A 101,667-nucleotide genomic window follows, 5' to 3' on the forward strand; every position below is an offset into this window, starting at 1 on the left:
GATCTCGTCGAAGCTGGCCTTGGCGGTACCGAGCCGGGCCACCAGTTCCACTTCCGCAATCTGGATCTGCTGCGTCATCAGGCGGATCCAGCGCTTGTCCACTTCCAGCGCCTCGCCCTGCAGCGAGGAGGTCAGCGCATCCCGGATCGGCTCGATCATCGAGTAGGGCATGCAGAAGTGGATTTGTCCCGACACCGAACCCAGTTCGACCGTGAAGGTCGAGGCCACCACCACCTCGTTCGGCGTGGCGATGTTGGCGAACTGGGTGTTCATCTCGGAACGGATGTATTCGAATTCGACCGGGAACACCGGCTCCCACGACTTGGTGTAGGCCTCGAACACGATATCGAGAATGCGCAGGATGATGCGCTGCTCGGTCTGCGTGAAATCGCGGCCCTCGACGCGGGTATGGAAACGGCCGTCGCCGCCGAACAGATTGTCCACCAGCAGGAACACCAGCCCCGGATCGAACACCATCAGCGCGGTGCCGCGCAGCGGTTTCATGTGGATCAGGTTCAGGTTGGTCGGCACCACCAGATTGCGGATGAACTCGCTGTACTTCGACACCCGCACCGAGCCGACCGACACTTCCGCGCTGCGGCGCAGGAAGTTGAACAGGCCGACGCGCAGCAGGCGGGCAAAACGTTCGTTGATAATCTCCAGGGTCGGCATCCGGCCGCGAACGATACGTTCCTGCGTCGCCAGATTGTAGGTCCGTACTCCCGCAACTTCCTCAGGCGCGACGGCGTCGTCCTGATCGCCGTTGACGCCCTTGAGGAGGGCATCAACTTCTTCCTGGGAGAGAAAATTATCAGCCATGACTCTTTACTGAATGATGAAGGAGGTAAACAGCACTTCGCTCACATCCTGCTCCGGATCGCCTTCCGTGAACGGCTGCTTCACCGCCTGCATGATTTCCGTGCTCAGCTGCTGCTTGCCTTCCGGCGTATTGATTTCCGACGCATGCTTGCTCGACAGCAGCAGCAGGATGCGGCTGCGCACTTTCGGCATATTGTTCTTGATCAGTTCCACCTGCTCCAGGCCGCCCACCTGCAGCGTGAAGGTCAGCTGCAGGTACTGCTCGCCGTCTTCCGGCTGCAGGTTGACGGTGAACGGCTCTACCGCCACATACACGGGCGGACCGGATTCCTTTTTCTTCTCGGCTTCCGTGCTTTCCGCATGGTCGCCCTTCTTCAGGAAATACCAGGCCGCGCCGCCGCCGCCGAGGGCGAGCACGAGCACGCCTGCGGTGATCATGATCAGCAGTTTTTTCTTCGAGCCGGCGGGAGGCGGGGACGCCTCGACTTTGACCTCGGCTTTTGCTTTTGGATTCGCTTTCATTCTGGCCTTGCGGAAGGTTTGGCTGTTCTCGCCATTATGTCATTATCGGCACAAGCCGGGCTGACGGATACGCCGAATAGAGGGCATAACAATGCCCATCTCCAATCTTTCAACTTTGGAAAGCCTAGGCAAACGTGTCGACCGCGCCCAGCACGCTGCGCCTTACCACCGGTGCCGGCTCGGCGGGCGCGTCCACCGCGATCCGGCTGCTGCCGAAGCGGGCGCCGCCATTGCTGCGCTGGGCTGCGGCCTCGGCAAAGGCCTGCTGCTGGTCGCTCATGCCGGAGGAAACGGTGGCGTTGCCAAGCTGGATGCCGGCTTCGTTCATGGTTTCTTTCAATTTTGGCAAGGCATTTTCCAGGGCCTGGCGCACCTCGGCATCGGCCGAGGAGAAAGCCACGCTGGTGGCGTCGTTCGAGACGTTCAGCACCACCTGCAGCGGGCCCAGGTCGGGCGGATTCAGGGTCAGCGAGGCGCTCTGGTCGCCGCCGGCCACCATCCACACCACTTTCTGGCCCAGCTGCTGGTCCCAGGCATTGCTGCCGACGCGGGCCTGCAGCTGGTTCGAAGCGGCGGCGTTGGCGGCCTGCGCGGCCTGTGCCAGCTGCTGCGCGGCCTGCGGCGCCACCGGCTGGGGGGCAGGGGCGGCGTCCGGCAGGGGCGCCGGGGCGGCTTCGGCCTTGACTTCGGTGCTCGCCGCACGGGCATCCGGCACGGCCAGTTTGGCGAGGTCGGCTGTCGCAGCCTGCGCGCCGGCCTTGTCGGCGGCGCCATGGCGTTCAGCCACGGCGGCAAAGTTTCCGGCGGCCGCTTCGGGGCCGGCAGGCGCCGCGCCGGCGCTGGCGGCCGCCGGCTTGGCTGCGCCCAGCGCGGCATCGACGGCGGCACGTTCGCCGGCCGTGGCGGCAGCCAGGGCGGTGCCGGCAGCGGTGTTGCCGCCTGCCTTGGCGGCAGTGCCGCCGGCGTTGCCGCCAATGGCGATGGCGGCGTCGCCTTCGGTGGCGGGAGCCGCGGCCGGTGCGGCTGCGGCCCTGGCGGCGGCTTCGGCGGCCGCTGCTGCCGCGGCCGCGCTGGCCGCCGCAGCGGCGGCGCTGTCGGCGCCGGACTGGTTGTAGGCGGCGACCATGGCCAGCATGTCGGCCATCGGGTCCACGGCCGTGGTATCGGGTTCGGTGCCTGCGGCAGCCTGGCCGGCGGCTGCGCTGCCGGTGTCGGCGCTTGCCGCCGCGCTGTCCGCCGCCGTTTCGGCCGTTGCGGCATCGGCTGCCGTGGCGTCCTGCCCAGTACCGGCGGCGTCCGTCTTCGGGGCGGGGCTTGCATCATGGCTGCCTTCGGCGGCCTTCGCGCCGGCATTGGCCTCCTGGGCTTTCGCCTGCTGCTGGCGGGCGGCGGCCTGGGCCGCCGCTTGTGCATTCTGGGCCGGCGGCGCCGGGGCAGCGGCCGGCTTGGCGGCGGGGCGCTGGGCCGCAGCCTGCGCCGGGGCAGGCTGCGGGCGGGCCGGCGGCGTGGAAACGGGCTGCGCTTCTATCTGGCGCGCCAGCGCATTCTTGAACTGCAGGTCATCCTGCGCGTTCGCCTCATTGCGGGCGGGCTGGGTGGACGGGCCGATCGGCGAGTTCTGGATAGACTGGGTTTGCATGCTGTGCACAGTTCAGGTGTAGGGGCGCTCAGCGCTTGTAGAAAGCCTGGCGGGCCGCGTGTTCGTCCATCGCTTTCTGGTCGCGCTTGGCTTCCAGTTTCTGCAGCTTGGCTTCCTCGCGGTCCAGCAGTGTCGAATACGACATGCGCTTGCGCTCGGCGGTTTGCCAGTTGGTCTTTTCCAGCTCGCCACGCTTCTGCGTGTGGCGCAGCACTTCCTGCTGGCCCTTGATTGCGCTGTCCAGCTTCTCCATGAAGGACTGGAAATTGCGGTAGGCCATCGGGGTAATGCCAGCCTGCTGGGAGGCTTCAAACTTGCGGCCATACTCGTCGCGGTAGCCGATGAGCATGTTCAGCTTCTCTTCCGCATCGTTGACGGCCTTCAGGGCCGCGCCCAGGCGCTTGGCTGCGTCGTCGGTTTCCCGGCGTGCCAGATCGATCAGGGTTTCAAGTTGCGTAGTCGAGGCCATGGCTCATTATAGGGAAGGGCGGCGGCGCGCAATCAGTCGAATAGCGAGGATAATTGCCCCAAACTCTCGCCCATGTTCACTTGTTCGGTAATCTGCTGTTGCAGGAATTGCTCGATTTCGGTGTGCAGATTGATGGCCTCGTCCAGCACCGGGTCGCTGCCCGGCGAATAGGCGCCCACGGCAATCAGGTCGCGGCTGCGTTCGTAGCGCGAGAACAGCTGCTTCAGGCGGCGCGCCTTGTTCTGGTGCTCGTGCGAGGTAATCGAATGCATGGCGCGGCTGATCGACTGTTCGATGTCGATGGCCGGATAGTGGCCGGCCTCGGCCAGGCGCCGGTTCAGCACGATGTGCCCGTCGAGGATGGCGCGCGCGGAGTCGGCAATCGGGTCCTGCTGGTCGTCGCCCTCGGTCAGCACGGTGTAGAAGGCGGTGATCGAGCCGCCGCCCAGCTCGCCATTCCCGGCCCGTTCCACCAGCACCGGCAGCTTGGCGAATACGGAAGGCGGATAGCCCTTGGTGGCGGGCGGTTCGCCGATGGCCAGCGCGATCTCGCGCTGCGCCATGGCGTAGCGGGTCAGCGAGTCCATGATCAGCAGCACATTCAGGCCCTTGTCGCGGAAGTGCTCGGCAATCGCGGTGGAGTAGGCGGCGCCCTGCATGCGCATCAGCGGCGGCGTGTCGGCCGGCGCGGCCACCACGACGGAGCGGCGCAGTCCTTCCTCGCCCAGGATCTGCTCGATGAATTCCTTGACCTCGCGGCCGCGCTCGCCGATCAGGCCGACCACGATGATATCGGCCTCGGTATAGCGCGCCATCATGCCCAGCAGCACCGACTTGCCGACGCCGGAGCCGGCGAACAGGCCCATGCGCTGGCCGCGGCCCACGGTCAGCATCGCGTTGATGCAGCGCACGCCCACGTCCAGCGTTTCCACGATGGGGGCGCGGCCCAGCGGGTTGGCGGGGCGCACGTTGATGGGAGCGCTATCGCTGGTATGGATCGGGCCCAGGCCGTCCAGCGGGCGGCCGGCGCCGTCGACCACGCGGCCCAGCAGCTCGCGGCCCACGGGCAGCTGGCGCGCGCGGTCGCTGTTGCGGCGGCGCGGATGGATGGCCGTGCCCAGTTTCGGAATCGGCTGCTCGACCGGGAACACGCGGGTGCCCGGCACAATGCCTTCCACGTCGCTTTGCGGCATCAGGAACAGGCGCTCGCCTTCGAAGCCCACCACTTCCGCCTCCACCCGGCCGCCGCTCGGCAGCGGCACGGTGCAGGCGGCGCCCACGGCCAGGCGCAGGCCCACGGCTTCCATCACCAGGCCCGCCACGCGGGTAACGCGGCCGGACACCTGCAGCGGCTCCACGAAGTCGAGCAGGGTGCGGCAGTCGCCCAGGTAGCTGCGCCAGCGGCCGGCGTGCAGTTGGGGTCCCTGTGGGGCGTCCATGTCAGCCCAGCCAGTCGAGGTCTCTGCCCAGCGCGTGGGTCAGCCGCGTCCAGCGCCCCTGCACGGTGGCATCGATCTGGTTGGTGGCGGTATCCACCTTGCAGCCGCCGCGTTCGATGGTGGGGTCTTCCACCACGCGCCAGCCGCCCTTGTCCAGTTCCTCGCCCAGCGCTTCGCGCACCACGGCGGCGTCTTCCGGATTCAGGGCCAGCATGGCGGGCTGCTGCAGCGAAGGCAGGTATTCCACCGCTTCGCGCACGATGGGGATCACCAGTTCCGGGCGCACCGGCAGGGCGGTGCGCAGCATGTCCCGGGCCAGGTGCAGGGCCAGTTCCAGCACCTCGCCGGAGATGGCCTGGTCGGCGCCGCGCAGGGCTTCGGCGAAGTTGGCCGACATGGCTTCCATCGGCGCCAGCAATTGTTCGGTGGCGGCGCGGCCGGCGTCCAGCGCGGCACTCTGGCCGGCTTCGTGGCCGGCCTTGTAGCCGTCTTCATAGCCCTGCTGGCGCGCTTCCTCGCGGATGGCGGCCAGTTCCTCCTCCGTCGGATACTGGGGCGGCGGCGGGGCGTTCAGGTAGGCTTCGTATTCGGCCTGGCGGGCGGCTTCCTCGGCGGCTGCGGCTTCCGCCTCGGCGGCGGCGCGCGCGGCCGCTTCCTCCTCCTCGCGCTGGCGCGCGGCGAGCGAACTCGGCCGCAGGTCCCCGAAGGACTTCATCTCCCAGCGCTGGAATGCCGTCTGCTGTTCTTTCGGAATATGGGCCAAACCGTGTTTCCTCTATGTCCTCTGGGTTTTGCTTAGATGAAGGAATCTTCGCCCTTGCCGCCGAGGACGACCTGGCCTTCGTCGGCCAGGCGGCGCACGATCTGCAGGATCTGCTTCTGCTGTGCTTCCACCTCGGACAGGCGCACCGGTCCCTTCGATTCCAGGTCTTCGCGCATCATTTCGCCGGCGCGCGCCGACATGTTCCTGAAGATCTTCTCGCGCAGTTCCTGCGAGGCGCCTTTCAGCGCAATGATCAGCATCTCCGATTGTACTTCGCGCAGCAGCAGCTGGATGCCGCGGTCGTCCACGTCGATCAGGTTGTCGAACACGAACATCTCGTCCATGATCTTCTGCGCCATGTCGTTGTCGTAGTTCTTGATATTGTCCATCACCGAGTTTTCCTGCTCGCCGCTCATGAAGTTCAGGATCTCGGCCGCCGCGCGCACCCCGCCCAGCGTGGACTTCTTGATGTTTTCATTACCCGACAGCAGCTTGGTCAGCACGTCGTTCAGCTCGCGCAGCGCGGCCGGCTGCACGCCGTCCAGGGTGGCGATACGCAGCACCACGTCATTGCGCAGGCGGTCGGTAAAGTGTCCCAGAATTTCGCAGGCCTGGTCGCGCTCCAGGTGCACCAGGATGGTGGCGATGATCTGCGGGTGTTCATTGCGGATCAGCTCGGCCACCGAGTTCGAGTCCATCCACTTCAGGCTCTCGATGCCGGAAGCGTCCTTGCCGCCGAGAATGCGCGACAGCAGCACGGAGGCCTTGTCGTCGCCCAGCGCCTTGGTCAGCACCTGGCGGATGTATTCGTCCGAATCCAGGCCCACGGTGGAGGCGGCGGCGGTCTCGTCGCGGAAATCGTCGAGCACGCTCACCACCTGCTCGTGCGGGATGTTCTTCATGGTGGCCATGGCCGCGCCCAGCTTCAGCACCTCGCGCGGGCCGAGGAATTTCATGACCTCGGCGGCCTCGGTTTCGCCCATCGCCAGCATCAGGATGGCGGCTTTCTGCAGTCCGGTATTTTCGGTGCTCATGATTGCTTGACCTTCGGTTTAGTCGTTGTTGCCGATCCACGCCTTGATGACGTTGGCCACGATGCGCGGATCGTTCTCCGCCAGTTTCTTCGCCAGCGCCAGGTTGTCGCGGTAGGTGCGGGCCGTGCTTTCTTCCAGTTCCGCCATCTGCTGCGCGATGATCTCCTCCGGCGTCGGGCCCGGCGGCTCGATGATTTCCGGCTCTTCCGGTTCCGGCTCCGGCGTATTGATCTCGTCGATCTTCTTGAACACCGGGCGCATCATCGGGCGCACGATGCGCAGCACGATGTACAGCAGGATCAGGGCCGTGATCAGGAATTTCGCCAGCTCCTTGGCCAGCGGCAGGTTGGCCGGATCGCGCCACCATTCCAGCGGCACTTCGGCGTCGCGGTCCACGCCGTCGAAGGGCGCATTGGCCACGCTGACGGAATCGCCGCGGTCCTGGTTATAGCCCATGGCTTCGCGCACCAGGCTGTTGATCTTGTTCATTTCCTCGGCGCTCAGCGGACGCACCGTGACCTTGCCCGTGGTCTTGTCCACGATGCGGCGGTAGTTCACCACCACGCCCACGGTCATGCGCTTCAGGCCGGCCATGGCCTTCTGCTCGTAGCGCACGGTCTTGTCCACTTCGTAATTGGTGGTGGATTCCTTGTGGCTGTTGTTCGACGACGTGGCCACCTGGCCGGCCGGCGTGCCGGGGGCAGGGGCTTCGATCGGCGCGGTGGCGTCCGGCGGCGGCTGGTTCGACAGCGCGCCCGGCACGCCGCTCGGATTGGCATTCTGGTTGCCGCTGGTTTCGCTGCTCTGCTGGCTGCGGATGGCGGAGGCGGCCGGCGGCGAATTCGGCTTGTACATCTCGGCCGCCTGCTCGATCTGCGAGAAGTCCACATCGGCCACCGCCTCGGCGCGCACATTGCCTTCGCCCACGATCGGCGTGATGATCGATTCCACCTGCTTGATGACCTGCTTCTGCAGCTCCTGCACGTATTTCAGCTGGCTCGCGTCCAGGTTCTTGGCATTATTGCCGGCGCTGCCGTTCTTGTTCAGGTCCGACACCAGCGCGCCGGACTGGTCCACCACGGTCACATTGGCCGGGCTCAGTTCCGGCACCGAGGAGGCCACCAGGTGCACGATGGCGCTGGTCTGGGCCGGGTCGATGACGCGGTTCGGGTGCAGGTTCAGCAGCACGGAAGCGGTCGGCTTCTGCTGCTCGCGCACGAAGACGGAAGGTTTCGGCAGCGCCAGGTGCACGCGGGCCGACTGCACGGCGGCGATCGACTCGATCGAGCGCGCCAGCTCGCCCTCCAGCGCACGCTGGTAATTGACCTGTTCCAGGAACTGGGACACGCCCAGCTTCTGGTTTTCCATCAGCTCGAAGCCCACATTGCCGCCTTTCGGCAAGCCCTGCTGGGCCAGGCGCAGGCGCACATCGTGCACCTGTTCCGATGGTACGAGGATGGCGCCGCCGCCCTCGGAGAATTTGTGCTTGACCTGCATCTGGTCCAGCGCCGCCGTGATGGCGCCGCCGTCGCGGTCGCTGTAATTGGAGAACAGGACCTTGTAGTCGGGCTCCTTGTTCCACAACCACAGGATCAGCAGGATGGCCAGGATGCCGGCGACGGCGCCGCCGCGCATCAGGTTCTTGCCCATGGGGGTCTGGAAGAAGGGAAGCTTCTCCTCAGTCTGCGCTTCAGCTGGGGCGTCGATATCGAGTTGTTCGGCGGCTGCTGCCATGAGTGGTATCCGAATGTCTGGTTATAGGTCTGGGTCCACGCAGACGGAGCGGGACATACAGCACATTATCGGCGGCGCAAGCAAGTTTCGATCGGAGGAATAGAAGGCCGTTTCCCGTCCTGCTCCTGCCAGCGGCTGGCGCCGGCGCTGATATTCTGGAAGCCTGACAGTGCAAGTAGGCATTGTAGCGCGGACGCGGCGGGAAACCGGCACTGTGTTCCGCTACAGCAACAAAATGGAGTCAAGATGAAAACAGGCGGCATCGACAGCAGCCAGATCCAGGCCATGATTGCCCAGCTGAAGGCAGCGGCCCAGCGTCCCGAGGCGCTGGCCCCCGGCGTGCTGCGCCCGGACGCGGCCAATGCCGCCCAGCCTTCCACCAAGGTCGATTTCTCGGCCACGCTGAAGGGCGCGCTGGATGCGGTGGCGGAAAGCCAGAACAAGGCCCAGGACCTGGGCAAGCGCTTCCAGATGGGGGACGACTCGGTCAACCTGTCGGACGTGATGATCCAGATGCAGAAAGCCAGCATCAACTTCCAGGCCACCGTCCAGGTGCGCAACAAGCTGGTGCAGGCCTACCACGACATCATGAACATGCAGGTGTGAGCAAAAAAAAAGGAGCCGCCGGCTCCTTTTTTTATCCCAGCCCGGCCATGCGGGCGTTGCGTTCGCGTTCCAGCTTGGTGATGTAGCGCTGCACGGCGTTCAGGGCGCCGCGGCTCAGGTCCACGAACTGGCAGCCGAGGCGCCGGTTCGCTTTGTTGTTGAGCATGGTGATCTCGTGCGCGCTGCGGATTTCGAGGTCGGTGGTGATCGGGCCGGTGTCCGGCAGGTCGATGCGGCAGTTCTTGAACACCATGCCCGGCGTATCGCCCAGCACGCACTTCGGGTCCAGGATGGCAATGCCGCCGCAGCTGATGTCGGCCAGCGGGAAGGTGTTGTCGCCGCCGCCCAGTTCCACCGGAATCGGAATGTGCACGCGCACCGGATTCGTGACGGGCGTGGGCATGCGGTAGTACTCGCGGCGCTGCAGGCGGATCATGGTGGGCGGAATCGCCACCTTCATGGCCGGGGCGCCGTCGTACTGCAGCGGCTCCGCGCCGTCGCTGGAGAACAGGATGCGGATCTTGTCCAGCGAGGTTTCAAACTGCAAGGAACTGGCGGCCAGCACGCGGCGCGTCTGGTCCATGCTGATCGGGCAGTCCAGCACCATATAGCCCAGGTCCGGCTCCACATCCAGGATGGTAGTGACGGCCACATCCGCCTCGCCGCGCACGAGCATGCGCAGCAACTGGTTCTTTTCTCCGATGCTGCGGAGGAGGGCAATGATCTCCCGGCGCGACTCCACCTCGTAGTCGTGCCAGTTCTCCATTTCCGCATCGAAATTGATAGGCTGCTGCGCTTGCATCAAATACCGTTTTCTGAGGTGTGTTCGTTAGGTGCGCGCAGTTCGGGTGCCGGGGGCGGGGGCAGTCCAGACTTTTGCGCCGATTCAATATGATATAGCCAGGCCAGCAGTTCCGCAATCGCCCTGTATAGCATGGGCGGGATCTGGCTGTCCAGGTCTACATCCATCAGCAAGGATACCAGTTCCTTCGACTCATGGATGAATACGCCGTGCTCTTCTGCAACAGCTATGATCTGTTCTGCAACCAGTCCGCGTCCCTTGGCGACGACTTTTGGTGCCCGCGTGCCTTCCTTGTAGGCCAGCGCAACCGCGCTTTGCAGGGGGCGGCGCGGATCCTCACGTTCCATCATTGCCGCCCTCCGCCTGGATGCTCAGCGAGGACAGCGGCGCCCCGGCCGCCTCCATGGCCTGCTGCAGGACGCCGGCCCAGGCGCGCAGCGTGGCCGCCGTGTCGTCCGACCCCGATTCCACCTGCAGGTGCACCTGGCCGCCGGCCAGCGTGACATTGGCCGACACCTTGCCCAGCAGGGGGAAACGGAAGCGCACCCCGCTGCGCCACACCGGCTCGGATGCCGCCTCGTCCTGGCCGCCGCCGGATTGCTGCTCCTGCTGCTCGCGCCGCACTTCCCATTGCATGGGCTGGCCCGGCCAGGCTTCGCCCTGCCACTGCACGCGCGCCTGCTCGTGGGTGTGCAGCTGCTGGTTGATCATCTGCGCGGCGCTCAGGTCGGGGCCGCCCGCCAGTTTGGCCAGCGCCTCATTGCCTGCCGAAGCCTGCTGCTGGGCCAGGCGCTGCATCTGCGGCTCGCGCGCCAGGTCCTGCAGCGGACGTTTGCCCTGCGCCCACTCGGCCACATGGGATTCGTAGAACAGGCCGCTGTCGCCCAGGGCCCGGTGCAGGCCGGCGCTCAGCTGTTCGGGGTCCGGCGCGCCGCCCGCCACCAGCGGCGTCTTGCCGTTGATGGTCACGGGCACGCCGGGCGCGGTATAGGCGGTGCTGAGGACATTGGCAATGGCCCTGGCCGCCGGACTCAGCGTGGCTTGCGGCGCATTGCGCCCGAGCTCGGGCAGCTGTTCGGCCGGCGTCAGCGGCGCCTTGCTGAGCAGGGCGGCGGCCGTGCTCAGGGGGCGGTTCGCCGCGGCGCTGCCGGGCGGCGCGGCATCCGGTCCGGCGCCGTCGCCCGCAATGGCGGCAGGCGGCCCGCCCCGCAGGCCGCCTGCCGCGCCGGGCAGCGGAACATTCTGCGCGCCGGCGGCAAGGGGATTGGCTGGCATCCCGCCCTGCGCGGCGGCGGGCGGCTGGGTTGCGGGCGGTGCGGCCGGCGCGGGCTGGCCGGCCTGCGGCAGCGTGCCGGGGCGCGGCTGGGCCTGCGAGGGCAGCAGGGCGCTATTGTCGGCGGCCGGCGCGGGCGCGGCAGCCGGTGTGCCCGGTGCGGCGGGCGCCTGCTGCGCGGATGGCGTGAACACAGCGGAGGCCTGCACCGGCTGGGAGCCGACCTGGAAGGTAGGGCGCGGCTGGACCGACACCAGCGTCATCGGCAATTCGGCGCCCACCTCGGTGCCGCCGGGCAGCACCATGCGGGCATTGGTGTCGGCGACGCGGACCAGGAAACTGCCGTCGTCCATCTTCGCCAGCACCTGGCCATTGAGGGATTGGCCGACCAGCGGCTGCAGGGCGCGCTGGAAGGCAGCCTGGCGCGGGTCGGCTAGGGAGGGAGCAGGGCCCGGCGGCGTGAGCGGACGGACCCCGGGGGCGTCAAGGCGCGTTACCACGACGCCCGCCCGGATCAGACGCCGCCGTAGGCGTTAGCGAGGCGGCGTTCGGTGCCGGTGCTGTTGATCAGGCGCGACAGCTGGGCCATCCATGGCATGGTCAGGTCGCGCACCTTGCGGTCGTCGTCCAGCATCTTGCGGATCAGCGAGACCTTGCGCTGGCGCTGCTCGCCATCCAGGGCCACCGCCTCTTCATTGCCTTTCAGCTGCTCGACGTGGGCGGTCACGCGCTGTTCCAGCGCTTCCAGCCGGTCCCAGTCGGCCGCGCTGGCGGCGGCTACCATCTGCCCGGTCAGTTCGCCCATGGCAGCGTAGGTCGAGAGTACTTCCTGATTCGTCATCATCATCCTTTATACGGCTGCGAGTACCGGGGTCTGTTTCTGGCCTGCGTCCAGGGCGGCGGCGCCCGGCGACTGCGCATCGCCGATCTGGTTCCAGGTGTCGCGCAGGTCGGCCAGCAGGCCGCGCACCTCTTCCAGCGCCGCTTCATCGTTCTGAATATTGCCGGTCAGCAGGCGGCTGCTCATGTATTCATACAGGGCGTCCAGGTTGAGCGCGATGGCGCCGCCCACTTCCTTGTCCAGGCTGGCGCGCAGGCCGTTGTCAATGATCTGGATCGCTTTCGAAATGGCCTTGCCTTTTTCCTGGATATTGCCGGACTTCATATGCGTCAGCGCATTCAGGATGGCCACGATGGCGCCGTCGTACAGCATGACGATCAGTTTATGGGGCGTCGCGGCGCCAACACCCGTTTCGAGGCCTACTTTGGCATAGGCGTTCACGCCGCGTTGAGGGTTTCCGAACATTAGTTCTCTCCTTGCTCTTCTGGTGCTTAGCTGTTGGCTGCCAAGGCGGCCAGTTGCTGGGTAAGATAGGCTTGGGTCGTTTGCATCTGGGACAAACTGACGTCGAGCGCGGTGTACTGCTTGCGGTAGCGGGCCTCAATGGCATCCAGCTTTTCGGCGAATTTGTCGCGCTGCTTGGCGATGTCCTTGATCGACCGGTTGATGCCATCGGTACGGCTGGTCAGGGGGCCGGCCTTGTCGAGCAGCACCGTGCCTAAATTGTTCAGCTGGTAGGCATAGCCTTGGGAAAAACTCACCGTGCCACGATCCCCGGTGGCACCGCCAGTGATATCGATTTTCAGGCCTTCGATCGCCGTACCGGCCTGGCCGGTCAAGGTCTGGCCGTCGCCGGTGGCGGGCAGGCCGCCCAAAGTGCCGGAGACATTGGTGCCGACGACCGGCTCCGCACTGCCGAAAATGGATTTGTAGTCAGTGCCGGACACTGAGCTCAGGCCAATATTCGACGCCGATCCATATTTGGAGGACGCCAGCACCAGCTTGCCATCGGCATCGACGGTGGCTGTGACGGCGCTGCCAATCGAAGAGAAGGCGGGGGAGCCGTTGATCGACGATTGCAGCACCTTGGCCAGTTCCGCGGGCGTGTAGGTGCCGGCCGGGATCGTCACGCTGGCGATATTCACGCTCTTGCTGGGAATGGTGTCATTCAGTGTCAGCGACCACACAGTATCCGCGTCAATCGTGGTGGTGCCGGCCGGGTCGAGCGCTGCGTCGCTCGTCAGTGCACCCTGCGTCGCCATCTGGGTGATGTTCAGCGCATAGGTGCCCGGCTTGGTGGCTGCAGTCGAGCTGATAAAGCTCACCTGATTGTCGCTGGAGTCGCCAATGGCTCCGAACAGGGCGCCGATGTCGGCGAAATTGCTGTCGATGGCCTTCTGCAGTTTGCCCGAATCCAGCGACAGCGTGCCGTCCCGGCCGAAGGTAATGCCGATCTGCCCCAGATTGCTGAGGCTTCCGCTCAGGCCGGTAATCGGATTGCTGAGCATGCGCCGCAACTGCGACTGCACCGCCTGCGCCGTGGAGTCGCCTTGCAGCGGCCCGGCCGTTTCCGTGTCCGCATTGTAGCCGGTGAGCTTTTTCAGCATCCCGGCCAGATCGTTATAGGCTTTTACGAAGCCGTTCAGGTTGTCCTTCAGTTTGGACGTGTTCTGGCTGATGTTCAGACTGCTGCTACCGATTTTCGTTACCGTCAGCGTGACGCCCTGGATGGCTTCGCCGACATTGTTGGAATGGCTGGTCACGGCAATGCCGTTGACGTTCAGCTTGGTATCCAGCGCGGCCGCGGTCTGCATCATCTTCTGGTCCGCGCCCGGGTCGTAGCTCAGCAGGTCCGCCAGGGCGCTGTCGGCCGGATCGGCGCCGCTTCCGCTCAGCGAGATTTTCATTGACGAATTGGCGCCGGTTGCCGTCGAGGTCAGCACCAGGTGGTAAGGGTTGGCGCTGCCATCGGAGACGATGGTGGCTTTGACGCCCAGTCCGGCCTTGTTGATGGCGTCGCGGATGCCTTCGAGCGAGTTATTGGTCGCGTCGATCACCACGGTGCCGGAGGGCAGGGTGGCATCCTGGTTAAAGGCGCCGCCGCTGAGGTAGCTGCCGGCGGTGCCTGCGGTCAGGCCCGCCAGCGCGGGGTTGCTGCCGGCAATCGAAATCGGGCTGGCGTTGGTCGATCTGAGCGAAACGCCGCTGCCGGCGGTGACGCTGGAGCCGCCATTGATGTCGCTGCCATCTTTACCGAGGCCGCCGGTGACGGCGCCTACGCTGCCGCTCACCGATTCGCTGACGGTCAGATTGGCGCCATCGGCGCGGGTGAACACCAGATCGCCCCCTGCTGCCGTGCCGGTAAAGCTGATGCCGGCATTGGTCAGGGCCGACAGCTCGGGGCTGGGGCCGGCCAGCACGGCATCGATCGACGCCGCGCTGATGCCGCTGCTGTTCGGTCCCAGTGCCGCCAACTGCACGCCGCCCACGGTCAGGGCGTAGGTGCCATCGGCCCCGGTCGTGACATCGCCGAAGCTGGCGAACAGGTCGGCTGCACTACTCGCCGGGCGTGCCGTGGCAGTGACGCCGGTGGTGGCGCTCTTGGCGTTGATGGCTTCCGCCAGTGCGCGCGCGTTGGTCGTGTTGCCGTCGGTGACAATGGCGGTGCCGTTGACGATCAGCGAGCCGTTGCTGATTCCGCTGGAAAACACGCCGTTGCCCAGTGCATTGCCCGCCACGCCGAAATCGCCGCTGGTGTTGCCAAACTGGAAGGAAATCGTGGTCTTGCCGCCCAAGCCGATGGCCGACTTGCTGCTGAGGTGGCCGGCCGTGGTCAAGGTTTGCGCTTGCGCCAGTTGCGTCACATTGACGTTGTAGTTGCCCGCAACCGCCTTGGCGTTCACCGAAGCCGACAGGACGCTGGCGTCGCCGGCGGTGCCGGTCAATGCCTGGAAATCGGAGGCTTTGGTCAACCCCCCCAGGGCGCTCTGAAACACGCCGATGGCGCCGCTGAGGGAGCCGTAGGCACTCAGCGTAGCTTGGTAGGCCGCAGTTTTTTTGTCATACGCAGCCAGCGGCTTCGCTTCGGCCGCCATGAGTTGCGACACGATCGAGTTGACATCTAGCATGCCACCGGATGATGAGACTGCCGAAGTTGCCACGGTTTGCTCCTGAGAAAGCGATAATATAGGTCATTATCGGCAGATTCAAACGCGACTTGAGAGGGATAAAGTTGCACCAGTTCAGCCAATGGGCCGCCATGGGCGGGCGGCCGCCGTCTCATCAGGATAGCGCAAAATGGCACAGGCCGCCGTCCCGGAAAGGGAAGGGCAGCCAGGCGAAAGTGGGAGAACAGGTCGCTTACGCTTCCTGGCTGATCAGCATTCCCTTGCCGGTATCCAGCGATTTGGCGATCTGCAGCGCTTCCGGGGTCGGGATCTGGCGCAGCACTTCCTTGGTGTGCTGGTCGATCACCTTGACGATGGTGCGCTTGCTGTCGTTGTCGATGGAAAACTCCAGGCTTTGCGATTTGGACTGCACCGATTTGTTCAGCTGCTCCACGGCCGCTTCCAGTTCCTTCTGCGACGGCACGGCCGCCTTGGCCGTAACGGCCTGCACAGTTTCGGTGGCGGCGGCGGGTGCGCGGCCGGCGGCTTGCGCCACGGCCGTGGTATCGCCGGCGGCGAAGCTGCTGCGTTCGGTTTTATTGCCTGCGGCTGAGGCTATCGAATCGATAGTCATAAGGCCTCCTTGATGGTAAAAGTTCCCCGACTGGAAAAACCCAGGCGGGGAACCGCTTGCTTACTAATTGTTACGCTAGCGATTAGCCGCGCAGCAGGCTCAGCACGCCGTTTGGCAGCGAGTTGGCCTGGGCCAGCATGGCGGTACCAGCTTGTTGCAGGATCTGGCCGCGGGTCAGGCTTGCGGTTTCTGCAGCGAAGTCGGTATCGACGATACGGCTACGGGACGAGGACAGGTTCTCGGTCGTTGCGCTCAGGTTCGAGATCGCGGACGAGAAGCGGGACTGCAGTGCACCGTAGGATGCGCGCTGGTTGTTCACGGTTGCCAGGGCTGCGTCGGCAATCTTGATCGCCAGCTGGGCGCCGTCGAAGGTGGTCACGTCCAGCGAGGACACCGATTTGAGGGTCGATGCCTGTGCGGTGGTCGCGCCCGGGGCGCCCATGTCGAGACCGGTGCCGGCGTCGGTGATCGAGAAGCTGTTCTCCGAGTCGAAGGTCACACGGCCGAGCGAGACGGCAGGGCCGCCACCGGCGATGGAAACCGGAGCCGCATTCAGCGCAGGCGCTGCGCCCGCCACAGGCAGGGCGTAGGTCGACACGTTGAACGAGGTGGCTGCCGTGTTGGTGTTGTCGACGGTGATCGTTTCACCGGAAGCATGGGTCAACTTGATGCCGCCGTTGGTCTGATCGTATTCCGCCGTGATCCCGGTCTTGGCCGACTGGGCGTTGATGGCGGTGATGCCTTGTGCATAATCCGCTGCAACGGTGCCGGAGCCGCCCACAGTGAAGGAAATGCTCGCTGCCGCCGAAGTGTTGTCCCCGGTCAGGTCGAAAGTCACCGATTCGCCGGCAGTCATCTTGATGTTGACTTCGGTTTTCGCCGATGCCGTTACACCGGTGTCTGCGGTCAGCTTGTTGATGTTGGCAGCAATGGTCTTGGCGGAGTCGCCGACCGTGGTCGTGATCGTCTTGGAGCCGCGGGAACCGGACACGGTAACATCCGCGCTGACCGAAACGTTGGCCGCGTTGGATTGCACAGCAGCGTTTTCGTGACGGTTGTTGCCGTAGGTGCTGGTCAGGAAGTTGGCGCCATTGGCCGAAATCAGCTGGTTAGCGTCAGCGCCGATCTGGAAATTCGCCGTACCCATGGTGCCGTCCAGCAGCGCCTGGCCGTTGAAGGAGGTGGTTTGGGCAATACGGTTCAGTTCGGACGACAGCTGGGTCACCTCGGTTTGCAGGGCCTGGCGGTCGCTGGCCGAGTTGGTGGCGTTCGAGGACTGCACTGCCAGTTCGCGGATACGCTGCAGGATGTCGCCCGAGGAAGCCAGCGCGCCTTCAGCGGTTTGCGCCAGCGACACGCCGTCGTTGGCATTGCGGGTTGCCTGGGTCATGCCGCGGATCTGCGAGGACATACGGTCGGAAATCGCCAGACCTGCAGCATCGTCCTTCGCGCTGTTGATGCGCAGACCGGAGGACAGACGTTGCAGGGAGGTATTCAGGCTCATCTGCGACGAGCTCAGGTTGCGTTGCGAGTTCAGCGAAGCGATGTTGGTGTTGATAACTGAGGCCATGGTAATTCTCCAAAAAACTGGTATTACTGATTGGGCAGTTTGCTCTTTAACTTTGGCCCGCCACGCTGTTCCGTGACGATCAAGCCGCTGTTGTTTTGGGTAACGGTTTCCTCACGGGAAGCTTTAGAGTGGAATGAGGAGGAAAATTTGCGTTTTTCACTCTCAAGTGACGTCCTTGGCGCCCGCTTAAACGGCCCGGATTTGACGATCTTTAGGGCAAAAAAAAGTTTTTTTTGCGGCAGATTTTTTCCATGAGATGCGGGGCCAGGCAAGAAAAAAGGCGCCCGAAGGCGCCTTGGGAAATGCTGCCGGTGCTATTAATACAAGGCCAGCAGCTCGGCCGCCGTGTAGCTGACGCCATCAGCAAACAGGAAGCCTTCCACCGCGTTGGCTGCCACGAACTGGCCGGTGATGGTGACGCGCGCGCCGCCGGCATAGTCGATGATCAGGTTGTTGCTCGACTGGGTGGCAGCCACGATGCCCGAGGTGGCCACATCTTCGAAGACCAGGACGTCGATGCCGCCCGCCGTATCCGCAGCATTCACCGTATCGGTGCCGCCGCCGGCGCGCAGGATGACGGTGTCGTTGCCATTGCCAAGCACATAACTGTCATTGCCCACGCCGCCATCCAGGACATCGTCGCCATCATTGCCGGTGAGGGTATCGTTGCCGTCGCCGCCATAGAGCGTGTCATGGCCGAGCCCACCCGTCAGAGCGTCGGCGCCCAGATCGCCATACACGATGTCATCGCCGGCGCCGGCGGTGATGGTGTCGTTGCCGGCGCCCGCCTGGATATGTTCACCATGCGCGGTAAAAGTCATATTGTCGCCACTCGCGGTCAGGCTGATGTCGTAATAGGCCAGCAGCTGGTCGATCGTCAGGCTCGTGTCAGCAAACTGGACCAGCTGGAACTCATTGCTGACGAGCCCGAAGAAGCCGGCCACAGTCACCCGGTCGCCGCTCCCGTAATCGATGAGTAAGTCGGTCGCAGTGCGGCTGAGACCGCTCAATTGGTCGTGGTTGATGTACAGGAACTCCAACGCCTTCACGACGCCCGCCGTAGTGTCGGTGGCGACGACCCGGTCCTGGCCGTCCCCCGCAGAGAAACGGTACACGTCATTGCCGCCGCCGGTACTGCCGGTCAGGGTATCGTTGCCGGTGCCCCCTTCCAGCGTGTCCGAACCGGCGCCCCCCGTCAGGTTGTCGTTGTCGGCGCCGCCAAACAGATAGTCATCCCCGGTTTCGCCGTTCAGCGAGTCGTTGCCGGCATCGCCCACCAGGCTGTCGTTGCCGATGCCACCCATCAGGGTATCCAGGCCATCGCCGCCGAATAGCTGGTCATGGTCGGCCTCTCCGCTCAGGGTGTCGTTGCCGAGATCGCCATAGATGGTGTCGTTGCCGGCACCTCCTTTGACGGTATCGTTCCCTGCGCCTGCACGGACCAGCTCGGCGTGCACCGTGAAGGTCAAGTTATCAGCGGCAGTACTGAGGTCGATGCCATATGCCTGGACCAGTTCGTCGTAGCTCAGCGTAGCGTCTGCGAAGGCGAAGGTATTCAGTTCATTTGCGGCCGCCGCGAAGTGCGATACCAGAGTGATCTGATCGGAGGCGCCATAGCCGAGCTGCAGATCGCTGCCCACCCTACGTAGATAGCTGAGCTGGTTCGCATTAATGTCCTCGAACTGGATGGTCTTGACGAGGCCCGTGGTGGCATCCTGAGAACTGACGCGGTCGACGCCGTCGCCCGTTCGGAACACGAAGGTATTGCTGCCGCTCGAGCCAGTCAGGCTGTCATTGCCGGTGCCGCCGTACAGCACGTCGTCGCCGGTCGAACCTCCCTCAAGGGTATCGTTGCCAGCGCCGCCATACAGCACGTCGTTGTCGGCATCGCCGTTCAGGGAATCGTTGTCATTGCCGCCGTAAAGCACATCCTGGCCGGCGTTACCGCGCAGTGTATCGAGGCCATCGCCTCCATCGACGGTATCGTTGCCGTCCTGTGCCGTGAGATTGTCATTACCGGCCTCGCCATAGAGCTGGTCGTTGCCGGCCCGCAGCGTAATGGTGTCATTTCCGGCGCCGGCGTAGACCACGAGATCGAGGTCGTACAGGAATTGAATCTGATCGGGATTGTCCGTCAGACTGATCGGGTAGTGGCTGAGCAGCTGCTGGGTATCCCACTGTGTCCCGTCGGCGAATTCGAAGATCGTCAGCGATTGCGTATTAAAGTGGCCATTCAGAGTGACCTGGTCGCCAGCGCCATAGCGGATGGTGAGATTCAGGCCGCTTCGTTGCAGCGAAACGATCTGGTCGGACAAGATGTCGGCAAACCGGACGATGGTGGTAGCACCCGCTACGTCGGCCACGTTCGCACTGTCGATCCCGTCTCCTGTGGAGAACACATAAATGTCGTTGCCAGTCTTGCCATCGATGGCGTCGTTGCCTTGGCCGCCCACCAATACATCGTCGCCAGCGCCACCATCGATCAGATCATCGCCGCCGCCCGCCATGATGGTGTCATTACCACCGTCAGCCAGAATGCGCTCGCTGATGTCCTTGAACACCGGGGCATCATCGTAATCGCTGAGGTGGATGGGTTTTAGTGCAAGAAACTCAGCGAAGCTGTACGTCCTCAGCAGCGAAGAGACCGGGCTTTGCTTCAGTACAAAATAGTCGATTTCATAATCGGCGCCGGCATACTGGTTCTTTAAGGTAACCTGGCTTGCAGCAAGGCCCGTCCAGCTCAATACCAGGTCTTCCCCCACGCGTTTAACTTCCAGACTGGTCAGATCAACGGTCGGAAGTGTAAAGGTATCAACGGAGCCAGGGGTATTGTCATCATTATCAATAATATCCGTGCCCGAATCGAGATCGAAAATATAATTATCATTGCCCGCCCCGCCGCTGAGCGAATCGTTACCCAGACCGCCGTTCAGCGTGTCGTCCCCGTCTTCGCCTGATAGCATATCGTCGTACCCGGCAGAGGTACCCGTATCGCCGTTCAGGATATCGTTGCCATTACCGCCGAACAGAGTGTCGTTTCCGGAGTTGCCACTGAGGGTGTCGTCACCCGCACGGCCGTAGAGGGTATCCTCACCGTCGAGGCCGTAGAGCGAATCGGCATCGGCTGTACCTTCCAGATAATCGGGGCCATCCGTCGGCGTGGATAGTAATGAAACAGTCATATTCTCTCCATAAATATAAACGATCGGGAGAGGGATTATGTGGCCTGATAATTGGCATGACAAGCGATATATGTAATGTGGGAATTGGTGATAATTAATATTGTATTATTATGAATAAAAATAATGTCAATAAAAAATCCCGGCCTTGCCGGGATTTTTAGCTGAGAAGAGATAATTTAATCGGCAACCACCACGCGGTTTTTACCGGTCTTTTTGGCCGTGTACATGGCCGCGTCGGCGCGCTTGACCAGCTCGGTCTGGTCCTCATGCGGGCGGCGCAGGGCCACACCGGCCGAGAAGGTGATCAGCACCTTCTCGTTTTCATGCATGAAGAAGTGGCGCGTCAGTTCGCGCTGCAGGCGGGTCATGGTGGCCACGGCGGCCTCGATGGTGGTTTCCGGCAGCAGGATCAGGAATTCCTCGCCGCCGAAGCGGGCGATCACGTCCATCGAACGCAGCGTGTCCTTGACGATCTTGACCAGGTGCTTGAGGGCGCCATCGCCGGCGATGTGGCCGTAGGTATCGTTGAGCTTCTTGAAATCGTCGAGGTCCAGCACGGCGATGCACAGCGGTGTGTTGCGCCGTTCCGAACGGGCCGTTTCGCGCTCGAACACATCGTCCAGGCCGCGGCGGTTCAGGCTGCCCGTCAGCTGGTCTTCGCGCACCAGCTCGCTCATATGCTGCAGCTTGGCTTCCAGCTGGTGGATGCGCTCTTCCGCTTCCTGCACTTCCTGGCGTGCGGACACCATATTGTCGCGCGCCTTCAGCGCCTCGTCCTGCACCAGGCGGGTTTCGGTCAGCACCTCGTCGAGGATCTTGTTCAGTTCGGTGATATTGTCGGCCTTGCTGATCTTGGCCGAATAGCCGCCGATCTTCTCGTGGAAGCTGCCGGTGGAGGCGGCCACGGTGCCGAGGCGGTCGATAAAGGTCATCATCATGTTCTTGACGGTGGCCTTGACGTCGGCGATGCCATGCTTGAGCTGGCCCTGCTTGTAGATCACGTCCTTCAGGCTGCGCGTGGCTTCCTCCAGCGCGCGCTGGTCGATCGGGCCGGCGATCAGGTTCTGCACGGCATCGATCTGGCCGCGCAGCCAGGAGTCGTCGTCCAGCAGGCCGCTGACGTTTTCCAGCAGCAGGCGGAACAGGCGCAGCAGCAGTTCCTGCTGCTCGCCCAGGTCGCCGCTGCGCAGCTCGATCTGGTAGCACAGCTGCTTGAGGCGCACGGCGATTTCGGACAGCGCCGCTTCGGTATGCGCTTCCTTGGTGGCGGCGCCCAGGGCTTCGGCTTCCTCCACCAGCTTGGGGGTGCCCGCCAGCAGCGAAGCGACGGCGAAGGTGAGGGTGCGGCTCAGCAGGTCGCGCAGCAGGCGGGTCTGTTCGTTTTCCGGCAGCGGCGCCAGTTCGATGCCGGTGCTTTTCTTGACCGGACGCTCGGCCAGCTCGGACAGGGTGCGCGCATAGGCGTCCCAGTCGCGCGCCTTGACCGCGCGGTTGAAGCGGCGGCCGAACTCGGCCAGGTCGCCCGGCTGTTCGGTCAGGCGCGCGGCAAACTGGCCCAGCATTTTCTCGGCGCCATCATCGGCGGCCGGGGCCGCCACCGGGCCCACGGCCGGCGCCGGCGCGGGCGGGCGCACCCCCGCCACCTCGTAATACAGCTCGGCATACGCTTCGGGTGTCGGCGCAATACGGCGGGTGGCCAGCAGGCGGAAGGCCTCGCGGGCGATCTCGGCCGGATTTCCCTGGCCGGGGGAGGTGGTTTTGCTCGACATCTGCGGTGCTGCCTTTACAAAAGATTACCGATAGCCTGCATCTTAGGTTACTGCTGAGCTAGCCAATGCGCGGAAAAGCGGGCACTTCGGCACTTACTTTATGACATGGCTTTTGCCTTGAAAGCAACACGTCAGTCGATCAGGTGGTTGCGGATCGCATAATGCGTGAGCTCCGCACTGTTCTTCAGCTTCATCTTCACCAGCAGCCGGGCGCGGTACTCGCTGACCGTCTTCACCGACAGCGACAGCTCCTTGGCGATGGCGCCCACCGTCAGGCCGGAGGCGATCATGGTCAAGGTCTGGTACTCGCGGTCCGACAGCGTTTCATGCAGGGCCGCCTCGTGGTCGTCGCCGACATGGCGGGCCAGTTCCTGGGCCAGCGCCGGGCTGATGTATTTCAGGCCGCCGGCCACCGTGCGGATCGCGTTCACCAGCTCGCGCGGCGCGCTCTGCTTGGTCAGGTAGCCTGCCGCGCCCGCCTTCAGCGAACGGATCGCATACTGGTCCTCGCGGTGCATGGACAGCATCAGCACCTGCAGTTCCGGCTTCTCCTTCTTCAGCTGCTTGAGCACCTCGATGCCGTTCCGGTCCGGCATCGAGATATCCAGCAGCACCACATGGCAGCCCGACTTGCGGAACAGGCGCAGGGCATCGCTGCCGTTTTCCGCCTCGCCTGCCACGACAATATCCTTGGTATCCGCCAGGATCTGCTTCAGTCCCTCGCGCACGATGGCATGGTCGTCGGCGATGAAGACTTTGATGACGGCTTTTTCTGACATGCACTCTCGCTATTTCGTTACGGCTGCTTCGGCTATTGTAGCGTCCTGGACACGGTCGGGGCGGGGAATCTTGATCGCCACCACGGTTCCGCCGCCCGGCGCGTGGCTCAGCGTTAACGCCCCGTTCAGCGCCCGGGCGCGCTCGGCCATGCCGCGCAGGCCGAAACTGTCCCGCTTTGTGCGGTCGGCGGGGCGGATGCCGACCCCATTGTCCGTGATCTTCACACTGATATGGTGGCGCGTCCGGGACAGGCGCACCGCCACGCGTCCCGCTTTCGCGTGCTTGGCGATATTGGTCAGCGCCTCCTGCACGATGCGGAACAGGGCGGTGGCCTGGTCCGGGTCCAGCTCCATGTCTTTCTCGTTGGACTGGAAGCTGCAGGCCAGGCCGGCCTGGCTGGCGAACTCCTTCACCTGCCATTCCAGCGCCGCCACCAGGCCGAAATCGAGGATGGAAGGGCGCAGGTCGAGGGTAATGCGGTGCACGGCATCGATGGTGCGGTCCACCAGCGCATCGACATAGGCCGCCTTCTCGTGGATGGCCTCATCGTCGGGCAGGCGCGCCGCCAGCATGGCCAGCGCCATCTTGATGGCGGTAAGGTTGCCGCCGAGGTCATCGTGGATCTCGCGCGCGATGCGGGTGCGTTCCTGCTCCTTCACCTTCTCGCTGTGCGCGCTCAGCTCGGCCAGGCGGGCGCGGCTGGCGCGCACCTCCATCTGCTCCAGCTTGGACTCGGTGATATTGGTCATGATGCCCTCCCACTGCACCACGCCGTCGGGCAGGGGGTGCGGGGTGGAGCGCAGGTTAATCCACTTCACATCCTTCCAGGCATCGATCCAGATGCGGCCCTCCCAGTTCCAGCTCCACTGCGACGCGGCCGAGGCGCGCATCGATTCCAGGTAGGACGCGCGGTCATCGGCCAGCACCAGCTGCAGGAAGCGTTCGGGCGCCGCATGCAGGGTTGCGGCGCTGACGCCCAGCAGGGCCTGGCAGCCCTCGCTCAGGTAGGGAAATTCGACGCGCCCGTCCGGATGCAGGCGGAACTGGTAGACCAGGCCCGGCGTGTGGGACACGATGGCATCGAAGCGCGACTGCACCTGCTGCAGCGCATCGCGCGCTGCGCGGTCCTCGGCGCTCAGCAGCAGCAGGGTGCGGCCATCGCCGTGCACGGGCTGCAGGCGCAGGGTGACGGCATGGCCGCTGCCGTCGGCGCGGCGCAGGCGGGCCTGCTGCTCGGCGCCGTCGGGCAGGGGCGTGGGCGACACCAGGGCGGTGAGGGCGAGGCCGGGCAGGTCCCGCGGCGCGTAGCCGCTGGCCTGCAGCGCGGCCGGATTGGCGGCGACGCAGCGCTGGGACTGGGGATCGAACAAAAACAGCTCCGAGCGCGTGCTTTGCCAGATTGCATCCAGGCAGGAGAGGGCTTGGCTCATAAGTGTGTACAATCGGTCAGCATTCGCTGGATGATACGTGACACCTGCACCATGAACAAAGCATTCGTAAAAGAAACCGAGAACGACGACGAAGACGAGATGCCGGGCGCGCCCCCGATCCCGCCGGGCGCGAAAAACTACCTGACGCCGGCCGGCTATGCGGCCATCAAGGCCGAGCTGCTGCAGCTGATCGACGTGGAGCGGCCGGAAGTGGTGAAGGTCGTGCACTGGGCCGCCTCGAACGGCGACCGCTCGGAGAACGGCGACTACATCTACGGCAAGCGCCGCCTGCGCGAAATCGACCGCCGCATCCGCTTCCTGACCAAGCGCCTGGACCTGGCGGAAGTGGTGGATCCCGGCGTGCACCACGGCAGCGACCAGATCTTCTTCGGCGCCACCGTGACCTACGCGAACAGCGCAGGCGAAGAAAACACGATCACGATTGTCGGCATTGACGAATTCGACCCGCTGAAAGGCAAGGTCAGCTGGATCTCCCCGATCGCCCGCACGCTGACCAAGGCGCGCGAAGGCGACACCGTGACCCTCCACACCCCCAACGGCCCCGAAGAGCTGGACATCCTCTCCGTCTCCTACCCCGAAAAAGTTTCCTAGAAATTGGGGACAGACCCGGATTTTAGAAATTAGGGTCTGTCCCCAATTTTCTGGCAACTATTTGCGCTGCGGCAGGATATAGGCCGGGCTTGCGGCGCATGATGGCCGGAACCGGGACGAAAGGAGGATGTATGCCACGCGGCGCGCGCATACTGCTGGCCGGGGCTCCTTTGCATATCGTGCAGCGGGGGCATAACCGGCAAGCCTGCTTTTTCAAGCAGACGGACTATCTCTTCTACCTGAACCTGCTTCAGGACTTTTCCGCTCAGATGAGCTGTCCCATCCATGCCTATGTGCTGATGACGAACCACGTTCACGTGCTGGCGTCGTTTTCCATGGTGGCGGATATCGCCTGCATGATGAAAGGCGTTGCACAGGAATATGCGCAGTTCGTGAACCGCTGCCACGAGCGCAGCGGCGCCCTGTGGGAGGGGCGCTACCATTCCTGCCCGGTGCCTACGGAGCGCTATCTGCTGGCTTGCCAGCGCTATATCGAATTGAATCCGGTACGTGCAGGGATGGTCGCCGGGCCGGAAGGGTACCGCTGGTCGAGCTTTAACGGCAATGCCGGTTATCAGTATGATCCTCTGCTGACGCCCCACGTCCTGTACCAGGGCTTGGGCAGCACGCAGGAAGAGCGGCAGGAAAACTATCGCCAGTCCTTCGGCAAGGAGTTGACCGCCTTCCAGCTCTCGGAGCTGCGCGACAGCATCAATGGCGGGAGGATTCCCGGCATGGGCCGTCCCAAACGCGGCCGCCCTAAAAAATAGGGACAGACCCGGATTTCCAAAATCCGGGTCTGTCCCCAATTTTCAGGCAACTTTTCTCAGGCGCGCTCGCGGCTGACGCGGTTGACGCCGGCGACTTTGCGGACGTTGCGCAGCAGGCCGGCCAGGTGCACGCGGTCCTTGACCTGGATCGTGAAGCGCAGCTGGTGCAGCACGTGCTCGCTGTCCTCGTCCATGCCCACAAAGGTGATGTTGCCGTCCGATTCGCCGATCTCGGCCGCCACGCGCGCGAGGATGCCTTTTTCGTTGTTGATCAGCAGGCGGATACGGCTGTCGAAGCGGCGGTTCAGTTCCGTGCCCCACTTCACGGGGATCCAGCGGTCCGGCTCCTTGTCGCGGTGGCGCTTGGCCACCGAGCAGTCCGCCGTGTGCACCTGCAGGCCCTGGTCGCGCCGCAGCTGGCCGATGATCTGGTCGCCCGGAATCGGCAGGCAGCACGGCGCCAGCTGGACCGAGACGCCTTCGCTGCCGTAAATCGTGACCGGGTCGAGGTCGGCCGCGCTGTTGTGGTCCACCGGCACGCTCGACGATTCCCCGCCCAGCAGGCCGAAGATGTGCCGCGCCACCAGCGCCGCCATGCGCTTGCCGATGCCGATGTCGGCATGCAGCTCGTCCATCGACTTCGCGCTCGATTCGTTGAGCAGCCTTTCCACCAGCGGCTCCGGCAGCTCGGGCGCCACGCCGATGGCGTTCAGCGCCTGCGTCAGCAGCTGTTTGCCGAGGCCGATCGATTCCGGCAGGTTGATGGTGCGCAGATGGTGCCGGATCGCGGAACGCGCCTTGCCGGTGCGGACAAAACTCAGCCAGCTCGGCGACGGCCGCGAATTATTGTCGGTGACGATTTCCACAATGTCGCCATTGCGCAGTTCCGTGCGCAGCGGCGCCGGTTCGCCGTTGATCGTCACCGAGACCGTGTGGTCGCCAATGCCCGTGTGGATCGCATACGCAAAGTCGATCGGCGTGGCGCCGCGCGGCATCGCGATGATCTTCGATTTCGGCGTGAACACGTACACGGAATCGGGGAACAGGTCGACCTTCACATGTTCCAGGAATTCGGCCGAATCGCCGGTCTGCTGCTGGATGTCGAGCAGCGACTGCAGCCAGGCATGGGTGCGCTGCTGCATGTCCGACATATTCATGTCGCCCGTCTTGTACAGCCAGTGCGCCGCCACGCCCGATTCGGCGGTGCGGTGCATTTCCTGGGTGCGGATCTGGAATTCCACCGGCGTGCCGTAAGGGCCGATCAGCGTCGTATGCAGCGACTGGTAGCCATTCAGCTTGCGGATGGCGATGTAGTCCTTGAACTTGCCCGGCATCGGCTTGTACAGCGAGTGCAGGGTGCCCAGCGCCACATAGCAGTTGGGGAAGTTGTCCACCACCACGCGGAAGCCGTACACGTCCAGCACCTGCGAGAAGGACAGGTGCTTGGAGCGCATCTTCTTGTAGATGCCGTACAGCGTTTTCTCGCGCCCATATACCTCGGCCGGAATGTTCGCCATCGCCAGCGTATTCTTCACCGAGTCCATGATCTTGCTGACCACTTCGCGCCGGTTGCCGCGCGCCGCCTTCACGGCTTTGGCCAGCACGTGGTAGCGCATCGGGTAAAGATGTTCGAAGGAGAGGTCCTGCAGCTCGCGGTAGATGTTGTTGAGGCCAAGGCGGTGCGCAATCGGCACATACACTTCCATGGTCTCGCCGGCGATGCGGCGCTTCTTGTGCGGCGCCATCACGTCCAGCGTGCGCATATTGTGCAGGCGGTCGGCCAGCTTGATGAGGATGACGCGCACGTCCGATGCCATGGCCAGCAGCATCTTGCGGAAGTTTTCCGCCTGCGCTTCGATCTGGCTCTGGAATTCGATTTTCTCCAGCTTGGACAGGCCGTCCACCAGGTGCGCCACCGGCGCGCCGAAGCGTTCGATCAGTTCGTCCTTCTTGACGTCCTGGTCTTCCATCACATCGTGCAGCAGCGCGGCCATGATGGCCTGCGCGTCCAGCTTCCAGTCGGCGCAGATTTCGGCGACGGCGATGGGATGCGAGATATACGGCTCGCCCGATTTGCGTACCTGCCCCAGGTGCATCTCGTCCGAAAAACGATAGGCTTCCTTGACCTTTTTCAGGTCCGCCTCGGCCATGTACTCGGCCAGCTTTTCGGTCAGGTGGGTGATGGTGGCTACGCCCGCGGTCACAGTGGGGGCAGCAAGGGGGGAGGTAGGGATGGCCGGAGCTGCGGGTGCAGCAGCTTCCGGCCTGGACTTCGCCGATCGTCGCGCCCGCCGGGGCGCTTCAGTGATGCCGGGATCGGCTGGTGTCAGGTTCATGGTTGATCGCAGAGACAAGAATCGGGAACCTGTGACAACGACAACTCAGGGAACGCAGGTTCCCAGCTTACATTGGGACCTTTTTCAGCATTTCCAGGCCGACCTTGCCGGCAGCGATTTCGCGCAGGGCCAGCACGGTCGGCTTGTCCTTGGCTTCCACTTTCGGGGTATGGCCTTGCAGCAGCTGGCGGGCGCGGTAGGTCGCGGCCAGGGTCAGCTGGAAGCGGTTAGGCACATTCTGCAGGCAATCTTCGATAGTAATACGGGCCATTTACAACTCCTGATGTCAATACGGTATTTATTCGGCGGCGGTGGCATGGATGCCCAGCTGGGCAAACAGCGCTGCACTGCGGGCGGCTTGTTGCGCGAACCGGCAACGGGCCGATCGGACGATCGCGCTCAGCTCGGACAAGGCGACCGGAAACTCTTCATTGATAATAACATACTCGAACTCCGGCGCGTGGGCGATTTCGCCGCCCGCAGCCAGCAGGCGCCGCGTAATCACATGCGGTTCGTCCTGCCCGCGCTTGTTGAGGCGTTCTTCCAGCGCCGCGATCGAGGGCGGCAAAATGAAGATGCCGGCCGCCTGCGGGAACTGCTTCTTGACCTGGCGCGCACCCTGCCAGTCGATCTCCAGCAGGATGTCGGTGCCGGCCTTCATCTGCTCTTCCACGAAGATGCGCGAGGTGCCGTAGTAGTTGCCGTGCACTTCGGCCCATTCCAGGAATTCGCCTGCTTCGGCACGCGCCACGAAGTCCTGCGGCGTGGTGAAGAAGTATTCGCGGCCGTGCTCCTCGCCCGGACGCGGCGCGCGCGTGGTGGTCGAGATGGAGAGCTTGATGGCCGGCTCCTGCGCGAGCAGGGCGTTCACCAGCGTGGATTTGCCGGCACCGGAAGGTGCGGCGACCATGAACAGGCTGCCAGAGAAGTGTTGGCTCATAAGAAATAGTGATCTGCGTGGGCGCTCGCCCAAAAACGTATTTTACCAAGAGGAATCAACAAATTACACTGCTTTGCTTGACGGCTAGACCGACTGGTCTATAGAATTATTCCATGAACAAGACGCCCACCACCCGCGACCGCCTGGTCCACGCCATGATCCATACCCTGCAGCACAAGGGGCTGCACGGGGCGGGGCTGAACGAGATCCTGGCCCAGGCGCAGGCGCCCAAGGGCGTGATGTACCACCATTTCCCCGGCGGGAAGAGCGAACTGGCGGTGGCGGCCATTGAATCGACGGTGTCCTGGCTGTGCCACAAGCTGGACCAGTATGTGGAGCGCGAGCCGGATGTGGGCTCCGCGCTGCGCCTGTGGATCACGCGCGCCATGGAAGGGCTGTACGGCAGCCAGTTCGAGCGCGGCTGCCCGCTGGCTGCCGTGGCGCTGGAGTCGACGGCCGCCGATGTGGAGATCCGCCGCGCGCTGGCTGCCGGCTTCGCGGCCCTGCGCGGGCGCATCGCGGCGGCGCTGGAGCAGATCGGCCACGCGCCTGCGCAAGCGGCAGGGCTGGCGGCGCTGATCGTCTCCGCCTACGAAGGCGCCTTGCTGCAATCGCGCGTGGCGCAGGACACCGCGCCCATGGTGCAGACCACCGAAACCCTGCTGTCCCTGATCCGCAAGGAGTAAAGCCATGAGTCCATCCGGTACTGCGTCGTCGCTCCCACGCAGGTGGCGGTCCGCCGATGCGGAGCCCAGGAGTGCGCAGCCGGCCCCCTGGGCTCCCTGCGCGGGAGCGACGGAGACGTTCACGCTGAATGCAGCGGACGGCTACCCGCTGGCCGCCACCCGCTACCGCGCCGTGGGCGCGGAACGCGCGCGGCTGGTGCTTGCGGGCGCCACCGGCGTGCCGCAGGGCTTCTACCGCCGCTTCGCCGAATACGCCGCGCAGCGCGGCTTCACGGTGCTCACCTTCGACTATCGCGGCATCGGCCGCTCCGCGCCGCCCAGCCTGCGCGGCTTCGAAGGCGATTTCCTGGACTGGGGCCGCCTGGACCTCGCCGCGGCCGTCGATGAAATGGCCGATGGCGGCGTGCCGCTGTTCATGGTCGGCCATTCCTATGGCGGGCACGCCTTCGGCCTCCTGCCCAATCACTGCAAGGTGGACGCGCTCTACACCTTCGCCACCGGCGCCGGCTGGCACGGCTGGATGCCGCTGCTGGAAAGGCTGCGCGTGCTCTTCATGTGGCGTGTGCTGGGGCCCCTGATGACGAAGCGCCACGGCTTCCTGGGCTGGAGCCGCCTGGGCATGGGCGAAGACCTGCCTCTGCGCGTCTACAGCCAATGGCGGCACTGGTGCGGCTTCCCGCGCTACTTCTTCGACGATCCCCGCATGGGCGATGTGACTGACCGTTTCCGCGAGGTGCGCGCGCCTATCGTGGCCCTGAATGCGACTGACGACCGCTGGGCCCCGCCGGCATCGCGCGACGCCTTCATGGCGGGCTACCGCAACGCGCCCTGGTTCGGCATCGACATCGATCCCGCGCGCAGCGGCCTGCGCAAGCTGGGACATATGGGCTACTTCCGCGCCCACGCCGAACCGCTGTGGCGCATGGCGCTGGACTGGTTCGACGGCATCGGCAAAGCACCGCAGCGCGGACATCCGCCGGTATAATCGCGCCATCCGCATCCCGATTAAAGGTAATCCCATGACGCCGATGAAGTCTGCCGCGCTGCTCGTTCTCGCACTGTCCGCCGCCGGCGCCCATGCAGCCGACGGCCAGGTGATCAACCTGTATTCATCGCGCCACTACCAGACCGACCCGGCGCTGTACGAGAACTTTACGAAGCAGACCGGCATCACGGTCAACCGCATCGAGGCGGGCGAAAACGAAGTCATCGAACGTATCGTGAAAGAAGGCGCCACCAGTCCGGCCGACGTGCTGGTGACGGTGGACATCTCGCGCATGGCACGCGCCGACGCGCAGGGCCTGTTCGCGCCGGTCAGTTCGCCGGTGCTGAACGAACGCATCCCGGCCCACCTGCGCACGGATGACTGGATGGCGTTCTCGGTGCGTTCGCGCGTCATCGTGCATAACGCATCGGTGAAGGCGGCCTGGGTGCAGAACTATGAAGACCTGGCCAATCCGCGTTTGAAGGGCAAGCTGTGCGTGCGTAACGGCAGCCATCCCTACAACCTGTCGCTGGGCGCGACGGTGCTGCAGCATAACGGCGAAAAGAAAACGGAGCAGTGGGCCAAGGGCATCGTGGCCAACCTGGCGCGCCCGCCGAAGGGCGGCGACCTGGACCAGGTGCGCGGCGTGGCCAGCGGCGACTGCGGCGTGGCCATCACCAACTCCTACTACCTCGGCCGCCTGATGCGCTCCGATAAGCCGGAAGACAAGAAGGTGATCGAATCGATCTCCATCGTGTTCCCGAACCAGAAGGGCTACGGCGCGCATGTGAACGTGTCCGGCGCCGGTGTGCTGAAGCACGCGCCGAACCGCGAAAACGCCATCAGGTTCCTGGAGTACCTGGCTTCGGACGAAGCGCAGGTGTACTTCGCGGACGGGAACAATGAATGGCCGGCCGCGCCGACCGCCAAGTCGCCCAACCCGGCGCTGGCGCAGCTGGGCAGCTTCAAGGCCGACAAGACCAATGTCGGCGATATTGCGAAGCACCTCGCCACCGTCCAGCAGATCTACGAAGCGGCAGGCTGGAAGTAAAAAAAAGCGGCTTCAAGCCGCTTTTTCTTATTCCAGGTTCTGCACCTGTTCCCGCATCTGCTCGATCAGCAGCTTCAGCTCCATCGAGGCATCGGCCAGCTCCTTGACGGAGGCCTTGGCGCCCAGCGTATTCGCTTCGCGGTTCAGCTCCTGCATCATGAAGTCCAGGCGTTTGCCGACCTGGCCGCCTTTCTTCAGGATGTGGCGCGTTTCGCTCAGGTGCGCTGACAGGCGGCCCAGCTCTTCGGCCACGTCGATGCGGATGCCGTACAGGATGACTTCCTGGCGGATGCGCTCCATCGCGTCCTGGCGCGACAGGCTGCTGTTGGAATTGCCGGCCGCAAGGCCCAGCGCCTCCTGCATGCGCTCCACGGCTTTCTGCTGGAACTGCGCCACCACTTGCGGAATCAGCGGCGTGATGCGCTTGACGATGCCCTCCATCGATTCGATGCGCGAGACCAGCATTGCCTCCAGCGCCGCGCCTTCGCGCTGGCGGCTGTTGACGAAGGCTTCGACGGTGCGCGCCATCAGCGCGCTCACGTCAGCCTGCAGGGTTTCCTGGCCAATCTGTGCTTCTTCCACCACACCGGGCCAGCGCAGCAATTCGGCCACGGACATGGCCTGCGCGCCGGCGAAGTGCTTTCCCACCTCGTTCTGGAGGCGGGCCAGCTCGTTCAACAGGGTGACATTCAGGGCCTGGGTGCCGGCGGCGGCAGCCTTGCGGCCGAAGCTCAGGCGGATCTCGACCTTGCCGCGCGTGATGGCGGACATGATGGCAGAGCGTAAATCGGGTTCGAGGGCGCGCAGGTCGTCGTTGATGCGGAACTGGAGGTCAAGGAAGCGCGAATTGACGCTCTTGATCTCGATTGTCAGCGTTCCCGCAGCGCTTTCGCTAGTGGCAACCGCGTAGCCAGTCATGCTGGAAATGCTCAATGGATCTCCCCGATTTTATCTTTACAATACATGGTTTTATCCACACAATCCGGTTGTCGAGGCGAGGAACTTATGGCTGCACAAAACAACGCCCCACTTCCGGACGGACTGGAAGTAGCTGGATACCGCATTGTAAAGAAAATTGCGTCGGGTGGGTTCAGTATTGTTTACCTCGCCTACGACGCGGAAGGCAATGCGGTCGCCATCAAGGAGTATTTACCAAGCGCGCTCGCATTACGTCAAGAGGGAGAATTGATCCCGGCGGTATCGAAATCGAACCTTCCGGTCTTTAGAATAGGGCTGAAATGCTTTTTTGAAGAGGGCCGGGCGCTCGCCAGGATTTCTCATCCAAATGTTGTAAGAGTGTTGAATTTCTTCCGCGCGCACGATACCGTGTATATGGTAATGGCCTATGAATCGGGACATTCGCTGCAGGAGCATATTCAGGGACAGCGCATCAAAGGCCTGAAAACCGGCGAAAAGTTTATTCGCCAGATATTTACGCAAACCCTGAAAGGGCTGCGTGAAGTGCACGCCAATAAGCTGCTGCACCTGGACCTGAAACCCGCCAATATCTATATCCGGCGCGACGGCACGCCCATGCTGCTCGATTTTGGTGCGGCGCGCCAGACCGTGAATGCCGAAGGACCCAGGCTCACGCCCATGTACACGCCAGGCTTCGCCCCGCCCGAGCTGTATTCGAAGACCGAAGCGCCGGGCCCCTGGACCGACGCCTATAGCATCGGCGCCTCCATGTTCTGCTGCATGGCCGGTGCGCCGCCACAGCCGGCCGACCAGCGCCGCAAGGAAGACAAGATGGAAGCCCATTTCGCCAAGCTGGAAGGGCAGTATTCGCCTGAGCTGCTGCATGCGGTACGCTGGTCGCTGGAGCTCGATCCGCTGGCCCGCCCGCAAAGCCTGTTCGAACTGCAGCGCCTGTTGCAGCTGCCCGTCACCGCCCAGGTTCCGGCCACGCCCGCACTGGGCACGCTGGACCGGCTGCGCGGCCTGGTGCAGCGCCTTCGCCCCGGCCGCAAGGTTTCGGCCGACACGCTGCAATCCTGACCATGCAGTTCTCCGTCTACCAGGAAAGCCATATCGGCGGCCGCAAGGTCAACCAGGACCGCATGGGCTACAGCTACACGCGCGAGGCGCTGCTGCTGGTGCTGGCCGACGGCATGGGCGGCCACCTGCGCGGCGAAGTGGCGGCCACCATCGCCCTGCAGACTTTTTCCGCCCTGTTCCAGCAGCAGGCCAAGCCCTATGTGAAAGGGCCGGAACGCTTCCTGGAAGAGGCCTGCCTGGCCGCGCACCGCGAGATCCACCGCTACAGTGCGCTGGAAAACCTGCCGGACACGCCGCGCACCACCATCGTGGCCTGCCTGATCCAGCACAATATGGCGATCTGGGCGCACTGCGGCGACTCGCGCCTGTACTGGCTGCGCGGTGGCCAGTTGATGGCGCGCACGCGCGACCACTCGCATGTGGAAAAGCTGATCGACCGCGGCACCGTGCCGGCATCCGCGCGCGCCAGCCATCCCGACCGCAACAAGCTGTATAGCTGCCTCGGCGCCTCCAGCCTGCCGCGCGTGGAAGTCTCCGGGCGGGCCAGCCTGCTGCCGGGCGACCAGATGTTATTATGCTCGGATGGCCTGTGGGCCATGGTGCCGGAAGAGCAAGTGCTGCGCACCATGGCCGGTGAAACCATCGTGCGCGCCGTGCCGGAACTGCTGCAGGCAGCCCTAGTCCGCGCCGGCGAGCGCAGCGACAACGTGACGGCGCTGGCCATCATGTGGCAGGGCAGTACGGTCGTGGACAGCGCCCAGACCTCGGCGGCGGCCCTGTCCACCATGGTGTCCACCGAAGCGCTGGCGGAAGACGCGCCGAGCACCACGGTAGCCGGTGGTTTCAACGACGACGACATTGAAAAAGCCATTGCGGAAATCCGCATGGCGATTGAAAAATCATCCCAGATACTCAAATAGGAAGACCATGAGCTTTGAATCCCGCCCAAGTGGCCGCGCGGTTGACGCGCTGCGCACCATCCGCCTGACGCGCAATTACACCAAGCATGCGGAAGGCTCCGTGCTGATCGAATGCGGCGACACGAAAGTGATCTGCACCGCCAGCATCGAAGAAAAAGTGCCTGGCTTCCTGAAGGGCAAAGGGCAGGGCTGGATGACGGCCGAATACGGCATGCTGCCGCGCTCCACGCATTCGCGCATGGACCGTGAAGCGGCCAAGGGCAAGCAGAGCGGCCGCACCCAGGAGATCCAGCGCCTGATCGGCCGCTCGCTGCGCGCCGCCTTCGACCTGCAGGCCTTCGGCGAACGCACGCTGCACCTGGACTGCGACGTGATCCAGGCCGACGGCGGCACCCGCACCGCATCGATCACCGGCGCCATGGTGGCGGCCTACGACGCCTTCAGCAAGCTGAAAGAGCGCGGCCTGATCGAAGCGATTCCGGTCAAGCACTTCGTGGCCGCCATTTCAGTCGGCGTCTACAAGGGCATGCCGGTGCTGGACCTCGACTACGTGGAGGATTCCGACTGCGACACCGACATGAACGTGATCATGACGGACAGCGGCGCCTTCGTTGAAGTGCAGGGCACCGCCGAAGGCGACGCCTTCGACCGCGCCACCATGAACCGCCTGCTCGACCTCGCGGACCGCGGCATCCGCGAGCTGGTCGAACTCCAGAAGCTGGCGCTGGAGATCTGAGCGATGACGCAGAAGCTGGTCCTTGCCTCGAACAACGCGGGCAAACTGAAAGAATTCAACGAACTGCTGGCGACCGTGGGCTTCAGCGTCCATGCGCAGGGCGAGTTCAACGTGCCCGAGGCGGAAGAGCCGTACTTCACCTTCGTGGAGAACGCCCTGGCCAAGGCGCGCCACGCGGCCCGCCTGACCGGCCTGCCTGCGCTGGCAGACGATTCCGGCGTCTGCGTGAACGCGCTGGGCGGCGCGCCCGGCGTGCTGTCCGCACGTTTCGCCGGCGAGCCGAAATCGGACGCGCGCAACAACGAGAAGATGATCGCCGAGCTGGCACAGCATGAAGACAGGTCGGCCTACTACTACTGCGTGCTGGTCTTCGTGCGCCACGCGGACGACCCGCAGCCGGTGATCGCCGATGGCCGCTGGGACGGCGTGATGATGCCCGAGCCGCGCGGCGAAGGCGGTTTCGGCTACGACGCCTATTTCCATATTCCTGAGCTGGGCAAGCGCGCTGCCGAGCTGTCGAAGGAAGAGAAGAACCGCCTGTCGCACCGCGGCCAGGCGCTCCGCGCGCTGGTAGAGAAGCTGAGAAAATGATTCCGATTAAACCCGCCGGCAGCAAGCCCGCCGGCACGCGCAGCATCGATACCGCCGCCGGCGTCGCTGCGCAGTACCTGCAACCCGGAGCGCTGAACCTCACGGCGCTGCCGCCGCTGTCGCTGTACATCCACTGGCCCTGGTGCGTGCGCAAATGCCCTTACTGCGACTTCAACTCGCACGAGGCCAAAGGCGAGGCGCCCGAACAGGCCTACCTCGACGCGCTGCGCGCCGACCTCGAAATGGCGCTGCCCCTGATCTGGGGCCGCAAGATCTACACGGTATTCATCGGGGGCGGCACGCCCAGCCTGATGTCCGCCGCTGCGCTGGACCGGCTGATGTCCGACCTGCGCTCGCTGCTGCCGCTGGACAGCGATGCCGAGATCACGATGGAGGCCAATCCCGGCACTTTCGAGGCGGAGAAGTTCAAGTCCTACCGCGCCAGCGGCATCAACCGCCTGTCCATCGGCATCCAGAGCTTCAATGCGCAGCACCTGAAAGCGCTGGGCCGCATCCACGACGATGGCGAAGCACGCCGCGCCGTCGAAATCGCGCAAGCGAACTTCGACAACTTCAACCTGGACCTGATGTATGCGTTGCCTTCGCAGACGCTCGATGAAGCGCGCATCGACCTCGAAACGGCGATGTCCTTCAAGCCGCCGCACCTGTCGCTGTATCACCTGACGATGGAGCCGAACACGGTGTTCGCCAAGTATCCGCCGCAGCTGCCGGACGACGACACCAGCGCAGATATGCAGGACCTGATTGCGGAGATGACAGCCGCCGCAGGCTACGGCCACTACGAAGTGTCGGCCTATGCGCAGCCGGGCCGCCAGGCGCGCCACAACCTGAATTACTGGCAGTTCGGCGACTACCTCGGTATCGGCGCGGGGGCGCACTCCAAGCTGTCCTTCCCGCACCGCGTGTTGCGCCAGGCTCGCTACAAGCAGCCGAAGAGCTATATGGAGCAGGTGGCGGCGGGTAATCCGGTGCAGGATGAGCACGAGATCGGCCGCGAGGACATGGGCTTTGAGTTCATGCTGAATGCGCTGCGCCTGCAGGGTGGTTTTTCGCCCAACCTGTTCGCGGAACGCACCGGCATGCAGATGAATGTGATCGAGCGCCAGCTGCAGCAGGCCGAGGCCAAAGGCCTGCTATACCTCGACTACCAGATCATTCGCCCCACGGAGCTGGGGCAGCGCTTCCTCAACGACCTGCAGCAGATGTTCCTCGGCTGATCAGAAGTCCCCGGCCTGTTTCAGGTCGGGCTTTTCCGCCCAGCGCGCCAGCGCTTCGGCCATCCGTTCGCTTTCGCCGATCGCAAAGGTCCAGTCGCGGATGCGCGCCTGGTGATTCTGGCCGTAGTGCTTGAAGTCCGAACGGTCCGGCAGCTTGCCGTTCGGCAGGCGTGCCAGGAAGGAGGGCGAGGGCGACACCAATATTACGTTCTCCACCGCCGCGTCGCGCGCGCGGCGCCACGGCATCGACTTGTCCAGCCAGCCGGGAACGATGTGGTCGGTGAAGTGGGGATACAGGACCAGGCCTTCGTTGCGCTGGTAGGGCAGGTGCAGGTGATAGTCGATCAGGCCGCCGTCCCAGTAGTCGCCTGCCGGTGCGCCGGCGATTCCGTTCACCGCCTCCAGCACCAGCGGGATCGAACCGGAGGCGAGCAAGCCATCGCGCAGGTTGGCATCCGACAGCGCCACGAATGCCGAAGCGAAGGCATCGAAGCCTTCGCGCAGCCATGCCGCATCGTCGCGCGCATCATGGAAAACCACGCGCTCCATTGCCTTCGCCAGCCGCGCCCGCGACATGGCATTGCCTGCCGCGGCGCGCAGGAATCCCGCCATTTCGCGCCAGCGCGCGCCACGGGTGTTCGCCAGCGGTCCGATGCCGCGTGCGGTGATGATGGACAGGCGGTAGTCCGGATTGGCGAGCGGCTCCGCGCCGCGGCCGTCCAGCACTTCGTCCAGCAGGCCGCGGCAGGTGCGGCTCACGTAAGCCGCATCTACCTTGGCCGGGTAGGTTTGGTGGGAATAGTGGTGCGCGAGGCGGCGCAGCGCCGCCACCGGATCGTGGAAGGCCGCTGCCGCCATGCGCCAGGCGCCGATGGAAGCGCCGATCAGCCGCCGCTCGCGCGGCGCCTGCTTCAGCCAGTCGCCGAACATCCAGGCATCGATGCCGCTGAGGATCAGCCCTTTCGGGCCGCCCGCAGCGGCGGGAATGATGGCGATGTCCGCCGCCTGTAGCCCCTCGGCCGCAATGCGCTGGCGCGCACGCGGACCGAGGCGGATCGAAATGGGCGAGTCCATGCCGCTCCGTGATTACTTCAAGCCGCCGCCCAGTGCGCGGTACAGGTCGATGGCGCTGGTGGTGCGCAGCAGGCGCGCCTGCACCAGCTGCTGTTCTGCGTTGAACAGTTCGCGCTGCGCATCCAGCACGTCCAGCGAGCTGGCCACGCCGTTCTCGAAACGCAGCTGCAGCAGGCGCAGGCGGTCGGCCTGCGCGTCCTGCACCGCGCGCTGCGCCGCCACCTGGTCGCCCAGGTAGGTACGCGCCGCCAGCGCATCAGCCACTTCGCGGAAGGCCACCTGGATGGTGCGTTCGTAGTCGCTCACGGCGATGTTCTTGCGCACCTCGGCCAGGTTCAGGTTGGCCACATTGCGGCCGCCCTGGAAGATCGGCAGCGTGAGCTGCGGCACGAAGGACCAGGTGCCGTTGCCGCCGTCGAACAGGCCGGAGAACTCGGGACTCGCGCTGCCGATGGCGGCCGTCAGCGAAATACGCGGGAAGAAGGCCGCGCGCGCCGCGCCGATATTGGCATTGGCCGCCTTAAGGCGCTGCTCCGCCGCGCGGATATCCGGGCGGCGCGCCAGCAGGTCGGACGGCAGTCCGGCCGGCACGGCGCTCATGGCATCGATCTGCGCATCCGTCGCCATTGCGCCGCTTGCCGCCTGTGAGGGCGGTGCGCCGACCAGCAGCGTCAGCGCGTTTTCCGCCTGCGCGCGCTGGCGGGCCAGGGCCAGCGCCGAAGCACGCGCCGTTTCCATCAGCGTTTCGTTCGAGCGCAGGTCGAGGCGGGAGGACGCGCCCACTTCCACGCGCTGCTGCGTCAGCTCATAGGTACGGCGGCGCGCCTCATATGTGCGCTGGGCCAGCGTGAACTGCTCGGCGTAGGAGCGTTCGGTGAAGTAGGCCTTCGCCACTTCCGCCACGATGCTGATCTGCGCCGCCTGGCGCGCTTCGTCGCTCGCCAGATAGCTGGCCAGCGCTGCGTCGCTCAGGCTTTTCACGCGGCCGAAGAAGTCCAGCTCGAAGGCGGACATCGACAGTCCCGCGTCAAAGCGTTCGCTGACCACAGCCTGGCCCGACGGCGTGGCGAAGCCCGGCGTGCGGCCACGGGTTTCGGACACGCCGATGTTCAGGTTCGGCACGCGGTCGGCGCGCTGGATGTTGTAGGCCGCGCGCGCTTCTTCGATGCGCAAGGCAGCGGTGCGCAGGTCTCGGTTGTTTTCGAGCGCCGCGGCGATCAGCTGCTGCAGGCGCTCGTCGGTGAAGAACTCGCGCCAGCCGGTATCGGCAGCGCTGCGCGCGTCCGCGCCGGGCTGGCTTGCACCGGGGCCGCCTGCGGCTGGGGCATTGGACGGGAATTCACCAGCCACCGGCGCGGCGGGGCGCTGGTACACGGGCGCCATGGAGCAGCCCGAGAGCACGCCGGCAGCCAGCAGCACGGCGGCGGAAGTTCGGAGAGTCAGTTTTTTCATCATCATTGCTTGGTCTCCGGCAGGTCCAGTTCATGCGCTGCAATGCGGCGCTGGCGCTCGCTGCCCTTGAAGATGCGGCGGACCACCACGAAGAATACGGGAACCAGGAACACCGCCAGCACCGTGGCCGTGATCATGCCGCCCATCACGCCGGTACCGATGGCGCGCTGGCTGGCCGAACCCGCTCCGGTGGCGATCACCAGCGGCAGCACACCGAGGATGAAGGCCAGCGAGGTCATGATGATCGGGCGGAAGCGCAGGTGCACCGCTTCCAGCGTCGCTTCGATCAGGCCCATGCCCTGCGCCTGCAGGTCCTTGGCGAACTCGATAATCAGGATTGCGTTCTTCGCCGACAGGCCGATGATCGCAATCAGGCCCACCTTGAAGTACACGTCGTTCGGCATATCGCGCAGGTGGGCGCCGAGCAGGGCGCCCAGCACGCCGAGCGGCACCACCAGCAGCACGGCCACCGGAATCGACTCGCTTTCATACAGCGCCGCCAGCACCAGGAAGGCGGCCAGCATCGACAGCGCAAACAGCGCAGGCGCCTGCGAGCCCGAGGTGCGTTCTTCCAGCGACTGGCCGGTCCATTCGATGCCGAAACCCGGCGGCAGCTGCGCCGCCAGCCGTTCCAGTTCCTCCATCGCTTCGCCGGTGGAGTGGCCAGGTGCAGCATCGCCGGTCAGCTTGATCGCCGGGTAGCCGTTGTAGCGCACCAGCTGCACCGGGCCGTTGATCCAGTGCGAACGCGCAAAGGATGCGAACGGCACCATATTGCCGGTGGTGGTGCTGCGCACATGCAGGCGCAGGATATCCTCCGGCTGCATGCGGCGCGACTGGTCGGCCTGCACGATGACGCGCTGCTGGCGGTTGCTGCTGTTGAAGTCATTCACATACGAGGAGCCAAGGCCGGAGGACAGCGTGGAATTGATGTCCGCGAAGGTCACGCCCAGCGCGTTCGCCTTCTCGCGGTCGATGTCCACCTGCAGCTGGGGCGCATCTTCCAGGCCTTCAGGGCGCAAGCCTTTCAGCACCGTGCTCTTGCCCGCCATGCCCAGCAGCTGGTTACGCGCGCTGATCAATGCCTCATGGCCCAAGGAGCTGCGGTCCTGCAGGCGCGCCGTGATACCCGTTGCATTACCCAGCTCGCGGATCGGCGGAGGGCTCAGCGGGAACACAACGGCGTCCGCAATGCCGGACAGGGCGCCGAAGGCCTTGCCCGCGATCGCGGTCGCCGAGTCTTCCGCACCGCGCTCCTTCCAGTCCTTCAGCGGCACGAACACCAGGCCTGCGTTCTGGCCATTGCCCGAGAAGCTGAAACCGGCCACCGCGATGGTACGCGCCACGCCGGGCTGCTTGCGGAAGTAGGCGTCCACCTGTGCCAGCACGGCCTCGGTACGGCTGCGCGATGCACCCGGCGGCAACTGCACGTTGGTGACGATATAGCCCTGGTCTTCATTCGGCAGGAAGGAAGAAGGCAGGCGCACGTACAGCCAGCCCACGATGCCGAGCAGCAGCACGAAGATCAGCATGAAGCGGCCGGTGCGCGTGAGCATTTTCGCAATCACCCCCTGGTAGCCGCTCGCGGTGACGGCAAAGCGGCGGTTGAACCAGCCGAAGAAGCCGCGTTTCTCGTGGTGGTGGCCTGCTTCCACCGGTTTCAGCATGGTGGCGCACAGGGCAGGGGTGAGGGTCAGCGCCATCAGGGCGGAGAACACCATGGCCGATACCATCGACAGCGAGAACTGGCGGTAGATGGCGCCCACGGCGCCGCCGAAGAAGGCCATCGGGATGAACACGGCAATCAGCACCAGCGTGATACCGACAATGGCGCCGGTAATCTGCGACATCGCCTTGCGCGTGGCTTCACGCGGCGACAGGCCTTCCTCGCTCATGATGCGTTCCACGTTCTCGACCACCACGATGGCATCGTCGACCAGGATACCGATCGCCAGCACCATGCCGAACATGGTCAGCACGTTGATGGAGTAGCCGAACATCTGCATTGCGGCGAAAGTGCCCATCAGCGCCACCGGCACCACGATGGTCGGAATCAGCGTGTAGCGGATGTTCTGCAGGAACAGGTACATCACGAGGAACACCAGCAGCACCGCTTCGAACAGGGTCTTCACCACTTCTTCGATGGAGATCTTCACGAACAGCGAAGTATCGTAAGGCACGGTGTATTTCAGGCCCGGCGGGAAGTACTTCTGCAGCTCTTCCATCTTGGCCTTGACCAGGTTGGCCGTGGCCAGCGCATTGCCCGTCAGCGACTGCTGCACGGCGATGGCCACAAACGGCTGGCCGTTCAGGCGCGCGCTGATATTGTAGTTGGCGCCGCCCATTTCCAGGCGCGCCACGTCCTTCAGGCGCACGGTGGAACCGTTCGGGTTCGCACGCAGCACGATATCGCCGAACTGTTCCAGCGAGGAGAGCTGGCCAGTGACCACCACGGGCGCCTGGTAGGTTTGCGTGGACGGATTCGGCAGGTCGCCGATGGTGCCGGAAGTGACCTGCGCATTCTGCGCGCGGATGGCCGCCGTCACATCGCTCATATTCAGTTTGAGGCCGGTGAGCTTGTTCGGGTCGATCCAGATGCGCAGGGCGCGTTCGGTGCCGAACAGCTGCGCCTGGCCGACACCCGGCAGGCGCTTGATCTCGTTCAGCACATTGCGCGCCATGTAGTCGCCGATGGCGGTGGGGTCCATCTTGCCGTCGGTCGAATACAGGCCGACGAACATCAGGATGTTGGAGCGCGCCTTGTTCACCTGCACGCCCTGCTGCGTAACGGCTTGCGGCAGTCGCGATTCCACGCGCTTGATGCGGTTCTGCACGTCCACCGCAGCCAGGTCGGGATTGGTGCCCGGCACGAAGGTCACGGTAATCGTGACGCCGCCGCTGGCATTGCTCTCGGACTCCACATACTGCAGGCCGTCCGCGCCATTCATCTCCTGCTCGATCACGCTGGTGACGGCGTCGTCCAGCACCTGCGCGGTGGCGCCGGGATAGTTGGCGGTGATGACGATGGAAGGCGGGGCGATGGTAGGGTACTGCGCCACCGGCAGCATGGTGATCGCAAGCGCCCCACCCAGCAGGATGAAGAGCGCGATCACCCACGCGAACACGGGGCGGTCGATAAAGAATTTTGCCATCGATGACGTCCTTTACTTGGCCGCTGCCGGCGTTGCCGGCGCAGCAGGCGCCGCGGCTTTCCATGCCACCGGCGTGACCGGTGTGCCCGGTTTCGCCTTCTGGAAGCCTTCCACGATAATGCGTTCGCCGCCTTTCAGGCCGGAGCTCACGATCCAGTTGTTGCCCTGCGAGGCTTCGGCCTGCACCGGCTGCGCCACCACCTTGTTGTCGGCGCCGACGACCATCACGGAAGAACCTTCCGCGCCGCGCACAATGGCCTGCTGCGGCACGGTGATGGCCGCTTCGTTCACGCCCTGTTCCAGGCGGGCGCGCACATACATGCCGGGCAGCAGGGTGCGTTTCGGATTCGGGAATTCGGCGCGCATGGAGACCGAGCCGGTGCTCTCGTCCACTGCCACGTCCGAGAACAGCAGCTTGCCCGCGGTCGGGTATTCCTGGCCATCTTCCGTCACCAGCGTCACGCGCGCCTGGTCCTTGCCCACGCTCTTGAGCTGGCCGCTGGCCAGTGCGCGCTTCAGGGCAAGCAGTTCGGTCGAGGACTGGGTGATCGTCACGTAGATCGGGTCCAGCTGCTGGACCGTGGCCATCGGGGTGGCTTCGCCCTGGCCCACCAGTGCACCCTCCGTGACCAGCGCACGGCCAACGCGGCCCGGGATCGGCGAGGTAACAGTGGCATAGCCCAGCGTCAGGCCTGCATTGGTGCGCGCGGCGCGCGCATTGGCCAGGTCGGCCGCGGCCTGCTTCTGGGCCGTCACGGCATCGTCATACTCCTGCTGGCTGACGGCCTGCGCGGCCAGCAGCGGCTTGTAGCGCTTCACCTTGAGTTCCGCCTGCGCCAGGTTCGCTTCCGCCTTGCTCACGGCCGCCTGTGCGCTCTCGAAGCTGGCCTGGAACTGGGCCGGATCGATACGGAACAGCACCTGTCCCGCCTTCACGTCGCTGCCTTCCTCGAACACGCGTTTCAGCACGATGCCGGCGGTACGGGCGCGCACCTGGGCAATGCGGTAGGCCTCGACGCGGCCGGGCAGCTCATTGCTCACAGCCACGGTGGAAGGAGCAACGGTGATGACGGAGACGGTCGGGGGAGGCGGGGCGGTTGGAGCGCTTTCCTTCTTGCCGCAAGCCGCCATGAGCGACAGGGTGATGACTGCGAATGCAAGAGGCGTGTAACGAGGAACAGATCTCATGGATGTCTCGTGAAGTTAGGGGGTTAAAACGGGTGCGTGTGATTGTATATCAGTGTTACTTGTAACGTTTTGTATAGACCAATTCTCAAGGAATTGCCGGTTTCGCATCGCCCATGGCCTTGATCTGCAGTGGTGGCGGATCTACAATGTATAAACACGGGAGGGTATATGGAATTGTCGATACAGAAATGGGGCAACAGTGCTGCGGTGAGGCTGCCGACCGAACTCCTGGGCATCCTGAAGGTTACATTGGGGGACAAGCTCAGCGTGAACATCCAGCCTGACGGTGTGCTGATCAAGGCCGCGCGTCCTTCGTATTCGCTGGCAGATCTGGTGGCGCAATGCGACCCTTCCGCACCGGAACCCGCCGATATGGAGGTCTGGAGTGACCTTAAGCCTGTGGGACGTGAGGCATGGTAAGGCGCAGCAAGTTCGAGCGTGGCGACATCGTGATGGTTGGCCTCGATCCCACGGAAGGGCATGAGCAGAAAGGCACGCGGCCTGCGCTTGTGTTATCTGCCAACGTGTTCAATGCGCTGGGACTCGTGCTGGTGGCGCCGATCACGCAGGGGGGCGACTTTGCCCGGCATGCGGGTTTTGCTACGACCTTAAGCGGGGCCGGAACGAAGACTCAGGGCGCAGCATTGATCAACCAGATTCGCATGTTGGATCTGGAAGCGCGCAAGGCGAAACGGATGGAGACAGTTCCGGAGTTTGTCGTGGAGGATGCATTGGCGCGCCTGCGCGCCATTACGGACTGAAAAACAAAGGCCCGGCCGTTTTAGCGGCCGGGCCCGGGCACATCCGCCGCGGCGGCTTATTTCATGCCGGAGATGATCTGTTTCAGCTTGCCGGAGTCGGCGCAGAAGGCGCGGATGCCTTCGGCCAGCTTCTCGGTTGCCATCGCGTCTTCGTTCAGCATGAAGCGGAAGGTCTTTTCGTCCATCGCGATCTTGTTCTGCGCGCCGGACGATGCGTCGAGCTTGCGCTCCACCGGGCCGGTGGTGTCGGCCAGTTTCTGCAGCAGGTCCGGGCTGATGGTCAGCAGGTCGCAGCCGGCCAGTTCCAGGATCTGGCTGGTGTTGCGGAAGCTGGCGCCCATCACTTCGGTCTTGTAGCCGAACTTGCGGTAGTAGTTGTAGATGCGCTTCACGGACTGCACGCCCGGGTCTTCCGCGCCCTGGTAATCGATGCCGGTGGATTTCTTGTACCAGTCGTAGATGCGGCCCACGAACGGCGAAATCAGCTGCACGCCGGCTTCGGCGCAGGCGATGGCCTGCGGCAGGCAGAACAGCAGGGTCAAGTTGCAGTGGATGCCTTCCTTTTCCAGGATCTCGGCGGCCTTGATGCCTTCCCAGGTCGAAGCGATCTTGATCAGCACGCGCTCGCGCGGAATGCCGGCCTGCTCGTACAGCGCGATCAGCTCGCGACCCTTGGCCACATTGCCTTCCACGTCGAAGGACAGGGCGGCGTCGATCTCGGTCGACACGCGGCCCGGAATGATCTTCAGGATCTCGGTGCCGAAGGCGATCAGCAGGCGGTCGATGATCTCGCCGGTCGATGCATTCGGATTGTCGCGCACGGCCTTTTCCAGCAGCGGCTTGTATTCGTCCTTCTGCACGGCCTTCAGGATCAGCGAGGGATTCGTGGTCGCATCGCGCGGGGTGTAGGCCTTGATCGACTGGAAGTCGCCGGTGTCGGCAACCACGGTGGTGTACTGTTTGAGCTGTTCGAGTTGGTTCATTGTGGTCGGAAAGGAAAGTCGTTGAATCCACGAGCGGAAGCGCGATTATACCGCGTTGGCCTGCCTTGCCACCGCACCAGCCCGGCCGTATACGGAACGTTGGCCGTCGCTCGCGCCTGCGCGGGACGGTCCGCCGATGCGGCCCAGGAGAGCCCCCGGCGGCGCCCCTGGGTTCCCGCCTGCGCGGGAACGACTGGGATTAGCCGATGAAGGAGTCGAACTGCACTTCGAATTCCTGCAGCGCCTTCTGCGCGTTCTGCATCTTGCGGCGGAATTCGGGGCCGCGTTTCAGTGCGAGGCCCACTGCCAGCACGTCGATCACGACGAGGTAGGCCAGGCGCGCCGAAATCGGCGTGTAGGGGTCGGTATTGAAGATCAGGTCGATCGGGATCAGCACCGTCGCCAGGTCGGCCAGCGGCGTGCCGGAGGGCGCCAGCACGATCACGTCCGCGCCGCCGTCGCGCGCCAGGCTGACCGAGCGCACCAGCGCCGGGCTGTTGCCGCGCTGGGAAATCGCCACCAGCGCATCGCCCTTGCGCAGCAGGGCTGCGGCAATGCTGTGGATCGCCGGATCGGAATAGGCCACCGTGGGCACGCCGGAACGGAAGAACTTGTGCTGCGCGTCGGCGGCCACGATGCCCGAAGTGCCCTGGCCGTAGAACTCGATCTTGTTCGCGTGCTGCAGGATATCCAGCGCTTTCTGGATCGGTTCGTGGTGCAGGTTGTTGCGCAGGTCCAGCAGCGTATTGATGGAACGGCTGCAGATTTTATTGACCAGATCCGAGGCCAGGTCGTCCTGTGACGGCTGCTCGTTCAGGCCGGGCAGGGCAAGGGCCAGCCCCTGCGCCAGCTTCAGCTTGAATTCGTGCCAGCCGTCGTAGCCCAGCGTGCGGCAGAAACGGACCACGGTGGGCTCGGAAACCTGCGCCGTTTTCGCCAGCGCAGTGATGTTGGCGCCCACCGTGCGGTTGGGATTATCCAGCACCGCCAGTGCCACCTTGCGCTCGGACTTGGACAGCGAGTCGAGCTGGGTTCGGATCGAGTCGAGCAGCATCAGTCTTCCGGCAGCGCTTCTTCACGCCACTGCAGGCCGTCGCGTCCGATCAGCGCGCTGGCTGCCGCCGGACCCCAGGTGCCCGAGGTGTATGGCAGCGGCGCGGTATCGTCCTGTTCCCAGTTGTTCAGGATAGGCTCCACCCATTCCCATGCGGCTTCCAGCTCGTCGCCGCGCATGAACAGGGTCAGCTGGCCGCGCAGCACGTCGAGCAGCAGGCGCTCGTAGGCATCCATGCGCGGCATCTTGAAGGTTTCGCGGAAGTCCAGTTCCAGCTCGGCCGGTTTCAGGCGCATGCCTTCGCCCGGCGTTTTCGCCATCAGGTTCATGCGCAGGCCTTCGTCCGGCTGCAGGCGGATCACCAGCGAGTTAGGCTGGAAGCTCGACGTCGGCTGGTTGAAGATCGAGTGCGGAATCTGCTTGAAGCGCACCACGATCTCCGCCAGGCCGTCGGCCATGCGCTTGCCGGTGCGCAGGTAGAAGGGCACGCCGGCCCAGCGCCAGGTGTCGATTTCCGCCTTCATGGCGACGAAGGTTTCGGTGCGCGACTGCTGCGGCGCATCCGGTTCGTCGCGGTAGCTCGGCACGGGCTGGCCATCGACGTGGCCCGCGCGGTACTGGCCGCGCACGATGTTCTGCGCCAGCGTGGTGGGCGTGAAGCGTTTCAGGGCGCGCAATACCTGCAGCTTGGCGTCGCGCACCGCGTCCGGCGCGGTCGATGCCGGCGGTTCCATGGCCACGATACAGAGCAGCTGCAGCAGGTGGTTCTGCAGCATGTCGCGCAGCGCGCCCGAGGTGTCGTAATAGCCGATGCGGTTGCCCACGCCGAGCTTTTCGGCGATGGTGATCTGCACGTCCGAAATCCATTCGCGGCGCCACAGCGGCTCGAACAGGATATTACCGAAGCGCAGGGCCAGCAGGTTCTGCACGGTTTCCTTGCCGAGGTAATGGTCGATACGGTAGATCTGCGACTCTTCGAAGAACTTGCCCACTTCCGCATTGATCTGCTTGGCCGAGGCCAGGTCGCGGCCCAGCGGCTTCTCCAGCACCACGCGCGAATTCTTCGTCACCAGGCCGGACACCTTCAGGTTCTCGCAGATCTTCGAGAACAGCGCAGGCGGCGTGGCCAGGTAGTAGACGCGGATCAGTTCCGGGTCGGGACGCAACGCGTCGGCCAGCGCCTTGTAGGAGGCGGCGTCGGTCGCGTTCAGCGACACATACACGATGCGCTTCGTGAAGCGTTCCCAGTTCTCCGGCGTGACCTTGGGCGACTTGATGTGCGGTTTCGACGTGCTGTTGACGGTGTCGATAAACTCTTCCTGCGTGTTTTCATGCCGGCCGATGCAGATGATGCGGGCATCGGGCGGCAGGTCGCCGCACACATCGCGGCTGAACATCGCAGGCAGCAGCTTGCGCATCGCAAGGTCGCCGCTGCCGCCAAAGAGGACGAGGTCGAAATCGGAGAGTGCCATATTCGTTATCTTCTGAAAATTTACAACGATTAATCTGGTCGATCAGGTAACTATACTACGTAACGCTTTATTCCACATAAGCTGCTTCAAGGCGGCCCGCCACCGGCACGCGCACCGACAGCAGGCGCCCGCTGAGCGGGTATTCGGCCAGCTCTTCGGGCTTGCGGTTGCCGGCGCTCGTGATGTAGAGCGTACGCAGGTCCGCGCCGCCGAACGCCACCATGGTCGGGCATTTCACGGGCAGTTTGATTTCGTCCAGCTGTTCGCCGGCAGGCGAGAGCTTGAGCACGCGCCCGCCTTCGAACATCGCCACCCAGTAATTGCCTTCGCTGTCCACCGCCGCGCCATCGGGACGGCCGCCGTAGTCCGGCGCGGCCTTGTCCTTCGAGAACGCGCGCACTTCCTGCTGGTTGCCCACGTTGCCGGTCTGCGCGTCGAAGTCGAAGCGCGTGATGCGGTGCGAGGGCGTATCCGCGTGGTACATGAAGCGGTTGTCCGGGCTGAAAGCGAGGCCGTTGGAGGTGGTCATGCCGCCGGACCAGGCCAGGCGCACCTTGCCGCGCTCCAGCACATACATTTCCGCCGCCTGCCTGTCGCGCGGCTCGTAGATGGTGCCGACCCAGAAACGGCCCGCCGCATCCACCTTGCCGTCGTTGAAGCGCGTGGTGCTGCGGTCGAAAGGCGAGGGCGCGATGTCGCGCAGCCTGCCGCTTTCCGTATCCAGGAAGGCGAAGCCGGTGCGCATGGCCACCACCAGGCCGCCGCCCGCGTTGCGCGCCAGCGTGGAAGGCTCGCTGGCCATCTTCCACGATGTGTGCTCGCCGGAGCGCAGCCGGTGCACGGCGAAGCCTTCGATGTCCACCCAGTACAGCGCCTGCTCTTCCGGCACCCACAGCGGCGATTCGCCGACCACCATGGCCTGGTCCAGCGCGACTTCCACCTGTTCCGCCATCATTGCACCTTCGCGGCCTTGGCCATGATGATCAGGCCATTGGTCGAGCTGTCGTGCACTTCCGGCTTGATGTCGCCGGTGAGTTCGGCCTGGATCTGTTTGGCCAGCACCTTGCCCAGTTCAACGCCCCACTGGTCGAAGCTGGCCACGTCCCACAGCACGCCCTGCACGAAGGTCTTGTGCTCGTACAGCGCGATCAGCGCGCCCAGCGTGGCCGGCGTGAGCTGGTCCATCAGGATCGTGTTGCTCGGGCGGTTGCCGGGGAAGGTCTTGTGCGGCACCAGTTCTTCAATCTGGGTATCGCTCAGCTTCTGCGCCTTCAGCTCGGCGCGTACTTCGTCCGCCGTTTTGCCCTTCATGAAGGCCTCGGACTGGGCGAAGCAGTTGGCCAGCAGCGCGTCGTGATGGCCTTCCAGGTCATGCGTTGCGCGCAGCGTGGCGATGAAGTCGATCGGGGTCACGTCCGTGCCCTGGTGCAGCAGCTGGAAGTAGGCGTGCTGCGCGTTGGTGCCGCACTCGCCCCACACCACCGGGCAGGTTGGCGTGTCGACCGGCTTGCCGCCCCGGGTCACGCGCTTGCCGTTGCTTTCCATGTCGAGCTGCTGCAGGTAGGCCGGGAAGCGCGACAGGTCCTGGTGGTAGGGCGCAATCGACAGCGAGCCCGCATTCAGGAACTGGCGGTTCCAGAAACCGATGAGCGCCAGCAGCACCGGCATGTTCTGCTCCAGCGGCGCGGTGCGGAAGTGCTCATCCATTGCATGCGCGCCTTCCAGGAAGGTCTGGAAATAGCCGAAGCCCACCGCCAGCGCGACGGACAGGCCGATGGCCGACCACACGGAATAGCGGCCGCCGACCCAGTCCCAGAAGGGGAACATGTTTTCCGGATCGATGCCGAAAGCAGTGACTGCCTGCGTGTTGGTGGAGACGGCAACGAAATGGCGCGGCAGGTCCGCTTCCTTCGCCTCGCACAGGAACCAGCGGCGCGCAGTCTGCGCGTTCAGCATGGTTTCCGCCGTGGTGAAGGTTTTGGAGGCGACGATGAACAGCGTGGTTTCCACATTCACCTGGGCCAGCACCGCATCCATGTCGTGGCCGTCCACATTGGAGACGAAGTGCATCTTCAGGCGTGGATGGGCATAGGAGCGCAGTGCCAGCACGGCCATTTTCGGGCCGAGGTCCGAACCGCCGATGCCGATGTTGACGATGTCCGTGATCGGTTTGCCGGTGTGGCCGAGCCACGTGCCGCTGCGCACCTTGTCGGTAAAGGCATGCATACGGTCGAGCACCGCGTGCACATCCGCGTTCACGTCCTGTCCGTCCACCACCAGCGGTTTGCCACGCGGCATACGCAAGGCTGTGTGCAGCACGCTGCGATGTTCGGTAATATTGATTTTCTCGCCAGACAGCATGGCGTCGCGCCGGGCTTCCACGCCGCGCTCGCGCGCCAGGTCAACCAGCAGTTCGATGGTGCGCTGGTTTGCGCGGTTCTTCGAATAGTCGAGGAAAAGGCCGGCGGCATCCACGGTCATGGCCGGGAAGCGCTGCGGTTCGGCGGCGAACAGCTGGCGGATCTGCCAGTCCTGGGCGTCGGCAGCGTGGGATTGCAGGGCCAGGAAGCTGGCGGTCGTGGTGAGGGCAGGCTGGTGCATGTTGTTGTGGCGGGTTTGGGAATATTATTCAACTATACAGCAAAAGCAGGTAAATTCACTACAACTCTTTTGGCGCGGCCTCAAAAAAGTTCCGCCGAGGGCGGTGCTGGGGCAATGGAGATTGTCCGGCGTCCTGCCGCCGTCGCCCTGAAGCGATGGCGCATCACCTTTGCCTGCAAAAGTGTAGTAAAATTTCGAGAATTCATTGATCAGGAACCACACCATGGCCTTGCACCCAGTCCTAGAAAAAGTCACCGAGCGGATCATCAAGCGCAGCCGCCCTTCGCGCGGCGCCTACCTGGCGCATCTGCAGGCAGCCCGGATGAAGGGGCCGCAACGCGGTTCGCTGTCCTGCACCAACCTCGCGCACGGTTTTGCTGCCTTCCCGCCGAACGACAAGCTGGTGCTGAAGGAAGTGCGCAAGCCTTCCGTGGCCATCGTCTCCTCCTATAACGACATGCTGTCGGCGCACCAGCCCTTCGAGGGCTTCCCGAAAATTATCAAGGAAGCCGTGCGCGAAGTGGGCGCGGTGGCGCAGTTCGCCGGCGGCGTGCCCGCCATGTGCGACGGCGTGACCCAGGGCCAGCCAGGCATGGAGCTGTCGCTGTTCTCGCGCGACGCCATCGCCATGGGCACTGCGGTAGCGCTATCCCATAATATGTTCGACTCCGTGCTTTACCTCGGCGTATGCGACAAGATCGTTCCGGGCCTGCTGATCGGCGCGCTGCACTTCGGCCACCTGCCTGCGGTGTTCGTGCCGGCCGGGCCCATGACTTCCGGCCTGTCGAATAAAGAAAAAGCAGCCATCCGCCAGCGCTATGCGCAAGGCAAGGCAACGCGCGAAGAGCTGCTGGAAGGCGAAGCCCAGTCCTACCACGGCGCGGGCACCTGCACCTTCTACGGCACCGCCAACAGCAACCAGATGCTGATGGAGGTGATGGGCCTGCACCTGCCGGGCGCCGCCTTCATCAACCCATATACCCCGCTGCGCGATGCGCTGACTGCCGCTGCCGCGAAGCGCGCGGCCGTGATCACGGACCAAGGCAGCGAATACATCCCGGTGGGCCATGTGGTCGATGAGAAGTCCATCGTCAACGCCATCGTGGCGCTGCTGGCGACGGGCGGTTCCACCAACCACACGCTGCACCTGCCCGCGATTGCGAAAGCCGCCGGCATCGTGATCGACTGGGACGATTTCAACGACCTGTCCGCCGTGGTGCCGCTGCTGGCGCGCATCTACCCGAACGGCGATGCGGACGTGAACCATTTCCACGCCGCGGGCGGTACCGGCTTCGTGATCCGCGAGCTGCTGAAGGCCGGCCTGCTGCATGACGATGTGACCACCATCCTGGGCAAGGGCCTGTCGAAGCACTGCGCCGAGCCCTTCCTGGCTGAAGACGGCAAGGACGTGGTGTTCCGCGATGCGCCTGCGCAGAGCGCGGACGACAAGGTGCTGCGCACCGCAGCCGACCCGTTCTCGAAAGATGGCGGCATGGTGCTGGTGCAGGGCAACCTGGGCCGCGCCATCATGAAGGTGTCGGCCGTGAAGCCCGAGCACCGCTCGGTGGAAGCGCCTGCGCTGGTGTTCAATTCGCAGGAAGATTTCATGGCTGCGTACAAGGCCGGCAAGCTCGATCGCGACTTCGTGGCCGTGCTCCGCTTCCAGGGCCCGCGCGCCAACGGCATGCCGGAGCTGCATGCGCTTACCCCGGCGCTGGCCAACCTGCAGGATGCGGGCCGCAAGGTGGCGCTGGTGACGGACGGCCGCATGTCCGGCGCTTCCGGCAAGGTGCCCGCCGCCATCCACGTATCGCCGGAGATCCTGGCCGGCGGCCCGCTGGGACTGGTGCGCGACGGCGACGTGATCCGCCTCGATGCCGCCGCGGGCACGCTGGAAGCGCTGGTGGCTTCCGATGTCTGGCATGCGCGCTCGCTGGCGCAGGCCGACCTGTCGCCGAACCATGTCGGCATGGGCCGCGAGCTGTTCGCCATGTACCGCAACAGCGTGTGCGCGGCGGAGAGCGGCGCCACCACCTTCCCTCTGCCGTCGCCGATTCCCACCACCGTGGAACTGCACGGCGGCGATAACGTAGGCAATACCGTTCCCGGTTCCGATGAAGATTTCCTGATCAATAAGAAGGCATGACCATGACCCTACTCGACATTATGCGTACCTCGGCCGTGATCCCCGTGATTGCGATCGATGATCCCGACCATGCAGTACCGCTGGCCAAGGCGCTGGTCGCAGGCGGCATCCGCGTGCTGGAAGTTACGCTGCGTACGCAGCACGGCCTGGGCGCCATCCGCGCCATGAGCGAAGTGGAAGGCGCCATCGTGGGCGTGGGCACCTTGACGCAGCCGGAAGAATTCGCGGCGGCGCGCGATGCGGGCGCGGTGTTCGGCGTGTCGCCGGGCCTGACGCCGGCACTGATCGCGGCGCAGAAGTCCAGCGGCCTGCCGCTGCTGCCCGGCGTGATGACGCCGTCGGAAGTGATGGCTGCGCGCGAGCAGGGCTACAAGCAGCTGAAGCTGTTCCCGGCCGTGCCGGCGGGCGGCGTGGGCATGTTGAATGCGATTGCCGGTCCGCTGTCCGACATCACTTTCTGCCCGACTGGCGGTATCTCGCAGGAGACGGCGCCGGCCTTCCTGGCGCTGAAAAACGTGGCCTGCGTGGGCGGTTCCTGGCTGACGCCGAAAGACGCGATGAAGGCCGGCGACTGGGACCACATCACCGCGCTGGCCAAGGCTGCCAGCGGCTTGCGTAAATAATCGCTTTCAATTGTATTAATAAAAGGCGGCGCATTATGCGCCGCTTTTTTATTTACCCGTTATGTTATTTGTTAATTCAGATTCTCTCCAATTCCCACGGTAATTTTTGCTCAACATTTGTCCAACACAAACGATAAAGTGACTTCGCTCATGCAAGGTGGTAGCGAATAGACAAGTGCTTGGAAAAGGGGTATTTTTTTCTCTTTAGAAAGCTGTCGGGTTTACGCGACCAATTACATAAAATTGTTACTTGGGCTTGCGCTGAGGAAATAACAGTAGCATTATCTCGGCAAGAGAGCCGCAATAAAACAGCGGCCGCAGATTTAATTCCAACACTAATTCAGGGAATACGGCCGCATATGCGGACCGCTCCTGCTGGAGAGCCTTCGGTGCCTCAAACACGCTTTCGCCTGTTGTCCCTGCATTACCCCCTGATCGTCGCCGTACTTGCCGCACTCGTGCTGGTGTGGCTGGGCGGCTGGCATTGGCCCGCGCTGCTTGCCGCCGCCGTGCTGATCGTGCTGGGGTTTGCTGCCAGCCGCCATGCAGTCGCGCTGCAGCCGCGCGCCGATGACTCCCTGCGCAATTACCTGGACAGCCGCCAGCACTTCAGCGAAGAAGTCTCCGGCGTGTGGAACTCCCACCTCGATGCTTCGCGCACGCAGATGGAAGCCGCAGTTGTAGAGCTGATCGGCCGCTTCTCCGGCATCGTGCACCGGCTGGAACAGGCGCTGGCGGCATCGTCCACCACGCAATCGGGCGGCGATGTGGTCGAGGTTTACAGCCGCAGCGAAAAGGAACTGCGCTCGCTGCTGGCCATGCTGGAAGAGGCGGCATCGAGCAAATCCATGATGCTGCAGAAGATTGAAGGCCTGCAGGCCATCACGGCGCAACTGCAGACCATGGCAGCCGATGTGGCCAGCATCGCCTGGCAGACCAACCTGCTGGCGCTGAATGCCGCCATCGAAGCGGCCCGTGCGGGCGAGGCGGGGCGCGGCTTTGCCGTGGTGGCCAACGAAGTGCGCATGCTGTCCAACCGCTCGGCGGAAGCGGGCAAGCATATCTCGCAGCAGGTGAGCCAGATCAGCTCCGCCATCAATGCCACCTGCAGCGCAGCCACCGCCACCAAGCAGCAGGAAGCGCGCTCGGTGCAGGCTTCGGAAGAAATGATCAACAGCGTGCTGGCCGATTTCCGCGGCGTGACGGATGGCCTGGTGGCCTCGTCCGAACTGCTCAAGCATGAAAGCGCCGGCATCCAGACCGAGGTGTCGGAAGCGCTGGTGCAGCTGCAGTTCCAGGACCGTGTGAGCCAGATCCTGAGCCACGTGCAGCAGAACATCGCACGCTGGCCGTCCATCCTGGACGAGAACCGGCAGCAGTTCGATGCAGAGCACGGGGTGCCGCCGCTGGATACGCGCGCCCTGCTGGCCGAACTGGAAAGCACTTACGCCATGGCGGAAGAACGAACACTGCACAAGAAGGGCGCACTCCCTGCGCCCCAGCAGGAAGAAGAAATCACCTTTTTCTAGGGAGTAGCTGACATGGCAAAAACAATCATGATCGTCGATGACTCGCTGTCCATCCGGCAGGTCGTTGGCATCGCGCTCAAGCAGGCAGGGTACGACGTCATTGAAGGCACCGACGGTTCCGATGCGCTGGCCAAGCTCAATGGCCAGAAGATCAACCTCGTGATCAGCGACGTGAACATGCCGAACATGGACGGCATCTCCTTCGTGCGGGAGCTCAAGCAGCGCCCCGCCTACAAATTCACGCCCGTCATCATGCTCACCACCGAATCGCAGGAAGAGAAGAAACTGCAGGGGCAGGCTGCCGGCGCCAAGGCCTGGATGGTGAAACCGTTCAAGCCGGAGCAGTTGCTGAACGCAGTGCAGAAACTGGTCATGCCTTAACGACCCGCGACAGGTTTTTTTCACGGAGAAGCACCATGAGTATTGGCGCAGAGAGCCAAGGGACTGCTGCCGCCTTCGCAATCGAAGGCGAGCTGACCATCTACCGCGCGGCGGAGCTCAAGCCCGCGCTGCTGGAAGCGGCGGCGGCCGGGGCGCCGGCCATTGACCTGTCGCAGGTGACGGAGTTCGACAGCGCCGGCCTGCAGCTGCTGCTGGTGGCGGCGCGCGAGGCGCAAGGCCAGGATAAACAGCTGCAGCTGCTGGCGCCGAGCGCGCCGGTGCGCGAGGTGCTGGCCATGCTGGACATGGCCCACCGCTTCGCGATCGTGGAAGGAGCCGCCGCATGAGCATCAATATCGACGTGGTGATGCACACCTTTATCGCCGAGAGCCGGGAGCTGCTGGGCGAAATGGAGAATGCGCTGCTGGCCGTGGCCCAGCCGGACGGCGGGGCGGAGGCGGTGAACGCCATCTTCCGCGCCGCGCATACCATCAAGGGCTCGGCCGGCATGTTCGGCCTCGACCCGGTGGTGGAATTCACCCACGTTGCCGAGAGTGTGCTGGACCGCGTGCGCGACGGCCGCGTGCCGGTGGACGACGGCCTGGTAGCCTTGCTGCTGGCCTGCTGCGACCATATCGGCGCCCTGGTCAACGCGGTGGAAAGCGGCGAACTGGATGGCAACCAGGCGCTGGCCGAAGCAGGCGCGCCGCTGACGGCGCAGCTGCAGGCCTACCTGGGCGCGCCGGCCAGTGCCGCGCCGCGCCTGGAAGCGGCGGCGGCAAACGAAACGGCGGGCGACGCGGAACACTGGCATATCTCGCTGCGCTTCGGCGCGGACGTGCTGCGCAACGGCATGGACCCCTTGTCCTTCCTGCGCTACCTGGGCCAGCTGGGCGAAATCACCGGCATCGCGGTGCTGGATGAAGGCTTGCCGGCGGCTGCGGAATTCGATCCGGAGAGCTGCTATCTCGGCTTCGAGATCGCCTTCCGCGGCAACACCGACAAGGCCGCCATCGAAGGCGTGTTCGAGTTCGTGCGCGACGACTGCCAGCTGCGCATCCTGCCGCCGCACAGCCGCGTTTCCGAGTATGTGAAGCTGATCGAGCAGCTGCCGGAAGAGCGCAGCCGCCTCGGTGAGATGCTGATCAAGTGCGGCAGCGTCACCGCCAATGAACTGGCGCAGGCGCTGGCGCAGCAAAGCGCCGCCGGCCCGCAGGCGGCGCCCATCGGCGCCATCCTGGTGGAGCAGGGCGCGGTACGGCCGCCGGTGGTGGATGCCGCGCTGGCCAAGCAGAAGCAGGCTTCCGAACCGCGCGCCGCCACGCAGGAAAACCGGTCGGTGCGGGTGGATGCGGACAAGCTGGACCGCCTGATCAACCTGGTGGGCGAACTGATTATCGCGGGCGCCAGCGCCAATGTGATTGCACGCCGCACGCAGATCGCCGAGCTGCTGGAATGCACCTCCACCCTGAGCAGCCTGGTGGAAGAAGTGCGCGACAGCGCGCTCCAGCTGCGCATGGTGAAGATCGGCGCTACCTTCAACCGCTTCCAGCGCGTGGTGCATGACGTATCGCGCGAGATCGGCAAGGATATCGGCCTGTCCGTCAGCGGGGAAGACACTGAACTGGACAAAACGGTAGTGGAGAAGATCGGCGATCCGCTGACCCACCTGGTGCGCAACGCCATGGACCACGGCATCGAAAGCGCCGAACTGCGCGCCGCGCGCGGCAAGCCGGCCAAGGGCAAGGTGGCGCTGAATGCCTACCACGACTCCGGCAGCATCGTGATCGAAGTGAGCGACGACGGCGGCGGCTTGAAAAAGGACCGCATCCTGGCCAAGGCCATCGAGCGCGGCCTGGTGGAGCCTGGCCGCGTGCTGAGCGACAAGGAGATCTACGGCCTGATCTTCGAGCCCGGTTTCTCGACGGCGGAGCAAGTGACCAACCTGTCCGGCCGCGGCGTGGGCATGGATGTGGTGAAGCGCAATATCCAGGCCCTGCGCGGCAGCGTGGAAATCGCCAGCGAGGAGGGCGTGGGCACCACGGTGACGGTGCGCCTGCCGCTGACGCTGGCCATCATCAACGGCTTCCAGGTCGGCCTCGGCAAGTCGGTATTCGTGATCCCGATGGACATGGTGGAGGAGTGCGTGGAATTCCGCGAGGAAGAAGGGCGCGACTACATCGACCTGCGCGGCCAGGCGCTGCCTTTTGTGCGCCTGCGCGAACGCTTCGCCATCGACGGACCGCCGGCGCGGCGCCAGAGCATTGTGGTGGTGCGCTACGGCAGCAAGCGCGCCGGACTGGTGGTGGACAGCCTGCTGGGCGAGTTCCAGACCGTGATCAAGCCGCTGGGCAAAGTGTTCAGCGGCCTGCGTTTCCTCAGTGGCTCCAGCATTCTCGGGAACGGCGAAGTGGCGCTGATCCTGGACATGGTGGCGCTGCTGAATGGCATCGAACATGACAGCAACGAAGCCCTCGCGGCCTGATTCAACAAACTTACAGATATCGGAGAGCACCATGCTCAAGAACCTCAAAATCGGCGTACGGCTCGGCCTCGGCTTCGGCGCACTGATCCTCCTGCTGCTGGCGCTGGGCGTCCTGACCCTGCAGCGCATGGAGGCCATCGATGCCGCCACCATCGAAATGGCGGAGGACAGCTATCCCAAGGTCGCCATGGCCAAGGACATGGAGCGCCTGTCGGCCGAAAATGGGGCGCACATGAGCAGCATCCTGCTGGCCGCCAGCGACGCCGAGGGCGAGGCGCACCGCAAGGAGATCGAAGCGAACCGCGTGGAGCTGAGCGAGACCATGGCGCGCGTGCAAAAGCTGGTGGCCAGCGAGCGTGGCCGCGAGCTGTTCAAGGATATGTCCGATGGCCGTGCCGCCGTCGAATCGAAGTTCGAGCACTTCTACCAGCTGGCGCGCACCGACCGCAAGCAGGCCGCCGAATACATGCGCACCGACTTCATGCCGGCCAATGCCCGCTTCAACAAGGCGCTGGATGCGCTGGCCACGCACCAGGGCAAGAAGATGGTCAGCTCGGCCGAAGATGCCAAGCAGACCTATGCGGCTACCCGCAGCATGGTCATCACCGTTTCGGCGGTGGCGATTGTGCTGGGCATCGCGATTGCAGCGTTTATCACGTTCAGCATCACCCGGCCGCTGCGCCAGGCGGTGGACGTGGCCAACCGTCTCGGCGAAGGCGACCTCACGGTGCGCATCGACAGCGTGTCGCGCGATGAGCCGGGCCAGCTGCTGGCGGCCATGCGCACCATGGTGGCCCGCCTGCAGCAGGTGGTAAGCGAAGTCAATGGCGGCGCCCATTCGCTGGCCAGCGCTTCGGAAGAAGTGAGCGCCACCGCGCAGTCGCTGTCGCAGGCGGCGAGCGAGCAGGCCGCAGGCGTGGAAGAAACCAGCGCCTCGCTGGAGCAGATGACGGCCTCGATCTCGCAGAACACCGAGAACGCGCGCGTGACCGACGGCATGGCCGCCAAGGCTGCGCAGGAAGCGGCCGAAGGCGGCGAAGCGGTGAAAGCCACTGTGGTGGCGATGAAGCAGATCGCCAAGCAGATCGGCATCATCGACGATATCGCCTATCAGACCAACCTGCTGGCGCTGAATGCCGCCATCGAAGCGGCGCGCGCTGGCGAACATGGCAAGGGCTTCGCCGTGGTGGCGGCCGAAGTGCGCAAGCTGGCCGAGCGCAGCCAGGTGGCGGCGCAGGAGATCAGCGAAGTGGCCACCAGCAGCGTGGAACTGGCGGAACGCGCCGGCACCTTGCTGGACCAGATGGTGCCGAATATCCGCAAGACCTCGGACCTGGTGCAGGAAATCACGGCTGCATCGGAGGAGCAGTCGGCCGGTGTGGGCCAGATCAATGCGGCGGTGGTGCAGCTGAGCCAGACCACCCAGCAGAACGCATCCAGCTCCGAAGAGCTGGCGGCAACGGCCGAAGAGATGAGCAGCCAGGCCGAACAGCTGCAGCAGGCCATGGCCTTCTTCCGCCTGGAGCGGCAGCCCGCGGCGCCCCAGCGTTCCGCACCGGCGCGCGCCCTGCGCAATGCCGGCAAGCCGCGCGGCGAGGGCCTGGCCCTGCAGAACGCGGCGCTGGCCGCCGAAATGGGGCCCGACGAAATGCAATTTACGAAGTTCTGATCGAAACGCTTTCCTGGAGCAATTCCTATGTTTAAAGACCTGAAAATCAGCGTCCGCCTGGGCCTGGCCTTCGGCGTGGTCAGCCTGCTGCTGGCCAGCGTGGTGGTGATGGGCGTGACGCGCCTGGCCGATGTGGCCGAAAACACGGACGATATGGTGATCGACAAATATCCCAAAGTCCTGTGGAGCTATACCCTGATCGGCAATATCAACGAGATTGCCATGTCGATGCGGAATATCGCGCTCTACAACGATGCGCAGACCGCACGTAAGGAGCTGGCCGATATCGAAACGGCGAAAGCCTCGATCCGCGAGCAGATCGCCAAGCTGGAAAAGCGAATCACCTCGCCGCAGGGCAAGGACCTGCTGCGCACCATGATCGACGCGCGCGAGAAGTACCGCGTGCACCAGGAAGAATTCATCCGCCTGTCGGGTGACGGCAAACTTGCCGAAGCCAAGGATCTGCTAACCAACCAGCTGGCAGGGGCGCAAACCAACTATATCTCCACGCTGTCGCGCCTGATCGCCTACCAGAGCGAACTGATGGAGAACAGCGGCAAGCAGGCCGCCATCGAATACGTCGAAGCGCGCAATATGATGGTGACGGTGGGGACGCTGGCCGTGCTGTTCGGTATCGCCATGGCGTTCTGGATCACGCTCAGCATCACGCGCCAGCTGGGCGGTGAGCCAGGCTACGCCGCCGAGCTGCTGAAGCGCATTGCGGCCGGCGACCTGAGCGGCGAAGTGGAAACCCGTTCCGGTGACCGGAGCAGCATGCTGTTCGCGGTGGGCGGCATGGTGGCCAAGCTGCGCCAGGTGATCGACGGCCAGCGCGCCGTGGTGGAGGCGGCCAACCGCGGTAATTTCGAGGTGCGCGTGGACATGAACGGCCTGCAGGGCTTCCAGCAGGAGATGGGCCAGGGCCTGAACCAGCTGGTGACGACCGTGGGTTCCAGCATCGACGATGTGGTGCGCGTAATGGGCGCGCTGTCGGACGGTGACTTGAGCAAGAAGATCGACAAGGATTACCAGGGCGCCTTCGCCAAGCTGAAGGACTATTCCAACAACACGATGGACAAGCTGGCGCAGGTGGTCGGTGAAGTGAACAGCAGCGCCCATTCGCTGGCCAGCGCCTCGGAAGAGGTGAGCGCCACGGCGCAGTCGCTGTCGCAGGCGGCGAGCGAGCAGGCGGCGGGTGTGGAAGAAACCAGCGCCTCGCTGGAGCAGATGACGGCCTCGATCTCGCAGAACACCGAGAACGCGCGCGTGACCGACGGCATGGCCGGCAAGGCTGCGCAGGAAGCGGCGGAAGGCGGCGAGGCCGTGAAGGCTACCGTGACGGCGATGAAGCAGATCGCCAAGCAGATCGGCATCATCGACGATATCGCCTACCAGACCAACCTGCTGGCGCTGAATGCCGCCATCGAAGCGGCGCGCGCGGGCGAACACGGCAAGGGCTTTGCCGTGGTGGCGGCCGAGGTGCGCAAGCTGGCCGAGCGCAGCCAGGTGGCGGCGCAGGAGATCGGCGAAGTGGCCACCAGCAGCGTGGAACTGGCCGAACGCGCCGGCACCCTGCTGGACCAGATGGTGCCGAATATCCGCAAGACATCGGACCTGGTGCAGGAAATCACGGCAGCTTCGGAAGAACAGTCGGCCGGTGTGGGCCAGATCAATTCCGCCGTGGTGCAGCTGAGCCAGACCACGCAGCAGAACGCGTCCAGCTCAGAGGAGCTGGCGGCAACGGCCGAAGAGATGAGCAGCCAGGCGGAGCAGCTGCAGCAGGCCATGGCCTTCTTCCGCGTGGAAGGCGGTTCGCGTTCCGCGGTGGTCGCCGTGGGCCACCGTTCGCCCGCGCCGGTGCGCGGCACCGGCCGCCGCGCGGCGCCGCTGAAGCTGGCCGATTCGCTGTCGCTGCAAAGTGCGCCGGACGAGGCGAATTTCACGTCATTCTGAGGAGAGGAGCATGCAGCAAGAACAGAGCGGGTCGCAGCAATACCTCACCTTCATGCTGGGAGGCGAGACCTATGGCCTGCGCATCATGGCGGTCAAGGAGATTATTGAGTTCAGCGGCATTACGGAAGTGCCCATGATGCCGGAGTGCATACGCGGCGTGATCAACCTGCGCGGCGCCGTGGTGCCGGTGATGGACCTGGCGGCGCGCTTCGGCAAGCCGCAGTCAGTGGCGGGCAAGCGTACCTGCATCGTCATCGTGGAACTGGAAGTGAGCGGCGAGCACCAGGTGACGGGCGTGGTGGTGGATGCGGTGAATGCGGTGCTCGACATCGCCGACGCCGACATCGAGGAGGCGCCATCCTTCGGCACCCGCGTGCGCGGCGATTTCATCCAGGGCATGGGCAAGGTCAACGGCAAGTTCGTGATCCTGCTGAACGTGCACAATGTGCTGGCGCTGGAAGCGCTGGCCACCATGCCGGAACTGAACGCGGCGGATCTGGCGCCGGTTTGATGCAATGAGCGTGTTTCAGATCAGCGAGCAGGAGTTCGCACAGTTCCAGCGCTTTATCTTCGATATTGCCGGCATCAGCATGTCGTCGGCGAAGAAGGCGCTGGTGAGCGGACGGCTCGCCAAGCGCCTGCAGCATCATCAGCTTTCCAGCTATACCGAATATTTCAAGCTGCTCTCCGCCGGCCAGGCGCCGGAGGAAGTGCAGGTGGCGGTGGACCTGCTGACCACCAATGAAACCTATTTCTTCCGCGAGATGCGCCATTTCGAGCTGCTGCGCGAGGCGGCGCTGGCGCGGCCTGCGGGCAGCCGCAACACGCCGTTCCGGGTGTGGAGCGCGGCCTGTTCTTCCGGAGAGGAGCCGTACAGCATCGCCATGGTGCTGGCCGACTGCCTCGGCAACAATCCCTGGGAAGTGGTGGCCTCCGATATCAGCACCCGGGTGCTGCAGCGTGCGCGCAACGGCCACTATCCGATGGAACGCGCCCAGCATATCCCGCAGGACTACCTGCGCCGCTTCTGCCTGAAGGGCATCGGCGACCAGCAGGGAACGCTGCTGGTGGAGCGCGCACTGCGCAACCGCGTGCAGTTCCGCCAGGTGAACCTGAATACGGCGCTGCCCGACCTGGGCAGCTTCGACGTGATCTTCCTGCGCAATGTGATGATCTACTTTAACGGCGAAACCAAGCGCCAGGTGGTGAACCGCGTGGTGGCGCCGCTGCGCCGCGGCGGCTATTTCTTTATCGGGCATTCCGAAAGCCTGCACGAGGTAAGCGATGCCGTGCGCGCGGTGATGCCTTCTGTCTATAGCAAACCCTGATGAAGCAGATCAATGTGATGGTGGTCGATGATTCGGCCGTGGTGCGCAAGGTGGTGAGCGCCATGCTGGAATCGGCGCCCGGTATCAAGGTGCTGCATGCGGTGTCCGACCCGCTGCTCGCCATCGAGCGCATGAAACATCAATGGCCGGACGTGATCGTGCTGGACGTGGAGATGCCGCGCATGGACGGCATCACCTTCCTGCGCAAGATCATGAGCGAGCGTCCCACGCCAGTGATCATCTGCTCCACGCTGACGGAGAAGGGCGCGCAGACCACGATGGCGGCATTGGCGGCGGGCGCCGTCTCCATCATCACCAAGCCCAAGCTGGGCCTGCAGGAGTTCCTCAAGGAGAGTGCCGACGAGCTGGTTGGCGCGGTGCGCGCGGCGGCGGTAGCCAATGTGCGCCGCCTGGCGGCGCGCGCCACGGTGCCGCTGGAAGCGACCGTCAAGCACACGGCCGACGTCATCATGCCTTCCGTGCCGGAAGGGCGCGGCACGCTGCAGACCACGGAGCGCGTGGTGGCCATCGGCACTTCCACCGGCGGCACCCAGGCGCTGGAAGAAGTGCTGACGGCGCTGCCGCGCGTGACGCCGGGCATCGTGATCGTGCAGCACATGCCGGAAAAATTCACGGCCGCCTTCGCGGCGCGGCTCAATGGCCTGTGCCAGATCCGCGTGGCCGAAGCGCGGCACGGCGAGCGCGTGCTGCCGGGCCAGGCGCTGATTGCGCCGGGCGGCAAGCACATGCTGCTGCGGCGCGACGGCGCGCAATATTATGTGGACGTGATCGATGGGCCGCTCGTCAACCGGCACCGGCCCTCGGTGGATGTGCTGTTCCGTTCCGTGGCGCGCCATGCGGGCGCCAATGCGATGGGCATCATCATGACCGGCATGGGCGACGACGGCGCGGCCGGCCTGCTGGAAATGCGCAAGGCCGGCGCGCGCACCGTGGCGCAGGACGAAGAGAGCTGCGTGGTGTACGGCATGCCGAAGGAGGCGGTCAAGCGCGGCGCGGTCGAGAAAACGGTGGCGCTGAAGGCCATCGACAAGGAAATCGCGTCCTACCGCAGCCTCTGAGGCCCGGCTATTCCAGGCCGGGCGGCTGGGCGATGGCGCGGTTGCGGCCGAGCCGCTTGGCGGCGTACAGCGCGTGGTCGGCGGCGCCGATCAGCGAGCCGGATTCCATCGGGTATTCCGGCGTCAGCGTGGCGATGCCGATGCTGACGGTGATCTGTTTCAGGTCGCCGCCCGCATATTCATGCGGGATCTGCTGGCCGATGATGCGCATGCGGATGGCCTGCGCCATCTGCAGCGCCTGCGAGGCGTCCGTATCCGGCAGGATCATCGCAAACTCCTCCCCGCCATAGCGCGCCAGCACATCGGTGGAACGCTGCAGCATCGAGGCCATGGCCGCCGATACGCGGATCAGGCAGTCGTCGCCCTGCTGGTGGCCGTAGTGGTCGTTGTAGGGCTTGAAGTAGTCGATATCGATCATCAGCAGCGACAGGAAGGCGCCATTGCGCTTGGCGCGGCGCAGCTCCTTGTCGATGGCCATGTCGAAATAGCGGCGGTTGGCCACGCCCGTCAGGCCGTCGGAGAAGGTTTGCGTGCGCAGCAATTCGGTCTGCTCGCGCAGCAGCTTCTCGCGCGCCGCGGCCATGCTCACATCGTGCAGCTGGATCAGGCAGTAGCGCGCTTCGCCCGGCACATCCACCGGCGTGACGTTGATGGCCTGCTGCATGCGCTCGCCGCGCGCCTGGGCGGCGGGATTGCTGAACAGGGGGAGGGGCGCCTTGTTCAGCGTGGGCGACAGCAGCGAAGCGAAATTGTTGTCCAGCACCTGGCGCACGGCCGCTTCCACGCGCAGGCCGCGCAGCTCGGGGAACAGTTCGAACAGATTGCTGCCGACCGCCTGGTGCTGGTCCCAGCCGCTATGGCGCACCATCCATTTGTTCCACAATACGATGCGCTGTGCGCTATCGAGCACGATGGCGCCGATGCTGACGGATTCCAGAACGCTTTCCAGCAGTTGCAGGCGATTCGGTTCTGCCATGCTCAGTGTTGCCCCATGGCGCGCGCCAGATAGAGATTGATCTGCTGCTTCAGGTCGTGCAGGGCGGAGACGTCGAGGATGAAGGCAACGTAGCCGTGGATCTGGTGCTTCTCCAGGATGAAGTCGATGTGCAGCATCAGCACCACGGTATCGGCGCGCTGGCCGGAGGCGCTGAGGATTTCGTCGCTGGTGCCCACATGGTAGACGGGCAGGGAGCCGGTGAGTTCCTGCTGGAAGATATTGGCGAGCGTGCCGACGCAGGAATTCAGGATGATGTTGCCGATTTCGCTCATTGCCTCCTGTTCCATCTCCGACAGCGCCTGCAGCGGCACCGCCTCGCCCACCATCAGGCGCACGATTTCCAGGCTCTTATCTTCCGGGAACATGAGGATGGCTTCGGTCTGGAAGGCGCCGTCGAAATGCTGGCTGACGCCGCAAATGCGTTCGCTGCCGCCGCCCGCGCGGTGCGCATCGGCCAGCAGCTGGGCCGCTTCGGCGCGGCTGAGGAAACTGATCGAAGGCACCGACATCGTGACCTCTTCGCTGACGATGGCGCTCATCGAGGCCGCCGCCTGGCCCACCCCGATGTTGAAAATTTCAACCAGGGCGTCGTGTTCCAGTTCGCTCAGTTCGACCTTCATCGCGTTTCCAAGGGCGCCAGCAGGCGCGCGATACGCTCGGCCGTGATCGGCTTTTCCATGAAGCCCACGCCGAGGTCTTCGGCGCGCACGCGCGTGGCGTCCTGCACATTGGCGGTCAGCAGGGAGATATGGGCGGCAGGCAGCAGCTTGCGCAGTTGTTCGGCGGCGGCCACGCCACCCATGCCGGGCATATTCACGTCCAGCACGACCAGGTCGGGCTGCAATGCCCCGGCTTTTGCCAGCGCTTCCTCGCCGGTGGCGGCTTCTTCGATCGTCCAGTCGGCATGCATGGCCAGAATGTATTGCTTCGCCATCAGGCGCGACACGCGGCTGTCGTCAACGATCAGTACGACTGGGGTTGGAACCATGTCTCACTCATGTACTTTGCTTTTCGGGATGGACCATTTTCTCATATCGCCGCAAGCCGGGTGTGTATAAATTTCTGAAATTTGTTGCTCATTCGTAATATTTGGCGGCTGGAGGGCAGCTGCTTCCGGTAAAATGGCGGGATTCCTGCCTTATTATTTTTGCACTCATGACTCAAGACGAACTGAAACAAGCGGTCGCCCGCGCGGCCATCTCCTACGTGGTTGAGGGAGAAATCATTGGCGTGGGCACCGGCTCCACGGCCAATTTCTTCATCGACGAACTGGCGAAGATGAAAGACCGTATCAAGGGCACCGTGGCGTCCTCCGAAGCGACGGCGGCGCGCCTGCAAGGCCATGGCATTCCGGTGTTCGACCTGAACGAGGTAGCGGAGATTGCCGTCTATATCGACGGCGCGGACGAAATCAATGCCATGGGCGCCATGATCAAGGGCGGCGGCGCAGCGCTCACGCGCGAGAAGATTGTGGCCTCGGTGTCGAAGCAGTTCGTCTGCATTGCCGACGGCTCCAAGCTGGTGGAAACGCTGGGCAAGTTCCCGCTGCCGGTGGAAGTGCTGCCGATGGCGCGCAACGCCGTGTTCCGCAAGCTGGCGGCGCTGGGCGGCCAGCCCAGGGTGCGCACGAAGGCCGGTTCGGACGAGATCTTTGTTACCGATAACGGCGGCAACATCATCGATGTGGCGGGCCTGTCGATCGCCGATCCGGTAGCGCTGGAGACCCAGATCAACCAGATGGCCGGCGTGGTGGCGGTCGGCCTGTTTGCGGCGCGTGGCGCGAACGTCTGCCTGCTGGGCACGGCGGACGGCGTGCGCACGCTGAAGTACTGAGATGAAGCGCCTGGCACTGCTGCTGATGGCGGGCGCGCTGAGCGCCTGCGCCTGGATGCCCGCCATGCCCTGGCAGGAGCAGGCTGCCGAAAGCCGTGCGCCGCTGGCACGCAAGGCGGCGGCGCCGGCTACCGCCAGCGACGGCACGCCCATCGCGCGCCACGAGGGCACGGAGATCCAGAAAGTGGAGTTCAGGCCGGGCGTATCGTCGGCCACGGTGGAAAGGCTGGCCAGGACGGCAGGCTGCGAAGGCGGCTTGGGGGCGGGACTGGTGTCGGAACCAGGGCCAGTGGAGGTCTACCGCATGGCCTGCAGCAACGGCCGCACTTTCCTGGCCCGCTGCGAGCTGCGCCAGTGCAAACCCATGAAATGAAAACGGCGCCCGGGGCGCCGTTGTTTTACGCGGTGGGCGGTACGTAGCCCGCTGCGGCATCGGCGCCGTCGCCGAAGAAGTGCTTCTCCATCTGCGCCGCCAGGTATTTGCGGGCGCGCAGGTCGGCCAGGTTCAGGCGGTTTTCGTTGATCAGCATGGTCTGGTGCTTGAGCCAGCCGTCCCATGCTTCTTTCGACACGGATTCATAGATCTTCTTGCCGATTTCGCCGGGCACGGGCGGGAAAGCCAGGCCTTCGGCTTCCTTGTTCAGTTTGATGCAATGGACGGTACGGGCCATCTGTGCTGCTCCTAAAGCGTGTTCTGAAACCGCCATTATAAGGTTTTAACGAGAACCTGGGATTTGCGCTGCCAGTTATACATGTGCTGGCGGTCCTTCGGCAGCGCGTCCACGGTGGCGGGCACGAAGCCGCGCTTGATGAACCAGTGCGCGGTGCGCGTGGTAAGCACGAACAGCTTGGTGATGCCGCTGGCGCGCGCGCGGTTCTCCATGTGCTTGAGAATGCGTTCGCCGTCGCCCTGGGCCTGCACTTCCGGATTGACGGTGAGGCAGGCCATTTCCGCCATCTTCTCTTCCGGGAAGGGGTAGAGGGCGGCGCAGCCGAAGATCACGCCATCGTGCTCGATGACGGAGAAGCGGTCGATCTCGCGTTCAATCAGTTCGCGGCCGCGCTTGACCAGCGTGCCGTCGGCTTCCAGCGGTTCGATGAGCTTGAGAATCCCGCCAACGTCCTCAATTGAGGCCTGGCGCAGCGATTCGAGGTTCTCGTGCGAGATCATGGTGCCCACGCCGTCGTGGGTGAACAGTTCCAGCAGGGCCGAGCCGTCCATGGCGAAGGGCACGATGTGGGAACGCTCCACGCCGTTGTCGCAGGCCTTGATGCAGTGGCGCAGGTAGAAGGCGGTGGCATCGGGCAGGAAGCCGGCCTGCAGCACGGCTTCGGCCTGGTGCGAGGACAGTTCGCGGATTTCGACGCCGGCGGCATCCGTCATCATCTCGGTTTCGGTGATGAAGATCAGCTTGTCCGCATGCAGGGCGATGGCGGCGCTGCAGGCCACGTCTTCCATGGTCAGGTTGAAGGCCTCGCCGGTCGGCGAGAAGCCCAGCGGCGACAGCAGCACCAGGCCGTCCGAACCGAGGATGGAGTGGATGGTTTCGGCATCGACCTTGCGGGTCACGCCGGTCAGTTCCAGGTCCACGCCGTCGATCACGCCCAGCGGCTTGGCGGTAATGAAGTTGCCGGAAATGATACGGATCGCCGCATGCGACATCGGCGTGTTCGGCAGGCCCTGGCTGAAGGCGGCTTCGATATCGAGGCGCAGTTCGCCCGCCGCCTCCTTGGCGCATTCCATCGCGGCCGGGTCGGTGATGCGGATGCCGTTGTGGAAGCGGCCTTCCACGTTACGCAGGGCCAGCTGCTCGGCCACCTGCGGGCGCGAGCCGTAGACCACGGTGACGTTGATGTCCAGCGCGTGCAGCAGGGACAAATCGTGGGCCAGCACCTGCAGGGCGCCGGCGGCGACCAGTTCCCCGGGGAAGGCGACCACGAAGGTCTTGCCGCGGAAGGCGTGGATGTAAGGCGCGACGGAACGCAGCCAGTGGACGAATTCGACGGGGTTTTCCATGCGCCGCATTATAATTCGCTGCGCGGTTTTCGCAGCAAAACTATGTAAAAAACAATGTCAGAAGCACGCAATAAGCCTCAATCTCCCGCCAACGCACCACAAAACGATGCCCGGCAGCGCCCGCAAGGCGGCGCGCAGGGCCCCGCATCGCCTGCTTCAGGCCCGCGCCGCGCGCCACGGCCGGAGGGCCAGCGCACGCCCGGCGCCCAGCCGGCAGGCGCGCAGCCCGGCCAGCGCGGCGGCAATCCGCGACGCCAGGAAGACGCAACTGCGTCGCGTGGAGATCGTGCAGGCCAGCGCGGCGATGGCGCGGGTGCATCCGGCAGCGCCCGTGCTCCCGGCGAGGCGCGGCATGGCCAGGCGCCGCGCGGCGGACGTGGCGGCGATGCTGAGCGTACAGCGGGCGGCAACGGCGGCCCGGGGCGCGCAGGAGATGGCGCACGCGGCGGCAATGCGCCGCGCGAAGGCCGTGAGCCGCGCGAGAAGCTGACGCCTGAGCAGTTGGCCGAGCGCGAAGCTGCGCGCCTGTTCCGTAATCCGATACCGCCGATTACCTTCCCTGAAGACCTGCCGGTATCCGGCCGCCGCGCCGAAATCGCGGAAGCGCTGCGCAAGCACCAGGTGGTGATCGTCTCTGGCGAGACCGGCTCCGGCAAAACCACACAGCTGCCGAAAATCTGCCTGGAACTGGGCCGCGGCCAGAAAGGCCTGATCGGCCACACCCAACCGCGCCGTATTGCCGCGTCGTCAACGGCGAAACGCATCGCGCAGGAACTGGGCACGCCGCTGGGCGAGAACGTCGGCTTCAAGGTGCGCTTCAACGACACGCTGAGCAAGGGCGCCTCGGTCAAGCTGATGACCGACGGTATCCTGCTGGCCGAAACCCAGACCGACCCGCTGCTCAAGGGCTACGACACGATCATCATCGACGAAGCCCACGAACGCAGCCTGAACATCGACTTCCTGCTGGGCTACCTGAAGCAGCTGCTGCCGCGCCGCCCGGACCTCAAAGTGATCATCACCTCGGCAACCATCGACGCCGAGCGCTTCGCGCGCCACTTCACGCAGGACGGCAAGCCGCCGGTGCCGGTGATCGAAGTGTCCGGCCGCCTGTATGCGGTGGAGATCCGTTACCGCCCGGTGGAGCGCGAGCAGGTGACGGCAACGAGTGATGCATCGAAGCCGCAGGCCCGCACGGCCGCCGCCGCGCGCGACAAGCGCGACCTGATGGACGCCGTGGTGGATGGCGTGGATGAAGTGTGCCGCATCGGCTCCGGCGACGTGCTGGTATTCCTGCCCGGCGAACGCGAGATCCGCGATGCGGCCGAAGCGCTGCGCAAGCACCATCCGCCGCATGTGGAGATCCTGCCCCTGTTCGCCCGCCTGTCGGTGGAAGAACAGGACCGCGTATTCCGCACCACGAATGCGCGCCGCATCGTGCTGGCGACCAACGTGGCCGAAACCTCGCTGACCGTGCCCGGCATCCGTTATGTGGTGGACGCCGGCTTGGCCCGCGTGAAGCGCTACAGCTACCGCAACAAGGTGGAGCAGCTGCAGATCGAGCCGGTTGCACAATCGGCGGCCAACCAGCGCGCGGGCCGATGCGGCCGTGTGGCCGATGGCGTCTGCATCCGTCTCTATGAAGAACAGGACTTCAACCAGCGCCCGAAATTCACGGACCCGGAAATCCTGCGCTCCTCGCTGGCCGCCGTCATCCTGCGCATGAAGTCCCTGCACCTGACGGCTGTGGAGACCTTCCCCTTCATCGAACCGCCGCTGGCGCGTGCGATTGCGGATGGCTACCAGCTGCTGCAGGAACTGGGCGCCGTCGATGAATCGAACAACCTCACGGCGTTGGGCCGCAAGCTGGCCAAGCTGCCGCTGGACCCGCGCGTGGGCCGCATGATCCTGGCCGCGCAGGAAAACGCCAGCCTGACCGAGATGCTGATCATTGCGTCCGCGCTGTCGGTGCAGGACCCGCGTGACCGCCCGATCGAGCACCAGCAGGCTGCCGACCAGGCGCACAAGAAGTTCGCCGACGAGAAGTCCGAGTTCCTCAGTTACATCAAGATCTGGCGCTGGTTCGAAGAAGCGATTGAGCACAAGAAGACCAACCGCCAGCTGCAGGACAACTGCCGCGCCAACTTCCTCTCGCAGCTGCGCCTGCGCGAATGGCGCGACGTGCATTCACAGCTGCTCACCATTGTGAAGGAGCAGGGCTGGCGCCTGAACGAGGCGCCTGCGACTTACGAGAACCTGCACCTCGCGCTGCTGACTGGCCTGCTGGGCAATATCGGCTTCAAATCGGATGACGAGCCGGGCGCAGGCTATCTCGGCGCGCGCGGCATCCGCTTCCATGTATGGCCGGGCTCCTCGCTGCTGAAGAAGCCGGGCAAGTGGATCATGGCGGCCGAACTGGTGGAAACCAACCGCCTGTATGCGCGCTGCGTGGCCCAGATCCAGCCGGAGTGGATCGAGAAGATCGGCGGCCACCTGCTGAAGAAATCGTGGGGCGAACCGCGCTGGGAAAAACGTCCGGCCCAGGTGACGGCGGCGGAGAAGGCCGCCTTGTACGGCTTGATCATCTACAGCCAGCGCCGCATCAACTATGCGCTGCACAACCCTGCCGAAGCGCGTGAAATCTTTATCCGCGACGCGCTGGTGGGCGGCGACTACGACACGCGCGCGCCGTTCTTCGCCCACAACCACAAGCTGATCAAAGAGATCGAGAACCTCGAACACAAGTCGCGCCGCCAGGACGTGCTGGTGGACGACCAGCTGATCGAAGCCTTTTACGACAAGCTGATTCCGGCCGAGGTGGTGAATGGCGCGGGCTTTGAAGCCTGGTACAAGAAGGCGTCGCAGGACGATCCCAAGCTGCTCTACCTGATCCGCGAAGACCTGATGCGCCATGAGGCGGCAGGCGTGACGACGGAGCTGTTCCCGAAGAAGATGATGGCGGCAGGCCTGGAACTGCAGCTGACCTATCATTTCGAGCCGGGCAGCGTGCGCGACGGCGTGACGCTGGCGGTGCCGCTGTATGCGCTGAACCAGCTTTCGCGCGAACGCTGCGAGTGGCTGGTGCCCGGCATGCTGAAGGAGAAAGTGCATCTTCTGCTGAAGTCCCTGCCGCAGAAGCAGCGCCGCCATATGGTGCCGCTGCCGGAGTATGCCGCGAAGTTCTGCGACCGCATCCACGACAAGCTGGCCTTTGGCCGCGGCGACCTGGTGGACGCCATCATTGCCGACATCCGCGAGCAGATCACCATCAATGTGCTGACCACGGACTTCAAGCCCGAAACGCTGCCTGCCCATCACTTCATGAACTTCAAGGTGATCGACGAGCATGGCCGCCAGCTGGACATGGGGCGCAACCTCGCCAAGCTGCAGGCCGAATACGGCAGCCAGGCGCGCGAAAGCTTCCAGAAGATGGCCGAGGCCACGCCGGCGCAGCTGGCGCAGCTCACGGGCGGCGCGGCGCCGAAGCCTTCGCACGGCGGCATCGCGGCTGACGCGGCCCGTGGCGTGAATGGCGCCAATGGCGGCAAGACGGCTGCCGCCCCGGTGCCGGAAGCCGCTGCGCCGGCAGCGCATTCGAACATCACAGCGTGGACTTTCGGCGAGCTGCCGGAGCTGCTGGAGATCAAGCAGGGCAAGCTAAGCCTGATCGGCTTCCCGGCGCTGGTGGACAAGGGCGCGCATTGCGACCTCGAAGTGTTCGACGACCCGAACGTGGCGGCGCGCACGCACCGCGTGGGCCTGCGCCGCCTGTTCGCGCTGCAGATGAAGGACCAGATCAAGTTCGTTGAAAAGAGCATTCCGAACCTGCAGCAGATGGGCATGCAGTTCATGTCCATGGGCACACAGGAAGAACTGCGCGACCAGATCATCGCCAAGGCACTGGACATCGCCTGCCTGCAGGACCCGCTGCCCACCGATGCAGCTTCTTTCAACAAGCGCAAGGACGAAGGCAAGTCGCGCCTGGTGCTGCTGGTGAACGAGATTGCGCGCCTGGTGGGGCAGGTGCTGGCGGAATTCCACGGCATGCCGAAGCGCCTGCAGAACGTGAATCCGCAGGCTGCCGCCGATATGCAGGAGCAGCTGAAAGGCCTGGTGCACAAGCGCTTCCTGGCCGATAACGAGTTCTCGCAGCTGGCGCATTTCCCGCGCTACCTGAAGGCGATGAACGTGCGGCTGGAGAAGCTGCGCGCGGATTCGGCGCGCGATGCGAAGGCCATGGCGGAATGGCACCAGGCCGCGCAGCCATACCTGCGCGTGGCGCGCGACAAATCGGCGGGCAAGAATACCGACCCGCGGCTGGTGGAATACCGCTGGATGCTGGAGGAGCTGCGGGTGTCGCTGTTCGCGCAGGAGCTGCGGACACCGATGCCGGTGTCCGTCAAGCGCCTGTTCAAGGTGTGGGAGGCGATGCAGCGCTAAGCTGGATCAGATGCGGTCCTTGTCCGGATCGATGCTGGTGTTCTGGTTCGACAGGCCGCCGACCTGGTTGACGTTCTTGTCGGTCATGTCGGACTGGCTGCTGCCCAGGTCGAGGCTGCTGCCCTGGTTCAGGGTGCTGCTGCGCTGGTCAAGGCTGGTACCCTGGTTCATATCGGTGCCGCTGCGGTTCAGGTTGCCGCTGCTGCTGCCGCTCTGGGTGGACATGCCGCTGGACGAACCGAGGTTGCCGCTGCTGCCGCTCATCGAGCCGCTGGAGCCGCTTTGCATGGTGCTGGTGCCGCTGCCCATCACGCTGCCGGTGGAGGTCATCTGGCCCGGCATGGCCTGCTGGGTGCCGTAGAAGCCGTGCACCTGGCTGCCGAATTCAGCGCTTGCCATATCCGGCCAGCGGTCCTTGTCGAAGCCGGGCGCGTTTTCCAGTTTTTCCTTGCTGCAGTCGAGGATGAAGCGCTTGTTCACGGTATCCAGCTGCAGCGCCTGCCACGGCACGGCAAACAGCTTGTCGCCCATGCCCATGATGCCGCCGAAGGACAGCACGGCATAGGCGATCTGGCCGCTCTGCATATCGATCATGATTTCCTTGATGTCGCCAAGATCTTCCTCCTGGCGGTTATAGACATCTTCGCCCATCAGGGTATCGGCGCCCATCAGGCGCGGGCCGGGGCCCTGACTGTCATTGTCGCGATAAATGCCAAAGGGGTCTCGGTCGAGGTAGCTCATTTGTTGTCTCCTGTGATTCGTAAAACCAATCGGAAAACCGCCGTATTGCCTGCCGCCGGCGGAGCGATTTTCAGCATAGCGCAAGCCCATTTTTCGCGTCCTTGCCCCAATTCAACAGTGCGCGCGTACTGCCGAGCCCGTGTCCACCTTGGGGGCAGGCACCAAGGTGGACACGAGCTCATCTGTTAAAACCTGGCAGGTAAACCTTGCAAAATCCGGCCGCACGGAGTACTGTATGTATGTACAGTATTTGATTCCATTGCCATGGCCCGCTCCGATCCGATTCCAGCGCCGGAAACCTTGCACCCATCGCTTTGGCTTGCATCGCAACTGGCGCGCTCCGCTTCCCGCTGTGTGGATACGGGGCATGCCGCCCTGTCCGCCCAGCTGCCGGGCGGCGGCTGGCCGCTGGGATCGCTGAATGAGCTGCTGCTGGCGCAGTCGGGAATCGGGGAGATGCGTCTGCTGCAGCCGGCGCTGGCGCGCATGAAGCGGCCAGTGGTGCTGGTGCAGCCGCCGCAGATCCCGCAGACGCTGGCGATGTCGGCGTTGGGCATGCCGCCTTCGCAGCTGATCTGGGTGCGCAGCAATCCACGCGGCTCGGATGGCTTGTGGGCGGCCGAGCAGATCCTGCGCAGCGGCAGCTGCGGCGCCGTGCTGCTGTGGTATCAGCATGCGCGCGGCGAGAACCTGCGCCGGCTGCACCTGGCGGCGCAGAGCGGGGAAACGCTGTTCTGCATGATGCGGCCCCTGTCGGAAGCGCGCGATGCATCGCCGGCGCCGCTGCGCCTGACGCTGGAACCGGCGCCAGGCGGCCTGCAACTGGGCTTCCTCAAACGGCGCGGGCCGCAGCGGGACGAACCTTTGTTTTTACCTTTATCACCTTCTTCGCTTCATCGACGCCATGCACCTCTGGATCGGCCTGCATCTGCCCCGGCTTCCGCTGGAAGTGTTCTGTCCGAACTGGTCGGAGGATGAAGCCTGCACGGTGGTGCTGGAGCAGGAAGGCGTACTGGCGGCCTCGGCCCAGGCATTAGCGCTGGGCGTGCGCCCCGGCATGCGGCGCAACGGCGCGCTGCTGATGGCGCCCGATGCGCAGATGATGGAACGCGCACCCCTGCGGGAGGCTGAAGCCCTGCATGCGGTGGCGATGGCCTTGCTGCAGTACACGCCTCAGGTGGCGGAAGGGGAAGAAGCCACTTTGCTGCTGGATGTGGGGGCGAGCCTGCGCCTGTTCGGCGGCGTGCGGCGGCTGTGCCGGCTGATCCGGCACACGATGCGGGAGCTGGGTTTTACTGCTGTGCTGAGCTGCGCGCCAACGGGCCGCGCGGCCTGGCTGCTGGCGCAGGCGGGCGGCGGCCGCTCTTTAACAAAAGAATCCATGCTGCGCAGGCTGGCCGCGGTGCCGCCGGCCGTGCTGCCGCCCGCGCGGCCCTACCTGGCGTGGCTGGACGGCATCGGCTGTTTCAGCTTTGCGCAGCTGTGCCGCCTGCCGCGCCCAGGCCTGCAGCGGCGCTGCGGCAAGGCGCTGATTGCCATGCTCGATGCCGCGCGCGGCGACACGCCGGAAATGTTCGACTGGATCGAAGCGCCGCCCAGCTTCATGGCCAGGCTGGAACTGTTCGACCGCATTGAGAACGCCGAACTGCTGCTGGCCGGCGCGCGCCGCCTGCTGCAGCAGATGACGGGCTGGCTGTGCGCACGCCAGCTGGCCGTGGAAGGCATCCGCCTCGCATTGGAACATGAGCGGGGCAGGGTCGCCAAGCCGCCGACGCTGGTGGACATCGCGCTGTCCGAAGCCGTGTGGCACGACGGCCACCTGGTGCGGCTGCTGAAGGAAAGGCTGGGACGCATCACGCTGGAATCGCCGGTCATCGGGCTGTGCCTGGAGGCCAGTGAAGTCAAGCCGATGGCCCCGCTCAACGACTGCCTGTTCCCCGAACCGGGCGGCAGCGCGGAAGACCGGCAGCGCCTGCTGGAAGTCCTGGTCGCGCGGCTGGGGCCGGACAACGTGCTGCAGCCGGCGCCGAAAGCCGATTACCGGCCGGAGCACGCCAATGCCTGGGTGCCGGTGCAGCAGAAGCTGCGGACCGCCGACGTGCTGGCGCAGCTGCCGCCGCAGCCCTTGCCGCGCCCCACCTGGCTGCTGCCGAAGCCCATTGCACTGATGATGCGCGACCACCGTCCTTTCTACGGTTCGCCCTTGCGCGTGGTGTCCAATGCCGAGCGTATCGAAGCGGGCTGGTGGAGTGATGCGCAAACCCGCGACTACTTCATCGCGGAAGGCGAGGACCATGTGCATTATTGGGTCTACCGCGAGCGCCTGAGCGGCGGCGAGGAAGGCCAGCGCTGGTTCCTGCACGGCCTGTTCGGCTAGCGCTTGCGGCCTCTTGCCCACGGCCGGGTTCTGGTGCAAAGTAGGCGCAACGCCTCAACAGGAGCCTCCCATGCGAGCAGAACGTCAGGAATTCAACGGCGCCCACGGCCATAAACTCGCCGCGCGGCTCGATGCGCCGGATGGCGCCATCCGCGCTTACGCACTGTTCGCGCACTGTTTCACCTGCGGCAAGGACGTGTTTGCCGCGAGCCGCATCGCGCAGGCGCTGACCGACCATGGCATTGCAGTGCTGCGCTTCGATTTCACGGGGCTCGGCGCCAGCGAGGGCGATTTCGCCAACACCAATTTTTCCTCGAACGTGGCGGACCTGCTTGCCGCGGCGGACTACCTGCGTGAACGCTATGAAGCGCCGAAACTCCTCATCGGCCACAGCCTCGGCGGCGCCGCCACGCTGGCCGTGGCGGAGGACGTGCCGGAAGCGCGCGCCGTCGTCACCATTGCCGCGCCGAGCGATCCGGGCCACGTCACGCATATGTTCAGCGAGCATATCGACGCCATCACGAACGATGGCGAAGCCCAGGTGCAGCTGGCGGGCCGCCCTTTCCGCATCAAGAAGCAGTTCCTGGAAGACGTGGCGGAAAGCAAGCTGAAGACAAAAATCGGCGCGCTGCGCAAGGCGCTGCTGGTGATGCACGCACCGGGCGACGATACCGTGGGCATCGGCAATGCGCTCGACATCTTCACGGCGGCCAAGCACCCGAAAAGCTTCATCTCGCTGGACGATGCCGACCACCTGCTGACGAGGCGTGAGGATGCCGTCTACGTCGCCCGCCTGATCGCCGCGTGGAGCGAGCGCTACCTGCGCGATTAACCAGGCTTCCAGGCCATGCCGCGCTCCACGGCAGGGCGTGAGCCCACCAGGGACAGCCAGCGCTGCAGCGCCGGCTTGTTGTCCAGCCGTTCCGCCAGCACGGCCTTCATGCGCGTGGCGGCGGCCTGGGCCCAGGTATAGCAGGCAATATCGGCAATCGTAAACTCCTCGCCTGCCACGTAGCGCGAGTTGCCGAGCTGTTTGTCCAGCACCGTCAGCAGGCGGTCCGCTTCCTTGACGAAGCGCTCGGTGGCGAAGGCGTCGTCCTGCTTCGTGAAATAGCCGAGCTGCCCCAGCATCGGGCCAAGGCCGCCGATCTGCCAGTGCAGCCATTGCAGCGCCTTGTAGCGTTCCGGGCCGGCCGGCGCCAGCAACTGGCCGGACTTCTCCGCCAGATAAGTGAGAATCGCGCCGCTTTCGAACAGGGCCAGCGGGCCGGCCTCGTCGTCGACCATCGCGGGAATTTTGTTATTCGGCGAAATGGCGAGAAACTCCGGCCGGAACTGTTCATCCTTGCCGATATTCACCGGCACGATGCGGTAGGGCAGCCCAAGCTCCTCCAGCATGATGAGCGGCTTGCGGCCATTGGGCGTGGTCCAGGTATGAAGTGTGATCATGTACAGCCTCCTGAGGCTGCACTGTAGCGAAGGGGAGGGAAGGCGGGCGCACCGGTGCGCGCCCGCGTACAGCTTATTTCGCCTTGAGGATGGCTTCCAGGCGGTCCGGCGTGCCCTCGATGCGCTCCAGGCGCGGATACTTCAGGCCGTCGTGGTAATCCAGCGCCACGGTGCGGTAGTCGTTGCCCTGCTTAACCAGCAGTTCGATCGGCTTCTTGTCCGTCCTGGCCGCGGTGATGGCGGAGCGCAGCAGTTCGGCCTTGTAGGCGCGGCCGTTCACGGCCAGCACCGTGGTATTGCCGGACAGGCCGGCCTTGAAGCCCACGCCGTCCCACACCAGGCCTGACACCTTGCCGTCGCTGCCCAGCGAGAAGCCCAGGGAATACTGGAAATTCGCGATCTTGGCGCGGTCTTCCGCCATTTTGAGGAAGTCGGTCGGCTTCTCGGCAAACACCAGCTTCCAGCCGGAGCGCGCCAGGCCGTCCAGCGGCGCAGGACCGGTGTTCTCGACGCGGGTGCGCAGGAAAGGCGCCCAGTCGAAAGCCTGCACATCGTTGAGGAACTTCACCACGTCGTCAAAGGTATAGTGTTCGGCGGTGGCCTTGCCGTCCTTCACGCCGAAGAACTTGCTGGCGAAATCGTCGAGCGAGCGCTTGTCGCCGGACAGTTCGCGGATCTTGGAATCCACGTCCAGCCAGATCAGCAGGCCTTCGGAGTAATAGTCCTCGCTGCGCTGCCAGTTCGGCCATACCTGCGGGCGGCGCTGGCTGATGATGGGGTCATTGGTGGTGTCCACCAGCGGACGCCAGCTGCGGCCCTGTACATTCGAGTAGGCAGCGGCGGTGGCGGCGATCATGTCGCGCACGCTGGCCGTCTTCACCAGGCCGGAGCGGGAGGCCAGGACCTGGCCCCAGTACTGCGTCTGGCCCTCGTACACCCACAGCAGGCTGTTGTCCAGCGGGGTATTGAAGTTCGGCACGTCCTGGCCTTTCGGGCGGCGGAACTTGCCGTTCCAGGAGTGCGTGAATTCATGCGGCAGCAGGGTGCGCACCGGCTCGGACTTGGTCCAGTCGGTGAAGTAGTCCGGCTTCACGCCGTTCTCGCTGGATTGGTGGTGCTCGCGGCCGATGCCGCCGAAGTCATCGCTCAGCGCGAACAGGAAATCGTAGTGGGCGTAGTGCTGCGAACCGAACAGCTTGTAGGCCTGCTTGACCATGGCGCGGTGCGCTTCCACCTGCTCCGGCTTGGCTTCCAGCGCCTCCGGCGTATCGGCGACGATGTTCAGGTTGACGGGAATCTTCGCGCCCGGATCGAGGTCGATGCGCTTGAAGTAGCGGCCGGCAAACACCGGCGAATCGACGAAGGTTTCCACGTCGGTGGTCTTGAACTGCACTTCATCGCCGTTGCGGCCGGCGGTTTCCAGGGCGGTGCCGTACTGCCAGCCGGCCGGCAGTTTCATCGTGGTCTGGATCGGAATCTGGCGCGTGTGATAACCGGCCGGATACATGGTCATCGACTGCCACTGGATGCCGATGATGTCCTGCGTTACCGCGATGCGGCCCTGGCCGCCTTCGGTCGGCGACAGGTGCTGGTATTCCACGTCCAGCGTCTTCGTGCCGGACGGTACGTCTACCTGGAAGGCATACACGTTCAGCGGATCGCGCTTCCACGCCACGGGTTTGCCATTGGCCGACACCTTGAGCCCTGCCAGCTGGTGGATGGCGCCGGTCGGGCCGTGCTGGGCCGTCACCCACTGCGGATAAAGCAGGATCAGCTTGCCCGGCCTGACGGGAATCGACTGCTGGATGCGGAACACGTGCTGTGTCGTGTCCGACGCATCGATCTTCATCTGGATCGTGCCCGGATAAGGCTGGTCAAGCGATTTGGGCAGCGGCTCGGCGCAGGCGAAGGCGGCAGACAACAGCAGGGGCAGCAGGGCAAGGCGAGGAGTCAAAGGCTGGGTCATTGTCGTAGGGAAAGTAATGGTCCAAGCCGGCGAGTGTAGCACGCTGAAAATGCTGGATGTTTCAAAAAGTAACAGGCCAGAATTTTTTCAAAAAATCCCCTTGAAAACATTTTTGGGCAACCGTATATCGGATCCAGCGGTTGCCCAGAAGGGGACCGCCAACATATATCGCTTAATTTGAAAGGATATTTATCATGCGTACTTTTGACCTCACTCCCCTGTACCGTACCGCCATTGGTTTCGACCGCCTGGCCCAGCTGCTGAACGACGCCCAGCGCGGCGACGCCCAGCCCAGCTACCCTCCATACAATATCGAACTGGTCTCGGAAGACCAGTACCGCATTGTGATGGCGCTGGCCGGCTTCGACCGCAACGAGATCGACATCACTTCCGAACGTGATTCCCTGCACATCGTCGGCCGCAAGCAGCGCGACGGCGTGGAGCGCACCTATCTGCACCGCGGCATCGCGGCCCGCGATTTCGAGCAGCGCTTCCAGCTGGCGAACCACGTGAAAGTGACCGGCGCGTCCTTCAACAACGGCATGCTCACCATCGAACTGCAGCGTGAAGTGCCGGAAGCCCTGAAGCCGCGCAAGATCGCGATCGACGGCATGACCAATAACGTGACTGCCCTGGAGCAGCCACGCGAAGCAGCGTAATACGGCGCGGGCCCCGGCCCGCTCTATAGCAGTGCTACAGGCCGGGTTTATCCCGGCCTTCGCACGTCTGGAGCGCGCCGCTTAAGCGCCGCGTAAGGCAGAGATTAAGCAGCGCCTAAGCTTGCGGGCCCATATTGAATACATCAGTAATCATTCAATTCGGGAGTGCAGCAATGCGTAACGATAAACACTTCGGACCCTTTACCTTCAAGCGCCTTGTCGCAGCACTGGCCGCCGTCGGCGTGCTGGGCGCAGGCGCCGCCATCGCCGTGCAGCGCAACCTGGCGCCGTCCGCGCCGCAAGCCGTGGCCGCCGCACCGGCGCCCGCCGTGCCGGCCAATGCCGCCGCCGGCGCTCCGGCCCCCACCCCGGCGCCCATGATTGCGCTGCCGGACTTCAGCGTGATCGCTTCGCGCAACGGCCCGGCCGTGGTGAATATCAGCACCACCGGCAGCGTGCGCACCGCCATGGATGGCGCCGAGGAGCCCTTTGCCGACGACCCCTTCGCCGAATTCTTCCGCCGCTTCCAGGGCCCGCAGCGCGGTGGCCGTGATATTCCCAGCCATGGCGTGGGCTCCGGCTTCATCGTCAGCGCGGACGGCATCATCCTGACCAATGCCCACGTGGTGCGCGGCGCGCGCGAGGTAACGGTCAAGCTGACCGACCGCCGCGAGTTCCGCGCCAAGGTGCTGGGCTCCGATCCGAAAACGGACGTGGCCGTGCTGAAAATCGATGCGAAGAATCTGCCCGTGGTGCCACTGGGCCGGTCCACCGACCTCAAGGTTGGTGAGTGGGTGCTGGCGATCGGCTCGCCGTTCGGTCTGGAGAGTACCGTAACGGCGGGCGTCGTCAGCGCCAAGGGGCGCTCGCTGCCGGATGACAGCAATGTGCCCTTCATCCAGACCGACGTGGCGGTGAATCCCGGTAACTCCGGCGGCCCGCTGTTCAATACGCGCGGCGAGGTGGTGGGCATCAACTCGCAGATCTACAGCCAGACCGGCGGCTACCAGGGCCTGTCCTTCGCCATCCCGATCGACCTGGCCACCCGCATCAAGGACCAGATCGTCGCCACCGGCAAGGTGGTGCACGCCCGCCTCGGCGTGACGGTGCAGGAAGTGAATCAGGGCTTTGCCGACTCCTTCAACCTGGAGTCGCCGGAAGGCGCGCTGGTGGCGAATGTGGAATCCGGCAGTCCGGCCGAACAGGCCGGCCTGAAGGCGGGTGACGTGATCCGCAAATTGAACGGCCAGAAAATCGTGGCCTCGGGCGACCTGCCCGCACAGGTGGCATTGGCCACGCCGGGCGACAAGGTCACGCTGGAAGTCTGGCGCCAGGGTAAGCCGGTGATCCTGAACGGCAAACTGGGCAGCGCGAATGACCGCAGCCTGGCCGGCGCCGAGAAGCGGGAGGCTGCATCAAAGCTGCGCCTCGGCCTCGCCCTGCGGCCGCTTGATCCGGTGGAGCGGCGCCAGGCCGGCCTGCCTTCCGGCCTGGTGATCGAGAACGCGGGCGGCGCCGCCGCCAACGCGGGCGTGGAGCCGGGCGATGTGCTGCTGTCGGTGAACGGCCGCCCGGTCAACACCATCGACCAGGTGCGCGAAATGGTGTCGAAGTCCGAGAAGTCGGTGGCCCTGCTGATCCTGCGCGGCGGTGAGCGCATTTTTATTCCGGTACGATTGGGATAAACTGCGCCCCGTAGACAACAAGGAAAGGCTAGACCATGCGGCTGCTGCTGGTAGAAGACGACACCATGATCGGCGAGGTAGTGCTCGACCTGCTGAGGGCCGAGCATTACGCCGTCGACTGGGTCAAGGACGGCGCCATGGCCGATACGGCGCTGCAGACGCAGACCTACGACCTGGTGCTGCTGGACCTCGGCCTGCCGAAGAAGGACGGCCTGGAGGTGCTGCGCTCCATGCGCTCCCGCAAGGAGCTGACCCCGGTGCTGGTGGCTACCGCGCGCGACGCGGTGGACCAGCGCATCGCAGGGCTCGATGCGGGCGCCGACGACTATGTGCTGAAACCCTATGACCTGGACGAGCTGCTGGCGCGCATCCGCGCGCTGCTGCGCCGTTCCGCGGGCCGCGCCGAACCGGTGTTCGAGCACAAGGGCGTGAGCATCAACCCGCAGACGCGGGAAGTGATCAACAACGGCCAGCCGGTCAACCTGTCGGCCCGTGAATGGGCGGTGCTGGAGGCGCTGATCGCCCGTCCCGGCATCGTGCTGTCGCGCGCCCAGCTGGAAGAAAAGCTGTACAGCTGGAAGGATGAAGTGAACAGCAATGCGGTCGAGGTCTATATCCACGGCCTGCGCAAGAAGCTGGGCAGCGAACTGATACAGAATGTGCGTGGCCTCGGCTACATGGTGCCCAAGCTATGATGGCGGTGCCCAAGGTGAACGTCTCGCACTCGCTGCGTGGACGGCTGCTGTGGTTCCTGCTTGCCGCGATCACCATGGCCGCCGTGGCGCAGGCCATGATCGCCTACCGCAGCGCGCTGCACGATGCGGACGAGATCTTCGACTACCACATGCAGCAGGTGGCGCTGGCGCTGCGTTCCGGCGCGCCGCTGGCCAATAGCCAGGGCCAGCGCCCGAGCGGCGATCCCGGCAACGACGATATGGTGGTGCAGGTGTGGACGCCGGACGGCATCCAGGTATTCCGCTCCATCTCGCGCGCCGAACTGCCGCAGCGAGCCGTGCTGGGCTTCTCCACCGTGCGCGCCAAGGGCACCACCTACCGCGTGTTCTCCGTCCAGACCAGTAACCAGACCGTGCAGATCGCACAGGACATGGCCGTGCGCAAGCGCATGGCGGGCGCGCTGGCGCTGCGCACCGTCGGCCCGATTGCGCTGATGGCGCCGGTGCTGATGCTGGTGGTGTGGTGGGTGGTCAGCGGCTCGCTGGCGCCGGTGTCGCGCGTGCGGCGCCAGGTGGCCACGCGCCAGGCGGACGACCTGTCGCCGGTGTCGGAAGCCGACCTGCCGGATGAAGTGAAGCCGCTGGTGCAGGAGCTGAACCTGCTGTTCGGCCGCGTGCGCAATGCCTTCGACGCGCAGCAGCACTTCGTGGCCGATGCCGCGCACGAGCTGCGCTCGCCGCTGGCCGCGCTGAAGCTGCAGGTGCTGAGCCTGGAACGGGCGGAGAACGAACAGGCCCGCGCGGTGGCGATCGGCCGGCTCACGGCCGGCATCGAGCGCGCCACGCGCCTGGTGGAACAGCTGCTGGTGCTGGCGCGCCAGGAAGCGTCGGAAGTGAAGCTGGAGCCGGTGCAGCTGGCCGAGCTCGCCAAGCGCACGCTGGCCGACCTGGCCGGCGCGGCGCAGGCACGCCAGATCGACCTCGGCCTGCAGCACGCCGACGACGTGACGGTGCAGGGCAAGGGCGATGCGCTGCTGGTCATGCTGCGCAACCTGCTCGACAACGCCATCAAGTACACGCCGCAGGGCGGCACCGTGGACTTATCCCTGCACAATACGGACAAGGGCGTGACGCTGGTGGTGGAAGACAGCGGCCCCGGCATCTCGCCGGAAGAACGCGAGCGCGTGTTCAGCCGCTTCTACCGCGTGCCGGGCAGCGAGGCCGGCGGCAGCGGCCTGGGACTGGCCATTATCAAGGCCATCGCCGAGCGCCACGGCGCCGTGCTGACCCTGGACAGCTCGGAGCGCCTGGGCGGGCTCAAGGTGCAGGTACAGTTTCCGGGGGCGAAACCCGGCTAGAATACCGCCATCGATACAGTCAAAGGGCGGGGCATGAAGAAAATCGGCTTTTCGGGCACACTGGACCCGATCACCAACGGCCATATGTGGGTGATCGGCGAGGCCCGTTCCATCGCGGACGAAGTCGTGGTGCTGCTGTCCGAGAACTCCACCAAGCAGCCGCGTTTCTCGGCCGAGGAGCGCCGTGCCATCGTGCTGGAAAGCTGCGCCGAACGCGGCTGGCGCAATGTCCAGGTGCAGGTCGTAAAAAGCGACTACACCGCGCGCGTGGCCAAGCGCCAAGGCATCGACTACCTGATCCGCGGCATCCGCACTACCGCCGATTTCGATTACGAGAACCTGATCCAGCAGACCAATGTGGAAGTGATCGGCGGCGCCAAGACCCTGTTCGTGATGCCGCCGCGCGACCTTGGTTCCGTGAGCTCCAGCTTCGTAAAGGCGCTGGAAGGTCCGGTGGGCTGGAACTGGACGATGAAGAAGTTCGTGCCCGGCCCGGCCTACCGTGCCTGGATCATGGGCTGGCTGCGCAAGGAATGGGACCAGCTGTGGCGCGCAAGCGATGCCGCCGCGCTGGCCAATGCCAACCACTGGTTCGAGCGCCTGACCGGTGTAAGCGCTTACGGCGGCACCGACCGCCATTATCACAACCTGGACCACCTGGTGCACGGCCTGGCCGAAATCCGCGCCTGGGCGGCGAATACCGGCGCTTCGCGGCGCGACGCCGATATCGTGCGTGCCGCCTTCTGGTTCCACGACGCGCACTACGCGCACGGCGCGCAGGAACTGAGCAACGAGGAGGCCAGCGCGCGCCTGTGGCTCTCGACCGGCCTGGAAGCGGATGCCGGGCGCGCCGACGAAGTGGCGCAGCTGATCCGTGTTACCGACCACTTCCAGGGCGGCGCCATCACGCACCCGCTGAAGGACGCGATGCTGAGCGTGGACCTGGCCATCCTGGGCCAGGAAGAAGAGGTGTACCAGGCCTACGCGCGCGGCATCCGCGCTGAATACGCCCACATCGCGCCGGACAGCTACCGCGAGCAGCGCGGCCAAGTGCTGCAGCACCTGAGCGCCAAGGCCGCCGGCGGCAAGCTGTTCGCCGACGCCTACTTCGCCGACCAGTACAACCACCTCGCCCTCAGCAACATGGCCGCCGAACTGGCCACGCTGGCCTGAGCCGCCAAAGAAAAAACGCCCCACACGTTGCCGTGCGGGGCGCCAAGGTACAACGGGGTAATTGGATCAGAACTTCACGTACAGGCGGGCGAAGTAGGAAGCGCCGTTCAGGCCGAACTGCACGCTGTCGTACTTGAAGCCGTTGTCCGTTTCGTCCGCATTCTGCGTGGTCGGCTTCACATTGAAGATGTTGTTGCCGCCGAAGGTCAGCTTGGTGTTCTTGTTGATGGTGTAGGTGAAGCTGAGGTCAGCCGACGTCTTCGCCTCGTACTTCGCGTTCGGCACGCCGGCCGCCGTGCCGCTGAAGGTGCCCAGCGTCTGCGGACCGAAGTGGATGATCTTGAAGTCGGTTTCCACCGGACCGGTCACGAGGTCGAAGCCCAGCGTGGCCTTGCGGCGCGGGCCGCCCTGTTCGATGAACAGGCGCTCGCGTTCGGACAGCAGCACGTCTTCGAAGCCGGACAGCGAGGCCGGCGCATGGATGTCGGTGACTTCGGTCTTGCTGAAGTTCGCCGCCAGGAAGGTGGTCAGCTTGTAGCCCGCCACCGAACCGCGGTGCGAGGCCGTCAGGTCCAGGCCGCGGGTCTTGGTATCCACCGAGTTCACGAAGAACTGCGCCTGGCCCACGCCCAGCGTGGACAGCTTGGCGGCCAGCTCGGGATAGTTGTCGGCGTCGAAGCGGCCCGACAGCACGATGCGGTCCTTGATCTTGATCTGGTACAGGTCAGCCGTCACCGACACGGCCTGGCTCGGGGTCCAGGTGGCGCCCAGCGTGAAGCTGCGCGAGGTCTCTTCCTTCAGCTTCGGAATGCCGGCCAGCGTGGCAACCGCGCCGCCGTTCGGCGCCAGTACCACATCGGTCGGCACGCCGCCGATGAAGTCGGTGAAGGTCGAGGAGAAATAAGCCTGCTGCAGCGACGGCGCGCGGAAGCCGGAAGAGGCCGAAGCGCGCAGCAGCGTTTCCGGATTCACGCGGTAGCTGCCGGCCAGCTTGCCGGTGACGGTGGAGCCGAAGTCGCTGAAGTTCTCATAGCGTACGGCGCCCTGCAGCTTGGTTTTCGCGTCCAGGTCCGCTTCCAGGTCCAGGTAGGCGGCGGTGCTGTGGCGGCGCGCGTTGGTGATGTCGCCAGGCTGGAAGCCGGGGAAGCCCTGGCTGCCGGCATTGCCGCCGAAGCCCAGGCCGTCCGCATCGATATAGGAGCCTGGTTCGCCCGCGAAGATCTTGTACTTCTCCACCCGGTATTCGCCGCCGAAGGCCACGTTCAGGCCATCGCCCGCCACGCCGCTGAAGTAGCGGTTGAGGTCGAGGTTGGTGGTCCATTGTTCGAAGGAGAAACCGCCCGCGTCGAAGCGGTCCGGGCTGATGCCCTTGCCGCCCTTGACCAGGTCCTGGTTCGCGATCGAAGCGTTCAGCGTATTGCTGATGTTGTACATCAGGCGGTTGAAGCCATAGGTCTGCGAGATATCGGTGTTCCACTCGCCCAGCTGGCTGCGGTGGCCCACGGTGGCGTAGCGGTCGTCCAGGTCGCCATTGATGAAGGGCACGAAGCCGTCCGGATACATGGCGGCCGAGTTGCGGCTTGGAATATCATCGGAACCGATGCCGCCGCGGCCGAAGGCGGCGCTGGATGCATCGCGGGTCTGCACGCCGCCGGTGAAGTAGAACTTGCCGGTCGAGGTCGGGATTTCGCCGTTCACGTACAGGGTTTTGTTCTTGGCCTTGGTGTCGCCGATGATACGGGGATTGTCCGGCTCGGAACGGTCGGAACGGCCACGGTTCAGGAACTCGCCGGTGATGCCGACCACGCCGCCCGCCACTGCAAAGCCGCAGTAGGCCGAGGCCAGGAAGTTCTTGCCGTCGCCGGCGGAATACTGGCCATAGCCGGTCACGGCCTCGCAGCCGAGCGACTTCTTGAGGCCGATATCCATCACGCCGGCAATCGCGTCCGAGCCGTACTGGGCGGCGGCGCCGTCACGCAGCACCTGCACGTCCTTGATGGCCATCAGCGGAATCGCATTCAGGTCGGTGCCGGTGTTGCCGCGGTTGCGGGCGCCGAACAGGTTGACCAGGGCCGAGGTATGGCGGCGCTTGCCGTTCACCAGCACCAGGGTCTGGTCCGAGCCGAGGCCGCGCAGCGCAGCGGAATCCACCAGGTCGGCGCCATCCGCGCCGGTCTGGCGGGTGGAGTTGAAGGAAGGGGAGATATTGGTCAGCGTCTGCGACAGGTCGAACTGGCCGCCCTGTTCGGATACGCGGGTCATGGGAATCAGGTCGACCGGAACGACGGTGTCCGTCATCGAAGCGTTGGTGGCGCGGCGCGAACCCACCACATTCACGGTCTGGATATCGTCTTTCTTTGCCTCGGTGGCGCTGCTCTGTGCGAACGCAGCAGGAGCCAGCGACAGGGCAGCCCCGCCATACAGGGCCAGCAAGACGGCATTACGTAGCGTATTCGAAATCACGTTGGCGTCTCCCATGGAAAAATTCGATTCTAGTCGAACAAGTCCATGGTGAACTATCACTAAGTTTAGTCTTGTGACAATTTTGCACACACACATTATTAAGTGTATGTGCGGCGCAACAAACTCCGATGGCTGCTAGGGCGCTTCGACGAAGGCGGCCGCGCCGCCGATTAAAATCTGATCGCCGTCGAGCATGGTTTGCAGCTTGCAGGGCTGGCCCAGATGCGCGCCCTGGTACAGCGTCAGCGAGCGGCCGAGGTGCAGCGTCAGGGCTCCGGCGGCCACGCCGGTCGCAGCGTCTTCCAACGCCGGATCGAGGTGATTGAAGTTGCGGCCTTCGAAGGCGCCATCCGCCCGCCGGCACCACGCGTAGCAGCCGCTGATACCGTGCTGCCGGCCCCAGGCCTGAATGGCTGGAAGGTCCGGCTGCAGTGCGGCAAGCGTGGCGCTGTCGGCCACTTCCAGCAGCAGTTTGGGACTGCCGACCGAAGCCACGGCAGGCGCCGACATCAGTTGCAGGCCCGGCTGCGCCAGCAGCCGCGCCGGCAAATCGGCGGGCAGCGCAGGCGAGGGCGCCTGCTGGCGGAGCAGCGAGATGAAGACCTCGCCATCGCGCATTGACAGTGTCAGCAACTGGCCGCGCATGGCGGTGCGTACGCGCAAGGGGCCAGGCTGGCGCTTCAGCAGCACGCGCGCCGCCGCCAGCGTGGCATGCAGGCACAGCGGGCTGCGCGTATGCGGGTAAAAATAATCCAGCGTAAAGGCCGCTTCGCCATCGCCGGCATCGACAAAAGCGCAGGCCGGTTTCGCTGCGGCAGCAGCAAACGCCTGCCTTGCCGCCGCATCGCCCGTATCGCCCAGTACCACCAGCGCCGCATTCCCCTCTCCGGCGCGCACGCCGAAACACTTCAACTCAAAGATCTCCATCCCGCCAGCATACAGCAGAGTCTGCGACACCATGGGGCCAGGCCCCAAGTGTCGCGGACTCTGCTGTGGGAAGGGTATATAATACTGTATGTTTGTACAGTATTAAGTTGCTGCCATGTCATCCCGTCCACCGTTCGCCTTGCCCGCTTATGCGGAGCTGTTCTGCATGACGAACTTTTCCTTCTTGCAGGGCGCCTCGCATGCCGAGGAGCTGCTGGTGCGCGCGGATGAACTGGGCTATTCGGCGCTGGCCATTACCGATGAATGCTCGCTGGCCGGCGTGGTGCGCGCCCATGCAAAAGCCAAGGAGCGCGAATGGAAGGGCAAACTGCTGATCGGCAGCTGGTTCCGGCTCACCAACCCGGATGGCAGCCATGCGCTGTCCCTGCTCGCCATTGCCCACAACCGCGATGGCTACGGCAATTTGTCCGAGATGATTACGCTGGCCCGCACGCGCATCGAGAAGGGCAGCTATCTGCTGCATCCCGACGATTTTGCCGCGCCCCCGCCGGAGCGCGCCCACCTGCGCGGCCTGTCCGACTGCTCGCTGATCCTGCTGCCGGATTATCCGGTGGCCGAAGCGGACGATGTGGACCGCCTGCACCGGCAAGCCGCCTGGATGTCCGCCGTCTTTGGCCAGCGCGCCCGCATCGGCCTCACCCTGCTGCAGCGCGCTTTCGACGAAGAGCACCGCGCCAGCCTCGATGAGGTGGCGCTGCAGCACCGCATGCCGCTGGTGGCGGCAGGCCATGTCTGCATGCACGTGCGCTCCCGCAAACCGATGCACGACATGCTCACTGCGGTGCGCCTGGGCTGTTCCGTGGCGGACGCCGGCTATGGCCTGGCGCAGAACGCCGAGCAGCACCTGCGCTCGCGGCTGCGGCTGGCCAATGTGTATCCGCGCAAGGCGCTGGAGGAAACCATGCGCGTGGCGGATCAGTGCAGCTTCTCGCTGGAAGAGCTCAAGTATGAGTATCCGCATGAGCTGATCCCCGAGGGGCACACGCCGGCCAGCTATTTGCGTGAGGCCACCTTCGAAGGGGCGCGAGGGCGCTACCCGGAAGGCATTCCACCCAAGGTCCTGAAGCTGCTGGAGATGGAACTGGCGCTGATTGCCGATCTGCGCTACGAGTATTTTTTTATCACCGTCTACGACGTGGTGAAGTTCGCGCGGGAGCAGGGGATTTTGTGCCAGGGACGCGGCTCTGCAGCCAATTCGGCGGTGTGCTACTGCCTCGGCGTAACGGCCGTGAATCCCAACGAAAGCAATGTGCTGATGGAGCGCTTCCTGTCGCGCGAGCGCGCGGAGCCGCCGGACATCGACGTCGATTTCGAGCACCAGCGGCGCGAAGAAGTCATTCAGTATGTCTACAACAAGTACGGCCGCCACCGCGCGGCGATTGCAGCCACTGTGATCTGCTACCGCTCCAAGAGTGCGTTGCGCGACAGCGGCAAAGCGCTCGGCGTCGATTTGGCCGTCGTCGAGAAAGTCGCCAAGTCGCACCGGTGGTTCGACAGTGCCAGTGACTTCCTTGCGCGTGTCGAAGAATGCGGCCTCGATCCCAGCTCCAAGGTGGCGCAGGAATGGGCATGGATGGCGCAGCTGCTGCGCGGCTTCCCGCGCCACCTGTCGCAGCACGTGGGCGGTTTCGTCATCGCGCAGGATAAGCTGTCGCGCCTTGTGCCCATCGAGAACGCATCGATGAAGGACCGCAGTGTCATCCAATGGGATAAGGACGATCTCGAAGCACTGGGCCTGCTGAAAGTCGACGTGCTGGCGCTGGGTATGCTGTCAGTCATGAAGCGCGCCTTCGATCTGTACCAGCAGCGGCACGGCATGCTGCTGGAGATGCACACGGTGCCGCAAAAAGACAAAGCCACTTACGACATGATCTGCGAAGCCGACACCATCGGCGTGTTCCAGATTGAATCGCGCGCGCAAATGAGCATGCTGCCGCGGCTCAGGCCACGCTGCTATTACGATCTCGTGGTGCAGGTGGCGATCGTGCGGCCCGGTCCAATCACGGGCGGCATGGTGCATCCCTACCTGTTGCGGCGCGAAGGCAAGCAGTTACCCGATTGCGAGCCGCGCCTGGCGCCTGCGCTCGAGCGCACATTGGGCGTCCCCATTTTTCAGGAGCAGGTGATGCAGATCGCGATGCTGGCCGCCGATTACACGGCAGGCCAGGCCGACCAGCTGCGGCGCGATATGGCTGCGTGGAAGAAGAAGGGCAATATCCAGCAGCACCTGGACCGCATCAAGACCAATATGGTAAATAACGGCTACGACGCCGGCTTCGCCGACCAGATCTGCGCGCAGATCACCGGCTTCGGCGAATACGGCTTCCCTGAATCGCACGCCGCCAGCTTTGCCTTGCTCACGTATGTGAGCTCATGGGTCAAATGCCACGAACCGGCCATCTTCCTGTGCGCGCTGCTGAACAGCCAGCCGATGGGCTTCTACAGCCCGTCCCAGCTGGTGCAGGATGGCAAGCGCCACGGCATCGAAGTGCGGCCGGTCGACGTCGCCATCAGCAGCTGGGATTCGACGCTGGAGGAAAAGCCGGCAGGCCCGGATGGCCTGCGTCCCCAGCCTGCCGTGCGCCTCGGCATGTCGCGGCTCTACGGCATGCGGGAGGACGCGGCGGAGCGTATCGTCGCCGCTCGCGCCGAACGTCCCTTTGCCAGCGTGGCAGACCTTGCGCGCCGCGCCGATCTTGATCGCCACGACCTGCAGGTGCTGGCCGGCGGCAATGCGCTCAAAGGGCTGACCGGCAACCGGCGCCAGGCCTTGTGGGAAGCTGTAGGCGCCGTGCCGGACAAGGACCTGCTGCGCCCCACCATGCCGGACGAAGAAGCGCCTCAGCTGCAGCCGCCCACCGAAGGCCAGGACATCCTCGGCGACTACCGCGCACAAGGCCTGACCCTGGGCCGCCATCCGCTGACGCTGCTGCGCCCGCAACTGCTGGCGAAACGCTTCCTGCCCGCCGATGTGCTGAACACCTTCAGCAAGGGCCAGCTCGCACGCGGCGCAGGCATTGTCACCGTGCGGCAGCGGCCGGGCACGGCGAAGGGCGTGCTCTTCATCACCATCGAAGACGAAACGGGCAGCGTCAACGTCATCATCTGGCCCGACCTGGTCGAGCAGTACCGGCGCGAGGTGCTGGGGGCGGCGCTGCTGGGCGTGTACGGCATCTGGCAGCAGGAAGGCATCGTGCGCCACCTCGTGGCCAAGCGCCTGGTCGACCTCACTCCCATGCTGGGCCGCCTGCCCACCACCAGCCGCGATTTCTGCTGACCGGCATATAACTCTGGCACAATCGACGTATGCCAGAAAACATCACCATTCGCATGGCGGAACCGGCAGACGTGCCCGCCATTACAGCGCTGATACGTTCCGTTCTGCCTTTCCTGACCGAAGCCGATGACGGTGTGTCCTTTGCCGGCACCGTCACTGAGGAGAATGTGCTTGGCTTCGTCACCGAAAGCGATGGGCGCTATCAAGTGGCCTTCGTCGACGGCGAGCTGGCCGGCGTGGTCTCGGTCCGCGACAACAGCCATCTGTTCCATCTCTATGTCGCCGAACGCTTCCACCGCCGCGGCATCGCACGCGCCCTGTGGCAGGCTGCGCGCGGCGACGCGCAGGCGCGTGGCAATCCGGGACGCTTTACCGTGAAGTCCTCGCCTTACGCCGTCGGCGTCTACGAACGTTTCGGCTTCAAGGCCACCGGTCCGCGCGCGGGGCAGGGCGGCCTGGCCTATGTGCCGATGCTGCTGGAGGCCGCGGCATGACGCCCGCCATCCGCTTCGCTACGCTGGACGATGTGGACGCCATCCGCGCCCTCATCACCAGCCTGCTGCCGATGATGACCATTCACCCGAACGGCGAAGGCGCCGAGCAGTTCATCGAAAGCTTCGGCGTACCCGCGATGCAGCGCTATATCAGCGCCGCCAACTTCCGCTACCAGCTGGCAATGCTGAACGGCGGGCTGGCCGGCGTAGTCGCGGTGCGCGACAACAGCCACCTGTTCCACCTCTTCGTGGCGCAGCATCTGCAAGGCCGGGGCATCGGCAAAAAGCTATGGCAGGCCGCATGGAACGACGCGCGCTCCCTCGGCAACCCCGGGCAGTTCACCGTCAACTCCTCGATGGGTGCGCTGGAGATGTACAAGCACTGGGGCTTCGAGCCGACCAGCGAACCAATCCAGCAGCACGGCATCGCCTATGTTCCGATGCGCCTGATAATGCCGGCGTAAAAAGAGCGCGCCGTCCGGGGTGCGGTGCGGCGCGCTGCGGCCTGGTGATGGCCGAAAACGAGGAAGACGAAGTTTAGCGGGCGCTCTGGTTGATGTTCGCCGCGCTGGTGCCGTAATAGTTGTGCACTTCGGAAGCCCAGGTCTGGTTGGCCATGTCCGGCCAGTTATCCTTGTCGAAGCCAGGAGCGTTTTCGATGCGCTCCTTGTCGATATTGAGCGTGATGCGGTGGTTGGCCGTATCCAGCGCCAGCGCTTCCCATGGCACGGCGAACAGTTTTTCGCCGATGGTCAGCACGCCGCCCGAGGCCATCACCACATAGGACACGCGGCCGGTCTGCATGTCCAGCATGATTTCCTTGACGGTGCCCAGGTGCTCGTTCTTCAGGTTATGGATATGGTCGCCGATCAGGGTATCGGCGCCCATCAGGCGCGGGCCGGGACCACGGTGGCCGCCATCGATATAGTTGCCGTCTGCGTCGCGTTCGTAACTCATGGTTGCCTCCTGTTGAAATAATGTCATTGTCCGTCCCGACAGCAGGAGGGTCTGTACGGTGGCACACATTTTTGCGGGCCGTATGATGAAGAAGGAGGCAATTTAGGATATAATTTCAATTTCCCGCTAGTGCTGTTCGGCACTTATCTCGCAATGACCAAATTTGTCTTCGTCACCGGTGGTGTCGTGTCTTCCCTTGGCAAAGGGATCGCCGCCGCCTCCCTCGCCGCGATCCTCGAATCGCGCGGCCTCAAAGTCACCATGCTCAAGCTGGACCCGTACATCAACGTGGACCCTGGCACCATGAGCCCGATGCAGCACGGTGAAGTCTTCGTCACCGACGATGGCGCGGAAACCGACCTCGATCTGGGCCACTACGAGCGCTTCATCAGCACCCGCATGCGCAAGGTGAACAACTTCACCACCGGCCAGATTTACGAGTCCGTGATCCGCAAGGAGCGCCGTGGCGAGTACCTGGGCAAGACGGTGCAGGTGATCCCGCATATCACGAACGAGATCCAGGACTATATCCGCCGCGGCGCGGAAGGCTATGATATCGCCCTGTGCGAAATCGGCGGCACCGTGGGCGACATCGAATCGCTGCCTTTCCTGGAAGCGGCGCGCCAACTGAGCCTGCGCGCCGGCCGCAAGAACTCGGCCTTCGTGCACCTCACGCTGGTGCCTTACATCGCCTCCGCCGGCGAACTGAAAACCAAGCCCACCCAGCACTCGGTGCAGAAACTGCGCGAAATCGGCATCTCGCCGAATGCGCTGCTGTGCCGCGCCGACCGCCGCATTCCGGAAGACGAGCGCGCAAAGATCTCCCTGTTCTCGAATATCGAAGAGCAGGCCGTGATCTCGGTGTGGGACGTGGACACCATCTACAAAGTGCCGCAGATGCTGCACGACCAGGGCCTGGACGCCATCATCTGCGAAGCGCTGGACATCAACCCTGCGCCGGCCGACCTGTCGGTATGGAGCAAGCTGATTCACACGCTGGAAAATCCGAAGCAGGAAGTCTCGATCGGCATGGTCGGCAAGTATGTGGAACTGACCGAGTCCTACAAGTCGCTGACGGAAGCGCTGCGCCACGCGGGCATCCACACCGAATCGAAGGTCAACATCGAATACATCGATTCGGAAGAGATCGAAACCAAGGGCACGGGCGAGCTGTCCAAGTACGACGCCATCCTGGTGCCGGGCGGCTTCGGCAAGCGCGGCGTGGAAGGCAAGATCAAGGCGGCGCAATTCGCGCGTGAGAACAAGGTGCCTTACCTGGGCATCTGCCTCGGCATGCAGGTGGCGCTGATCGAATACGCACGCCACAAGGCGGGCCTGACGCACGCCAATTCCACCGAGTTCGAGCCGAACACCGACCAGCCGGTGGTGGCCCTGATCGACGAATGGCAGAACCACGACGGCAAGGTCGAGAAGCGCGATGCGAACTCGGACCTGGGCGGCACCATGCGCCTCGGCGCGCAGGCTTGCGCCGTCAAGCCGGGCACCCTGGCCTCGGAAATCTACGGCAGCGTGGTGACTGAGCGCCACCGCCACCGCTATGAAGCGAACAATCACTACCTCGGCCGCGTCGAGGAAGCAGGCCTGGTGGTGGCGGCCCGCACGCCAACCGAAGACCTGTGCGAAATCATGGAGCTGCCGCGCGAAGGCGAGAATGCCCACCCATGGTATATGGGCGTGCAGTACCACCCTGAATTCAAATCGACCCCGCGCGACGGCCATCCGCTGTTCACGTCCTACATCAAGGCGGCGCTGGCGCATAAAGCGGCAGGCGGCAAATCCGGCCACCTGAAATCGGTCGCCCTGCAAGGAGATGCAGCATGAAACTGTGTGGCTTCGATGTCGGCCTCGACAAACCCTTCTTCCTGATCGCCGGCACCTGCGTGGTGGAATCGCGCCAGATGTCCTTTGACGTGGCGGGCCAGCTGAAAGAGATCACCAGCGCGCTGGGCATCCCCTTCATCTACAAGTCCTCCTTCGACAAGGCGAACCGCTCCTCCGGCACCTCCTACCGCGGTCCCGGCATGGAAAAGGGCCTGGAAATCCTGGGCGACATCAAGCGCGAGCTGGGCGTGCCGGTGCTGACCGACGTGCACACCATCGAGGAAATCGACGTGGTGTCCTCCGTGGTGGACGTGCTGCAGACCCCGGCCTTCCTGTGCCGCCAGACGGACTTCATCAACGCCTGCGCGCAATCGGGCAAGCCGGTGAACATCAAGAAGGGCCAGTTCCTCGCGCCGCACGACATGAAGAACGTGATCGACAAGGCGCGCGCCGCGGCCCGCGCCAAGGGCCTGAACGAAGACAACTTCATGGCCTGCGAACGCGGCGTATCCTTCGGCTACAACAACCTCGTGTCCGACATGCGCTCGCTCGCCATCATGCGCGAGACCAAGGCGCCGGTGGTGTTCGACGCCACCCACTCGGTGCAGCTGCCGGGCGGTAACGGCACTTCCTCGGGCGGCATGCGCGAGATGGTGCCGGTGCTGTCGCGCGCGGCGGTGGCCGTGGGCGTCGACGGCTTGTTCATGGAAACCCATCCGGATCCGGCCACCGCGCTGTCCGACGGTCCGAACGCGGTGCCGCTGGGCCGCATGAAAGAATTGCTGTCCACTCTGATCGAACTGGACCGCATCACCAAGAAAGCCGGCTTCCTCGAATCCAGCTTCAACTGATCTGATGTCGGCGGGCCCCGCGTTACAAGCGCCGGGCCCGCTTCCACATCCGGCCATCCTCTGTTACTCTTGTTGCAATTTTTGCGCGTGAACTGTCCGCGCAGCTGTGTTTCGCCTTACTTTGGAGAATAAGAAATGAGTGCAATCGTTGACATTATTGGCCGCGAAATCATCGACTCGCGCGGCAATCCGACCGTCGAATGCGACGTGCTGCTGGAATCGGGCGTGATGGGCCGCGCTGCGGTGCCGTCCGGCGCCTCGACCGGCTCGCGTGAGGCCATCGAACTGCGCGACGGCGATCCGAAGCGTTATTTCGGCAAGGGCGTGCTGCGCGCGTGCGAGCACATCAACACCGAAATCTCCGAAGCCATCATGGGCCTGGACGCCAATGAGCAGGCCTTCCTGGACCGCACCCTGATCGACCTGGACGGCACCGAGAACAAGTCCCGCCTCGGCGCCAACGCCATGCTGGCGGTGTCGATGGCCGTGGCCAAGGCTGCCGCGGAAGAAGCCGGCCTGCCGCTGTACCGCTACTTCGGCGGTTCGGGCGCGATGCAGATGCCGGTGCCGATGATGAACGTGATCAACGGCGGCGCACACGCCGACAACAACCTGGACATCCAGGAATTCATGATCATCCCGGTGGGCGCGCCGACCTTCAAGGAAGCCATGCGTTATGGCGCGGAAGTGTTCCACACCCTGAAGAAGATCCTGCACAAGAAGGGCCTGACCACCGCCGTGGGCGACGAGGGCGGCTTCGCACCGTCCGTGGCTTCGCACGAAGAAGCGATCAAGCTGATCATCCAGGCGATTGAAGAAGCGGGCTACGAGCCGGGCACCCAGATCGCGCTGGGCCTGGACTGCGCGGCATCCGAGTTCTACAAGAACGGCAAGTACGAGCTGGAAGGCGAGGGCCTGTCCCTGACCGCCGCCGAGTTCACCAACCTGCTGGCCACCTGGTGCGACAAGTACCCGATCATCTCGATCGAAGACGCGATGGGCGAAGGCGACTGGGACGGCTGGGCTACCCTGACCGCGGCACTGGGCAAGAAAGTGCAGCTGGTGGGCGACGACCTGTTCGTCACCAACACCAAGATCCTGAAAGAAGGCATCCAGAAAGGCATCGCCAACTCGATCCTGATCAAGATCAACCAGATCGGCACCCTGACCGAGACCTTTGCCGCCATCGAAATGGCCAAGCGCGCCGGCTACACCGCCGTGATCTCGCACCGTTCCGGCGAAACCGAAGACTCGACCATCGCCGACATCGCGGTGGGCCTGAACGCGCTGCAGATCAAGACCGGTTCCATGTCCCGCTCGGACCGCATGGCCAAGTACAACCAGCTGCTGCGCATCGAAGAAGACCTGGGCGACATCGCATCCTACCCGGGCCGCGACGCGTTCTATAATCTGAAGTAATAGAAACTTTTCCGGCCGGCACTCCCGGCCGGAACCTTGTCCGCATGCGCCTTATCACCGTCGCCCTTGCAGCCCTGCTGCTGCTGATCCAGTACCCGCTTTGGCTGGGCAAGGGCGGCTGGCTGCGCGTCGCCGACCTGGAGCAGCAGGTCGAGGAAGCGCACGACAAGAACGACGCGCTGAAGCGCCGCAACGCCAAGCTCGACTCCGAAGTGCGCGACCTCAAGGACGGTACGGGCGCGGTCGAAGAGCGCGCGCGCTACGAGCTCAGCATGATCAAGCAGAACGAAATCTACGTTCAAATCCTAGGCAAGGGCCAAACCCGCCCCGAAGCCAGCGCCACCCCCGAACCTTCCAAGCAGCAATAGTTTCCTGAAAAATGGGGACAGACCCGGATTTTGGAAATCCGGGTCTGTCCCCATTTTTTAAGAAATATTTGTAAATGAGAATCATTCTCGATATAATCTAGGCCGTTGCCAGCCGAGCGCCAGCATTTCACTGACCTCTCGACTGGAACACTATGGCTGCATTCCTGCTGCCAGCACGGCGTTTGCCCGTGCTGATGATGGCTGCGCTGGGCACGCTCGCGTACGCGCAAAACACTACCAATACCCTCGGCGAAATCCTCGTCACCGCCAAGCGCGACGAAGCCGTGAAGAAGCCTGGCTCGACGACCACCCTCGGCGCCGATGAGCTGTCGCGCCGCGCCGTGACCGATATGGCGAATATCGCCCGCTACGAGCCGCTCATCAGCGTGCCTGCAGCGGCCAGCGGCGCGGGCAATATCTGGGACGGCGCCGGTAACACGGGCTTCAATATCCGCGGCATTGACGGCAACCGCGTCAGCCTCGATCTCGACGGCATCGCACTTCCTGATGCGGCTCCGAAGCCGGATGGCTCCACGCTGAACAGCTTCGGTATCGGCCGCGACTATTTCGATCCCGAGACCTTCCGCGAAGTGCGCATCGCTTCCGGCACCACACCCGCAGGTGCGGGCACGCCTGGCCTGGGCGGCAGCGTGGCTTTCGTCACCAGGTCGCCGGAAGACTATGTGAGCAGGCAGAAGCCGCGCTATGCGGAGTATCACTTCAGCTACGACGGCGCGAGTTCGGGCCGCATGCACGCGCTGACCGGCGCGGCGCAGTTTGACACCTTGCAGGCGCTGGCGGTGCTGGTGCACCGCAATGGCAAGGAACTGAAGAGCGAAGGCACTGCACGTGCCAATCCGGATGACTGGAGTTCGGATGCACTGCTGGCGAAGCTGAACTGGTCCCTGAGCGGCGGCCAGAAGCTGGGCTTCACCATCGACGCCTACCGCAACGAGCACGATCGCGAATACAACAACAAGCAGGGCGCCTCCTATCCGGAAGGCGCTACGCAGCACTCGGAAACGCGCCGCAACCGCTTCAGCATCGACCACGAAGCCAATAACGGCGGCTGGTTCGATACGCTGGAGAGCCGCCTCTATGTGCAGGATGCGAAAGTGGAGGACATCACGCACGCGCGCTATATCACCGGCAACCAGCCCTATGTGCGTGACATTACGACGGGCTACTTCAACAAGAGCATCGGCTTCGCCAGCAATGCCGGCAAGGAGCTGAACGCGGCCACGCAACTGGCCTTCGGCATCAGCGCCGAAACGCTGGAAACGCGCCGTCCATGGCGCGAGGACCGCACGGTGATTGCTACCGGCGCGCACCAGATCACCAGCAAGAACCGCATGGCCGATATGGACACGCGCAAGCTGGCGGCCTTCCTGCGTGGCGAATTCGTGACCGGCGCGCTGACCCTCACGCCGGGCATTCGCGCCGAACACCGTGAGCTGAAACCGAAGAACCTGGCGAACTATGTGGTTGCCGTGCCCGCAGCGGCGAAAGAACTGAAGAAGGAGAGCGACAGCACCTTCGCGCCAAGCTTCGGCGCGAGCTATGAGCTGAAGCCGGACTTCAACGCCTACGCGCATTACAGCCGCGGCACGCGTTTGCCGACGGCGGCGGAACGCACCGGCACCTACGATTCCTTCAGCTATACGGGCGCCGGCAACGGCTACGCAGTACTGGGCAACGCGAACCTGAAGAAGGAAACCAGCAATGCCTTCGAACTTGGCGTAAAAGGCGATGCGGCGCGCGGCCTGAACTTCAAGGCGTCGGTCTTCCGCACCGAATACAAGGACTTCATCGAGTATGCCTCGCAGCCGCCCGATCCCGTCAATTACCCGACCATCAGCTTCGGTCTTTTCCGTCCCGAGAACATCGGCAGGGCGCGCACCTGGGGCGGTGAGTTCTCGGCCCGCGCGGACCTGGGCAAGTGGTCGCAGCCGATGGACGGCTTCAGTGTGGCGCTGGCCGCCGGCGTATCGCATGGCAAGGCCACCAATACCAGGACTGGCGCCAGCAGCGAACTGGCATCCACGCTACCGTCGAAGATCAGCAGCACACTGGCCTGGGATGATCCCGCCAGGCGCGGCGGTGTCGCGCTCACCGCCGTGCATGCGCGCGCCAAACAGGCGGGGAACGATGTGATCAGCGGCGTGACCACGCCACGCTTCGCGGTCCCTTCGTCCACCGTGGTCGATCTGGTCGCGTATTGGAACGTGGGGCGGCATGCCGCGCTGACGGCCGGCCTCTACAACCTGGGCGACCGCAAATACTGGGACTACGCCTCATCGCGCGGCCTGCCCGCCGGTACCACGGCAGTGGCGCTGGCAGATATCGAACGCCAGGCGCGTCCCGGCCGCAATGTCGCCGTCAATTTCAAACTGATGTACTAAGGGGGAGCAAATGAAAGCACACCAACGTTACCTGCTGGCGCTGGCCGGCGCCATGATCCTGAGCGGCGCGCATGCCATCGCCGCAGCGCCAACGCTGGCCGAGCGCTGGGCCACGCTGCGCACCGAACAGCCCAAGCTGCAGATCCGCGATGCGGCGCGCACGCTGAATGTCTCCGAGGCGGAGCTGCTGGCCACCGGCATCGGCAAAACCGTCACGCGCCTGAGCGATGCGCAGAACGCGCCGCGCGAAATCATGCGCCGCGCTCTGGACCTCGGCACGGTGCTGGCGCTGACGCGCAACGAGAACGGCGTCATCGAACGTACCGGCATCGCCGACCGCATCAAGCCAGACAATGAGCAGCTGGCGGCAGGCGACAAAAACGACCCCGAACGCGAGGCACGCATGCTGAATATCGCCGGCGGCTATCTCGGCGGCGCCATCGACCTGCGCTTTCAGTTCAAGGAGTGGAAGCATGCTTTCGCTGTCGTGCAGCCGGGCCGCGACGGCGCCACCAGCCGCAGCCTGCAGTTCTTCGACGCGCAGGGCACGGCCGTGCACAAGATCTACCTGAAGAACGATGCCGGCGTTCCGGTCTTTGACAAACTGGTGAACGAATTCCGTCACCCGCTACAGACGGCCGAACTGAAGATCGTACGCGCGGAGCCGAAGGCAGCCGAGAAAGCGGATAGTGCGGTGGATGTGAAAGAGTTCCAGCTCGCCTGGCAGGAAATGACGGACGTGCACCAGTTCAACCGCATCGTGCGCGAGTTCGGCCTGTCGCGCGAGCAGGCCATGCGCCTGGCGCCTGCCGGGGTAGTGCAACGCGTAACGCCGCTGGCCGTGCGCCAGCTGCTGGATGAATCGGCGAAGCAGCAGATCGCCATCATGGCCTTCGTCGGCAACGGCGCGGTGACGCAAATCTTCAGCGGCAAGATCGCCAAGACTGCCGCCAGCGGCGAATGGTATAACGTGCTGGACCCCGAGTTCAACCTGCACCTGCGCGAAAGCGCCTTCAAGTCAGGCTATGTGGTGCAGCGCGCGGGCGTGACGTCGGTGGAATTCTTCGACAG

88 protein-coding genes (1 of these 88 cut by a window edge) are annotated in these 101,667 nt (G+C 64.4%); 44 read left to right on the forward strand and 44 right to left on the reverse strand.

What is annotated here, in order from left to right:
- The 8 genes from fliM to fliF form a co-directional block, all read right to left on the reverse strand.
- Positions 1-819: the 5' portion of a flagellar motor switch protein FliM gene (fliM, locus tag ACJRPG_RS03120; protein WP_407998580.1), read on the reverse strand. It extends 180 nt beyond the left edge of the window; 819 of the gene's 999 nt are visible here — the first part of the coding sequence; its start codon is at positions 817-819; its stop codon lies off the left edge, out of view.
- A gap of 6 nt (positions 820-825) precedes the next feature.
- Positions 826-1,341 (reverse strand): flagellar basal body-associated protein FliL, encoded by a 516-nt coding sequence (fliL, locus tag ACJRPG_RS03125; protein ID WP_407998581.1) that lies wholly within the window; start codon positions 1,339-1,341, stop codon positions 826-828.
- Between the two features lie 124 nt (positions 1,342-1,465).
- Positions 1,466-2,980: a flagellar hook-length control protein FliK gene (locus ACJRPG_RS03130; RefSeq protein ID WP_407998582.1), complete on the reverse strand. Its 1,515-nt coding sequence runs from the start codon at positions 2,978-2,980 to the stop codon at positions 1,466-1,468.
- Between the two features lie 28 nt (positions 2,981-3,008).
- Positions 3,009-3,449: a flagellar export protein FliJ gene (gene fliJ, locus ACJRPG_RS03135; protein WP_407998583.1), complete on the reverse strand. Its 441-nt coding sequence runs from the start codon at positions 3,447-3,449 to the stop codon at positions 3,009-3,011.
- A gap of 32 nt (positions 3,450-3,481) precedes the next feature.
- Positions 3,482-4,888 carry a flagellar protein export ATPase FliI gene (gene fliI, locus ACJRPG_RS03140; RefSeq protein ID WP_407998584.1) on the reverse strand — a complete coding sequence of 469 codons (1,407 nt, stop codon included), beginning with the start codon at positions 4,886-4,888 and terminating at the stop codon, positions 3,482-3,484.
- Position 4,889: 1 nt separating this feature from the next.
- A complete protein-coding gene (locus ACJRPG_RS03145; protein WP_407998585.1) occupies positions 4,890-5,651 on the reverse strand; it encodes a flagellar assembly protein FliH in 762 nt (253 codons plus the stop codon).
- Positions 5,652-5,683: 32 nt separating this feature from the next.
- Positions 5,684-6,685 carry a flagellar motor switch protein FliG gene (gene fliG, locus ACJRPG_RS03150; RefSeq protein ID WP_407998586.1) on the reverse strand — a complete coding sequence of 334 codons (1,002 nt, stop codon included), beginning with the start codon at positions 6,683-6,685 and terminating at the stop codon, positions 5,684-5,686.
- An 18-nt stretch (positions 6,686-6,703) separates the two neighbouring features.
- Positions 6,704-8,419, reverse strand: coding sequence for a flagellar basal-body MS-ring/collar protein FliF (fliF, locus tag ACJRPG_RS03155; RefSeq protein WP_407998587.1), 1,716 nt, complete (start codon positions 8,417-8,419; stop codon positions 6,704-6,706).
- 246 nt (positions 8,420-8,665) lie between these two features.
- On the opposite strand from fliF, the gene fliE reads away from it, so the two are divergent.
- Positions 8,666-9,025 carry a flagellar hook-basal body complex protein FliE gene (gene fliE, locus ACJRPG_RS03160; protein ID WP_407998588.1) on the forward strand — a complete coding sequence of 120 codons (360 nt, stop codon included), beginning with the start codon at positions 8,666-8,668 and terminating at the stop codon, positions 9,023-9,025.
- 31 nt (positions 9,026-9,056) lie between these two features.
- Here the strand turns inward: fliE and ACJRPG_RS03165 are convergent, their stop codons facing one another.
- From ACJRPG_RS03165 to ACJRPG_RS03220, 12 genes are all read right to left on the reverse strand, one after another.
- Entirely contained in the window at positions 9,057-9,827 is a 771-nt protein-coding gene (locus ACJRPG_RS03165) for a flagellar brake protein (protein ID WP_407998589.1), read from the reverse strand.
- Positions 9,827-10,174 carry an EscU/YscU/HrcU family type III secretion system export apparatus switch protein gene (locus ACJRPG_RS03170; RefSeq protein ID WP_407998671.1) on the reverse strand — a complete coding sequence of 116 codons (348 nt, stop codon included), beginning with the start codon at positions 10,172-10,174 and terminating at the stop codon, positions 9,827-9,829. The genes ACJRPG_RS03165 and ACJRPG_RS03170 overlap by 1 nt, the downstream gene beginning before the upstream one ends.
- Entirely contained in the window at positions 10,164-11,600 is a 1,437-nt protein-coding gene (gene fliK / locus ACJRPG_RS03175) for a flagellar hook-length control protein FliK (protein WP_407998590.1), read from the reverse strand. Before fliK ends, ACJRPG_RS03170 begins: the two co-directional genes overlap by 11 nt.
- Before the next feature lie 14 nt (positions 11,601-11,614).
- On the reverse strand, positions 11,615-11,944 hold the full coding sequence (locus ACJRPG_RS03180) for a flagellar protein FliT (RefSeq protein ID WP_407998672.1): 330 nt from the start codon (positions 11,942-11,944) through the stop codon (positions 11,615-11,617).
- Positions 11,945-11,950: 6 nt separating this feature from the next.
- Complete coding sequence (gene fliS, locus ACJRPG_RS03185) at positions 11,951-12,406, reverse strand: flagellar export chaperone FliS (RefSeq protein ID WP_407998591.1); 456 nt, start codon at positions 12,404-12,406, stop codon at positions 11,951-11,953.
- Positions 12,407-12,432: 26 nt separating this feature from the next.
- Positions 12,433-15,069 carry a flagellar filament capping protein FliD gene (fliD, locus tag ACJRPG_RS03190; protein WP_407998592.1) on the reverse strand — a complete coding sequence of 879 codons (2,637 nt, stop codon included), beginning with the start codon at positions 15,067-15,069 and terminating at the stop codon, positions 12,433-12,435.
- A gap of 232 nt (positions 15,070-15,301) precedes the next feature.
- Positions 15,302-15,682, reverse strand: coding sequence for a flagellar protein FlaG (locus ACJRPG_RS03195; protein ID WP_407998593.1), 381 nt, complete (start codon positions 15,680-15,682; stop codon positions 15,302-15,304).
- 82 nt (positions 15,683-15,764) lie between these two features.
- Positions 15,765-17,252, reverse strand: coding sequence for a flagellin N-terminal helical domain-containing protein (locus tag ACJRPG_RS03200; RefSeq protein ID WP_407998594.1), 1,488 nt, complete (start codon positions 17,250-17,252; stop codon positions 15,765-15,767).
- 317 nt (positions 17,253-17,569) lie between these two features.
- Positions 17,570-20,434 (reverse strand): calcium-binding protein, encoded by a 2,865-nt coding sequence (locus tag ACJRPG_RS03205; RefSeq protein WP_407998595.1) that lies wholly within the window; start codon positions 20,432-20,434, stop codon positions 17,570-17,572.
- 176 nt (positions 20,435-20,610) lie between these two features.
- On the reverse strand, positions 20,611-22,203 hold the full coding sequence (locus ACJRPG_RS03210) for a GGDEF domain-containing protein (protein WP_407998596.1): 1,593 nt from the start codon (positions 22,201-22,203) through the stop codon (positions 20,611-20,613).
- A 131-nt stretch (positions 22,204-22,334) separates the two neighbouring features.
- The gene (locus ACJRPG_RS03215; protein WP_407998597.1) at positions 22,335-22,982 is read right to left on the reverse strand and encodes a response regulator; all 648 of its coding nucleotides are present in this window, start codon (positions 22,980-22,982) and stop codon (positions 22,335-22,337) included.
- A 9-nt stretch (positions 22,983-22,991) separates the two neighbouring features.
- Positions 22,992-24,413: an ATP-binding protein gene (locus ACJRPG_RS03220; protein WP_407998598.1), complete on the reverse strand. Its 1,422-nt coding sequence runs from the start codon at positions 24,411-24,413 to the stop codon at positions 22,992-22,994.
- 51 nt (positions 24,414-24,464) lie between these two features.
- On the opposite strand from ACJRPG_RS03220, the gene greB reads away from it, so the two are divergent.
- Together greB and ACJRPG_RS03230 are read left to right on the forward strand one after the other, a co-directional pair.
- Positions 24,465-25,025 (forward strand): transcription elongation factor GreB, encoded by a 561-nt coding sequence (gene greB / locus ACJRPG_RS03225; RefSeq protein WP_407998599.1) that lies wholly within the window; start codon positions 24,465-24,467, stop codon positions 25,023-25,025.
- Positions 25,026-25,156: 131 nt separating this feature from the next.
- On the forward strand, positions 25,157-25,795 hold the full coding sequence (locus tag ACJRPG_RS03230; protein ID WP_407998600.1) for a transposase: 639 nt from the start codon (positions 25,157-25,159) through the stop codon (positions 25,793-25,795).
- A 56-nt stretch (positions 25,796-25,851) separates the two neighbouring features.
- Here ACJRPG_RS03230 and ACJRPG_RS03235 read toward each other — a convergent pair whose 3' ends face one another.
- The 3 genes from ACJRPG_RS03235 to gmk form a co-directional block, all read right to left on the reverse strand.
- Complete coding sequence (locus ACJRPG_RS03235) at positions 25,852-28,131, reverse strand: RelA/SpoT family protein (RefSeq protein ID WP_407998601.1); 2,280 nt, start codon at positions 28,129-28,131, stop codon at positions 25,852-25,854.
- A gap of 67 nt (positions 28,132-28,198) precedes the next feature.
- Positions 28,199-28,402 carry a DNA-directed RNA polymerase subunit omega gene (gene rpoZ, locus ACJRPG_RS03240; RefSeq protein WP_107143459.1) on the reverse strand — a complete coding sequence of 68 codons (204 nt, stop codon included), beginning with the start codon at positions 28,400-28,402 and terminating at the stop codon, positions 28,199-28,201.
- A 27-nt stretch (positions 28,403-28,429) separates the two neighbouring features.
- Positions 28,430-29,071, reverse strand: a complete 642-nt coding sequence (gene gmk / locus ACJRPG_RS03245; protein ID WP_407998602.1) for a guanylate kinase — start codon at positions 29,069-29,071, stop codon at positions 28,430-28,432.
- Positions 29,072-29,184: 113 nt separating this feature from the next.
- On the opposite strand from gmk, the gene ACJRPG_RS03250 reads away from it, so the two are divergent.
- The 3 genes from ACJRPG_RS03250 to ACJRPG_RS03260 are packed head-to-tail and all read left to right on the forward strand — an operon-like array spanning position 29,185 to position 31,793.
- Positions 29,185-29,757 carry a TetR/AcrR family transcriptional regulator gene (locus ACJRPG_RS03250; protein WP_407998603.1) on the forward strand — a complete coding sequence of 191 codons (573 nt, stop codon included), beginning with the start codon at positions 29,185-29,187 and terminating at the stop codon, positions 29,755-29,757.
- Positions 29,758-29,761: 4 nt separating this feature from the next.
- Entirely contained in the window at positions 29,762-30,742 is a 981-nt protein-coding gene (locus tag ACJRPG_RS03255) for an alpha/beta hydrolase family protein (protein WP_407998604.1), read from the forward strand.
- Between the two features lie 43 nt (positions 30,743-30,785).
- Positions 30,786-31,793 (forward strand): extracellular solute-binding protein, encoded by a 1,008-nt coding sequence (locus tag ACJRPG_RS03260; RefSeq protein ID WP_510183100.1) that lies wholly within the window; start codon positions 30,786-30,788, stop codon positions 31,791-31,793.
- A 27-nt stretch (positions 31,794-31,820) separates the two neighbouring features.
- On the opposite strand, the gene ACJRPG_RS03265 is transcribed toward ACJRPG_RS03260, so the two are convergent.
- Positions 31,821-32,711: a YicC/YloC family endoribonuclease gene (locus ACJRPG_RS03265; RefSeq protein ID WP_407998673.1), complete on the reverse strand. Its 891-nt coding sequence runs from the start codon at positions 32,709-32,711 to the stop codon at positions 31,821-31,823.
- Positions 32,712-32,798: 87 nt separating this feature from the next.
- Here ACJRPG_RS03265 and ACJRPG_RS03270 point away from each other — a divergent pair, with 87 nt between their 5' ends.
- From ACJRPG_RS03270 to hemW, 5 genes are read left to right on the forward strand one after another with little or no spacing between them, the layout of a single operon-like run.
- Positions 32,799-33,791, forward strand: coding sequence for a serine/threonine protein kinase (locus ACJRPG_RS03270; RefSeq protein WP_407998674.1), 993 nt, complete (start codon positions 32,799-32,801; stop codon positions 33,789-33,791).
- 2 nt (positions 33,792-33,793) lie between these two features.
- Positions 33,794-34,711, forward strand: a complete 918-nt coding sequence (locus tag ACJRPG_RS03275; RefSeq protein WP_407998606.1) for a PP2C family protein-serine/threonine phosphatase — start codon at positions 33,794-33,796, stop codon at positions 34,709-34,711.
- A gap of 7 nt (positions 34,712-34,718) precedes the next feature.
- Positions 34,719-35,447, forward strand: a complete 729-nt coding sequence (gene rph / locus ACJRPG_RS03280) for a ribonuclease PH (RefSeq protein ID WP_407998607.1) — start codon at positions 34,719-34,721, stop codon at positions 35,445-35,447.
- Positions 35,448-35,450: 3 nt separating this feature from the next.
- Positions 35,451-36,038, forward strand: coding sequence for an RdgB/HAM1 family non-canonical purine NTP pyrophosphatase (rdgB, locus tag ACJRPG_RS03285; protein ID WP_407998608.1), 588 nt, complete (start codon positions 35,451-35,453; stop codon positions 36,036-36,038).
- Positions 36,035-37,276, forward strand: a complete 1,242-nt coding sequence (hemW, locus tag ACJRPG_RS03290) for a radical SAM family heme chaperone HemW (RefSeq protein ID WP_407998609.1) — start codon at positions 36,035-36,037, stop codon at positions 37,274-37,276. Before rdgB ends, hemW begins: the two co-directional genes overlap by 4 nt.
- Here the strand turns inward: hemW and ACJRPG_RS03295 are convergent, their stop codons facing one another.
- From ACJRPG_RS03295 to ACJRPG_RS03310, 4 genes are read right to left on the reverse strand one after another with little or no spacing between them, the layout of a single operon-like run.
- Entirely contained in the window at positions 37,277-38,350 is a 1,074-nt protein-coding gene (locus ACJRPG_RS03295; RefSeq protein WP_407998610.1) for a patatin-like phospholipase family protein, read from the reverse strand. It abuts the gene before it with no gap.
- 12 nt (positions 38,351-38,362) lie between these two features.
- Complete coding sequence (locus tag ACJRPG_RS03300; RefSeq protein WP_407998675.1) at positions 38,363-39,805, reverse strand: efflux transporter outer membrane subunit; 1,443 nt, start codon at positions 39,803-39,805, stop codon at positions 38,363-38,365.
- Positions 39,805-42,954, reverse strand: coding sequence for an efflux RND transporter permease subunit (locus ACJRPG_RS03305; protein ID WP_407998611.1), 3,150 nt, complete (start codon positions 42,952-42,954; stop codon positions 39,805-39,807). The genes ACJRPG_RS03300 and ACJRPG_RS03305 overlap by 1 nt, the downstream gene beginning before the upstream one ends.
- Before the next feature lie 12 nt (positions 42,955-42,966).
- On the reverse strand, positions 42,967-44,142 hold the full coding sequence (locus ACJRPG_RS03310; RefSeq protein ID WP_407998612.1) for an efflux RND transporter periplasmic adaptor subunit: 1,176 nt from the start codon (positions 44,140-44,142) through the stop codon (positions 42,967-42,969).
- 168 nt (positions 44,143-44,310) lie between these two features.
- On the opposite strand from ACJRPG_RS03310, the gene ACJRPG_RS03315 reads away from it, so the two are divergent.
- The gene (locus ACJRPG_RS03315) at positions 44,311-44,562 is read left to right on the forward strand and encodes an AbrB/MazE/SpoVT family DNA-binding domain-containing protein (protein ID WP_407998613.1); all 252 of its coding nucleotides are present in this window, start codon (positions 44,311-44,313) and stop codon (positions 44,560-44,562) included.
- A complete protein-coding gene (locus ACJRPG_RS03320) occupies positions 44,556-44,903 on the forward strand; it encodes a type II toxin-antitoxin system ChpB family toxin (RefSeq protein ID WP_407998614.1) in 348 nt (115 codons plus the stop codon). The genes ACJRPG_RS03315 and ACJRPG_RS03320 overlap by 7 nt, the downstream gene beginning before the upstream one ends.
- A 56-nt stretch (positions 44,904-44,959) precedes the next feature.
- Here ACJRPG_RS03320 and tal read toward each other — a convergent pair whose 3' ends face one another.
- From tal to pgi, 5 genes are all read right to left on the reverse strand, one after another.
- Positions 44,960-45,886 carry a transaldolase gene (gene tal, locus ACJRPG_RS03325; RefSeq protein WP_407998615.1) on the reverse strand — a complete coding sequence of 309 codons (927 nt, stop codon included), beginning with the start codon at positions 45,884-45,886 and terminating at the stop codon, positions 44,960-44,962.
- A 199-nt stretch (positions 45,887-46,085) separates the two neighbouring features.
- Entirely contained in the window at positions 46,086-46,940 is an 855-nt protein-coding gene (locus ACJRPG_RS03330; RefSeq protein WP_407998616.1) for an SIS domain-containing protein, read from the reverse strand.
- Positions 46,940-48,412: a glucose-6-phosphate dehydrogenase gene (zwf, locus tag ACJRPG_RS03335; protein WP_407998617.1), complete on the reverse strand. Its 1,473-nt coding sequence runs from the start codon at positions 48,410-48,412 to the stop codon at positions 46,940-46,942. The genes ACJRPG_RS03330 and zwf overlap by 1 nt, the downstream gene beginning before the upstream one ends.
- 67 nt (positions 48,413-48,479) lie before the next feature.
- Positions 48,480-49,367 carry an SMP-30/gluconolactonase/LRE family protein gene (locus tag ACJRPG_RS03340; protein WP_407998618.1) on the reverse strand — a complete coding sequence of 296 codons (888 nt, stop codon included), beginning with the start codon at positions 49,365-49,367 and terminating at the stop codon, positions 48,480-48,482.
- Complete coding sequence (pgi, locus tag ACJRPG_RS03345) at positions 49,364-51,013, reverse strand: glucose-6-phosphate isomerase (RefSeq protein ID WP_407998619.1); 1,650 nt, start codon at positions 51,011-51,013, stop codon at positions 49,364-49,366. Before pgi ends, ACJRPG_RS03340 begins: the two co-directional genes overlap by 4 nt.
- Before the next feature lie 223 nt (positions 51,014-51,236).
- On the opposite strand from pgi, the gene edd reads away from it, so the two are divergent.
- The 11 genes from edd to ACJRPG_RS03400 all read left to right on the forward strand — a co-directional run bounded on the left by edd (position 51,237) and on the right by ACJRPG_RS03400 (position 64,206).
- On the forward strand, positions 51,237-53,159 hold the full coding sequence (gene edd / locus ACJRPG_RS03350) for a phosphogluconate dehydratase (RefSeq protein WP_407998620.1): 1,923 nt from the start codon (positions 51,237-51,239) through the stop codon (positions 53,157-53,159).
- Positions 53,156-53,782: a bifunctional 4-hydroxy-2-oxoglutarate aldolase/2-dehydro-3-deoxy-phosphogluconate aldolase gene (gene eda / locus ACJRPG_RS03355; RefSeq protein WP_407998621.1), complete on the forward strand. Its 627-nt coding sequence runs from the start codon at positions 53,156-53,158 to the stop codon at positions 53,780-53,782. The genes edd and eda overlap by 4 nt, the downstream gene beginning before the upstream one ends.
- Positions 53,783-54,633: 851 nt before the next feature.
- Entirely contained in the window at positions 54,634-55,311 is a 678-nt protein-coding gene (locus ACJRPG_RS03360) for a methyl-accepting chemotaxis protein (RefSeq protein ID WP_407998676.1), read from the forward strand.
- Positions 55,312-55,323: 12 nt separating this feature from the next.
- The gene (locus tag ACJRPG_RS03365) at positions 55,324-55,692 is read left to right on the forward strand and encodes a response regulator (protein WP_407998622.1); all 369 of its coding nucleotides are present in this window, start codon (positions 55,324-55,326) and stop codon (positions 55,690-55,692) included.
- A 35-nt stretch (positions 55,693-55,727) separates the two neighbouring features.
- Positions 55,728-56,039, forward strand: coding sequence for an STAS domain-containing protein (locus ACJRPG_RS03370; RefSeq protein ID WP_407998623.1), 312 nt, complete (start codon positions 55,728-55,730; stop codon positions 56,037-56,039).
- Positions 56,040-56,041: 2 nt separating this feature from the next.
- On the forward strand, positions 56,042-58,177 hold the full coding sequence (locus ACJRPG_RS03375) for a chemotaxis protein CheA (protein ID WP_407998677.1): 2,136 nt from the start codon (positions 56,042-56,044) through the stop codon (positions 58,175-58,177).
- A gap of 31 nt (positions 58,178-58,208) precedes the next feature.
- A complete protein-coding gene (locus ACJRPG_RS03380; protein ID WP_407998624.1) occupies positions 58,209-59,846 on the forward strand; it encodes a methyl-accepting chemotaxis protein in 1,638 nt (545 codons plus the stop codon).
- Between the two features lie 27 nt (positions 59,847-59,873).
- Entirely contained in the window at positions 59,874-61,799 is a 1,926-nt protein-coding gene (locus tag ACJRPG_RS03385; RefSeq protein ID WP_407998625.1) for a HAMP domain-containing methyl-accepting chemotaxis protein, read from the forward strand.
- A 10-nt stretch (positions 61,800-61,809) separates the two neighbouring features.
- Positions 61,810-62,310 carry a chemotaxis protein CheW gene (locus ACJRPG_RS03390; protein WP_407998626.1) on the forward strand — a complete coding sequence of 167 codons (501 nt, stop codon included), beginning with the start codon at positions 61,810-61,812 and terminating at the stop codon, positions 62,308-62,310.
- A gap of 4 nt (positions 62,311-62,314) precedes the next feature.
- Positions 62,315-63,127, forward strand: a complete 813-nt coding sequence (locus ACJRPG_RS03395; protein WP_407998627.1) for a CheR family methyltransferase — start codon at positions 62,315-62,317, stop codon at positions 63,125-63,127.
- Complete coding sequence (locus tag ACJRPG_RS03400) at positions 63,127-64,206, forward strand: protein-glutamate methylesterase/protein-glutamine glutaminase (RefSeq protein WP_407998628.1); 1,080 nt, start codon at positions 63,127-63,129, stop codon at positions 64,204-64,206. The genes ACJRPG_RS03395 and ACJRPG_RS03400 overlap by 1 nt, the downstream gene beginning before the upstream one ends.
- Positions 64,207-64,213: 7 nt before the next feature.
- On the opposite strand, the gene ACJRPG_RS03405 is transcribed toward ACJRPG_RS03400, so the two are convergent.
- The 3 genes from ACJRPG_RS03405 to ACJRPG_RS03415 are packed head-to-tail and all read right to left on the reverse strand — an operon-like array spanning position 64,214 to position 66,191.
- Positions 64,214-65,182, reverse strand: a complete 969-nt coding sequence (locus ACJRPG_RS03405) for a diguanylate cyclase (RefSeq protein WP_407998629.1) — start codon at positions 65,180-65,182, stop codon at positions 64,214-64,216.
- Between the two features lie 2 nt (positions 65,183-65,184).
- On the reverse strand, positions 65,185-65,823 hold the full coding sequence (locus ACJRPG_RS03410) for a chemotaxis protein CheC (RefSeq protein WP_407998630.1): 639 nt from the start codon (positions 65,821-65,823) through the stop codon (positions 65,185-65,187).
- A complete protein-coding gene (locus ACJRPG_RS03415) occupies positions 65,820-66,191 on the reverse strand; it encodes a response regulator transcription factor (protein WP_407998631.1) in 372 nt (123 codons plus the stop codon). Before ACJRPG_RS03415 ends, ACJRPG_RS03410 begins: the two co-directional genes overlap by 4 nt.
- Before the next feature lie 167 nt (positions 66,192-66,358).
- Between ACJRPG_RS03415 and rpiA the strand changes: the two genes are divergently transcribed.
- Entirely contained in the window at positions 66,359-67,036 is a 678-nt protein-coding gene (rpiA, locus tag ACJRPG_RS03420) for a ribose-5-phosphate isomerase RpiA (RefSeq protein WP_407998632.1), read from the forward strand.
- Between the two features lies 1 nt (position 67,037).
- The gene (locus tag ACJRPG_RS03425) at positions 67,038-67,409 is read left to right on the forward strand and encodes a hypothetical protein (protein ID WP_407998633.1); all 372 of its coding nucleotides are present in this window, start codon (positions 67,038-67,040) and stop codon (positions 67,407-67,409) included.
- 25 nt (positions 67,410-67,434) lie between these two features.
- On the opposite strand, the gene ACJRPG_RS03430 is transcribed toward ACJRPG_RS03425, so the two are convergent.
- Positions 67,435-67,707 carry an oxidative damage protection protein gene (locus ACJRPG_RS03430; RefSeq protein WP_407998634.1) on the reverse strand — a complete coding sequence of 91 codons (273 nt, stop codon included), beginning with the start codon at positions 67,705-67,707 and terminating at the stop codon, positions 67,435-67,437.
- A gap of 35 nt (positions 67,708-67,742) precedes the next feature.
- On the reverse strand, positions 67,743-69,053 hold the full coding sequence (gene argA, locus ACJRPG_RS03435; RefSeq protein ID WP_407998635.1) for an amino-acid N-acetyltransferase: 1,311 nt from the start codon (positions 69,051-69,053) through the stop codon (positions 67,743-67,745).
- Positions 69,054-69,107: 54 nt separating this feature from the next.
- On the opposite strand from argA, the gene hrpA reads away from it, so the two are divergent.
- A complete protein-coding gene (gene hrpA, locus ACJRPG_RS03440; protein ID WP_407998636.1) occupies positions 69,108-73,493 on the forward strand; it encodes an ATP-dependent RNA helicase HrpA in 4,386 nt (1,461 codons plus the stop codon).
- A gap of 6 nt (positions 73,494-73,499) precedes the next feature.
- Here hrpA and ACJRPG_RS03445 read toward each other — a convergent pair whose 3' ends face one another.
- Positions 73,500-74,234 (reverse strand): PRC-barrel domain-containing protein, encoded by a 735-nt coding sequence (locus ACJRPG_RS03445; protein WP_407998637.1) that lies wholly within the window; start codon positions 74,232-74,234, stop codon positions 73,500-73,502.
- 264 nt (positions 74,235-74,498) lie between these two features.
- Between ACJRPG_RS03445 and imuA the strand changes: the two genes are divergently transcribed.
- From imuA to ACJRPG_RS03460, 3 genes are all read left to right on the forward strand, one after another.
- Positions 74,499-75,212, forward strand: a complete 714-nt coding sequence (gene imuA / locus ACJRPG_RS03450; RefSeq protein WP_407998638.1) for a translesion DNA synthesis-associated protein ImuA — start codon at positions 74,499-74,501, stop codon at positions 75,210-75,212.
- A complete protein-coding gene (locus tag ACJRPG_RS03455; protein WP_407998639.1) occupies positions 75,139-76,611 on the forward strand; it encodes a Y-family DNA polymerase in 1,473 nt (490 codons plus the stop codon). The genes imuA and ACJRPG_RS03455 overlap by 74 nt, the downstream gene beginning before the upstream one ends.
- A gap of 70 nt (positions 76,612-76,681) precedes the next feature.
- Positions 76,682-77,443 carry an alpha/beta hydrolase family protein gene (locus tag ACJRPG_RS03460; RefSeq protein WP_407998640.1) on the forward strand — a complete coding sequence of 254 codons (762 nt, stop codon included), beginning with the start codon at positions 76,682-76,684 and terminating at the stop codon, positions 77,441-77,443.
- On the opposite strand, the gene ACJRPG_RS03465 is transcribed toward ACJRPG_RS03460, so the two are convergent.
- Positions 77,440-78,060 carry a glutathione S-transferase family protein gene (locus ACJRPG_RS03465; RefSeq protein WP_407998641.1) on the reverse strand — a complete coding sequence of 207 codons (621 nt, stop codon included), beginning with the start codon at positions 78,058-78,060 and terminating at the stop codon, positions 77,440-77,442. The two genes, ACJRPG_RS03460 and ACJRPG_RS03465, sit on opposite strands and share 4 nt — an antisense overlap.
- A 73-nt stretch (positions 78,061-78,133) precedes the next feature.
- Complete coding sequence (locus ACJRPG_RS03470) at positions 78,134-80,014, reverse strand: M61 family metallopeptidase (protein ID WP_407998642.1); 1,881 nt, start codon at positions 80,012-80,014, stop codon at positions 78,134-78,136.
- Between the two features lie 206 nt (positions 80,015-80,220).
- Here ACJRPG_RS03470 and ACJRPG_RS03475 point away from each other — a divergent pair, with 206 nt between their 5' ends.
- From ACJRPG_RS03475 to coaD, 5 genes are all read left to right on the forward strand, one after another.
- The gene (locus tag ACJRPG_RS03475; RefSeq protein WP_407998643.1) at positions 80,221-80,685 is read left to right on the forward strand and encodes an Hsp20 family protein; all 465 of its coding nucleotides are present in this window, start codon (positions 80,221-80,223) and stop codon (positions 80,683-80,685) included.
- Between the two features lie 173 nt (positions 80,686-80,858).
- Entirely contained in the window at positions 80,859-82,370 is a 1,512-nt protein-coding gene (locus ACJRPG_RS03480) for a DegQ family serine endoprotease (protein ID WP_407998644.1), read from the forward strand.
- Between the two features lie 35 nt (positions 82,371-82,405).
- On the forward strand, positions 82,406-83,065 hold the full coding sequence (locus ACJRPG_RS03485) for a response regulator (protein WP_407998645.1): 660 nt from the start codon (positions 82,406-82,408) through the stop codon (positions 83,063-83,065).
- On the forward strand, positions 83,062-84,402 hold the full coding sequence (locus ACJRPG_RS03490) for an ATP-binding protein (protein WP_407998646.1): 1,341 nt from the start codon (positions 83,062-83,064) through the stop codon (positions 84,400-84,402). Before ACJRPG_RS03485 ends, ACJRPG_RS03490 begins: the two co-directional genes overlap by 4 nt.
- A 33-nt stretch (positions 84,403-84,435) precedes the next feature.
- On the forward strand, positions 84,436-85,575 hold the full coding sequence (gene coaD / locus ACJRPG_RS03495; protein ID WP_407998647.1) for a pantetheine-phosphate adenylyltransferase: 1,140 nt from the start codon (positions 84,436-84,438) through the stop codon (positions 85,573-85,575).
- Positions 85,576-85,641: 66 nt separating this feature from the next.
- On the opposite strand, the gene ACJRPG_RS03500 is transcribed toward coaD, so the two are convergent.
- Together ACJRPG_RS03500 and ACJRPG_RS03505 are read right to left on the reverse strand one after the other, a co-directional pair.
- Positions 85,642-88,053 carry a TonB-dependent receptor plug domain-containing protein gene (locus tag ACJRPG_RS03500; RefSeq protein ID WP_407998648.1) on the reverse strand — a complete coding sequence of 804 codons (2,412 nt, stop codon included), beginning with the start codon at positions 88,051-88,053 and terminating at the stop codon, positions 85,642-85,644.
- Positions 88,054-88,173: 120 nt separating this feature from the next.
- Positions 88,174-88,998 (reverse strand): PhzF family protein, encoded by an 825-nt coding sequence (locus ACJRPG_RS03505; RefSeq protein WP_407998649.1) that lies wholly within the window; start codon positions 88,996-88,998, stop codon positions 88,174-88,176.
- Positions 88,999-89,080: 82 nt separating this feature from the next.
- Between ACJRPG_RS03505 and ACJRPG_RS03510 the strand changes: the two genes are divergently transcribed.
- From ACJRPG_RS03510 to ACJRPG_RS03520, 3 genes are read left to right on the forward strand one after another with little or no spacing between them, the layout of a single operon-like run.
- A complete protein-coding gene (locus tag ACJRPG_RS03510; protein ID WP_407998650.1) occupies positions 89,081-92,263 on the forward strand; it encodes an error-prone DNA polymerase in 3,183 nt (1,060 codons plus the stop codon).
- A gap of 29 nt (positions 92,264-92,292) precedes the next feature.
- Positions 92,293-92,757, forward strand: a complete 465-nt coding sequence (locus ACJRPG_RS03515) for a GNAT family N-acetyltransferase (protein WP_407998651.1) — start codon at positions 92,293-92,295, stop codon at positions 92,755-92,757.
- Positions 92,754-93,221 (forward strand): GNAT family N-acetyltransferase, encoded by a 468-nt coding sequence (locus ACJRPG_RS03520; protein ID WP_407998652.1) that lies wholly within the window; start codon positions 92,754-92,756, stop codon positions 93,219-93,221. The genes ACJRPG_RS03515 and ACJRPG_RS03520 overlap by 4 nt, the downstream gene beginning before the upstream one ends.
- A 73-nt stretch (positions 93,222-93,294) precedes the next feature.
- On the opposite strand, the gene ACJRPG_RS03525 is transcribed toward ACJRPG_RS03520, so the two are convergent.
- Positions 93,295-93,714, reverse strand: a complete 420-nt coding sequence (locus tag ACJRPG_RS03525) for a PRC-barrel domain-containing protein (RefSeq protein WP_407998653.1) — start codon at positions 93,712-93,714, stop codon at positions 93,295-93,297.
- 153 nt (positions 93,715-93,867) lie between these two features.
- On the opposite strand from ACJRPG_RS03525, the gene pyrG reads away from it, so the two are divergent.
- The 6 genes from pyrG to ACJRPG_RS03555 all read left to right on the forward strand — a co-directional run.
- Positions 93,868-95,556, forward strand: coding sequence for a CTP synthase (gene pyrG / locus ACJRPG_RS03530; protein WP_407998654.1), 1,689 nt, complete (start codon positions 93,868-93,870; stop codon positions 95,554-95,556).
- Positions 95,553-96,407: a 3-deoxy-8-phosphooctulonate synthase gene (gene kdsA / locus ACJRPG_RS03535; RefSeq protein ID WP_407998655.1), complete on the forward strand. Its 855-nt coding sequence runs from the start codon at positions 95,553-95,555 to the stop codon at positions 96,405-96,407. The genes pyrG and kdsA overlap by 4 nt, the downstream gene beginning before the upstream one ends.
- A 135-nt stretch (positions 96,408-96,542) precedes the next feature.
- Positions 96,543-97,826, forward strand: coding sequence for a phosphopyruvate hydratase (gene eno, locus ACJRPG_RS03540; RefSeq protein WP_407998656.1), 1,284 nt, complete (start codon positions 96,543-96,545; stop codon positions 97,824-97,826).
- A 44-nt stretch (positions 97,827-97,870) separates the two neighbouring features.
- Complete coding sequence (gene ftsB, locus ACJRPG_RS03545; protein ID WP_407998657.1) at positions 97,871-98,194, forward strand: cell division protein FtsB; 324 nt, start codon at positions 97,871-97,873, stop codon at positions 98,192-98,194.
- A gap of 152 nt (positions 98,195-98,346) precedes the next feature.
- Positions 98,347-100,596 carry a TonB-dependent hemoglobin/transferrin/lactoferrin family receptor gene (locus tag ACJRPG_RS03550; RefSeq protein WP_407998658.1) on the forward strand — a complete coding sequence of 750 codons (2,250 nt, stop codon included), beginning with the start codon at positions 98,347-98,349 and terminating at the stop codon, positions 100,594-100,596.
- Positions 100,597-100,606: 10 nt separating this feature from the next.
- A partial coding sequence (locus ACJRPG_RS03555; RefSeq protein ID WP_407998659.1) for a hemin-degrading factor occupies positions 100,607-101,667 on the forward strand: 1,061 nt, incomplete at its 3' end.

Origin of the sequence: Pseudoduganella rhizocola, assembly GCF_045984285.3 — a bacterium.
Classification (GTDB): domain Bacteria; phylum Pseudomonadota; class Gammaproteobacteria; order Burkholderiales; family Burkholderiaceae_D; genus Rugamonas.

Excerpts from the sequence above, each read along its gene's own strand:
- hemW (WP_407998609.1), top strand. The coding sequence starts at position 36,035 with ATGATTCCGATTAAACCCGCCGGCAGCAAGCCCGCCGGCACGCGCAGC.
- ACJRPG_RS03255 (WP_407998604.1), top strand. The coding sequence starts at position 29,762 with ATGAGTCCATCCGGTACTGCGTCGTCGCTCCCACGCAGGTGGCGGTCC.
- ACJRPG_RS03205 (WP_407998595.1), bottom strand. The coding sequence starts at position 20,434 with ATGACTGTTTCATTACTATCCACGCCGACGGATGGCCCCGATTATCTG.
- ACJRPG_RS03500 (WP_407998648.1), bottom strand. The coding sequence starts at position 88,053 with ATGGGAGACGCCAACGTGATTTCGAATACGCTACGTAATGCCGTCTTG.
- ACJRPG_RS03315 (WP_407998613.1), top strand. The coding sequence starts at position 44,311 with ATGGAATTGTCGATACAGAAATGGGGCAACAGTGCTGCGGTGAGGCTG.
- fliF (WP_407998587.1), bottom strand. The coding sequence starts at position 8,419 with ATGGCAGCAGCCGCCGAACAACTCGATATCGACGCCCCAGCTGAAGCG.
- ftsB (WP_407998657.1), top strand. The coding sequence starts at position 97,871 with ATGCGCCTTATCACCGTCGCCCTTGCAGCCCTGCTGCTGCTGATCCAG.
- ACJRPG_RS03180 (WP_407998672.1), bottom strand. The coding sequence starts at position 11,944 with ATGATGACGAATCAGGAAGTACTCTCGACCTACGCTGCCATGGGCGAA.
- ACJRPG_RS03425 (WP_407998633.1), top strand. The coding sequence starts at position 67,038 with ATGAAGCGCCTGGCACTGCTGCTGATGGCGGGCGCGCTGAGCGCCTGC.
- hrpA (WP_407998636.1), top strand. The coding sequence starts at position 69,108 with ATGTCAGAAGCACGCAATAAGCCTCAATCTCCCGCCAACGCACCACAA.
- ACJRPG_RS03465 (WP_407998641.1), bottom strand. The coding sequence starts at position 78,060 with ATGATCACACTTCATACCTGGACCACGCCCAATGGCCGCAAGCCGCTC.
- ACJRPG_RS03210 (WP_407998596.1), bottom strand. The coding sequence starts at position 22,203 with ATGTCGAGCAAAACCACCTCCCCCGGCCAGGGAAATCCGGCCGAGATC.
- pyrG (WP_407998654.1), top strand. The coding sequence starts at position 93,868 with ATGACCAAATTTGTCTTCGTCACCGGTGGTGTCGTGTCTTCCCTTGGC.
- ACJRPG_RS03235 (WP_407998601.1), bottom strand. The coding sequence starts at position 28,131 with ATGAACCTGACACCAGCCGATCCCGGCATCACTGAAGCGCCCCGGCGG.
- ACJRPG_RS03445 (WP_407998637.1), bottom strand. The coding sequence starts at position 74,234 with ATGAGCTACCTCGACCGAGACCCCTTTGGCATTTATCGCGACAATGAC.
- ACJRPG_RS03460 (WP_407998640.1), top strand. The coding sequence starts at position 76,682 with ATGCGAGCAGAACGTCAGGAATTCAACGGCGCCCACGGCCATAAACTC.
- fliS (WP_407998591.1), bottom strand. The coding sequence starts at position 12,406 with ATGTTCGGAAACCCTCAACGCGGCGTGAACGCCTATGCCAAAGTAGGC.
- rpoZ (WP_107143459.1), bottom strand. The coding sequence starts at position 28,402 with ATGGCCCGTATTACTATCGAAGATTGCCTGCAGAATGTGCCTAACCGC.
- ACJRPG_RS03430 (WP_407998634.1), bottom strand. The coding sequence starts at position 67,707 with ATGGCCCGTACCGTCCATTGCATCAAACTGAACAAGGAAGCCGAAGGC.
- ACJRPG_RS03200 (WP_407998594.1), bottom strand. The coding sequence starts at position 17,252 with ATGGCCTCAGTTATCAACACCAACATCGCTTCGCTGAACTCGCAACGC.
- ACJRPG_RS03310 (WP_407998612.1), bottom strand. The coding sequence starts at position 44,142 with ATGAGATCTGTTCCTCGTTACACGCCTCTTGCATTCGCAGTCATCACC.
- edd (WP_407998620.1), top strand. The coding sequence starts at position 51,237 with ATGGCCTTGCACCCAGTCCTAGAAAAAGTCACCGAGCGGATCATCAAG.
- ACJRPG_RS03165 (WP_407998589.1), bottom strand. The coding sequence starts at position 9,827 with ATGCAAGCGCAGCAGCCTATCAATTTCGATGCGGAAATGGAGAACTGG.
- fliG (WP_407998586.1), bottom strand. The coding sequence starts at position 6,685 with ATGAGCACCGAAAATACCGGACTGCAGAAAGCCGCCATCCTGATGCTG.
- zwf (WP_407998617.1), bottom strand. The coding sequence starts at position 48,412 with ATGGCACTCTCCGATTTCGACCTCGTCCTCTTTGGCGGCAGCGGCGAC.
- eda (WP_407998621.1), top strand. The coding sequence starts at position 53,156 with ATGACCATGACCCTACTCGACATTATGCGTACCTCGGCCGTGATCCCC.
- ACJRPG_RS03365 (WP_407998622.1), top strand. The coding sequence starts at position 55,324 with ATGGCAAAAACAATCATGATCGTCGATGACTCGCTGTCCATCCGGCAG.
- eno (WP_407998656.1), top strand. The coding sequence starts at position 96,543 with ATGAGTGCAATCGTTGACATTATTGGCCGCGAAATCATCGACTCGCGC.
- rpiA (WP_407998632.1), top strand. The coding sequence starts at position 66,359 with ATGACTCAAGACGAACTGAAACAAGCGGTCGCCCGCGCGGCCATCTCC.
- ACJRPG_RS03340 (WP_407998618.1), bottom strand. The coding sequence starts at position 49,367 with ATGATGGCGGAACAGGTGGAAGTCGCGCTGGACCAGGCCATGGTGGTC.
- ACJRPG_RS03265 (WP_407998673.1), bottom strand. The coding sequence starts at position 32,711 with ATGACTGGCTACGCGGTTGCCACTAGCGAAAGCGCTGCGGGAACGCTG.
- imuA (WP_407998638.1), top strand. The coding sequence starts at position 74,499 with ATGGCCCGCTCCGATCCGATTCCAGCGCCGGAAACCTTGCACCCATCG.
- ACJRPG_RS03515 (WP_407998651.1), top strand. The coding sequence starts at position 92,293 with ATGCCAGAAAACATCACCATTCGCATGGCGGAACCGGCAGACGTGCCC.
- fliD (WP_407998592.1), bottom strand. The coding sequence starts at position 15,069 with ATGCTAGATGTCAACTCGATCGTGTCGCAACTCATGGCGGCCGAAGCG.
- ACJRPG_RS03330 (WP_407998616.1), bottom strand. The coding sequence starts at position 46,940 with ATGCTGCTCGACTCGATCCGAACCCAGCTCGACTCGCTGTCCAAGTCC.
- ACJRPG_RS03220 (WP_407998598.1), bottom strand. The coding sequence starts at position 24,413 with ATGAGCCAAGCCCTCTCCTGCCTGGATGCAATCTGGCAAAGCACGCGC.
- ACJRPG_RS03320 (WP_407998614.1), top strand. The coding sequence starts at position 44,556 with ATGGTAAGGCGCAGCAAGTTCGAGCGTGGCGACATCGTGATGGTTGGC.
- ACJRPG_RS03130 (WP_407998582.1), bottom strand. The coding sequence starts at position 2,980 with ATGCAAACCCAGTCTATCCAGAACTCGCCGATCGGCCCGTCCACCCAG.
- ACJRPG_RS03400 (WP_407998628.1), top strand. The coding sequence starts at position 63,127 with ATGAAGCAGATCAATGTGATGGTGGTCGATGATTCGGCCGTGGTGCGC.
- fliJ (WP_407998583.1), bottom strand. The coding sequence starts at position 3,449 with ATGGCCTCGACTACGCAACTTGAAACCCTGATCGATCTGGCACGCCGG.
- ACJRPG_RS03385 (WP_407998625.1), top strand. The coding sequence starts at position 59,874 with ATGTTTAAAGACCTGAAAATCAGCGTCCGCCTGGGCCTGGCCTTCGGC.
- gmk (WP_407998602.1), bottom strand. The coding sequence starts at position 29,071 with ATGAGCCAACACTTCTCTGGCAGCCTGTTCATGGTCGCCGCACCTTCC.
- ACJRPG_RS03295 (WP_407998610.1), bottom strand. The coding sequence starts at position 38,350 with ATGGACTCGCCCATTTCGATCCGCCTCGGTCCGCGTGCGCGCCAGCGC.
- ACJRPG_RS03360 (WP_407998676.1), top strand. The coding sequence starts at position 54,634 with ATGCTGCAGAAGATTGAAGGCCTGCAGGCCATCACGGCGCAACTGCAG.
- ACJRPG_RS03490 (WP_407998646.1), top strand. The coding sequence starts at position 83,062 with ATGATGGCGGTGCCCAAGGTGAACGTCTCGCACTCGCTGCGTGGACGG.
- ACJRPG_RS03215 (WP_407998597.1), bottom strand. The coding sequence starts at position 22,982 with ATGTCAGAAAAAGCCGTCATCAAAGTCTTCATCGCCGACGACCATGCC.
- pgi (WP_407998619.1), bottom strand. The coding sequence starts at position 51,013 with ATGCACCAGCCTGCCCTCACCACGACCGCCAGCTTCCTGGCCCTGCAA.
- ACJRPG_RS03455 (WP_407998639.1), top strand. The coding sequence starts at position 75,139 with ATGCACCTCTGGATCGGCCTGCATCTGCCCCGGCTTCCGCTGGAAGTG.
- ACJRPG_RS03380 (WP_407998624.1), top strand. The coding sequence starts at position 58,209 with ATGCTCAAGAACCTCAAAATCGGCGTACGGCTCGGCCTCGGCTTCGGC.
- ACJRPG_RS03520 (WP_407998652.1), top strand. The coding sequence starts at position 92,754 with ATGACGCCCGCCATCCGCTTCGCTACGCTGGACGATGTGGACGCCATC.
- ACJRPG_RS03480 (WP_407998644.1), top strand. The coding sequence starts at position 80,859 with ATGCGTAACGATAAACACTTCGGACCCTTTACCTTCAAGCGCCTTGTC.
- fliI (WP_407998584.1), bottom strand. The coding sequence starts at position 4,888 with ATGGACGCCCCACAGGGACCCCAACTGCACGCCGGCCGCTGGCGCAGC.
- argA (WP_407998635.1), bottom strand. The coding sequence starts at position 69,053 with ATGGAAAACCCCGTCGAATTCGTCCACTGGCTGCGTTCCGTCGCGCCT.
- ACJRPG_RS03195 (WP_407998593.1), bottom strand. The coding sequence starts at position 15,682 with ATGACTATCGATTCGATAGCCTCAGCCGCAGGCAATAAAACCGAACGC.
- ACJRPG_RS03485 (WP_407998645.1), top strand. The coding sequence starts at position 82,406 with ATGCGGCTGCTGCTGGTAGAAGACGACACCATGATCGGCGAGGTAGTG.
- ACJRPG_RS03505 (WP_407998649.1), bottom strand. The coding sequence starts at position 88,998 with ATGGTGTCGCAGACTCTGCTGTATGCTGGCGGGATGGAGATCTTTGAG.
- ACJRPG_RS03395 (WP_407998627.1), top strand. The coding sequence starts at position 62,315 with ATGAGCGTGTTTCAGATCAGCGAGCAGGAGTTCGCACAGTTCCAGCGC.
- tal (WP_407998615.1), bottom strand. The coding sequence starts at position 45,886 with ATGAACCAACTCGAACAGCTCAAACAGTACACCACCGTGGTTGCCGAC.
- ACJRPG_RS03300 (WP_407998675.1), bottom strand. The coding sequence starts at position 39,805 with ATGATGAAAAAACTGACTCTCCGAACTTCCGCCGCCGTGCTGCTGGCT.
- ACJRPG_RS03270 (WP_407998674.1), top strand. The coding sequence starts at position 32,799 with ATGGCTGCACAAAACAACGCCCCACTTCCGGACGGACTGGAAGTAGCT.
- ACJRPG_RS03170 (WP_407998671.1), bottom strand. The coding sequence starts at position 10,174 with ATGGAACGTGAGGATCCGCGCCGCCCCCTGCAAAGCGCGGTTGCGCTG.
- ACJRPG_RS03410 (WP_407998630.1), bottom strand. The coding sequence starts at position 65,823 with ATGAAGGTCGAACTGAGCGAACTGGAACACGACGCCCTGGTTGAAATT.
- fliE (WP_407998588.1), top strand. The coding sequence starts at position 8,666 with ATGAAAACAGGCGGCATCGACAGCAGCCAGATCCAGGCCATGATTGCC.
- ACJRPG_RS03275 (WP_407998606.1), top strand. The coding sequence starts at position 33,794 with ATGCAGTTCTCCGTCTACCAGGAAAGCCATATCGGCGGCCGCAAGGTC.
- ACJRPG_RS03550 (WP_407998658.1), top strand. The coding sequence starts at position 98,347 with ATGGCTGCATTCCTGCTGCCAGCACGGCGTTTGCCCGTGCTGATGATG.
- ACJRPG_RS03230 (WP_407998600.1), top strand. The coding sequence starts at position 25,157 with ATGCCACGCGGCGCGCGCATACTGCTGGCCGGGGCTCCTTTGCATATC.
- ACJRPG_RS03260 (WP_510183100.1), top strand. The coding sequence starts at position 30,786 with ATGAAGTCTGCCGCGCTGCTCGTTCTCGCACTGTCCGCCGCCGGCGCC.
- rdgB (WP_407998608.1), top strand. The coding sequence starts at position 35,451 with ATGACGCAGAAGCTGGTCCTTGCCTCGAACAACGCGGGCAAACTGAAA.
- ACJRPG_RS03405 (WP_407998629.1), bottom strand. The coding sequence starts at position 65,182 with ATGGCAGAACCGAATCGCCTGCAACTGCTGGAAAGCGTTCTGGAATCC.
- fliL (WP_407998581.1), bottom strand. The coding sequence starts at position 1,341 with ATGAAAGCGAATCCAAAAGCAAAAGCCGAGGTCAAAGTCGAGGCGTCC.
- greB (WP_407998599.1), top strand. The coding sequence starts at position 24,465 with ATGAACAAAGCATTCGTAAAAGAAACCGAGAACGACGACGAAGACGAG.
- ACJRPG_RS03415 (WP_407998631.1), bottom strand. The coding sequence starts at position 66,191 with ATGGTTCCAACCCCAGTCGTACTGATCGTTGACGACAGCCGCGTGTCG.
- ACJRPG_RS03250 (WP_407998603.1), top strand. The coding sequence starts at position 29,185 with ATGAACAAGACGCCCACCACCCGCGACCGCCTGGTCCACGCCATGATC.
- kdsA (WP_407998655.1), top strand. The coding sequence starts at position 95,553 with ATGAAACTGTGTGGCTTCGATGTCGGCCTCGACAAACCCTTCTTCCTG.
- ACJRPG_RS03305 (WP_407998611.1), bottom strand. The coding sequence starts at position 42,954 with ATGGCAAAATTCTTTATCGACCGCCCCGTGTTCGCGTGGGTGATCGCG.
- ACJRPG_RS03525 (WP_407998653.1), bottom strand. The coding sequence starts at position 93,714 with ATGAGTTACGAACGCGACGCAGACGGCAACTATATCGATGGCGGCCAC.
- ACJRPG_RS03390 (WP_407998626.1), top strand. The coding sequence starts at position 61,810 with ATGCAGCAAGAACAGAGCGGGTCGCAGCAATACCTCACCTTCATGCTG.
- coaD (WP_407998647.1), top strand. The coding sequence starts at position 84,436 with ATGAAGAAAATCGGCTTTTCGGGCACACTGGACCCGATCACCAACGGC.
- ACJRPG_RS03510 (WP_407998650.1), top strand. The coding sequence starts at position 89,081 with ATGTCATCCCGTCCACCGTTCGCCTTGCCCGCTTATGCGGAGCTGTTC.
- ACJRPG_RS03475 (WP_407998643.1), top strand. The coding sequence starts at position 80,221 with ATGCGTACTTTTGACCTCACTCCCCTGTACCGTACCGCCATTGGTTTC.
- ACJRPG_RS03370 (WP_407998623.1), top strand. The coding sequence starts at position 55,728 with ATGAGTATTGGCGCAGAGAGCCAAGGGACTGCTGCCGCCTTCGCAATC.
- rph (WP_407998607.1), top strand. The coding sequence starts at position 34,719 with ATGAGCTTTGAATCCCGCCCAAGTGGCCGCGCGGTTGACGCGCTGCGC.